This window comes from Amycolatopsis jejuensis (assembly GCF_000717335.1).
GTDB classification, from domain to species: domain Bacteria; phylum Actinomycetota; class Actinomycetes; order Mycobacteriales; family Pseudonocardiaceae; genus Amycolatopsis; species Amycolatopsis jejuensis.
This window is the reverse complement of record NZ_JNYZ01000022.1, coordinates 1-114,421: the sequence shown is the minus strand read 5'-3', so window position 1 is coordinate 114,421 and position 114,421 is coordinate 1. Positions and strand designations below refer to the sequence as shown.

Below are 114,421 nucleotides of genomic sequence, written 5' to 3'. Positions count from 1 at the left end.
GACACCGGAAAGCCCGCGCGATGCCGGGTCGGTAAGCGTAATGGTCGCGATCCTGGTACCCACGCTGCTGCTGGTCGTGGCGTTGGTAGTCGATGGCTCCGCCCAGCTGCGCGCTATCGCTCGCGCCGACGCGCTTGCCGCCGAAGCCGCCCGTGCTGCCAACACAGCTGTCGACACTCGCAATCTGGCCGTCAGGATCGACACCGCAGCTGCTGCCCGGACCGCTGCCGACTACCTGACTCGCGCTGGTCATTCTGGCCAGGTCACTCTGGTTGGTAGCCGCGCGGTTCGCGTGACCGTCACGGTCACCGAACCCACGACGATTGGACTGCTGGGAGGAAGCGTACAGGCTACTGGGACCGCGCTGGCCGAACTCGGCGTTGGCGTCCGCGACGGCGGCCTGCCGTGACTTCCCGCGCGGTGCAGCACATCCGAGCCATACTCGCCGCGCTGTTCCTGCTCGCCTTTGTCGTCGGCATCCCGAGCGGACTCCTCACGCTCGGCGCTGACCCTGCCCGTCTGATTCCCGACCGCTTGCCGGACCCGTCGCCCATCAACCAGTGGCCCGATCGGATCTGGGCGTCCGTCCGGTGGGCATGGATCACCGGGGACCTCGTCATCTGGCTCGTCGTGGCCGTTGCGTGGGCGGGCTGGCTGGCGCTGACCATGTCCATCGTTGCCGAAGTGATCCGCCAGACCGGGTACGGAGTACGCGCTGCTCGTGGGCTGGTAGGCCGAGTTCCGCGCGGGCGGTGGATCGCGGGACTCGTCGCCGCTGTTCTCGTGGCGACGTCCGCAGGTACTGCTACAGCCTCGATCATTCCGTCGGCACCGGTCGTTGCCACGGCACCGCCGTGGCCGCAGGTGCGCCCCGCCGTGGCACGGGACGATCAAACCGTGCCGTACACCGTCGTGCACGGTGACACCCTGTGGGGCATGGCTGAACGTCACCTTGGTTCGGGGGTTCGGTACCACGAGATCGTCCGCCTTAACAGAGCACTGCTATCGGACGCGCCTGATCTGCTCGAACCGGGCTGGACGCTGCAGCTCCCGCAAGACGCTGCAGGTGTCCCTCGTGTCGCGGCCGCAGACGGCCGCGCCATAGCCGTCGAACCGGGAGATACGTTGTCGCGCATCGCTGAACGCGAGCTGGGCGACCCGGACGCTTGGCCAGAGCTCTTCGACCTCAATGTGGGCCGGACACAGCCCGACGGACGCGCGCTCCGCGACCCGGATCAACTCATGCCCGGCTGGAACCTGGTTCTGCCAGTCCTGCGCCCACCGCAGGAGCCAGTACCGTCTGCCGCGCCTCCTGCACCCGGTGCGCATCGGCCAGAGCGCCCATCCACGCCGATCCCGCAGCCGGGGCCTCGAAGCAACACACCTACCGAGCCTGCCGCAAACCCGTCGGTCGGTATCTCGCTCCCGACCGGAGCCTTTGTCGGCCTAGGGCTGGCCGCCCTCATCACCGTCGTGGCGATCACCGTGCGGCTGCGGCATCGCCGTTGGTACCGACCGGGCAGTCCGCCGCCCGCCGACCCCACAAGCGCTCCCGTCGTGCGCGCGCTACGCATCGCCCACGACACCGCAACTCGCACGCCGGACGGTACCGTGCCGCCCGCACCACCGGACCGAACGCGGGATTTGAACGCCATCGACGGCGCGCAGGCCACGGTCAGGGCGGTGCCGCCACTCATTCCTCTCGGCACCAGCTCAGGGCAGACCGTCGCACTCGAACGCGCGGGTGAGGGCGGTCTGGGACTCGTCGGCCCCGGTGCCCATGCTGCCGTACGCGCACTAGTCGCGACACTGCTTGCGCAGATCGCGAACGGGGATCTCGATGCCACGCTGGTGATCCCCGCTGCAGACGCCCGTCTCTTGTTTGGGAACGACCTCAATGACCTTGTGCCACCGCAATTGCGCGTTGCCGACGACCTGGCCGCGGCGCTGGATCTCCTGGAAGCCGAAACTCTGAGTCGCTCACGTGCCGGCGTTTCGCATGGCCTTCTCGTCGCTATCGCTACGCCCGCGCGCGAGTCCGATCAACGCATGCGCGCCGTGCTCGACAATTGCAGGCAGTTCGGCCTGGCCGGGGTGCTACTCGGCCCATGGCGACCCGGTAGCACCGCACGTGTGCGCACTGACGGCGTCGTGGAAGCGACCAACCCTGACCGCGCCGATACCCTCGCCCATGCCCGACTCTTCACTCTTCCAGAAGCCGACGCCCGCGACCTGCTCATGCTCCTGCGGACAGCATCCAGCGCCACCGAGCGGTCCCTCGGCCGCAATGACGAGGAGAAGCAGACCGATCAACTGATCGCAGAATACGATTTCGACCAGGCCGGGATGGCTCCTGCCTCCGGCACCACATCGACATCGCCAGCGTTCGATGTCCCCAGCAACCAGCTGGCTGCCGATCCTCCGGATGCAACGGAGGTAGCCGGTCGTGAACCGCGTCTCCCCTGCGCAGGCGCCGCCACACATGGATCGCCCGTGCCGGCCGCAGAGGACCGCACGGCGGATTCTCCCTGCACCAAGCCATTGCATCTTCAGGTACTTGGTCGGCTGCACCTGACCGGCGCGGCGTCGGAACCCACTAACTTGATTGAAGTCCTCGCGCCCCGACAACGTGAGATCCTCGTCTACCTGGCCCTGCACCGCGAGGGGTGTCGTCGCGAATCGTTGTGTGCCGCGTTGTGGCCCGACGCTCCTGGCGACCGTCCGTACAACAGCTTCCACGCAACGCTTTCTCAACTGCGTGGTGCGCTACGCAGAGCCCATGGGGGAGAACCCCTCGACCTCATTACTCGCCACGACGGACACTACCGGCTCAACCACTCCTTGGTGACGGTTGATTTCTGGCAGCTGCAGGAAACGCTCGCCTCGACCCGCGGCGGCGGCACGTCGGCCGTCATCGCGGCAGTCCGCCGGGTCACCGAGCTTTATCGCGGCGACCTTGCCGACAACATCTCGGCGGAATGGATCGAATCTCCACGCGAAGCGCTCCGGCGTGAGGTATTGGACGCTTTCAGCACCCTGATCCGCAAGGTCCGCAACGACGATCCCGAGCAGGCGCTGGCCTTCCTCGAGCAGGCACGATGTCTCGACCCATACAACGAGGCAATCTACCGCGACCTCATGCGTGTACAAGCGCGTCTAGGACAGCACGACAGCATCCCGCGTACCCTGAATCTTCTTGCGACCTCTTTGTCCGATCTCGACGAGCATCCCGCCCCTGACACCATCAGGCTTGCCGATGCTCTTTGTCTGCAGCTCAAGCACATCGGAAACCAACGGGCCTGCTGAGAAAAAGACAGGTCGCTCCCGTACCAGCCGACAATGGCTTGGATGTACGCGGCGCCAGCCCGTAAAGGACGGTGTCATCGGGACGGAACAACTGGCCGTTGAGGAAACTACGGATGCTCGGCGTCCACTTTGAACATCGCTCCTGGCCAAGCCTTGCGGCGTCGACCTTTTGGACCGTGGGCGTGCGCTGACTGCGCTGCTTCGGGCGAGCTGCCGATAGCGAGAGCCTCCTGCTGTAGGGTCTCACCGCGCATGACAAGTCGATCTTGCGTAACCTGGGCGTTCTTGGCTGTCTCACGGCCTTGTCACCCATGATCAGTCTCAAATCCGTGGCATTTCCTCGCGAGGGCGAGATCAGGCGGCTTGCCCGAGTCGGGCGAGTACACCCCGCTGAGCCCCGAGCCCGAGACTACCGGCGGGCGAGAGTCAGCTCGCCGAATTGCTGAGCTCTGCCAGCTTGGAACGCTTCCACCGGCAAACGTCTGAGACCTGAGGACGTTAACCGGTCTTGACCGGAGCACGGGGACGTCTGCCACTACGTCGACTTCCAGCAGTTCCTGGAGTCCCGTTGAGTCATCTCAATCTCTCCCGCGGCACTCTCTCCTCGCGCAAGGTCACTCGCGTCTCCCGCACGCACACGACGCCGCTCGACTTGGTCTGCGGCTGGGCGAGCTGGACGCCTCGCCGACCGCCGGACAAACGGCTCGTAGCCGTCGGCCGGGATCAGCCCTTGTCAGTCTGCCCGGTGCCGGTGCCCTCCCTGCTCTGAGACGGGCAGAGTCCGGGAGGCTCCCGAGCCATCGGACGACACGCCCCGAAGCTGAAGCGTTAGTGCGTGGATCGTGTGCGATACTGAAGTTACGTCCTGGCCGAGCCACGGTTCTGGACACCTGCTTCAGGAGGGCCACCCATGGTTCCGGACTCACCCGCCGATGCTCTCGGCTCACATGCGCTCAGCCTGCGTGACTTGCTCGTTGAGATCGTACGGGCGCGGCACGGTCTCGCGGCCGAGGCGCACGTGGTCTCCGAGTCGCGGTACGCGATGGGGTTCGGCAGCCAGTGGCGGGACCTGCTGGACGACACCTGTGAAGCGCTGAAGGGCCGAGGTTTCCGGTCCGTCAAGCTGGCCCCTGGCGGACACGAGGTCCCGGTCGTCAACGACAGCCTGTTGTACGTCTGGCGCATGGCGAACAGTCCGAAGGCAGTGAGCGAGTTCGCGTCGAGCCCGACCCGGAAGAATGGCTTCATGACCGCTCCCCTCGACCCGACGCTGTGGGAGCCCAGCTTGTCCGGCGAGCTTGAGCCCGTCAATGACGCCTCGGAGGAGAGCGAGCTCGGCTCCGCGCTCAGGGCGGTCGGTGACATCATGCCGTTGGTGCTGGTCATGGTCGAGTCGACGCCGCGGCAGCTGCAGTCGATCGAGTGGGCGGTAGCCGTGCTCGACGGCGACGGAAAGGTCCAGCTGCGTGGGCAGGAGCGCATCTGGGAGCCGGAGCTCGCTGCTGATGGCGCAGCATCCGACGTCGAGTCGTTCGATAGCGGTGTGCCGGTCGCGCCGGTCGTGGAGCTCCAGAAGCAGGACCGGACGCTGACCGATGGGTGAGGACGGCCAAGGCCTGTTCGAGGTCCAGGCCGGCCGGAACGGTCGGTTCGAGCCGGCACGGCTGACCCAGGCCCGGGTTCGTCTCGGTGTGAGCAAGGCTGACCTGGCTGTAGAGGTCGGTGTCTCTGCGGCAGCGATCGGCCAGTACGAGGCCGGCGTGAACTCGCCGAGGCCCGAGGTGCTCGACCGGCTGGCGACCTCCTTGAAAGTCCGCCCGGGGTTCTTCGGCGTTGGCCGCCCACTCGCGCGCATCGACACCGTGAACGCACACTTCCGCAGCCTGAGGTCAGCCCGCGTCAGCGACCGCCAGAAGGCGCTGGCCACTGCGGCCCTGGTGTGGGAGCTGACCTTCGCGCTCGAGCGCTACGTCAAGCTGCCCGAGGCGGATCTCCCAGTCCTCGCCGCCGGCGCGACGCCGTCCGAGGCTGCCGCGGCGCTCCGCGTGCACTGGGGGTTGCCGGACGGCCCGGTGAAGCACCTTGTCGCCACGGCAGAGTCCCGCGGCATCGTCGTCGCCGTACGGCCGCTGCGCGAGATCGACGCTGTCGATGCCTTCTCGGCTGTGATCGTCGACAGGCCGGTCATCATCACCACGCCCCGCCGCAGCGAGAATGTCTTCAGGCACAGGTTTTCGACCGCGCATGAGATCGGCCACCTCCTGCTGCATCGCGACCCCAGCGGCCACAGCGCTGCGGTCGAGAAGGAGGCCGACGAGTTCGCAGCCGCATTCCTGACGCCGGCAGCTGCCATGGACGCGGCGCTGCCGCAGCGGCTGGACTTGGCGGCTCTGGACCGGCTCGGGCGGAAATGGGGCGTCTCGCCGAAGTCGCTCGTCCGCCGGATGGTCGAGCGCGGGCGCACCACCGAGTCGTCGGCTCGGCGGGCTTACCAGCGCCTGGCCACGACCGACGACCCGCGGGCCGACCCGACGAGCGCCTACCCGGGGGAGACGCCGTCGCTCCTGAAGAAGGCTGCGGAGCTGGCGAGTGACCACGGCGTGGGCGTTCCTGCTCTCGCTGAGGTGCTGAAGCTCAGCGCCGCGCAGGTTCGTGACCTGCTCGGCGATGCCGACCAGCGCCCAGTCCTGCGCCTGGTCGGCGGAGGGGCCTGACTGCCGTGACGTCGGTGGAGCAGCAGGTGCGGAGCGTCGACGGAGTGATCTGCCAGAACATCGCCAGTCTCCGTGACGATCGCGGTTTTCTGTCGCAGAACCTTCTCTCTCAGCTTCGGAACATGATCGAGGGCCTCATCGTCTGGGCACACCTCGGCGATCCCTCCGCTGAGTTCCACTACGACCAGGTGGGGCCTGCGCTGGTCGAGGTCAAGGCGAAGGCGAAGTTCCGCTTGCTGAGCAGGTTCCACAACCTGCTCCAGGCCAGTGTCTCGCACTACACGCTGGACGGCGACCCATCCGAGCGGCTGATGCTCAAGTACTACGAGTACCTGCTTCGCACCCGCGACCTCGCGCAGGAGCAGTTCGGCATCGAGATTCTCGGCAACCTCGAGCTGTTCCCCGCAGACCTCGACCCGTCGCTCCGTGAGTACCACGAGAAGATCGCGGAGCGCATCGACGCGGCCCGCGTGACGCAGACCGAGCGCCGTCGCCAGCGCTACTACGTCCATAGCTCGCGGCCCTTCTTCTCCGGCGGGCGGATCTACTACGAGGTCACCTTCTCGGTGGCCCACAACTGGACGAGCAAGTTCGACCGCACGATCGCGTTCACCGCCATCGATATAGCCGACAGGTACGCGGCGTACCTCGACCTGTCGAGCGAATCGATCACCGTGCTGGGGCAGACCATGCCGATCTTGATCATCCGCTCGTGGGAAGTCTCGATACGCCCCTGCGAGTTCAACAACTATGCACGGTTCTTCGGCCTGTCGACACGGGTTCAGTCGAGCCACACCGAGTACCGCAACCTCATGCAGTACCTCACGAATACCCGATCCAGCCTGCTCGATCTCGTCGACATGACCGACGCGAGCTACAACCAGATCCGCAGCCGGGCTCTCGGCGACTCGCGGCAGACCGCGCAGATCTTCCCTGCGCTCGACCAAGCCCGGGCGCTCATCCGCCTGAACCGGCCGGGGGCCCGCGTACTGCGGTACCTGATGCACCAGATGCGCAATCAGTGGATCAAGGCCCAGTACGACCCCACGCCGAACCGCTGGCTGTCGGAGCTCCGGCTCACGTCGCGGAGCAAACCCTTCGACACGATGCCGTTCTGCACCGCTCCCAGCCGTCACGTCCCCCGATTCGCCGATCTCGCAGAGAGCCTTGATGCAACCGGCCGCGAGCACGAGCTCCTGGCGCGCCGTGTAAGGAACAACGTCGAGCAGCACGGCGCGATCTACACGCCAGCGGCCGAGTGCGAAGACCTCGGCGACGTCGACGCGTTGATCAAGAAGCACAACCAGCTGCTCCCGCCGACCGACCGGCACGCGCCGCGGAAGCTCGCCCACGCCAACGGACACGTCTTCATCGTCGGGTACGAAGACGACACTGTCGCGATCATCGAGAAGCTGCAGGCGATCGCGGGCGAGGGCATCGAAGGGCACGCCGACGGCGTCCAGGAGTGGCTGGACGCGAACCCGGGCGAGGTCGACGACGAGCTGAAGGCCACGGCACTCAAGGCACCGTTCACGCGCTCGAAGGTCGCGCTCGTCTACGGGCCGGCCGGGACCGGGAAATCCACCATGGTGGATCACATCGCTGGGTATTTCTCGGCCGAGCGGAAGCTCTTCCTCGCGCACACCCACCCGGCTATCGATAACCTGAAGCGTCGGGTGCATGCACTGAACTCCGTCTTCAGCACGATCATCAGTCACATCAACAGGAGTGCGTCATTCGGCTCGAACTACGACGTCGTCGTGATCGACGAGTGTAGCTTCGTGGACAACGCGAGCCTACTGAAAGTACTCAACAGTACCAAGTTCGAGCTGCTGGTGCTCGTCGGTGACGTCTACCAGATCGAGTCGATCCAGTTTGGCAACTGGTTCAGCCTCGCCCGGTCCTACGTCCCCAAGGAGTCGGTCTTCGAGCTGACCAAGCCCTGGCGGACGGAAGACGGAGCGCTACTCACCTTATGGGACCGGGTGCGGAACCTGGACGACCGGATCGAGGAGTCGCTCTCCAAGAACGGCTACTCGAAAACGCTGGGCGATGCGCTCTTCCTGCGCGAGAGCGACGACGAGATCGTGCTGTGCCTGAACTACGACGGGCTCTACGGCATCAACAACGTCAACCGGTTCCTGCAGGCGAGCAACCCGAGTCCCGCCGCTACCTGGGGCGAGGCGACGTACAAGGTCGGCGACCCGGTGCTGTTCAACGAGACCGAGCGCTTCCGGCCGGTCATCTTCAACAACCTGAAAGGCAGGATCACCGGCATCGACCGCGTGCCCGGTCGCATCACGTTCGACATCGACCTCGAGCGTGAGGTCACCGAGGGCGATCTGTTCGGTATCGACTTGCGGTGGGTCGAGGGCTCGGTAGTCCAGTTCGACGTCTTTGAGCGCTTGAACTCGGACGCCGATGACGACGACGTCAACATGCTGGTGCCCTTCCAGATCGCCTACGCCGTGTCGATTCACAAGGCACAGGGATTGGAATACGACTCGGTCAAGGTGGTCATCACGGACGCCAACGAGGAGCGGATCTCCCACAGCATCTTCTACACAGCGATCACGCGGGCCAGGCGTCGGCTTGGTGTCTTCTGGACGCCGGAGACGCAGCAGCGGATCCTGAGCCGGCTGGCGGTGCGCGAGAGGATGAAGGACGAGAGCCTGCTGAAGGCGCGCCGGGGTGTCATTCCTATTGAGTCCCGGCCGAGGCGGCAGAAGGAGCGCCTCCGGCCGTAGTGGGTGCGCCGGAACCTGCTGGTGATCCCCGCCCTCGCCGCATCGCCTGCCGAAGTGCGTGCCGGCAGAACGAGAGGATCGTGGCGTCGCAGGCAAGACCGACGGCACAAACGCGGGGTTCCCGCCGAAACATCCGCAGCTTTCCACGGGTACGGAACCATGATCGCGGCACATGGCACGGATCTCACCGCAAACGTCCCAGACGACATCCGTACGACGTCACGGGTAGGACTACGACATGAGTCGTGAGACCCTGCACCTGCCTTTCCGTCTTCTTCTCTGCCTACTTCTCGACCTTCCTCACTTATTGCTGTCTAGAGAGGAAGGGGAGAGGTGAGGGGTTGTTGCAGCTCGGCGCAGACAACTCTCTTCCTCTGTGTCATCCGACTTCGTAGCCGGCAGGCAGATGAACAGTCGGTTTGGGTGGTGGTCGGCTGCCGAAACATGTTGACTCCGTGGCTGATTCCATCCGGACGCTCTCCATTCTTCATTGCTTGAATTCCCCTGGATAGAAACTCAAATGCTTTCATATTGATTATTTTCCTTGCCAGGATTGGTCAATCTTCTTGGCTCATCTGTACTGCCGCGAATCGCAGGGTAGAAGACTTGGCAAGATTACTGTGATGTGCATCACAACGCAAACCTATTGATTGTGGTTTGCAAACCTGTATAGTTGTATTTGCAAGGCAGGGAACGCGGATAACCGACCCGCCGAGCATTCCGGCCAGCGGCCCCCGGATTACGGGACGACGCAAGGGTTTCTCCCGTGCTGGTTGGTTGTCAATTACAGAGCGGATGTCTCACGTATCGGCGTGACTGGGCAGGGAAGGCGGAGACTGCTTGCGCGGTCCCTATCCACGGGATCGAATGCCGCGCTTGCGCGCCCGTTGCCAGTGTCAGCGAGTCGGTACGTTCTCAATCCAGCCAATGAGTGTGCAGAGCGCTCACCCCGTGAGGGGGACTGTGTGAGTCATCCGCATCCGTGCGCCTGGGTGGATACCGGCGCATGTCATAGCCACGCACCCGCGAAGATACCCGCGCGTTTTACGTCCTGAGTGGACGTGCGGATAACCCTGGTGAGTCTGCCGGACCCTGTGCCGTGCCACTTGCCAGCGGGACGCTAGCGACTGCTCCCCGGGCATGGGAGGGCTAGCAGGGAACGCAAGCGGGGGCGCCCGGTACCGGCTCCGTGAGAGGGAGCCACCTAACAGACAGGGTTGCGCACGCGTGACAAGCGCGCGCTCGGCAGATACGCGGCACAGCGTCCGCCGCTGCCTGCGCGCGGCCGGTAGCGCGTGCGCTTCCCTGTCCGCTAGGGAAAGGGGATACAAGGATGAAACTCATCTTCATGATCGCCCCGTGGGGAGAGGCGGGGTTCCGCCGTCCGCTTGGGCTTTTCGTGGGTGTTCCGGATGTGCTGGCGCGGTGGCTGGTCCGGCGTCCTGGCTGCCGCTTCGTGCGGGCTTACCTGGTCCCGGACGAGCGGGGTCGCGAGGGAGTGCATAGCAGTGAATGACTCCCGCGAAGCTCGCCATGCCTTCATCGATGGCTATATCGACAGCATGGTGGGAGTGAACACGTTCGACGCGGACAGCGACCCGGACGCGAGCGATTTCCGCCCGGCCGCATCGCCCGCGGAGTTGCGCGGCCTGCTCACGTGGGACGCGCTCAAGGAGCTCGTGCGGGACGCGACGGGCTTCGTTGCGGCACAGCATGCTGACCTGACCCGCGCGGCCGAACAGCGCGAGTGGGCCGACCTCGGCCACGACTTCGCGCTGTCCCGCGCGGGACACGGCACCGGGTTCTGGGATCGCGGACTCGGTGACGTCGGCGACCGGCTGCACCGGGCGGCAAAGGTCTATAGCGGCGACGGTCTGTACCTGACCGGAGGCCGGGTGCACGCCTGCTAGCTCAATCCAGAAGGAGGGACAGTGAAGATCGCGATTGACGTTCACAGCGCGCAGTATGCGCCGTGGAACGAGGGAGACGAGGAACGCGAACGCATCGGCGAGGACACGGAATCGCGCACGTTCGACTCCGCGCGCGAGTGCGCGGACTGGCTGGACCGTGAAGGCTTCGGCGATCCATCCGAATCGGGCCCGGTCGGGCGGTTCACCTGGCTGTCCGAGCTGGACCCGTACGAGAACCCCGAGGGTGTGCTGACCGAGCGCAGCGCACACGTGGAGCGCGATTCACCGGGGTTCAGTCCCCGGTTGTGGGCCGCGATCGTGGCGGTGGTGTCACGTCGGTGGACGCGCTACGCGGGCCCGTACTACGTGGAGCAGCTGCACGCGTGAGGCGGTGCCCCTTGCACCGAGTGGGTTTGGTCGCGACCGTCCGGAAGGACGCGGCCACGCCAACTAGGGCGAGCAAGGGAGAACATCATGTCCAAGGAAACATTGACGTGGCTGAACACGAACACGCTGGTCGGGTTCACCGAGAAGCGCGGCAAGGCGTGGCACTACCGCGCGTCCGACCAGACTGCGGAGCCCAACCACTACCCGGGCGCGATTCCCGTCGAGGACGTCAACCGGCGCCTGTTCTACTGGGACGCGGTCAAGGGCACCTCGCTGGTGTCGTTCACCCACGGCGACGACATCGCGGTGGTCGAGGACACCAAGCGGTTCCCGGTCGGTCGCGCCGACACGGGCGCGATCTTCGGCTACTTCGCCGACGGTTACGCGATTCACCAGTACCGCGACTGGCTGGTGTCCAACGTCGCCACGATCCTCGACGACGACCTGCACATCGGGTCCGCCGGTCTGCTCAAGGGCGGCGCGCAGGCGTGGGTGAGTGTCGAGGTGCCGGAGAACATCACCACGCCCGAGGGGGTGGAGTTCCGGCCGAACCTGCTGGCGTGCACGTCGCTGGACGGATCGCTAGCCACGACATACAAGCGCACCGTGACCGTGGTCGTGTGTGACAACACGCTCGCGGCCGGGCTGCACGAGCACGGGCAGCAAGTCAAGATCAAACACAGCAAGTACAGCAACCTGCGGATGACCGAGGTCCGTGACGCGCTGGCGATCGTGCACACCGTCGCCGACGACTTCGCCGCAGAGGTCAAGGCGCTGTGCGAAACCGAGGTCAGCGACAAGGCCTGGCGCGCGTTCCTGGACGCGCACGCCCCGATCGAGGGCAAGAGCAAGCGCGCCACCACGATGGCGGAGGCCGAGCGCGCCGAGCTGTCGCGGCTGTGGAACTTCGACCACCGCGCGGCCCCGTGGAAGAACACCGCCTATGGCGTGGTGCAGGCGGTGAACACCTACACCCACCACGCACAGCCGGTGCGTGGCGCGTCGCGGCCTGAACGGAACATGGTCCGCGCGGTGACCGGTGGCGTGGACAAGCTGGACGCGCAAACCGTGGCCACGTTGGACACGGTGCTCGCGTCGCTGGCCTGACCGCCCGTGCGATCACGGTGCCGGGCGAGAACCTTGCTCGCCCGGACGCCGTGGCCGACACGGAATGTCGGCCTATCCCACCACTGTCCGGGAGAGGTCATGACACAGGCAATCGAGAAGCCCGCTACAGCGGCAACCATCGACACCACCCGCGGCGCGGACGTCGTCGGTATGCTCGCCGACCTCGCGCGCACCGCCACAACCGACACCACGACCCCGGTGCTCGGGCTGATCCGGCTGCACACCGAGGGCAGGTACCTGCACGGCTGGTCAAGCGACCGCTACCGCGCGGCACACGCACGCGTCCGCGTGGACGGCGACCTGCCGCGCGTGGTGTTCATCCACGCAACGGATGTCAAGGCGCTGGCCTCGACACTCCGGCGCGCGCAACTCCTGCGCCTCACCGTCGACCACGACACCATGACATTCACCGACTTCGCCGTGACGCACTCCGTCCGCCTGGTCGACGAATACACCTATCCCGAGATCCACAACGCGTGCAGGGATGAGCTGCCCGCGGGCACCGCGCCGGGCGCGATCGACGGGTCGTATCTCGCGGACTTCTGCGCGATCGCCAAGCGGCGCGGCGGCCGGGGCAGCTCGGCGTACCTCGAACTGCGGCAGAACGACGACACCCGGCCCATGCACGTGCGCATCGGCGAGGACTACCGCGCCTGGGTCATGCCGGTACGCAACCAGGTCGACGACGACGCGTGGCTACCGCAGTCGTGGTGAGCCACCCCAACACCAAAGGGAGGACCCCGATGGACCCCAACACGACCCTTGCCGAAATACGCGAACTCCTCGCCGAGATCGCGGACGTGACCGCCGAAGCCGAAGACCTGGACACCGGAATGAAGGCGGCCGACCTGTTCGAACTGGCCGACGACCACCGCGTCGCGGTGGCCGACAAATTCGCCGAACTGGACACCTGGATCAGCAACGGCGGCGGACTACCCGACGCATGGAAGAAGGCATAGACATGGACCACACCATTGACCAACACGTATCCGTGTACCTGTCCGCAGGTGGCCATGGGTGGGAGATCGACCCGCTCTGCATCAATGACCGCCCGTTGGCGGGCTATGTCAGTGCGTTCAACGACGGATGCGAGTGCGGCGACCCCGTCGGCTGCGAAGCAGCACGGGCCGACGCAGACCTCCTGGACCCGCCGACCGCCGCGGCGCTGGCACTGCTCCTGGTCGATGCGGTGCTGACCTTCCCTGGCGCCACTGACGCGGACAACTTCTGCGCCGACCTGGACGCCGTCCTGCACGATCACGGGAGGCGGTGATGAACGGGGAAGTCCGCGTCGACGGAATCGACCAGATGGCGTCTGCCATCGCCCACGAGCTGGGTGATGGCTGGGCGAGTGCGCCGGGGTACCACGTAAACAATCACGATGCGTTCGTCGTCGGCCCAGCCGGTGAACGGCTGCACCTCCGGCTCGACGGGCGGCACACCAGCCACAAAGGGCGGCTTGTCGTGCGCGGCGCGTTCGACACCGGGTTGATGTGGTTCCAGCCGGACCCGGGCGCACGATACGTGATCACGGTGGCGCCGACCAGCTCCGCGCGCCGTACCGCGCACGAGATCACCCGGCGACTGCTGCCAGACTACCGGCCCGCGCTCCGGGAAGCGTGCCGACGCCACGCCGCTGCAAAGGAATTGCGGGAACGTCGAGACAAGCTGATGACGCAACTCGCCCGGCTGCTCGGTGGCGAGGTTGCCGAGTATGGCGGCATACCCTTCGTCACCTTCAGCGGCGCATCCGGCATCGCTCGGATCCATGACGACGAGACGATCGAGCTGAGCGTACGTCTCCCGGACGCGCAAGCTCTGCTGGCTGCACGTCAGTTCGGCACGCTGGCAGGGCCGACTCATGGCTGAGTCCGATGTCGTGATGGTGTGCACGGTCTGCCGCTTCGTCCTGGATGTCGAGTGGAGCGAGGACGGCGTGCGCTACCTGCACACCCGCGCCGACGCCGCGCAAGACCTCGACCACGATCCGGTACCCATAGACGCACCACACGGATTCCGCGGCGGCCGGTGCGATTTCTGCTTCGACGGCATCCCCGCGTTCATCCTTCCAGCCCGGGATTTCCTCTACCCCGACGACCGCAGCCAAGCCAGCAGCGGCGACTGGGCCGCGTGCCAGGACTGCGCCGCGCTGATCGCGCGCAACAAGTGGCTGAAGGTGATCGAGCGCGTGGCAGCAACCCATATCCGTCACACCGGCCATTCGTTGCCACCCGCCGCCCGCACACAGCTCCAGATTCGCTATCGCGCTCTCCGGCGGAACATCACCGGCCCGCTCTGCGCCATCCCACCCCTTAGGGAAACAGGCAACAACGATCCGGCCTAACCGGCAGATGCCGATGACCCCTTGACCGGAATGAAAGGACCCACCATGTGCACAGTTCCCGCCGCGGACGGCGAGGTATACGTCACCCTCGCCCACGGCATGCAGGCGTTCCCGGCCATCGTCGACGACAAACGTTGGAATGGCTTTGCTGTGCCCCGATTCCGGCGCCCGGTCGCGGAGGCCGTCGCGCGCTGGCTCACCGGGATGCACACGCGCCATCCCAGTACCTGGCCCGATACCGCACGCTTCGACAGCGAGACACTGACCGTTCAAGCAGCCACCGGAGCCGAGACGGAACGGACCAACCCGGACGACAACGGCCGTTACCCCATCGGCTACCGAACATGGCATTGGGAGCTCACCGCGCCGCTGGCCGACTCCACGGTGCTCGACGGCACCGCGCGGCTCACCACGGAACCCGACGAAATTCTCGTCACGATCAACATTTGCGGCACCGACCCCGCCTTTCCCGCCCTCGCCTCGGCCACCCATGGATGGAGCAGGGCAGGGTGCCCGAGGTTCCGCCGCCCTGTCGCAGAAGCGGTCGTCGCCTGGCTGAACGCCACTGCTGCAGACTGTCGTGACGGCTCCGTTGATGCTTACTGGGACGGTGACACAGTCGTCCTGGTCGATTACCAGTACATCGCCGAAGACGGTTACCTGCCGGATCGGATATCGCCCGATGACGATGGCCGGTACTCGATCGGTGCCACGTTCGAATGGGAGCGTGCCGACTGACCGAGGCCGGCTACGATAAGGGGGACAGGCCTATCCTGAGGTCAAGCGTTCTCGTCCCGGTCGAGGATCTTGCTGACCGCGGTCGAGCTGAGCCGAGCCGACGCGCCAATCACCCGGGTTGTCAGCGTCGGATCGGCTACCTTTGCCGCGCGGACCAAAGCCCGCCGTTCCTTCTTCAGATCGTTCGCCTTCCGGAGTGCTCGGTCGTGCTCCAGCTCGGCAATTTCCTTGACATGCCTGGACTTCCGGACATCATCCTCGGCGTCTGCCAGCTTTGCCGCGATGGCTTCCAGCGCGTCCAAGGGGGCCAGATACGTCCTGGCGTTCTTCGCCGACTCTGGCATCTGGCCGGCCTTTCTCTTTAGGGGGGAACAAGGCTGCAAACTGCATTGTACTGGTTGACTGCCTTGACGAGGCGACGTGTTCGACCACGGGCCGGTGTGCCGAACCAGCGTCGGGGCGGGCCTTCGGTGTTCACCCTCCATGTCCAGCACGACCGGCTGCTGGTCACTTCAGGCACACGCAAGAGCGACCGCGACCGGCGCGGAGGTTCGAGGAAACCAGCGCCCTGCGCGTCCCTGTCGCATCACCTTGGTTCGCCGCGGCGGTGGAACTGGGGATTGGCAAGCCTCGGGAGACACAAGGACGACGAATCTTACGTGTTTCGCCAGACGAGAAAACTAGTTCTTGTTGACCCGCTTGAACAGGCCGACGAGCCATTTTCGCAATGCGCGGAACTGGGCGCTGCCGGGCATTTCGGGCTTCGCGCTTTGCGTCGATTGTTGCCGGACAACCTCTACTGTTCCGCCTAGTTTTTCCCAGACCGCGATCCCTTGTTCGTCGGATGTTGGCCGCCAGTTTTGGTATTCCTCCACCAGTATGCCGCTGTCGAGCCTAGTCCAGGAGCTGCCAGCTGCATCCCTGAAGCCGACGTCGACTTCCATTGTTTCAGATAGGGCACGACATCTCAGCGCGATTGTCTCATCGCGGAAGTGCCAATCGCCAAACCCGTCCGGAGTGCGATAGTCCTCGCCGTAGTTGATCCGAAGGCCTAGGGCGATCAGGTCATTCGCCGCCTTTGTGGCTTGGTCGAGTTCCTCGGGTTCTGTCGTCGGAGCCAGGCTGCGCAGTCGCAAAACTTCGTCATTTCCATTTTCGCTGGTCAATTTGACGAGAACATCGCGAACCGGTTGTGATCCAGCATTGTTATATAAAGCCTTGGTGGCCAACCCTGAGCCCGATAGCCAAATTCCGAAGAGAGCGGCATGCTGGCGTCGCTGTGTCCACCTTAGTTCTTCAAGTTGATCGTCTTGCAATTTGTTGGTTTTTTTCATTGCGAGCCATGCGAGAAATGCCGTGACGGCAGTAGCGGACGCGAGGGCGACCCCTGCGATGGCGGACCAGCCGGACATCCAGTCGGTGGTCTTGGGATCGTCGGCGACAATCAACAGCGTGCAGTAAAGGCTCATGCGGGTGAATCGTCGACAGGCGCATTGCCGTTTCGGAACGACCTCGTGTGTGCGCGTACACCCCTGGATCGTCGCTGGCTGTTACCTGAGGGGCAGGGGAAAGTGCCACCCAGTCAGACGGGCCGCGCGAGCAGACAGGGGTTCGCACCGGCCCACATCTGACCGGCCGTCGAACATTTGCCACATCGCTAGGAGCCGCCCGCCACCGGCCCATGGAAGTAGCGGGCGGACCTTCGGCCCGTTGGAACCTTCGTTTGGTGCGGGCTCGGCGTCACTAGCCGGGGATGCCTCGCCGAGCCCGTGAATACGAGCGTAGAGCGGGGGCAGCGCTTCACGGTCGAAACGGCAACGTTGCTACGAATGGGTGACTGTCACGGCCTCAGCGCAAGTTGTTGCCACTCTTCTCGGGTTGAACCGGTACCCAGTCGACGTTGGTCGGGCGTCGATGCGTGCGGTGGAACTCTTCGACCGCCTCCAGCACCGTCGAGAGCGTCACCTCCATGCCGGGCTCGGCGGCGTCTTGTTGTCCGAGGTAGGTGAAGTACGTGACCTCGTCCTCGTTGAGTCCGCTTGCCGGCTTGAGCCAGCTCCCGTCGGCGCCGGACCAGTGCAGCATTCCCCGGTCGCCGCGGACACCGACGGTGAGGCTTCCGGCGCAGTCGTCGGGCGTGTTCTGCGCGTAGAGCACCCAGCAGACGCCGAACTTGTCCGGGTCGTGTTCGGCGTTGGTGATGCGGTCGAGCAGCGGTCCGACTGACAGGAGTGCCGCGACGTCGTGGCCGTCCGCGTCAGGCAAGGCGGTCTCGGTCATTTTCTCCCTCGTAGGTGTGGCTGAAGGGTCGGCCTTGGCGGTCTGTGCCGTGAACTGTAAGCGAGGTGCCGCGTGGCAGGTACTTGGGCAGTGCCTCGGCGCAGCCTGGCCGGGTCGGGCTGATCTCGGTGCATGGCACGTTGTTGATCACCAGTTCGCTCTGCGTTTTTCCCTGCATGATCAGGTCGGTGGCTGCCTTGATCTCGACGTGTCGGGAGAGGAAGGTCGCCGCTGCCGGGTGGATTCCCGCGCGCAGCAGGCGGTCGCGTGCGGCAGGTGTGTAGGTGCTGTCGGTGCCCGAGGTGAATTGGTTGAAGTTTCCGTCGGCGTAGCCGATGGTGCGTTGTCCAGTGCCTTTCTCGACGCGCTTCGGCATCAGGTCTGCGCACCATGCTGCCTCCTGCGGGTAGTTCGAGCCGTCCGGAGCCGTGACGGTCTTCGGCGCGGCCGCCGGCTCGTGCGCTGGGGCCTTGGATGTCGGCGCGGGTTGGGGGTGGCCTGCGTGGCGTGCTGCCACGGACCGGATGGTCTGCTGGACCGCGGCGAGTGTCGCGTCGGCTTCGCTGATGGCGTGCAGTGTCTGGCTGATCAGCGGCAGTACGTCGCCGTCGTTGCCTAGGACCTGCTGGACGATGCCTCCGATGCGCTCCACCTCTCCGGCGAGCTGGCGGAGGTGGAGCGTCGGGACGTTCGCGGCGAGCGCGTCGAGGCGGGCTGCGTCGTCGGCGAGACTCATCCCTGCTGGTGGTACTGCGCCCTCTGCGTAATGGTCGCTTTGACCTGTTCCAGGGCCTGGCCGATGGCGTCGATCTGCTGGATTGCCGCATTGATGACGCCCTGGATTTCCTGCGCCCCACCGGTTGCTCCCATGATCGACTCGACTTGCTGCTGGAGGTTCTGCAAGTCGCTGATCAAGCCTTGCGCCTGGCCGCTGGGAACCTGTTCAGCCAGTGCGCCCAGTTGCTGCGCTTGCTCCTGGATCGACAAGGGGTTCTCCTCTTCGTTGGGTGCTGCGTCTCAGCTGGTGGAGCTCCGGTCGCCAGGCACGGTCGGGGCGAGCCCGGCGACCGGAAGAATCACTGCCCGTCGTCCTCGATGACCTCCCCGGTGTCGGGATCCGTGATGACCTCGGTCCCGTCGTCCTGCTTCCACACGCCCATCGCATCCACCTCCTCGACCTGCGCGAGCGACGACACCGTCACAGGTGTTGCAGCCCAGCCAGAACGCGCCGCATCAGGTCTTCGGACGGCTGCGTCGGGATCACCACCGCGGGCAGCTGCTCTGTCTCGCCGCAGACCATGCAGTCGATGCACCACATCAGGACCGGGAACCGTTGCTGCGCCGACACGAGGACGCACGCCTTTCCGCACTCGGCCAATGCGAAATGCCGCCCCTGCGCGTGCAAACGGGTCGCGTTCCCCGGGTGCACCCGGTGCAGCTCCCGATTGAACAGACCACGACCAACGAGGAAGTCCACGACGTGCTCCCAACTCGGTGTGCCGGACCGTCATAGCCGGGCCCATGTCACGGCGGTCGTGAGGATGTCGGTGATCTCGCCCTGCTCGTAGTCGACCGCTTCCGGCTGGGCGGTGCCGGTCCATGGGTAGTCGGAATCCCACTCGTAGCGGAAAATCATGGAGGGCAGGCCACGCTGCGTGTTGAGGATCATCCGGTCGACATAGTCGCCGATCCGGCGTTCGACGCCGACTGTGGACCCGGCTGTCAAAAGCCGGGACAACGCGAAACCGGACTGCGCTGCTTGCTGTGCGAGTTCGCGCATGCGGACCTGCGTCGGCGACGGGTGCATGGCGTCCATGGCAATCATCGGGCGCTCCAAAACTGGTGCGACCACGCTGCGGCGCCGGAATTGTGGTTCATGGCGAACACGTCCTTGGGATGGGTGGCACCGGAACCGCCCACCGCGGTTCGGGAAGAACGGTCCCGGTGCCTGCTTGTAGAGGGGCGGCGGACGGCCACGGAGCCTCGGCGCGCGGTACTGGCCAGCTCCCGCGGAACGACGCGCCCGCCCGCTACCTGCCTTGCATCGACCTGCACGGGCGGCCTCCTGCTGTCCGAAGTGATGCGGGGAAGCCTCGAACACCCGAGCACGATCGCGAATCCCGGCGAGCGATATCCGGCCGCAAAATATCTGTCGGACAGATATTCGCTGGTCAGCACCGATGGCTACAGGCAGTATGCTGTCTCTTACTACCAGCAAGCGGAGATGCCCGTGACCTCATCCCGGACCCGACGACGATGCCGAACCTGCTCCGCCCCGCTCGCCGCCGACAACCGCGGAGACCAGTGCAGTCCCTGCGTGAAAGCGGAGCAGGCTTCAAGCGGCGAAGTGCCTCGCTCCGGGGGCGATTTCTGGGCTCGGCAGGAGGTCCAGGACGCGATCACGGACCGGCACTTCGGCCGGTTGCTGCGCGCCTATCGCCGCGCGCACGGGATTCGGCAGGCCACGGTCGCGGATTGGTTCGGTCTCGCGCAGGGCCGCATCAGCAGCATGGAGCGCGCTGCCGGTCCGGTCACCGATCTGGCCAAGCTGGACCGTTGGTGCCAGATCCTCCGTATCCCGCAGGAGCATCTGTGGTTCACGCTGTCCGCGCAACACTCCGACGGATATGACACAGTCGGCTCGGCTCCTACGCTGCGGGCAGTCCGTGAGATCACTGGAGATGATGTGCAGCGAAGGCAATTCCTCAAGTCCACAGCCGTGGGCGTCGCGACGGTCGGCGCCAGCCTGCTGGGCAGCACACCGACTGCCGCGACTACGGAGGGGCTTGCGAACGTCGAGGACATCCGCAGCATGACCAAGGCGTATCGGGCGGCGGACAACCGTTTCGGCGGCGGACACAGCCGCACCGCACTCAACGCCTACTTCGAGTCCACCGTGAAGCCGATGTTGGACGACACCAGCATCATCGGGAGCTTGCGCCGTGAGCTGTTCACCGCCGCGGCCGAGATGCGACAACTCGCCGGTTGGATGGCCTACGACGTCGGACACGCCAGTGACGGACGCACGCACCTACGTGAAGCGCTGCGCCTGTGCCAGCATGCCGGAGACGAGGCTCTCGCCGGGGAAATGCTCGCCGCGATGAGCCACCACGCCGCCTTCCTCGGCAGCGGTGACGCGGCGGTCGACCTCGCTCTCGCCGCCCACCAATCCGCCGCGCGAGCGGGAATCCCCGCGCTGCAAGCGGAATCCGCCGTCATGGAAGCACACGGCCTCGCGATGCAGAACGACCGCGGCGGCTGCATGGACGCCCTGCGCCGTGCCGAAACCGCGTTCGAACGGATCAACCCTGCCAACAGCCCAGCCTGGTTGAGCTACTTTGACGCCCCATACATGGCAGCCAAATTCGCACACGCCTTCCGTGACCTCGGCATGGCCCCCGACGCCGAACGATTCGCCCGCCGCTCCCTCGACATGAGCGACGGGTACGACCGCGGCAAGCTGTTCAACACGGCGCTGCTCGCCTCCGCACTCGCCGATCAGCGCCGGGTCGACGAGGCATGCGCAAGTGCCAAGGCGGCCGTACGGATGGCCGGGAGCGTGCGCTCAGTCCGCGCCACTGCCTACCTGGGCGACGTGGCCCGACGACTCGCCCCGTACCGCACCGCTGAGGTCCGCGCCCTGTACCGCGAGATGGACCAGGTCGGACTCGCCACACCCAGGATCTGACTACGCCGGTGGAAACGCGAGCACGTGCAGCAGGCCGACCTGCGACGATGCACCCAAGATCTCGCCCTTCGCGATGCGTTCGCGCACCGAGCCAAGTGGGATCCAGGCGATCCGTTCCGCCTCGTTGACGTCCACGTCGTCGCCGATGTATTCCGCGCCGCGGGAGAGGAACAGCAGGTTCTCCGCGTCCGCCATACCCACATTCGGCTGCAAGGAGACCAACGGCTCACTCGTACGCGGCCGCCAACCCGTCTCCTCCTCCACCTCACGCGCCGCCGTGACCACTGGGTCTTCGTCCGGGTCGACGTAACCGCCGGGCAGCTCCCACACCCACCGATCGAAGATCCACCGGTGCCGCCACATCATCAGGACGTTCTCCAGCGCGTCATCGAGCACCACCATCATCGCGGCCTTCGGCGACCGCATGACGTACTGCTCGAACTTGACGCCGTCCGGCAACTCCACCGACGCGATACTGAGCCGAAGCCGGCGCGTGTCGTCGATCAAGCGCTCGCCGTGGATGGTCCACCGCGTCTGCTCCGAAGGCGGGTTGGAATCCATGCACTCAACGTACCGGACTGGGAACCGGCCGCAGCCCCTCAGGCCGAAGCCGTGGCACCATCTACACGGCCACCGAACCAGCCCTCTATGAGACACCGGGGCGTGTGGCGTGGTACGCCGAAGCTCGCGGTGCCGGTTCGCGACTAGTTGGCGGGAGAGTAGGACGGCGTCCACTGCGCGCCGTCCCACCACTGCAACTGACCGGGCTGGTTCGGCGACGGATACCAGCCGGGAGATGGTGTTACGGGAGTCGGCGGCGGGACAGGCACCGGTTCCTGAGCTGGCACCGGCGTTACCACCTCGACCGGCAGGGCTTCACCGGTGACGCCGTGCAGGGATTTCTTGTGTCCACACGCGCGGCAGTTGCCGGTGAACGCCTGGACGGCAGCGACGGAACCCATCGTCATGACGTTCGCCGTCAGCTTCCCGAGCTTCCTCCCGGCCTCCGCCGCAGCCGAGTTGTTGCAGCGCTTGCAGTCCCGGCAGCCAGTCTGAACGCGCATCGAACAATCCTCCGTCTTCAGTCACATCGGACTCGTGTCGATCAAGAAATCTGTTACAGCGGGTAGTTAGCCGTGATGCACGCCACGAACGGCACGCTTGTTGCCTTCAACTACGCGGACCTCGCTCTCGGCATGCTGAGCCGAAGGGGCCCAGGCATCCAAGCTGCAGCGTCTCGGTGGATAGGCAGTTGACCGTCGCCGACCGAGGCACCAAGGCGGGTTCGATCCCCGCTTGTCACGGCAGGAGCCGCACACCACCGGCGTACTCGCCTAGGTTGACCGGCTCGACCCGGACGAAGGTGCCGGATTCGTAGGCGTTGATCATCTGTCCGTCGCCGAGGTAAATGCCGACGTGGTGGATTCTCCCCGGGCTGTAGAAGACCAGGTCGGCGGGCCGTAGCGCAGCCAGTCCGGCCGACTTGGCAATCCGGGTGCCCAACGCAAACTGGGCTTGGCTTTGGTGGGGCAGCGAAATGCCAACCTGGGCGTAGGCGAACAGAGTGAGACCGCTGCAGTCGAAACCCACTTTGGCGTAGTCACCGTGCTGGTCGGCGACGCCACCGTCGCGGATGCCGCGGCTCGGTCCAGCCGCTGTGCCGCCACCCCAGGCGTAGGTCACTCCGAGCTGAGACCATGCCGCATCGATTACTTGCTTCGCCCGTCCGCTTGCTGCAGTTGGCGCAGCTCCGGGGGCGCAGGTTGCTCCGAGGACGGCGCCGACGATCTGGCGGGCGGCCTGTTCGTATTTTGCGTAGCGGTCGGGAAATCCTGACCGCTGAACGTGTTGGGCTGCTGCTGCAACGCTCATGTTCTGCCAGTCCGGTACCGTCATGAGGCGTCGGTAGAACATCTCGCTGCTGAAGGCCGGGTTCATGATCTGAGCAACGCTGCCCCAGCCTTGCGAGGGTCGTTGCTGGAACAGGCCTATGCTGTCGCGGTCGCCGTGGTCGAGGTTCTGCAGTTGCGACTCAGTGATCGCCGCGTCGACCGCGACGACCATGCCCTGCGGGGGCACGTTCATGCGCTTGCCCACAGCGACAATCGTCGCCGCGTTGACCATCTGCTCTGGGCCGTAGCCGGCTGCGGATGTTGCTGTCGCTCCGGCTGGGGCGCAATTCTCACCGGAGCTCTCGAATACGGCTTGGACGACAGCGATGGTGCCGCCGCCGATGAGGAGGATGAGCACGCCGACGAGGACGGCGGCGGTCGTGGCGATCCTACCCATCGCGGCATCACCGCCCCGCTGGAGCGGGCGGAGGCATCGGCGACGGCGGCGCTACCTCGACACGTCCGGCCGCGGCTGGCGCGGGCCGTGGCTCGCTCAGGGGTGGCGACGCAGGTAACTCTGGCCACAGCACGGGCAACTCGGTCAGTCGCACCCGTCCGGTGGTGCGGGTGTCTTCGACCCGCCGCCAGCGGGGCGCGGCCATGTCGAGCGGATCGTCGGTCGTCTCGCCGCTGGTAGTAGCCACCGGTACGCGATCAGGCCGGTTGAGCGCGCGCAGTGCGTCGGCGAAGGCGCGACGTGCGTTGGCCTCGCGGGCGGCGGTCGGCAGCCACACCAGCACGGGTGTGGTGATTCCGGTGTTCTCGGCGAGGCGTTCGTAGCGGGCCAGTTTCCGCGCCAGCCGTGTCAGTGTTTCGGTGCCGAAGTCGAACTCGATGAACCACTCGATGTCCCGGTCGGCTTCGCGCCAGCGGCCGTAGCCGTCTGGGGTGACGATGTCGCCCCAGTGCCGCCCGCATCGGGCTGCCGACCACCAGGTCGTCAGCGCGCCAGTGGTGCCGGGCTGGAGTGCCCGGTGGATCAGGGCGGTGAACAGGCCGTTGCAACCGACGGTGTGCGCCAGCTGCAGGGAGAACGCTCGTCCGATCTCGCGTTCCCGGTTGTAGCCCAGTTCCCTGGGGTCGATGCCGTCTTCGCGGGCGAGTGCGACGGCTCCGGCGGTGTCGAGGACGTAGTGCATGGGGTGTGAGCCGCGGTCTCGGTGCGGTTGGAACCGGTGTACGACGCCCCATTGATACAGATTGCGCAGGCGAAGGTTGGCAGCTCGGCGGCTGGGGAAGGCGATGTCGATGATCTGGGTGCTGGTGAGGACGTGGTGCTCGAACAGCATCCGGCAGAGCCATCGGTCACGGGCGGTGAGGTGTCCGGCCAGCCACGCGTGGTGTTCGGCGGTGTTGAGCACGCGTGGTGCGGGACGTTGCGGCCGGTGTGAGCGCAGTTCTCGCTGCGGGGTGGGGTTGCTGATCATGATGTCGGGTACCTCCAGAACACGGCTGCGGGTCAGGCTGCGCGACGGGGATCGGCCAGCGCGGGACGGTCGTCCTCGGCTGGTTCCTGCGCGCGCGGGGGCTGGGTGTTGACCAGGGCGAGGCGGCGGATCTTCTTGGCGCGTCCGGGAATTGCCGGTGGAAGCTTCTCGGTGACTGCGGTGAATGGGGGTGCTTCCTCGCTGTCGAGTACCAGTCGTGCGGCGATGTGGAATCGGCCAAGATTGGCGAGGTCGTGTTCGGAGAGCCGGGGTGCGGTGTGCCGGGCGAGGTCGTGGGCATCTTCGGGTGAGGCGGAGAAGATGATTTTCGAGCGGGCGTTGGTGGAGATGCCTTCCTCCAGTTCGCGGGGTAGCTGCCGTAGGTACTGGTGGGCCAGGGTCATCGACATCCGGTAGCCGCGCGCCTCGGCGAGCATGTCCTCCATGGGGTAGGCGAGGTTCAGGAAGTTGTGGCATTCGTCGATGTAGAGGGAGGCATCCTGTCGTTCGCGTTGCGGTATCCGCGCGCGTCTGGTTGCGGCTTGCCAGGTTCGGGCCACCACGATTGACCCGATCAGCCGTGCGGTGTCGAGGCCGAGTGCGTCCTTGCCCAGCCGCACTAGGCAGATTCCGCCGTCGAGTACGGCGTCCATGTCCACTGTGGATTCTCCACCGGCGAGGGAGGCTCGCACGAAGGGGCGTAGCAGGAGGCCGCGGAGCTTGTTCATCAGCGGCGCGACGACCTGCGCGCGGCTGGCGTCGGACAGGTCGTCGTACCAGCGCCAGAACCCGATGAGGACGTCGTCGGAGAGCTGTTCGACGGCGCGCTGCCGGAACGCCGGCACGGTCAGCAGCTTCGGCAGGTCGGTCAGTGTTGGTGTGCCGGGTAGCTGGCGCAGGGTCAGGAGTCCGGATCGCAGGATGTCCTCGGTTCGTGGGCCCCAGCTGGAGGCGTACACGTGGGAGAAGATCGACACCAGGTTGTCGACGGTCCGCGCGGTGTCGTCGCCCTCGAGCGGGTTGAGTACCGGCGGGCGGGAGCGGCTGTCGGCGTCGAAGAGAATGACCTTCTCTCCCAGCCGGGTGGGGAGGCGCATCAGGGTGTCGGCGACCAGGTCGCCTTTGGGGTCGATGACGACCAGGCCGCGGCCGGCTTCGGCATCGTCGAGGATCATCCGTGCCATCAGCTCGGATTTGCCGGAACCCGTCGCTCCGAGGATGTGGATGTGGTGGCGTGCATCGGCTATGCGTAGCCCCACTGGGCGCGGGTGTCCGGAGTCGGTGATCCCGATCGGCTTCACTCCGGCGCCTTCGGTGGCGATGCCGGGTGGTGGCGGGACGGCTTTGGCGCCGGCGCGCTGCAGCCCGGGGATAGCCTCGTCGGTCGGGATGTGGGCAAGCGCGGCCAGTTCGCCGATCGAGAGCAGATCGCCTGAGGTGAGGCGGCGTTCGGCGACGGCGCGGACTGGGTGTGCGAGCCGGACGCGGCGGTAGTAGTTGTGCTCGCTGTAGGCCGCGAACGCACTGGCGATGGCATGGCCACGTCCGCGAAGATGCTCGCGCACCCGATCCAGCTCCACGGCGGCTGCGTGCTCGTCGACCAGTGTGGCCACGGCGTACCGGATCCGGGTTTCGTATTGGGAGCCGCGCTGTTTGGCCACGATGACCCGGTCCTGCGCGGAGTTTTCGAGCGCGGTCTGGTGGTCGGTGACCGGCTTCTTCGTGGTCGTGCTGGGCTTGCGTGCACCGGTGTGTGGGGTCATCAGGTCCAGGAGCCGACCGGCCAGCCGGGTCGAGCTACCGGCGCGGACGCGGCGCGCGGCCCGTCGAGCTTTCCGGACGCGTGCGCCGGTGACGGGTCGCGCGAGGATCTGGACCACCGCGCGTTCGTGCATGGCCAGCCCGACCGGCGCGCCCAGCAACGCCCGCGCCGGATCGGTCGGGAACTCGGACCGGATCGGCAAGGCCTCGCTGCGGGCGAGACGCAGTTCACCACCCGCAGCTTCGACGTTTTTCCCTGGCGGGCTGGACAGGGGGATCGGTGGTTTGGCTGGGGCTGTGCGGGTGTGCGCGCCGGGCCACGCGGCCTCGACGGCGCGTTCGGCCATCCCGGGCGGCACGACGCCGGGGAGCCACAACCGCAGGGCGACTCCGGTGTGGGAGAACACGTACTCCCACACGACGTGCGGCTGGCCATGTACCCGTCGCTTCCATCCGGGGCGGAGCAGCCCGACCAGGTTGGAATACAACGCTCCTGCACCATCCGGATCCACCGTGGGCGGGGCCAGCACGGTGATCACTCGGGCATCGACGGCCATCCGGCCATGGCATCGCCGTGTCCACCAGCGGCGTCCAGCTATGACGGCGGTCATTGCGAGCACGAGTGCCGGACCGATGACCGGTCCCCATGACACCGCGATGTCACGCAACCCAGCGAGAACCGTGTGCACGACGGCGCCGGGGTTGCGCAGGTAATCCTGCAGCGGCGAGGCGAGCACTCCGATTCGGGCACCGAGATACACAGCGGGCAGCATCAGAAACCCTTCTCGTGCACGGCAAATTCGAACTGAGACGGGGCGCTATGCGGCTATGTCGACGTGACCGTCAGCGTCCGTGGCGAGAGCCATCTCACCCAGGTCCACGAACGAGCTGGCGTCGGTGGCGGATTCCTGCTCGACAGCGGACAACTCGGCCGGATCAGTTGCTGGAAGTTCCAGACGTTCATGTTGACCGTCCGTTGTGTCCGGACGCTGCTGCTCAGGCCAGGTGGGGTGGCGTCGACGTCTTTGGATATCCGACACGCCGTCGGGATTTCCGACGGAACGCCGGGGTTCGTGAGCTATCGTCAGGTTCGGCCGACTGAGGGGTCGGTCGCGGAGGTGCTCATGGCGCTGGCGGTGGTTCGGTCCCTCGATGCACCGCGCAAGCTGGGCACGACGCAGGAGCTGGAGGACTTCGAGCAGGAACTGGTCGACCAGTATCTGCTGGCCGCGCTGGGTGCAGGGCTCGGCGATAGCGTGGTGGGCAACGACCGGGCTGTGCTGTTCGAGTTCATGCGGTTCCTCGGGCGTCCGATCTGGACGGCCCAGCCGCACGACGCGGATCGTTTCCTTACTCACCAACGTAAAGACCTGGGTCGGGCCCGCACCACGGTGCAACAGAAAGCTTGGGCGATCGGTCACTTCTTCGATTTCCTGATCACCCGCTACCAGGGCGATGTCCACAAGCTGACCGGGTGCGTGGTCAGGCAGCCGATCGATGAGTACAACCGGCCGGCCAAGGCCGACTACGGCCAGCCACGTATCCCGCCCTCGGACGAGGAAGTCGAGCACCTGTTCAGTTCGTGGCGGGATTCGCTGGAACACAAACGGAAATTCCTGATCGCGGCGCGGGACTATCTGGCGGCGTCGTTGTGGCGTCGGGCGGGCTTGCGGATCCGCGAGACCTACATGCTCGACATCCGGGACTGGCGCCGCGATCTGGGCGAGTTCGGCAAGCTGCACGTCCGGTTCGGCAAGGGCAGCCGCGGCCGCGGCGCGAAGACCCGGCTGGTCCCGGCGATCAACCAGGTCGCTGAGCTGCTGGACTGGTGGCTGATCGACGTCCGGCACCAGTTCGGCGACGATTGGCAGGACCCGGACGCGCCGCTGCTGCCGAGCGAACGCGACGACCCGCACACCGGCTGCTACCGCCGAGCCTGCGACCAGGCTCTGCGCGACGGTCTGGGCGCAGCCACCGCGCGATGGCTGCCGGATTGGGGCGGCCGCCTGACACCGCACACGTTGCGGCACTACTGCGCCTCGTCGTTGTATGCGCGCGGCATGGACCTCAAGGCAATACAAGACATTTTGGGCCACGAATGGCTGTCCACGACGACCCGCTACATCCACGTCCAGGACGACCATGTCGAACATGCCTGGACGGTGGCCAACCAGCGAGTCGCGGCCCGGCTCGGGCAGTAGGAGGAGCACGAGAATGCGGTGGAATCTGCGGATGAAAGCAGCCGAGCAGGGCATCTGGAAGTCCACCGAGATGCGCCGACGGCTGGCCGAGGCTGGGCTGGAGGTCAGCGCGGGAAAGATGTCCGCGCTGTGGACGACCACACCGACCACGATCCGCCTCGACGACCTGGACGTGATCTGCGCGGTGCTGCAGTGCAACCCGGATGACTTGCTGGTCTGCGAGCCGGAGCAGGTCGCAGCCCGCAAGCCGCCGCGGGCCGAGACAGGCACCGGCGCGCCAGTCACACCGCGGCTGGGCCGGCATCGATCAGTGCCGCCAGCATGACCGGCCGCCCGCGCCGCTGCCAGGTGTGCGGGGTGCGCCCACCGGCGATGCGCGAGGTCCCCTTCTGCTTCGACTGCTGGCCTGGCGGGCCGGTCACGCCACCGCCCTGCCGGAAATGCGGGTCCACAAAGGACTACTACACGTCCGGGTTGTGCGCCCGCTGCCACACCCACGCGCCCGGCGAACGCTCGCCGGTATGGCGACTTCCCGGCCCGCTCGCGCCTGCGGTCGTCGTGGTGGATTCCTGCCCGGACTGCCACGCCTGGGGCGTGACCGGTACCTACGGCTGGCTGTGCTCGGCCTGCCGCTCCTGGCGCGAAACCCACCACCACGTCGACGCATGCCGCACCTGCGGACAGCAGGTCGCCCTGGACGACCAGGGATCGTGCCGATTGTGCCGCAAGACCCGCAGCCTGCTCGCCCACGACCTCGGGAAACGGACCAGCGTGGTTGGGCTCGCCGACGCCAACCGGCATGGCCAGCAGCTGTTCTTCGCTGGCATGTGGCACCGCGAAGGACACGGAACCCGCCCCTACATCAAGAAGACCGTCCCACCCGACCTCTCGCTGCTGCAACCGGTCCGCTACCAGCAACTGGTGCTGTGGCAGTTGCCGCGCGACCTGGAATCCGGGCTGCGCCTCGGATTCCCGCCGCCACCCGACCCAGCGCGGGAGGCAGCATGGCGCCAGTTCATCCGGGAATTCTCCCACCAACACGGCTGGGGCATCAACGTCACCGAACGCACCCAGCGCGCGATCCGCATGCTGCTGGGAATGCAAGACACCCCGGGCGCGGCGATCCGTGCCAGCGACGTGCTGCCCATGTCGCGCATCCGCCACCCGGTTCGCCCGGTGCTCGACGTGCTCGCCGCTGCCGGCATGCTCGCCGACGACCGAATCCCCGCTGTCGTGCGCTGGTTCACCGTCCAGACCAGCACCCTGCCCGACGAGATGCGCCGCGAGCTGACGGTGTGGTTCGACATCGCCCGCAAAGGCAGCACCATTCCGCCCCGGTTCCGGCCGCGCTCCGAACGCACCGTCCGGACGCAACTGTCCTTCGCCCTGCCCACCCTTCGTAGCTGGGCCCATGAGCACACCTCGCTGCGCGAGATCGGCCGCAACGACGTCCTCGCCGCCCTGCCACCCAGTGGCGCGCCGCGATCGTGCACCCTGCAAGGACTGCGGTCGATCTTCCGGGTGCTCAAGGCTCGGCAGCTCACCTTCGTCAACCCGACAGCCCGCATCAGCGTCCCCAACCCGCACCCGCAGGCGCCTGGACCGATCGACTTGTCCGCGCTGCGTGCCGCCCTGGACTCCGAGGACCCGACTCGTGTCGCGCTCGCAGCACTGCTGGCCTTCCACGCCGTCCGCATCCGGCAACTCTGCGCCCTGCGCCTGGCCGACCTGCGCGACGGGCGGCTGCACGTCGAGGACCGCGTCATCCCGCTCGCGGTCCCGGTGCGGCTGCGGTTGACCGCCTACCTGACCTGCCGGCAACGGGCCTGGCCCAACACCGCCAACCCGCACCTGTTCATCCACTACCGCAACGCCAACACCACCAGCGCGGTCACCCCGTACTGGATCGGCAAGCGCCTCGGCATGAGCGCCCAATCCATCCGCCAGGACCGCATCCTCGACGAAGCCCACGCCAGCAACGGCGACGTCCGTCTGATCTGCGACCTGTTCGGCCTCTCCGTCGCCGGTGCCTACCGCTACACCGCAACCGTCGATCGCCCCGGCATCGCCGATTACGAAACAGCACCATAAGGATGCCGGGCTGAAACACATGCGGCTGTCAGCGCGACTACACCCGGCACCGATGCGCCACGAGGGCGGGGAGAAGCGATGAAGCTCAAGCAGTAGAGCCGGGTACTCCGAGGCAAGGCGTTGGCATCCCTCACCAGTGCGGTCGAAGCCTTCAATTCTCCCCATGACAACGGTCGGACAACCCGTGTGCTGCTGCACTTGCAACACGCGTTCGAGATGCTGCTCAAAGCCGCTCTCGTCCAAACAGGCGAGAAGAACATCTTCGATCGGGAGACCGGCCGGTCGATCGGTTTCAAGGGCTGTCTTGGACTCGCCGCCACCAATCTCACCGTCAAGCTCGGCGACGTGGAAGCTGGTACTCTGCGAGCCATCAACGCAATGCGCGACGACGAGCAGCATTGGTTCAACGTAGTTCCAGAGCAGTTGCTCTACCTGCACGCCCGCGCCGGAATTACGCTGTTCGACGAACTCTTGCAGCGAGTTTTTACCGAGCGACTGGCCGCACACCTGCCAACACGCGTTCTGCCCCTGTCGGTGGATCCACCTCGTGACCTCGCGATCGTCCTTGACGAGGAATACAGCCAAATCGCCGCGCTGCTCAAGCCAGGTCGCCGCGCCGGATACGATGCCCGGGCCCGCATCCGCACCCTCCTCGCCATGGAAGCGCATGTCACGCCGGATACCCAGGTGTCCAACAGCGATGTCGAACGCGTCGTGAACGGCATCCGACGAGGAGACCCGCGTGCTGCCGTCTTCCCTCGGCTGGAAGACATAGGCACCGCCGTCGACGGAAACGGCATCACCATTACAGTGCATTTCACCCAGAAGCAGGGCGCACCAGTTCGCTATGTCGCAGACGAGTCTGCGCCCGCCGCAGCGATACGCCAAATTGACCTGCAACGGAAGTTCCACCGATCGGCGACGGAGCTCGCAGAGGCGCTGAGGCTGACACGCGTTCGAAGCCGCGCCCTGCGGGAGCACCTGGGAATCGACAGCGACGACACCTGTCGCTACGACTTCGTGTTTGGATCGCAACGACATCCCCGATACTCCGACAACGCCTACACAAAGATGCGTGAAGCCACCCGGTCCCTCGACATGGAGGCGGTCTGGCAAGCGCACAAGTCCCAGAGGCCCTCGACAAGCCGGGCCGCTTGCGCAGTCCCAGGTTGCCAAGTCACCTGATTCGTCACGAGCGATCACAGACGAAGTTCGCGAACTCCGGATGGCGAGTACCCTCATCACAGCTCCACCCACCCGGAGTTCGTTCCGGAATCCTGAAGAGTTGCCAGGAACTTCGGGTCTGTAGTGATGAGCGCATTTTCCTGCGGAGAAGCCAGAGATTGAAACGCGACGCGCTGCGTGCCAGTGCTCAAGAGTCCTTGGCCCTTGTCCGCGGAAATCAGGAACTGCTTCTCGCCCTCGGACAGGTTGAAGGTCGCCACGATCTCGTCGATTGCTTGCGGCGCTTGCCGTAGGAGGATCTGGGTCGCGGCGTTGGCGATGATCGCCTTGCCCAGGTCGGTGCCGAGGACGTCGCCGACGTCTTGGGTTGCGATCGTCAAGCCTGCCCAGTGTTTCCGGGCCGCTTTGGCCATCCGGTGCAGAAACCGGGCTCCGGCCGGGTCCTGCATGAGCAGCCAGGCTTCGTCGACCGTGATCAGGCGTGGGCGTCGGATGGCCGGGTTGGATACCCGCCGCCATACCGTGTCCAATGTCAGCAGAGTGCCGATCGGGCGGAGTTCGTCGGGCAGATCGCGGAGACTGAATACGGTCAGGTGCCCCTCGGGCCGGGTCGTGGTCGGCCCAGCAAGCATCGTCGAGAACGCGCCTTCGACGAACGGGTGCAGCCGGGCGCTGAGGTCCGTCGCGACCGAGTCTCCCTCGGCGGCCAGGACGGCGGAGAGATCGGCGAGCAGCGGAGCCTGCCGACCCCAGCTGCGTGGGTCACTGGTGATCCCCGCTCGGTGGTAGGTGGCGAGGATGGCCCGGTCGAGTACGGCTCGCTGCTGTGCGGACAGTCCAGTACCGAGCAGGACACCCACGACGGTGTGCAGAAACAGTGCCCGTCGGGTCAGCGCGTCTTTGGGTGCGGTGCGGCGCCCGTCCGGGCGGACCGAGATCGGCAGGTCGAATGGGTTGATGCGGACGTCGGCGTCGCCGAGGTGGAGGTACGTGCCGCCGATCGCTTCGCAGAGCCGTCGGTATTCGTCCTCCGGGTCGATGATGGAGACTTCGACGCCGCGGTAGAGGCTGCGCAGGGTCTCCAGCTTGACCAGGTACGACTTGCCTGCACCGGATCGTCCGAGAACGGCGCTGTTGTAATTGTCCGCATTGAAGCGGTCCCAATGCACCAACCCCTGGCTGCCGACATTGAACCCGTACAGCACACCGGCCGGGGCGGCGACGCTGGTCGGGTCGGCAGGCGGGAGATCCGGTGAGGTGAACGGAAATGCGGCGGCGAGAGCGCTGGTGTCGAAGGTACGGCGCATCCCGATGAGGTCCAGAGCCAACGGCAGGGTGGATACCCAGCCCTGCAACGATCGGTAGGTGGTCGGCTGGGCGTTCATCAGCAGCGACGCCGCGAGCGCGCGCACCGCGGCGACCTGTTCGACGAGGTCGGGTTCGCTGCTGGCGTGCACGGTGAGGTAGAGCCCAAGCCGGTAGAGCTTGCCTTCGCCGCGGGCGACGCGGGCAGACAGGTCGTAGGCGTCCTCGGTGGCGGCCTCGACCATCGGGTCCAGCAGGCGCCCCTTCTCCGAGGTGCGGCGCCGTCCTGACTCCAATTTGGACAGCTGACGCTTGAGCCGATTGGCGGCTGTCACCGGGTCGATGGGTTCGATGTGCAGCGAGACATCGACACGGCCGGGATAGGACAGCAGCGGCTGCAACCATCCCGCATGCACTTCACGGGGGTAGCCAGTGATAGCGAACGAGGCGACCCATTCGCCACCGATCTCCAGGTGCCGGGGCGCGACCGACAGGGAGTCCGGGGTGAAGGCACTGGCCCGGCCCGGCAGGGATTCACGGCGGGTGCGACGGAATTTCGTGATCACAGGTCACCGCTCTCCCACTCGTCGAGCGCAGTCGGTTCTGGCAACGCGCGGTGATCGGGCTCCGGTCGGCGCGGTTCGTCGAGGAGGTCCGGGCCGGCGGTGGTGATGACCTCGTCGGCGCCGGCCAATCCTGCTGATGGAGGGATCAGGCTGTCCGGATTGCACGCGGTGGCCAGGACAGCGGTGGCCTGACCCGCGTCCAGCGGCGTGACAGTGATCCCGGCCGGGGCCAGCAGTTCGGTTGCTTCTCCCAACCGCCGCACGAGCCTGGTCTCGGCGGAGCGTCGTGCGGTGTCGGTGATCTCCGCAGTCCGGCCACGCTGAGCGCGCAGCGCGGCGAGTGGGGAGGCGCCGCCGAGCCCGTCGGGCGGGCCCGCTGCGCGAACTGGTTCGCGCAGCACCAGCAGAACTTGGCGACGCAGCAGATCGGTGGAGCGGCGCAACTGGTCGAGGTAGCTTGCATGCTCCCGCGCAGCGGCTTCCAGTAACGGGTGCGGCAAGCCGGGGGCAGCTTCGCGCAGATCGCTGATCTGCCGGCTCAGGTCCAGCCGTTCCGCTCGGACAAGCACCTGCACCGGCGCGGAGATCGAGTGCAGATACCGGCCGAACGAGGCGACCAGCGCTTCCTGCTCGCCGGGCGTGCGCAGTGCGAAGTTCACGGTGCTGGCTACCGCGACCATCGCGACCCCGTCCGCGCCGAGATCCACGACACCGGCCTCGGTGACCCCTTCCGCGGGCAGCCGCAGCGCTGCCGGAGACACGTCAGCAGGGCTCGCACCGCCGGCGGCGTTGGTCAGCCATCGCGGCGCCGCCCGCACTCCTTCGGGCGCGGCGACCCGGTGGCGGGGTTGCAGCCGCTGGCGGACGGCCGCAAGCAGGAGCCGGTCCAAGCTCACGCCGTCACGCTGACCCAACGCCAGTACCGCCGCCGCGACCCCGACCGGAACCGCGACGATCAGGAAAACCGGCAGTGGCACCACCCCGCGCGCGGCCAGCCACACGCCGTAGAGCACGATCCCAGTCCCCGCGAGGATCGCCAACTGCCGGACGGTGAGATTGGCCAGGACACGATCCTCGCGATCGACATCCGAGGGAATGCGGACAGGCTGGGTCATGACTTGTCACCTCCACGCGGCGGGGCTTTCGGTGGTGGGGCGGGCGGCCGGAACGCGATTGGCGGCACTGCCGGGGTGCGCTTCCGGGCGTCTCCGAGTCGAGGCTCCGGATGGGCGGCCCGGAATTCCGGCGCTCGCGGTGGCGTCGTCGCCGGCCGGACCGGCCGGGATACGTCGGCGGGTCCCGATGCAGGCGGCTGGAACTTCAAATGCGGTGGGACCGCAGCCACGGCAACCGGACGCGCGGGCGCAGTGCCGGTACGGCGCGGTGCGTTGGGAGCTTGGAAGCGAGGCTTCGCGGCGGTCCGCTTGCCGCGCCGCCCTGCGGGCGGTCGTACGGGCGTCGCGGGCGTGGGCGCGGCACTGAATTCCGACAGGGCTTGTCCAAGGGCCGCGGGTCCGACAGCAGGGTCGTGGGTGGTGTCCTGCGGCGCGGGCTGAAGAAACTCGGGCCGCTGCGACGGTGGGCGGGGCTGGCGGGCCGCGCGGGCGCGGTCAGCGTCGTAGGCCGCCTGGAGCCGCTGGTTGATGGTCTGCGGAGTCGATGCGATGCGCGGTTGCGGAGGCCGGGGCGGACCGGGGGCAGCAGCGCTACCGCGGCCTCCGCCGCCACGAGTGACGGTCTTGCCGAGCTGGCCGGATTTGCCCGCGACGGCACCGAACGTTTTTGCCGCAACGAGGGTCTTGATGAGGCTTCCTAGGAAGGAACGGCCGTTGCCGAGCTTGGCGGCCGAGAGAAACCAGGACGGGATCTTGAACAGGATGAAGAACAGCGCGATCGCGGCGAGGATCATCCCGACCGCGGACAGCTGCGACCCGAACAGGTGCACCGCGCCGTTCAAGATGGTCCGCACGGCCGTGATCAGCACGAGAGACTGAGCGACCTGGATCGCCAGCGTCGCGCCGAACGCCTTCCACCACCACCGGGCGATACCGTCGGTGTGCGGCAGGCAATGACACATCAGGAACAGCGGCCCGGTGATGATCAGGAGCAAGGTGACCACCACCCGTACCGCGTACACGAGAACCAGGCCCAGTCCGGCGACCGCGAGGGCAAGCGCCAGCAGGATCATGAAGATCCCACCCGACTGCGCTCCCTCGATCGCGTCCTTGAGTGTCGGTCCGAGCGACGGCGGGTTCACTCCACCGCCGAGGACCGCCAGCGACAGCGCGTTGGCCAGCCGGATCAGCTTCTCGGCGAAGAACAACGAGAGCGCCGAGGCGAGGAAGCCGACGGGAATCCGCGGGCCGATCTCCTTCAACGAGTACCGGTTCTGCACCGACTCGTGCGCCATCACCACGATCCCGGCGACCAGGATCAGCATCCCGTAGCAGGCAAGGACGATCTCCCACGAGCTGTTCCACAACTCGCCGATACCCGGCAGCTCTTCGATGGTCGGAGTACTCAACACGGTGCTGCCGAGCAGTTCCAGAACCGGGGCCAGCGCCGCGTTGACCAGATCCTTGAACACCGCGTTGATCGCCTTCGCGATACAGCCGGTGATGTTCGTGATTCCGCAGTCCGGCTCGCTGTTGGCCGGGTTGGTTCCGCCGGGTTGCTGCCCGGTGGTCGGCGGGCCGGTGGGCTGCGGGATGCAGTCCTCACCGGTGCACTGTGCGCTGGGAGGCGGGGCCTGGCCACCGGGCGTGCACCCGAGCTGCCCGGGAAAGCAACTCGGCGGTGGCGGCACCTCGGTGACCGGAGGCGGCGGTGTCGTCGGCACGGGCGGGCGTGGCGAGCCGGTGGGCAAATGACACGACGGGTCCGGCGAATCCGGCGGGCAGACGCTGCCGGTCGGATTGCCAGGCAGCGGCAGCACCGGTGGCTGCTGCGCCTGAGCTGCCTGCTGGGCATCGCCCTGCCCGGGCGAGGCCCACGCACCGACCACGAGCACACCGCTGAGCACCACTGTCAGCCCCAGCACGACCAGCCACCACAACCTCCGCCGTGGCATGGCCACCACGTCAGGCACCGACAATCCCGCGCAGGATCTCGACCACGAGCGGCGCCAGCGCGGCGAGACCAAAACCCCAGCCCGCCGACTTGAACGACTGCTTCGCTTTCTCGACCTCGCCCGGATCGCCGGAAGCCATCAGGTACCGGACACCGCCGATAGTGAGGAACACCGTCGCCAGACCGGCCAGGATCCCGGTGAGCCAGTCCCGGATGTGGTCGAATACTTCGCTGACGCTCTTGGCGAATGCGAGAACCTGCGTCGATGCCTGAGCCGAATCGCTGCCGAGCACGCTGAACAGGACCGCGCCGACAACAGCCGCGGCGAGAGACCGGGACACACGAGGCCGCAGAAAGATCCGATGACATCGGCGCGAGCGACTGGTGCTAGTTGCCGCCCGGGAGCGGCCAGCGACCGCAGTACGGGGCAGCTTCTGGACTGGTGTGCTCGAGCGTGACGGCGTGACCGTGCGCTCGGTCAAAGGGCGGGGTGTCACGCGCATCGGCGCACCTCCGAAGTCGGCTCGTGCTCGGCAGTACGCGGAGAGCTGGGTGGGATCTCCCCGCGCCCCAAGAGGCCGGATTCCGGGTCGTTTTTGGACACCAAGCGGGAAGGTTTCTTCGAGGTGGCAGGGCGGCCGTTGCGACGACGACCGCTCACTGCGCGTGAGGAGGAGCTCTCGGCTTCAGTGCTTGCGTGTGCCTCCTCACCGACGAGCGAGGACAGGACTGTGTCCGCGACCGGGTCCTCGGAACCCCGGTCCAGAATGCAGTCGGTGAGCCACGAAACCAGTCGGTGTTCGGCCCGCTGGCGGGCCTTGTGGGTTGCCCAGAACTCGCGCCGGTGCGCGGTGCCCCAGGCGGTGATCGAGACGTCGCCCAACCGGGTCGCCGAGATCAGATCCGCCTCGGTCGGTGTCAGGACTCCCTCCCCGACTGCGCGTGCGAGCACCAAGTCGGGGTGCCCGTACGGCGGTCGGGGAGCCGCGGAGTGGAAGCCCGTGTCGACGGGCTGCGGAGCGTCGAGAGACTCTTCCAACGCAGCCTGACCAGCGCGACGCGCAGCGAAGTGCAGCCGGACGACGATGCCGGGATCGGCCAAATCCACGGTCGCCAACGCCTGCACGAATCCGGCGAGTACGGCCGCGTGGGCATCCGCGCGATCACCTCGATATCGCGCGGCCAGCCACCGGGCACTGGCCGCCAGCGAGGGTAGAGCCATCCCCACGCAAGCGACCGTCCAGGCGCCGCCTTTCGCCCGTGAACGCAGCACCAGATGCGCCCACACGTCATCGCGGGTCCGCGGCGGGCATTGCTTGCTCATCAGCCGGTCCCGCAACTCGTCCAACGGCACCGGCCGACGCGGCAGCCCGGCGAACCGTGCTCCGTGCACGGCCATCGGATTCGGTCCGGTCACCAACCAGCCGAACACATCGCGCGCCGTGTCCAAAGGCAGCCACTCGTGCCTGTCGCGATCGGGTCGAATTGCACGAGGTGTGCTCTCATCGGCAGTCATTTCCTGCTCCTGTCTGAGCTGTTGCGCTGGGCCCAGTCAGGGAGCCGGATTCAGGACAAGAAAAGAACAAGGAGACCTGCTTGTTCGGGCTGATTCGCGAACTAAAGAAGGCGAGATCGGCGGATGTTTAGGCAGGTCGCTATTGGTCGGCTTTAGTAGGCAGTGAACTGCGCTTTTAAGCTTGGTTTAGTAGGTCTGCGCGAGGCCTGGTCGGGTCAAATTCACGTCGAACTCGGCGCGGAATTTCGACAGAGAGCTGATGGTTCGCGATGCTTGGGGTGTTCCCGGGTGCTCGCAAGAATCGGTGTTCTTCGGTGTCCAAAATCGACCTCGAAACCGGCCTCTTGAAGTGACTTGGCACAGCACGCCCGCGAGGAAGGCCACCGATGACCTCGACACCTCACCGCGAACCCCGGCGCCGCCACGGCCGGACGCCCCATCGCCGGACATCTGCCCCGGGCTGCACCGGTCGGAGCTGGCGCGGCGCGTCCGCCGGAACCGTCGCTGCCGGAGGTTTGTCAACGACGCGTCCGACCGCTCTGTGGCCCTTCGCCGACGCCGAGGCGCTGCCCGGCACCGCACTGCTTATCGGCTGGCTCGGGCGCACGATCCTGACCCTCGTCACCACCTACACCCGCCCCGGCGATCGCGTCCTTCTCCTCACCCCACCGGCATCCCTGCCGTCCCCGGACCGAGTGCGCGACGGAGATCCTTACCGCGGACTGAGCGAAGCGGTCTGGACCGTGGCCAGGCTCGGCCGCGGCGCAGATGCAGCGACTGCAGCACGCGCACCGGACTACCCGAACGGCGGCACCGACCGCTCCGGGCCCACCCGCACTGGGTCGGGGTCGCGACCCCGACCCAGTCGGCTCAGCCTCCACCCGGTGCCCGACCCGAACACCGACTCCACGCATCGGGACAGGCTCACCAGTGACCGACCCGGCGGCGGGTTCGATCTGATCATCACGGCACTCGATCCACATGCCACCGACTGGCTCGCGCACACCGACTGGGACGCTCTGCTCACCACTCGCGGCCTCGTCGCCGTGGTGACACACAGTGACACGTGCGGTGGCCGGCTGCTCGACCCGCTGCCCGTGCTGGTGGGCACGTTCAATGCCTCCGGGCTGCGATGCCTCGACCACATTGCCGTCCTGACCGCGCCGACATCCGACCCGGCAGCGCACCCTGCAGGGATTGACGGAGACAGCTCCGCGACGCGTCCGCATGCCCTCCCGGCGCGGACCGGCGCGGCCGGTTCACTTCCCCTTCGCCGGGACCACCGGGACCTCATCCTGTTCACGCGGCGACCTCTTCCCACACCGGAGGGTGGCGTGACGGGCGGAACGGAGACCTCGGATGTCTAAGCGTGGCGAGTCAGAGCCTCCTCGGTCGGCCTGGCAGGGGCCGGAGGGGCCAGTTCTGGCCTCGGTATGGCCGACCGGAACAGTCCGGGCGGCTGGTCAGCTCGATGAGGGCGGCTATCACGAAGCGACCGGCACGGACGCGGCGCTGATGCCCCCAGCGATCGCTCGTCACGTCATCGAGACGTTCACCTTGCCGGGCAATGTTGTGCTCGATCCGGACTGCGGGGCAGGGACCGTCGTAGTCGAGGCACTGCGTTGCGGGCGACATGCGATCGGGCTGACCGGGCAGCGCCGATGGTGGCGTGTGGCTCGGACGAATGTGACTGCCACGAAGGCGCGCGGCGCGCCCGTCGATGGCATGGTCCTCGTCCGACGCGAGGGCACCGCTGCAGCTGCCGTGACAGCGGGCATGACTGGACGCGTCGACCTCCTGCTGACCACCTTGCGCCTGTCCGGACCGAACGGTGACGTCGCCGGTGCGCTCAACCGGCTGGCAGTACTGCTGTCGCAATACCGACAGCTGGTGCGCCCGGGCGGTTATGTGGTCATCACCAGCGCCCCGTACCGGCACGCTGTCCGGCACGAACTGCTCGACGTTGCCAGCCAGATCGCCGCTGTCGGCACCGCCGTAGGGTTGGCTCCGATCGCGCGGTGTCTCGCCCTGACCGCGACCGTGCGGCGAGGCCGGGTGTACACCCGCGCCACACTTGCCGACCGCCGCACCGCCCGACGCGCCGAACGCGGTCTGGGCCATCCGATCGCGTTGTCGGCGCACCACTGCGTGCTCGTATTTCGGGCCGACCCCGAGGAATGCGAGCCGACGCTGAAACACGCCGTCCCAACGCTGCCCACGCGGGCGCGACGCCGGATGCCCGAGGCCGCTTGAACGCAGACCGGGAGACGCCGACGTCGCCAAGGGACAGCTCATCACTCCGCCTGCCGGGAGATCACCGCATGACTCAGCACACGACCAGTTCTCTTCACTACCGCGATGATGCGGTCACCTTGTACACCGGCGACGCCACCGCCACGCTGGCTGGTTTGCCGTCTCGCTCGGCGGACTGTGTGGTGACCAGCCCGCCGTACTGGGGTCTCCGCGACTACGGCACAGCAACGTGGATCGGCGGAGACCCCGACTGCGCTCATCTCGCCGAAGCCGGCAGCAACACGCCCTGGAATGAAGCTCCTTACCCAATACCGCACGGGTCCGCCGCACATCGTGGGGGAGTGTGCCGGCGCTGCGGCGCGCGGAGCGAGGATGACCAGCACGGTCTCGAGCCGACCCCGCAGAACTACATCGCCCGGCTTCGCGGCGTCTTCGCGCAACTGCACCGCGTCCTCTCCGATACAGGCACGGTATGGCTGAACCTGGGCGACTCCTACTCCACCGAGCCGCCGGGACGGGTCGCGGACCCGATGCGGGCCAGCACCTTGTCCGGATGCACCGCAGCGGCACCGTTACGCGAATCCGTGCGGCGCGCGGGGGCGGCACGCATGCAGAGCCTTCCGCGGAAGAACCTCGTGGGCATGCCGTGGCGGGTCGCGTTCGCGTTGCAGGCCGACGGATGGATTCTGCGCAACGCGATCGTGTGGCACAAACCCAACGCCATGCCCGAATCCGTCCGGGATCGGCTGTCGAACCGATACGAGATGATCTTCCTGTTGGTCAAGCAACAGAAGTACTTCTTCGACCTCGACCCGATCCGCGAACCGCTCGCACCCCCCGGGATCAGCCGCCTTGGCCGTTCTCGCACCAGCCGCCGCAGCGGTAGCGGCAAATACGATGAGCAGACCCCCTTTGCCAGGAAACGACCCGGTGCTGCGATGCGTCCCACCGGTACACAGCACGCCGCCGCACACCGCCGTGGGAAGAACCCCGGCGATGTGTGGGCGATCGCGACCCGTCCGCTCCGCGAGGCGCACTTCGCTGCATTCCCGGTTGACATCCCGTTGCGCTGCATCGCTGCTGGATGCCCGGACGGCGGTGTCGTGCTCGACCCGTTCAGCGGAGCGGCAACCACCGGCATGGCAGCCCGGCAACTCGGCCGGTCCTACGTGGGGATCGACCTCAACCCCGAGTTCCACGATATCGGTCTTCGCCGCCTCGGCCTCACCACGGACGAGAAGGGACAGGCTGCGTGAACTCGCCAATCCTGATTGGTCGCCGACACGATGAGGTCGCTCTCTACACCGCGGACGCGGAAGCCGGGATGGCCCAGCTGCCGGACAACTCGGTGGACTGCCTGGTGACCAGTCCGCCGTACTGGCGCTTGCGCGACTATGGGCCACTCGGGCAACGGCGGCAGATCGGGCGGGAACCCACAGCCGACGCATACATCGAGAACATCCGTGCGGTATTCGAGGCAGCGCGACGCGTGCTGGTTCCGCAGGCGACGGTGTGGATCAACCTCGGCGACAGCTACTCGACCAACTCCGACGGCTACCGATGCGCCACTCCCGGCCAGCCGGGACAGCCGCGTTACCGGCCGGTCGCTGATGTGCCGCACAAGAACCTGCTCGGCATGCCCTGGCGCGTTGCCTTCGCGCTCCAGGCCGACGGCTGGATCTTGCGGTCAGCGGTCGTTTGGCACAAACCGCACGCCACGCCGACGCCGATCCGGGATCGGCTCGCGACCCGCCACGAGATGGTTTTCCTGTTCGTCACGCAACCGGACTACTACTTCACCCTCGACCCAATCCGACAGTCCTGCCCCGGCGACCGCGCCCGGTCCGACTGCGGACCGTGTCCCCCTATTCCGATGCTTGGGCAGCGCCGGTGCGCCCCGGGAAATGTGTGGGCTATTCCGCCGGACCGAACTCGGTCCGGGCACCCCGCACCTTCTCCGCTCGAGATCCCGCGCCTGTGTATCGCCGTCGGATGCCCACCGGGCGGACATGTCCTGGACCCGTTCAGCGGCAGCGGCACCACTGGAGTTGCCGCCCGCGAGCTTGGCCGCCGTTTCACCGGTATCGACACCAACCCGGCCTACCACGCCGTCGCCATCCGGCGTATCGATGGACACGGCCAGGTGGCTGGTGGTCTGCCGTGACCGACGACGGCAGTCTGTCGATGCGTCCTGGTGCTGGTCGGGGCCCACTCGTTCGGGGCCTCCATTTTGCGCGGATCAACGCTAAGATTTCGGGCCCACATCGAAGAAATTCGGCGGCAACGTGGGAAACCATCGACGAGGGAGGCAAGCGATGACCGGCACGCGGCACGGAAAGCTCCGGCCCCATGTCGGTGATCGGAAGGGCGACGATAGTGCAACTGCCGATGTGCGTCCATTTCACCGACACAATGTCACTGTTGGCGGCGATAGTGTTTGGCGTCATGAGCAGCAGTTCCGTGGTGGGCAACGTCGATTCACCGGCATTGTTGCGTACGTGCATGGTGTTGAAGGCGCACGGGTTCGCGGGGAGCTTGCCAACGCCCTAGCCGACCTCCTGCGTTGGGCCCAGCAACAGGTCACCGCAAATCGAACTGCGGACGCAAACCATGAACGGGCGGCGTGACATGTTGATCGGTAACGACCGAAGCCGCCGGACTAGCAGGGCGGAGGCCGACTGATCACATGCATATTGATGACAATCTTGCGGTGAACCCGCCTGCTCCCGGCATCGAGCATCGGGGTACCCAACGTGTCGCGGTGTCGGGGCCATCAGGGCTTTCGGACTATGCCGTGTCGCCTTTGGGATCCTCGACCGCTGCGTTGATGCGTGACGAAGTGCGTGTCGCAGTGCTCGGCCGAACCTCCACCGAGGACCAACAAGATCCGCGACAATCCTTGATTCGCCAGGTCGGCAACTGTCGGACCGCGCTGCCAGAATCGTGGGTGATCGTGGCCAACTTCTACGACGTCGAGTCAGGTCGTTTGGAGTTGGATCAACGCGGGCGCGGTGAGAACTACGAGCGCTTCGACATCCCGATCGCCCGCGATGGCGGTGTCTCGGATCTGCTTGCCGAAGCAGCTCAACCGGGCCGCCGATTCGACGTAGTGATCTGCGAAAGCATTTCTCGCGTCGCGCGCCGTGCCTACGAGAACATGTCTATCGAGCGGGAGCTCGAGCGCGCCGACATCCCTCTGTTCGCCTCCAACGAGCCGATCACTCTGTCCGGTAGCCGAGCTCAACGTGTGCTGCAACGGCGGATCAACCAATCCATCGCTGAGTACGAAGTTCTCAACATGCTTGAGCAATCGTGGGGCGGCCTGTGTACGCATGTCCGCGAGGGCTACAACATCGGTAAACCTCCATACGGCTACAAGGCGAAGATCATTCCGCACCCGAACCCGTCGAAGGCGGCAAAGGGGCACACGAAGACTCGGCTTGAGCGCGACGGCGCCCAGTCGGGAACCGTTACACAGATAGCGAACTGGCGCTACCACGAGGGGCTTGGCTACGGAGATATCGCCGACCGCCTGAACGCCGATCTCGCGAGCTACCCTCCTCCCGAACCGCCTGGTGGCAAACGTGCACGCAAGGCGTGGGGTAAAACCAGTGTTTACGACATCCTGAGGAACCCGAAGTACACCGGGTATCAGGTGTTCAACAGGCGTGCACGGCGGTCCAAGGGAGGCAAGGTCAACGATCCGATCAAGTGGGTATGGTCTCCCAAGCCGACCCACGAGCCGCTCATTCCAAAATGGATGTATGACGAGCTCAATGCCCGCCGCCAGGCTCGCCGCGGCTCACGTACCGACAATGAACTCAACGTTCATCCTCAGAGCGCCCGCACTTACCTCCTACGTGGCATGGTCTTCTGCGGGTGTGGGCGGAGAATGTTCGGTGTTGTTCGACGCGACACGGCGTACTACACGTGTTGGCCGAAGTCCAACAACAGGGGCAGGCCCGACAAATATGAAGGACATCCCAAGGCTGTCTACCTCCGCGAGTCATCCATCGTCGATGCGGTATCCCAGTTCGTTGCCGAGAGGGTCTTCGGACCGCAGCGTCGTGAAATGCTTGCCGCGGATCTGGACGGGCTGGATGACCATGTGGCGTTGCAACGTCAGGCAGACCGTGAACGACTGAATCGTGTCGTCACCGACCTTGCCCGGCGGCAGGCTTCAGTTCTTCGCCAGGCGCAAGAAGGCGATCCGGAGGACCCATTCACGCAGGGACTGCGCACCACGTACAACGAACTGGAGACCCAGAAGAAGGCAGCGATCACTGCAATAGCAGATTTGGATGCTGCCGACGAAGTCGAGCCCGGCAAACCAGGAGAGGACAGCATCGCCCTGCTCGATGCCCTGCCGTTCCTCGCGCTAAACCTCGCTGATGGGCCGGAAGATCAGCTCAGGCCTCTACTCGAGATCCTCCAGCTCGGCGTCCGCCTCATCGGCGACACCGACAATGTCCGCATCGAGATCAAGCTTCCGGCCGACGATCTGCCGGAGATCGCGCACCACGCAGAACGGACTATGCGAACCATGTCTCCTACCAGTACTTTGCCTGCTCAGCGTGTTAGCGGCGCTGGTGCGGATGCTGTACGAGCCTCGTCGGGGGCACTGTTTTGCCTGTTCAGCGTCCCGGCGCCGGGCGCAGTGAAGATCAAGTGCCCCACTTACGCCCCACTTTGCCGGGACGGTCACAAGAGGTCTTCCATCACGTCGGCGATGGTCGGTGCCACCGCGCCCCGGCCGACGTACCGGTCGAGAGTAACGGACGGCCGGGCGTGCCCGAGGAAGTCGGTGATCTGGCGTGGCGAGTAGCCCGCTTCGTCGAGCACCGTGCCCGCCGTCTTCCGGTAGACGTGCGACTTCACCCACGAGAAGCCTTCCGCGCCTCGGCACTCGCGAAGTGACCGGCGGGTGTTTGACGGATCTCGCTGGCCACCGAGGGAGTCGGGGAATACTGGACGCCATCAGCGAGGCAGACGCCACGTTCGCCGCGGTACGGCAGACCATCCGGTCCGTGGCCGCACGCCACACCGAACCCGCGACAACACCCACTGCCCCGGCACCCCAGCCGATGGCCGCCCCGGAGACCGTCACAGCCCCAGACAGCTCGATCACTCCTGAGGAAGCGGCATGGTGCGCGGAGCGCGTCGAGCAGGACAACGCACCATCGGCAACGCCGACAGAAACGTCAACCAATTCACCTCGGGCACCGACATCACACACGCCCGCCACGCGCGACCGCCTGGGCGCGCGTGGGAATCCACCCGGCAGCCTCCCTCTCCTGGCACGTCGAGATCAAGGCCGCCGCCGACCTGATCATGCCGGGAAAACGCACAGCGACCTGGTGATCAACAACGTGCCCTGCACCGAGATCGGCCCGGCCAGGCTGTGCGGAGGCACTGCCCGCGTACCTGCCGCGCGGTACCTCGCTTACTGTTCACGGCACAGATCACCAAGGCGGACCCTTCAGCCACACCTACGAGGGGAGGAAATGACCAAGACCGCCTTGCCTGACGCGGACGGCCACGACGTCGCGGCACTTCCGTCGGCCCGGCCGCAGCTCGAACGCATCACCACCACCGAACACGACCCGGACTAGTTCGGCGTCTGCTGGGTCCTTTTCGCACGCGACGACTCCGCTGGCAGCCTGACCGTCGGTGTCCGCGGGGACCGGGGAATGCTGCACTGGTCCGGTGCCGACCGGAACTGGCTCAAGCCGGCCAACGGACTCGACAAGGACGAGATCACTTACTTCACCTACCTCGGACACCAAGACGCCGCCGAGCCCGGCATGGAGGCTCCACTCTCGACGGTCCTGGAGACAGCCGAAGAGTTCCACCGCACACATCGTCGCCCGACAAACGTCGACTGGCGCCCGTTCAGCCGAATCCGAGCGGCGGCTGCTGGCGGCGGGACGTGGCGATCACCAGTTAGTGGCAACGTCGCCGTTTCAATCATGAAGCGCGGCCACCCGCTCCACGCTGGTACTCGCGGGCTCGCCGCACCAAACGAAACTTCCGACGGCCGACGGCCCGCCTGTTCCTCCATGCCGGTGGCAGGTCGCTCTATCGCGGTGTGGCGGCGTTCGACGACCGGTCGGATGCAGGCCGGTACCCACCCGGTCGGGTCACACGGCCCACCTGGCCGGGTGGGCACTTTCCCCTCGACCCTCAGGTAATGACCAGCGACAGGTCAGGGATCTACGCACACCCGAGGTCGTTTCGACAACGGCAATGCGCCTTCATCGCCGTCGGCCGCCGCCTTGGTGGCGTTGGCGGCCGCCTTGGTGGCGTTGGCGGCACCTCGGGCAACAACGGCTGCGCCAGCAGGCACAACGGCTCTTGGAGCCGTTTCTCTGCAACGGACGTCGTTGATCAACGATATCGCCTGCCTGACGATGCCCAAACGAAATGCGGCCTCAGGGCTGTTGTGCAAAAAGTGCACAGCTATTGCCTGTTGGTTGACGCATTCAGCATGGATCGCGTGGTCCTCAACCTCAGTTGATAGTGTTCAGGTGTTGGCGACGACACCCGTGATCGTCGAAATCCGAGAGAAAGACGTGGGGCCGAATATGGTTCGTAAGATGCTGGTCGGCGGGCTGGCCGCGGCGGGAATCGCTGCGGCCAGCATCGCTGCCGCAGGTACCGCGGCCGCTGCCAATGACTGGTCCGTCGTAGGATTTTACAAGTCCTACAACGTGTGTCTGGAAGCCGGCAAGCAGAAAATTCCGCAGGGCTGGGACTACTCGTGCGTGCGGAACCCGGAAGGGACGAACCCCAACGGCCAGTGGGAGTTGTGGAAAGGGCACAAGAACTGAGTTCTCGGAGCCTGGTCAAGGCTAACTGGGTAGGCCGCAGGGGAATGGGGTTGCCAGCGGCACCTCACCACACGGCCTGCCCAGTTCGTCGCGGTGTTGTCGGCCGTGGTGGCAGCCGGGCTGCCCTGGGCGCTGATCTACGGTGCTGCCGGTCGCGCTGCCCGACTTGCTTTGTCCTGATCTGAGCCGGCCGTCCTTGCCACCGACTTTCGAGTTCGCCGCCTAGCGGAGCCGATTCGAAGCCACTTTTCTGTCTGCGGTTTTCGATTGTCTCACGGAAATGTGACGGTGATCGTTCGTGGGCTCGTCGGCCTGTTCAAGTGGGTCGGCAAGAACTAGTTTTTCGCCGGGCGGAACACGTCAGATTCGACGTCCTGCTGTCTCCCGAGGCTTGCCAACCTCCAGTTCCACCGCCGTCGCGAATCGAGGTGGCGCGGCAGGAACGCGTAGAGCGCCGGATCTCTCGAACTCCGTGCCGGTTGCGGTCGCTCTCGTGGGTGCTTGACGGTGACTCCGGAGAGCCCGGTCGTGCTCCTTGTCGGCGAGTTCCTTGGCAAGCCTGGTCCTCGGCCTTCGCCGGCTCCACAGTGATGGCTTCCAGCGCGGCCAAGTATGTCCTGGCGTCCGACTCTGGCATCTGGCCGGCCCTTCTCTCGTGGGAACAATGATCGCCAGGTAGACGCAGGTGAGCGCGGCTTGCTCGTTGGAGAAGTGTCCGCGGGCTTTCACGGCGCGGGCGCTGGCGCTCTCGACGTGTTGGTTGAGCAGATCACCCGCCGGATCTCGGGGTCGAAGGCGAGGAACGGCACGGACTCGGCCCACGTGTGGTCCCACAACCTGACGATGGCGGGGTATCGAGGACCCCACGTCTCGGCGAACCGCTCCCGGGCAGCAAGTGAACCACGCCGGTTTGGGTGATCGTTTGTGGCCATCCCGCGGCGATCGATTCGGGTAGGCAGGTCAGGCCGTCGCAGACGACCATGAGCACGTCGGCGACCCCGATTCTTCAACTCGATGAGTACGTGCAGCCAGTATTTGGCGCCCTCGCCGCCGTTGTCGGCCCACCGGCCGAGGATGTCGCGGCGACCTTCGCAGGTCACCGCCAATGCGACGTAGATCGGACCGGTTCGCGACCTTGCCGCCTGCGGATCTTGACGTGGATCGCGTCCACGAAGATCACCGGATACACCGGGTCCAGGGGCCGGTGAGGCGTTTCTCCCCGTTTGGCCACGATCTTCGGCTGGAAGCTGGCGTCGCGGTCACGGGGCACCTCGATCTGCACCGGGCTCACCTCGGTCAGCACGGTCTTCGCCCGGGTGCCGCCTGCGCGAGTTCCCGCGCCCGGCCGGGTCGTGTTTGCCCGTAGCCAAGGTGGTCGGTGATCTCACCCTCGAGCGCGGACTCCAGTCGCTTGGTCAGCTGCTGCAACACTCCACCCACCCCGGTCAGCTTCAGCCCACCAACTGTTCGACTAGCTGGCCGTCCAGGCCCGTCTCGGGCGTCGACTCCGCAGCGTTCTCCACGCCGGACATCATCTCGGTCATCAGGTGCACTTCCATGATCGGGAGTTGCACCGCTCGTCTTACAGTCCCGACGGATCCTGAAGAGCGACGCTCGATTCTCACCGGGAGTTCGAGGTGTACACCTTCGCGAGTTCTTCCCAGATCTGGTCCGAGTCGGCGTCCGTTCCCGATCGGTTGGTCACCACGGCCAAGGTCGCGCCGGTGCCGAGGTCGGTGTAGACCGTCGACGTGAAACCGGTGAATCCGCCGGGGTGGCCTTTCCATGTCCGGCCGGCGAACTCGTTGGTCATGGTGGCGAGTCCGTACGGCATTCCGGTCCGGAGTGATTGTTCGGTCGGCTTTTTCATTTCCGCTACGGTGGAGGCTTGGAGCAGCGCGCCGCGTACGAACAACGCGTCCAGTACCTGTGCGGCGCCGAGGGCGGTTCCGCCGAAGGCGCCGTCGCCGAATGGGTATCCCATGCTGTCGACCGGGATGCCGATGGCGCCGTATGCGGTGTTGTAGTCCTGTAAACCGCGGTCGTGGTCGAGTGGCTGGTATCCGTGGGCCATGTTTTCCAGGGTGTGCTCGGCGTAGCGGTCCTGCGTGATCTGGGTTCCGTCCTCCGGCTCGGCGGCGCCGGCGGCCGCGAGGAATTCGGTGATTCCACGCTGGACGGCATCGAGACCGCCGAGACGTTCGACCAGCACTCGGTAAAGCACGAGGTAATTGGTGTTCTCGTACGCGAATTTCGTGCCCGGGTGGTCCGGTTCGTGGATTCCGGCGTTCAGCTTCTCGAAAGTGAACGGCGTGTTCGGATCATAATGCACCGGCGCGGTGCCGATCGGAGCTCCTTCGGTGCCGGGCGCGAACAGGGAGATCGTTTCCGGAGCGGCATAGACATTGTGGTAGCCCGCGGTGTGGGACAACAACATTCGAATCGTCACGACATTCGCCCCGGCGATTTCGTTGCCCACGTACTTCGCAATCGGCTCGTCGAGGTTCAGCTTGCCCAGTTCGACCTGGCGGAGGGTGTACGCGCCCAGTACGAGTTTGCCGAAGCTGCCGTAGTTGAACATGGTCGAGTCGTCCACGCGTTTCGGCGGATGCAGATTCATGATCGCCATGCCGCGGTTGGCGGACCAGACGATCCGGCCCTCCTTGAGCAGGACGGCTTGGACCCCTTGACCGGGAGCGCTGACCCGGTCGAGGGCGGCGTCCAGTGCCTGCTGCAGATCGGCCCGGTGCGGGTCGGGGTCGGCCTGGACCGCGGCACCGCCGGTCATCGTGACGAGGCCCGCCACTGTCCCGATGATCGCGATCCGAGCCCGGTACCACGCTGTCGGCTGCATCGTCGCAACTCCTTCCCTCGGGCGGCGGCAAGATCACCAGAACACACGCGCGGCCGAGTCGGCACTGACTCGGGCAACAACTCGTCACCACGACATTTGTGGAAAACAACAAGATCAATCACGTGACGGTCAGCACACTGTGGGGATGCGGCGCTGCCCGTGAACCGCCAGCCGACGCCCGTCTCAGGAGGACCCGTGGCCGGACTCATCGCCGACCTGCTGCGCCGCAAGCCCGTGACCCAGATGGTGGCCGAGTCCGGCAGCGGTGAGCTCGCCCGCTCCTTCGGTTTGTTCCCGCTGGTGATGCTGGGAATCGGCGCAACCATCGGCACCGGCGTGTACTTCCTGCTCACCGAGACCGTCCCGCAGGCCGGGCCCGCGGTGGTCTGGTCCTTTCTGATCGCCGGTGCGGTCGCCGGGATCAGCGCGCTCTGCTACGCGGAATTCGCCGGCGCGGTGCCGATTGCCGGCTCGTCCTACTCCTACATCTACGCCACCCTCGGCGAACTGGCCGCGATGATCGTCGGAGCCTGCCTGCTGCTCGAATACGGCGTGTCCGCGGCGGCGGTCGCGGTCGGCTGGTCGCAGTACCTGAACCAATTGCTGGACAACGTCTTCGGCTTCCGGATTCCCGAGCAGCTGGCCAATGCCCCCGAGGCAGGCGGCATCATCAACCTGCCCGCCGTGCTGCTCATCGCACTGTGTGCGCTCCTGCTCATCCGCGGCGCCACCGAATCGGTACGGGCCAACGCCATCATGACGACTTTGAAGCTCGGCGTACTCGGCCTGTTCATCCTCATCGGCGCCACCGGGTGGAATTCCGACAACCTCGCCCAGTTCGCCCCGTTCGGATTCTCCGGCGTCATCTCGGTCGTCGGCGCCATCTTCTTCACCTTCGTGGGCCTCGACGCCGTCTCCACTGCCGGTGAGGAAGTCCGGAACCCCCGGCGGAACCTGCCGCTGGCGGTCCTGATCACGCTGCTCGCGGTCACGGCCACCTACATCGCGGTCGCCATTGTCGCCGTCGCGGCTCAGCCGGTCGAGCGGTTCGAAGGACAGAAGGCCGGACTTGCCGCAATCCTGCAGGATCTCACGCACGCAAGCTGGCCGGGCACGCTCATCGCGGCAGGCGCGGTGCTCTCGATCTTCAGCGCCACCCTCGTCACGCTCTACGGGCAAACCCGCGTCCTGTACGCCATGGGCCGCGACGGCCTCGTCCCGCCGATCTTCCACCGCGTCGATCCCCGCACCCGCACCCCGATCCACAACACCCTCATCGTGACCGCCTCGGTGGCGCTGCTCGCCGGGCTGCTCCCGATCACCTTCCTGGCGGAACTGACCAGCATCGGCACCCTGGTCGCCTTCAGCATCGTCGCCATCGGGCTCATCGTCCTGCGCCGCACCGCACCCGAACTGCCGCGGAGCTTCCGCGTGCCGGGCTACCCGGTCACGCCGGTGCTGTCAGTGGTCGGCTGCGGATGGATCATCCTGACCCTCAAGTCGATCACCATCTGGGCATTCCTCGTGTGGGCCGCCCTCGCGGTGGTCGTGTACTTCGCCTACAGCCGCAAGCATTCCCGGCTGGCCGATTCCCGGGTGGGGTGAACGCCGGGGTCAGTTTGCCAAGCTGTGGAACTGTCCCCGGTGGAATACCAGCGGACAGCCGCCCTGCTGTTCTGCTGCGACGACCCGGCCGATGAACGCCGTATGGTCGCCGAGGTCGTGGGTGGTTTCGATGGTGCAGTCGAACCAGCCGACCGTGCCGGTCAGCAGGGGCGCGCCCGTGGGTCCGGGGTGGCAGGTGATCCCGGAGAACTTGTCGTCGCGTTTTCCGGCGAAGGTCGTGCAGATGTCTTTTGCGGCCGCGGTGTCCGGGAGGATGTTGACGGCGAACACTCCGGCCGCCGAGATCATCGGGTGGGTTGACGCTGTCTGCGCCAGGCACACCATCACCAGCGGCGGCTCGAGGCTCACGCTCGTCACGGCGTTGGCGGTGCAGCCGTGGAACCGGCCGTTGACGGTAGTCGTGACCACCGTGACGCCGGTGGCCAGCTCACCGGCGACCTTTCGGAGCATCGCACCGTCGATGGGCGACTTTTGCACTACCATGTTGTAGGACAATAAGCTCACCGCGAAGCGCCGTCAACGGGTCTCGGCCGTCACCGAGAAAGATGAGAACCAAGATGATGAGAGGTTTGACGAAGAGAGTCGACATTTGTATGGTGTGGCGAAAGTTCCCAGCGCCACCAGAGTCCCGGGAGGTCGCCAGTGCCGGCGAGCGAGGTTCGATCCGTGATCGAGGTCTGTGGTGTCTCGAAGGCGTTCCCGGCCGGGGACGGGGCGCGGGAAGTCATCTCCGGCCTTGACCTGACCATCTCGGCCGGTGAATTCGTGTCGATCGTCGGGCCGTCCGGCTGCGGGAAGTCGACGCTGGTGTCGATGATGGCGGGCCTGACCGAGGCGAGTGGCGGGACGATCCTCGTCCGGGGTGAGCAGGTACGCGGGCTCGTCCCGGAAATCGGCTTCGCGTTCCAGCGGGACGCGCTGCTGCCGTGGCGTACGGCCGAGCAGAACGTCGCGCTTCCGTTGCGGTGCCGGGGCATCCGGAAGGCCGACGCGCTCGGCCGGGCGCGGACCTGGCTGGAGCGGGTCGGGCTCGGGCAGCACTTCGGGAAGTATCCGCACCAGCTGTCCGGCGGGATGCGCAAGCGGGTCGCGATCGCGGTGATGCTGGCCTACGAACCGGACATCCTGCTCCTCGACGAACCCTTCAGCGCGCTGGACGTGCAGACCCGCAGCCTGATGGAGAACGACCTCCTCGCGCTGTGCGCGGACGGCGGCCAGTCGGTCGTGCTGATCACCCACGACCTGGAGGAGGCGATCGTGATGTCCGACCGGGTGGTGGTGATGTCGGCGGGTCCGGCACGGGTCATCGGCGATCACCGGATCGAGCTGACCGGCCCGCGTGACGTCTTCGAGTCCAAGAGCGACCCGAACTTCGCCGGTCTCTACTCGAAGATCTGGAACGACCTGCGGGCCGAGGTACAGGCCGCGGGGCAGCGGGAGCTCGCGGGCCGATGAGTCCGAAGTGGACGGTTCCGCCGCGGGGGCGCACTCCGCGGCGGTCAGGAAGGAAGGTTCTCGTGGCACGCTTTCGGCAACGGGTGGTCGTGGCGCTCGCCGCGGGTGCCGCTCTGGTTTCGGCGGGGTGCGCCCCGCCCGCGAACGGCGGTCGGACGGACGCCACGGCAGGCACCGTCACCCTCGGCATCGCGAGTCTCCCATCGTTCACCTGGGCGCCGCACCATGCGGCGGCCGCGGGCGGGATGCTCACCGAGGAACTGGGCAAGGTCAAGGCGAACTACCGGGTCACCGAGTTTTCCGGGGGCGGGCCGCTGTTTGCCGCGCTCAGCTCGGGTGACGTCCAGCTCGCGTTCGTCCCGGCGGCGACGGTGGCCCAGCTCAATGCCAAGGACCGCGGGCTGAAATGCGTGATGATGCTGTCCGGCGGAGGCAGCGTGATCCTCATGGGGGCGGCGAAATACCGCGAAAGCCGGGGCAAGAACCTCGCCGCCTACGACGGGGCGACCTGGGGGTACAGCTCGGAAGGCTCGTCCGGACGGCAGATCGCCGAGATGGCGGCGAAGCACGCCGGCCTGGATTGGGCGCGGCAGCACGGCATTGCGCTCGGCTCGCCCGCCGCTGCCGAGCCGGCGCTCGCCGCAGGTCGGGCGGACCTGGTTTCGGTGGACTCGCGGACCGCGCAGGAGATCGTGGACAAGGGCACCGGGTACGTCGTGCTGAACACCAATGATGCCGCCGACCGGCTTTTCCCCTATTCCCACACGGGAAACTGCATTGCCGCGACCGACGGCTACCTGCGTGACCATCGCGCCGAGGTGGAAGCCGTGGTGCGGGCCGAGCTCCGCGGTCTCCGGCAGGTGCAGGAGAAGTCGGGCGATCCCGCGGCGATGGCGAAGGTGTTCACCGGCCTGCGCTGGGACCCGAAGGAATGGCAGCTGGTCGCGACGGCATTCGCGAACGTCAGCGGGGTTCCGACGGCGGAAACGGTCGCGGACACCAAGGGGATGGCCGAGGAGCTGTACCGCTTGAAGCTGACCGACCAGCAGATGCAGGCGTCGTTCACCGCCGACGTGATCGACGGTGCGTATCGCGCGCTGGGGGTGCAGCCGCGATGATCCGGCGCACCGGCGTTATGCAGGTGCTCCTGCTGGTGGTCGTGATCGGGCTCTGGCAGGCACTTGCGGCCACGAGCGCCCGCGCGTTCATCAGCAGCCCGGCTGACGTCGCCGAACTGTTGCGCAGCTGGCTGTTCGGTCCCGACTACGTATGGCTCGACGCCTACGCGACCGTGCGAGTGGCCTTCATCGGGCTCATCCTCGGCTGCCTCGTGGCAAGCGCGACGGCGCTTCTCCTGGCCCAGGTGGACGTGCTCAGCCGGTTTCTGTCCCCGTTTGTCGCGGCCGCGAACGTGCTGCCGAAGGTCGCGCTGATCCCGTTGTTCATCCTGTGGTTCGGCGTCGGGGACCTGTCCAAGGTCACCTTCGTCGCGATCGGGGTGTTCTTCATCGTCTTCTACAGCGTCTTCACGAGCGTGTTGCAGGTGGCCAAGAACCAGGAGGACCACCTGCGGGTGCTGGGTGCTTCGTGGTGGTGGCGGCTGCGGGAGCTGATCCTGCCCACGGTGTGGGGTGCGTTGATCTCGAGCGCGCGGCTGTCGGTCGCGTTCGCCCTGCTCGGTGGGGTACTGACGGAGATGATGGGGTCGAACAACGGGCTCGGGTACCTGCTCGCGCACGGTCAGGCGACCGTCTCGCCCGCGCAGGTGATGGCCGCGATCGTGCTCGTGGCGATCGTCGGGGTGGGTGCCGACGCCCTGCTGTCCTGGTGCGACCGGCGGCTGGCGAGGTGGCGCGACGGATGAAAGCCAGGATGATCGCGCTGCAGGCCGGAGTCGTGGCCGCGGTGGTGGTTCTGTGGCAGGTCGGTGCGGACCGGGGATGGCTGGACGAGTTCTTCTTCGGCTCGCCGTCCGGGGTGCTCGACGTGCTCGGGCAGTGGGCGAGGCAGGGGACGTTGCTGTCGGACACCGCGGTGACGGTCGGCGTGCTCGTCGTCGGCTGGGTGGCCGGGGTCGTCCTCGGCAGTGTGCTGGGGATCGGGCTGTTCGCGGCGCCGCGGGTGTACGCGGTCGTGTCGCCGTTTCTCGCGTTCCTCAATTCGGTGCCGCGCATGGTTTTCTACCCGTTTTTCGGGATCCTGCTGGGATTCGGGTTCGCGTCGAAGGTCGGTCTCGTCGTCTTCGTGATCCTGTTCTTCGCCGTTCTCAATGTCCTGACTGGACTGTCGCAAGTGGACGGTGACCTCGTTGCGCACGTGCGCGTGGTCGGCGGCAACCGCTGGGTCGTGCTGCGTTCGGTGTACCTGCCGAGTATTGCGGGCTGGCTGCTTGCGTCGTCGCGGATCACCTTCGGGTTCGCCCTGCAGGCAACCCTGATCAGCGAGTTCTTCGGACCGGCGAGCGGGCTCGGCTACCGGATGGTGGCCGGCCAGGGCGCCTTCGAGATCGACCAGGTGTGGGCGGCGATCGGCACGACGGTCGTGCTGGCGCTGCTGATCGACGGGGCACTGCAGCTCGTCCGGCGGCGCCTGATCGCTTGGCAGTCGGCATGAGTCCCTTCATTCTCGGCTGCGGCAGTTTCGGCGGGGTGGGCAGCGACCGGTCGACCTGGGGAAGTTCCACAGTGGACCCCGATGCATTGCTGGGCGCGGCGCTGGATGCCGGAGTGACATGGCTGGACACCGCGAACTCCTACGGCGACGGGGCGAGCGAACGAGCCATCGGCGCGTGGCTCGCCCGCGGCGGCCCGCGCCGCCGGGAATCAGTGGTGGTCTGCACGAAAGCAGGCCAGCCGACCGGACGGCACGACGCTGCCCGCGGACGGCAGGACCTGTTGTCCCGCAACGAGATCCTGCGGTCGGTGGACGGAAGCCTCGGGCGGCTGTCGGTCGAGACCATCGACGTGTACCTCGCGCACCACCTGGACGCGACGACCTCGGTACCGGAACTGTGCGAGACCATGGACCTCCTGATCCGGCAGGGGAAGATCCGGGACTGGGGCCTGTGCAACGTTCCGTCGTGGCTGGTCGTCGAATGCGTGCACGTGTGCCGGGTACACGGCTGGCGTGCCCCGGCGGTGGTGCAGAACGGGTTCAGCCTGCTGCAGCAGGAAGATCGCCGCGGCTTCGGCGTGGTGACCGGACGTTACGGGCTGGCCTACACCCCGCACAGCCCACTGGCGGGTGGCTGGCTCGCGGGCGCGTACCACCGGCAGGAACCGGGGCAGTATCCGGCCGGGTCGCGGATGCATCAGCGGCCTGGGCCTTACGCGCAGTGGGAGAGCTCGGCGACGCGGGCGGCGGTCGGTGAACTGGTCGCGATGGCGCGGGAGCTGGGCACTACTCCGGCGGCGTTGGCGGTCGCGTGGATCTTGCATCAGCCGTTCGTCACGGCGCCGCTCATCGGGCCTGCGTCGATCGCGGAGCTGGAGTCGACGGTTGCGGCGGCTGAGGTGCGGCCGGATCCGGCGGATCTGTCGCGACTGACGGAAGCGTTTGGTGGGTTGCCGCATACGTCGTCGTTTACCGGTGAACCACGTCGGTGAACTGTTTGGAGAGGAGAGCCGGTGGGGCGATTCGAGAACTGGCATCAGCGCTGGTGCGTCCTCGACCACGAGGGTGCGCTTGCGGAATTGCCGGACGAGCTCGCCGCCCGAGGGTCTAAACGTTGCCTGCTGGTGTTGTCCCGCACGCTCGACCGCACGGGGACGCTCGCCGACACCGTCGCAAGCTTGATCGGTTCGCGGCTGGTCGGCCGGTACACCCAGGTCGAAGCGCATGTGCCGCGGCAATCGGCCTTGCGGCTGGCCCGGGTGATGGAAGAGCTGTCCATCGACACCGTCGTCACCCTCGGCGGAGGCAGTGTCACCGACTCCGCGAAGGCGGCGTGTCTGGCCCGCGACCACGGCTGTACAACGGTGGACGACTTCGACGCGCTCCGCCGTGACCCGGCCTTCGGGCTGATGACCGCCGAACGGCGCTCGACGGTGCTCGTTTGCCTGCCCACGACGCTCGCCGGGGCGGAGTTCAGCAACACCGCCGGGATCACCGACGAAACGTTGGGGCACAAGCACCTCTACAGCTATGACCACCTCGCTCCGGACCTCGTTGTCCTGGACCCCCAGCTCGCTGCGGAAACGCCGCCACGGCTGTGGCACGCGTCCGGGATCAAAATCCTGTCGGACGCGATCGAACAGGTTTCCGGACGCGACCGGCACGACGTGGTGTCCACCCTGGGGCTGGCCGCGATCGGGAGAATTGCCCGGAATCTGCCGCGCGAACACAGCCCGGAGGCGGCGCTGGAGTGTTTCCGCGGCGTGTGGCTGAGCATGTTCGGCGTGTTCTCCGCCCAGGTCTTCCCCGGGATCGGAGCTTCGCTGCGGCATCAGCTCGGCGCGGCGACCGGCGCACCACACGGCGACCTGGCGGCGGTGCTGCTGCCGCATGTGCTGCGGTACAACGAAACGGCGATCGCGGACGTACTGCCTGTCATCAACACAGCACTTGACGGCCTGCTCGACCGGCTCGACGTCGCACGTCGTCTCCGTGATCTCGACGTACCCCGGGAAGCGCTGGGTCCGGTCGCCGAGGCGGCCGCCGGGAGCTTCGCCGGACGCAACAACCCACGCGCCGCGAGTGCCGCGCAATTGCGCGAATTGCTCGAGGACGCCTATTGAGGAGGAACTGATGCTCGACGAGTTCGCCAAGCTGTACCAGCAGTGGGCGGAAGCCTTGCGGGCCAAGGATGTCGCATGGTTCGAGTCCATTGAGGACGATCGGTTCAGCTACCTCGGCCCGGACGGATCGCGGAAAGACAAGACCGCCCATCTGCGCATTGCCGAGCACGGCGCACGGGGCGAATTGGCGACCACGGTGGAATCGGCCGAGGTGTTCGGCGACATCGTGATCGTGACCGGTGAGCATTGGGTACGCAGCGAAGTGCCGGACGACGCCGGGCTGAGCACCCGGCTGACCGAGCAGATGCGAGCCGGGGTCCGCGTGCGCTTTTCGAGCGTCTGGACTTCGCAGCGGCGGCTCTTGCACCATCACACGACCCCGTTGCGCGGCGAACCGCGGGCCGACGAGGGCTTGGCGGAGGAAATCGACGACGTCTACCGGCAGTGGCGGACGGCGATGTCCCAGCGCGACTCGGCATGGGTGGAGCGCACGGAGCACGCAAACTTTCACTACACCGGCTCCGACGGCACCCGTAAGGGCAAACGCGACCACATCCGTCAGGTGACGAGCGCGCGGGACGCGGAGTTCCGCACGAAGATCCGCACGGTGGACGAATACGGGGACACTGTGGTCGTCACCGGAGACCACTGGGCCCGTGCCGAGGTCGACGCCGATCAGGCGGACCTGGCGCCGGAGATCGTCCGCGCGATGGCGGCGGGGATCGATTACGCGTTCACGAGCGTGTGGATTCGCGAAGCGGGGGAGCTGCGGCTGGCGGCGCACCACACGAGTGAGCGCCGCGCCGCACCATGAGCAGGCCATCACCCGGCAACGTGCTGAGGCCGGACCCGGAGAACGGTCAGCGAGCCGAGGAATGCCAGCACACCACCGACGATGAAGAGTGCGTGGTAGCCGCCGGCGGTGACTGCGAGCGCCGCGATGAACGGGGCGATCACCTGTGGCGCGGTGAGCGCGATGTGGAAGACCCCGAGGTCGCGGCCGGCGTCTCCGGTCTTGGGCAGGACGACGGTGGCCAAGGCGAGGTCGACCCCGAGGAAGGTGCCGAGGGCGAAGCCGCTCAGCCCGGCCTGCACCAGGAACATCGGCCAGGTCGGCGAAATCAGCGGCAGGATCACCGAGGACGACAGCAGCAGCGCGGAGACCAGGACGAATCCGCGGTGCCTGCCGACCCGGTCGACCAGCGGCCCGGACACCAGCGTGCCGACGGTGAGGAGCGCAATGGTGAGCGTCTGCGCGGTGGCCACACTGCCGGCGGGAGTCGCGCCGGACGGCAGGGTGATGTAGTCCTGCAGGATGTACAGGCTGAAGCCGAAAACGATGTTGTAGCCGAGGTAGATGACGGCGCGGGATACGAACACCCAGCGGTAGTCCCGATCGCGCAGGGTGCCGAACATCGCCAGGAACTGCCTGCCGATCGCCGGACGGGGCAGCGCGGGGTCGTCGATCTCCGCGGCGGACCGATCCCGCACGAGCACCGCGGACACGGCGGACGCGATCAGGACGAGCCCGGCGAGCAGGGCGTAGGCGACCACTGCCGAGTGCACGAACGCCGCGCCGACCTGGACACCGATCACGCCGCCCACCGGTACCCCGAGTCCCTGCACGGTGCTGGCCAGCCCGTGCCGCTTCGGCGGAATGCGTTCCGGGATCGTCGCGAGGATGATGTTCAGGCCGACGTTGACCGTGGCCTGCACCAGGAACCAGCCGATGACCAGGCCGGTCACCGTGGACACCGCGCCGGTGAGCACGAGCGCGGCCGCGGTCGCGATCCCGCCGCCGAGGATCCACGGCGAGCGGCGGCCCCACCGGGTGCGCGTGCGGTCCGACAGCACCCCGACCAGCGGCGGGATGGCGAACGACGCGATCGCGCTGATTCCGGTCACGAGGGCCAGCGCGGGTACTGCCCGGTCACCGGCCGCGGACGCGACTTGCGAGGGCAGCAGCACCGCGAGTGCGGCTTGGTTGGCGGCGTAACCCACGACGTTCACGAGGAACATCGCGGTCAGCAGCGGGCCGATCCGGCCGCGCAGTGCGGTGGTGGCCGTGGAAGTGGAAGTCGCAGTCATGCGGTCCGGTGTCCTCACGTCGAGGGCGGTCCGCACGCGGGCCCGCCGATGGACCTGGTCACCCAGCGCTCGTCCGCTGGTGCCGGAACTTTAAGTCCGGCACGGGCCGCCCGGACCCCGGATTTCGTTTCACGGCAACCGGAGTACCGGAACCTGCCAACAGCAGCCCGGACCCGGTTTCGGCGAAAGGAGCACGGCAATGCGCATGCGGTACGAACATCTCGCCCCGGAGTTTCCGGTGAACTGGCGGTACACGCGATTCCAGCTGCCGCGGCTCGGGCCGTACTGGCATTTCCACCACGAATACGAGCTCGCGTACATCGTCGCAGGGACCGGTACGCGCCTCGCCGGGACCTCTGCCGAGGCATTCGGGCCGGGCGATCTTTCCCTGTTCGGCCCGGACCTGCCGCACGCCTATGTGTCGGCGCTGGACAGCGAGCCGGTCGACGCGATCGTGATCCACTTCGCCCGCGACTTCCTCGGTGGCGGATTCTTCGAGGCGCCGGTGTTCGGGAACGTCAAGCGAATGCTCGACGACGCGGTGCGCGGCCTGCATTTCCCCGGGCTCGCGCCGCCGCTTGCCGACCTGGCCGGGCTGGCGCCGCCGGAGCGGACCGCCGAGCTGCTGCGGGTCCTCGTCGGCCTGAGCCGCGCGCCGCGCACCGTCCTCTCGACCGGGCGGGAGCCGTCGGTGGTCAACCACGGTGCGGCACAGCGGATCCAAGCCATGATGGACGCCATCCACACCAGTTACGCTTCGCCGCTGACGCTGTCCGACGTCGCGCAGGCGGCGCACATGAATGCCAGCGCGGCGAGCAGGCTGTTCACCCGGAGCACGGGTTTCACGATCACGGACTACGTGAACACGGTCCGGGTCAACCGGGCGTGCCAGCTGCTTCGGGACACCGATCGCCTGGTCTCGGCCATTGCCGCGGATGCGGGCTTCGGCACGTTGTCCAACTTCAACCGCCGCTTCCGGGAGCTCAAGAAGATGTCGCCGCGGGAGTACCGGGCGTCCTTCCTGGCCAGTCTGTAGGACAGGGCTGTTGGGTGATCCTGCCCGACAGTGCAATGATCGGACGATGAGCAGGTCAGGGGAAAACGGGTCGGTCGTCGATCGGATCGCCGACGAGTTCCGCGCGCGGATCCGGCGCGGTGAGCTGGTCGGCGGGCAGCGGCTCGTCGAGGCGGACTGGACGCAGGAGCTCGGGGTCAGCCGGGGTCCGGTGCGGGAGGCGCTCGGCAGGCTGGCGAGCGAGGGGCTCGTGGTGATCGAGGCGAAACGCGGGGCGCAGGTGCGGCGGATGCTGCCGAAGGACGTCGAGTCGCTCTACGAGGCGCGGGCGGCCATCGAGGGGGCGGCGGCCGCCGCGGCGGCGCGGCGGATCGACGAGGGCGACCACCGGGTGACGCTGGAGAAACTCGTCGCCGAGAACGAGAAATTCGCCGGTGGCGGCGAGTTCTCGTACTACCTCGGCACGAGCATGCACTTCCACGAGGTGATCCTTGACATCGCGGACAACGAGATCCTGTCGCGGGTCGGCCGCCAGCTCCACGTCATGGCCTACCACCTGCACACGACGCGTGTGGCGCGGGCGACGGCCCCGCTCAAGCACCTGACCGTGGCGGGCTCCGCGCAGTGCCACCGCGACATCGCCGACGCGATCCTGCGCGGCGACGCGGCGAAGGCCGAACGGCTGATGCGCAACCACCAGCGGGACACGCGCCGGGGCATTCTCGCGGTCGGCCAGGAGGAAGCCGAGCCGGTCCGGGGTAGCTGAGCCAGGATCCGGTCATTGACTGGGCTCACCGTCGGGCCGTATTGTCCTACAACATGATAAGGCAATCGAAGATCACTGCTGGCCACGGCGCCGGAGGTGTCCGATGACGCTCAGCCCGTCGAGTACCGCCCTCGTGCTGGTCGACCTGCAGAACGGCGTCGTCGGGATGCCGCTCGCCCCGCGGACGGGGGCCGAGGTGGTGGCCGCGGCAACGCAGCTGGCGGGCCGGTTCCGGGAGCGGCAGGCGCCGGTCGTCACGGTCACCGTTGCGTACCCGGGCGGGCAGGCTCCGCCGGTCGACGTTCCGCCCCCGGCAGTTCCGGAGACGATGCCCGCGGGCTGGGACCAGCTCGCCGACGGCCTCGCCGAGCCCGGCAGCGACCTCCCGGTGGTCAAACAGGGCTGGGGTGCGTTCGCGGGTACCGGCCTCGCCGAAACGTTGCGGGAGCGCGGCGTCGACACCGTGGTGATCGCCGGGATCGCGACCAACTTCGGCGTCGAGCAGACCGCGCGCGAGGCAATCTCGAACGGGTTCGCGGTGCTGGTCGCCGCCGACGCCACTTCGAGCGTTTCCGAGGAGTACCACGAGTTTTCGCTCACCCGGGTGCTGCCCATGATCAGCCGGGTCCGCACGGTCGACGAGATCGGCAAGCTGCTCTCGTGACCGGGTTGACCATGACCGAGAAGATCCTGGCCCGGCACGCCGGCCGGGACTCGGTCCGCCCCGGGGACATCGTGGTGACCTCGGTGGACACCGTCGTACCGCTCGACATGAACTTCTACGATTCGATGTGGGCCGAGCCGACGAAGGTGTTCGACCCGGACCGGGTCGTGGTCATCTTCGACCACGTCGTACCCGCGCCGAGCAGGCAGGTCGGGGAGGCGCTGGAGCGCGGCCGGGCGTTCGCGGCGAAGCACGGGATCACCCGCGTGCACGACGTGGGGCCGGAACAGGGCATTTGCCACCAGCTGATCGCAGACGTGCCGTACGCGATGCCGGGCGAGCTGCTGGTGTGCGTGGACAGCCACACGTGCAGTGGCGGCGCGCTCAACTGCGCGGCCCGTGGGATCGGTGCGCCGGAACTGATCTACACCATGGCCAAAGGCGTCACCTGGTTCCAGGTCGGGGAAACGGTCCGGTACGAACTCACCGGCACGCTTTCCCCTTACGTGGCAGCAAAAGACGTCTTCCTGCACCTCGCCGACCACTACGGCGCGCACGTCGGGCAGAACATCGAATTCGGCGGTCCGGCACTGTCCACGCTGACCCTGGACCAGCGCCGCACCCTCACCACGATGTGTGCGGAAGTCAGCGCGGAGTTCGCGATCGCCGAGCCGGACGACGTGCTGCGGGCGCACCTGGAAGCCCGTGGCCGCACCATGGACGGCGCGGTGTACCCCGATGCCGATGCCGAGTACCACGCCGTCCGGACGCTCGATCTGTCCGAAGTGGAGCCTCGCGTCGGGCTGCCCGGGTCGGTGGTGCACCACACCGCCGGGGTGCGCAGCGTCCGCGGTACCCGGATCAACCGCGCCTTCATCGGGTCGTGCGCCAATGGCACGATCGCCGACCTGCGGGAGGCGGCCGCGGTGCTGTCGGGCCGGAAAGTGGCGTCCGGCGTGACGTTGTTCGTCACCCCGGGTTCGCAGGCGATCTACCGGCAGGCTGTCCACGAAGGACTGGTCGCCACGCTGACCGACGCCGGTGCCGTGGTCACGGTTTCCTCGTGCGGGATGTGCGCCGGGTTCCAGAATTCCCTTGGCCCGGAAGACGTGTGCATTGCTTCGAGCACGCGCAATTTCGCCGGGCGCATGGGCCATCCGGACGCGCAGATCTACCTGGCGTCCTCCGGCACGGTCGCCGCGTCCGCGGTGGCCGGGGCGATCGCCGACATCCGCGAGTTTCAGGAGTGACCATGGCAGTTCCGGGGCGGGTGTGGTGTTTCGGCGACGACGTCAACACCGATCTCATCCAGCCGATGCACACCGTGTTCAAACCGGTGGCCGAGCAGCACCGGTACGTTTTCGAGGCGAACCGCCCTGGCTGGGTCGATCTCGTGGAGCCGGGCGACATCCTCGTGGCCGGACGGAATTTCGGCACCGGGTCCAGCCGTCCGGCCGCGAAGCTGCTGGTCGACCTCCGGCTCGGCGGGCTCGTCGCCGATTCGATCAACTGGCTGTTCTTCCGCAACTGCGTGAATTTCGCGTTGCCCGCGTTGAGCTGCCCTGGGGTCAGCGAGCTCTTCACCGAAGGTCAGCACGCGCGGCTTGACCTGGTCGCCGGTACGGTCGAGAACACCGACACCGGGCAGACGCGGCAAGGGACGCCGTGGACGCCGGAGCTGCTGGACATCGTGGCCGCGGGCGGGTTGCTGAAGCAGCTCGAGCGGGATGGCCTGCTGGTCACCGGGACGTCCGATGAGTGACGCGCTACGGTCGCTCCTCGAAGCGGGTCCGGTGCTCCTGCCTGCTTGCTACGACGGCATTTCCGCCGCCGTGCTGGAACAGGCGGGCTTCCCGGCGCTCGCGGTGTCCGGGGCGGGGCTGGCGATGAGCCGGCTCGGAGTCCCCGACCTCGGGCTGCTGACGCTCACCGAACTCGTCGACGCCGTCCGGCCGATCGTGCGGCGGGCCGGGGTGCCGGTGCTGGTCGACGCGGACACCGGCTTCGGCGGGACGCTCAACGTGGTGCGCACGGTCGAGGAACTTGCCGCCGCCGGGGTCGCGGGCATCCAGCTGGAGGACCAGGTTTCCGCCAAGCGGTGCGGACATCTCACCGGAAAGGCGGTGGTGAGCGCGGGCGAGTTCACCGAGCGGATCGCCGCCGCGGTGCTAGCCCGTGGGGAATCCGGGCCGCTGCTCGTCGCCCGTACCGATGCGCTTGCCGTGCACGGAATCGACGACGCCCTCGAACGAGGTCGGCGGGCCTTGGCCGCAGGCGCTGACCTGGTGTTCGTCGAGGCCCCGACCTCGATGGAAGAAGTGGAGCGAATCGGCGCGGCGTTCCCCGGCCGCGCGTTCTACAACCTGGCGACGGGCGGTCGCAGCCCGGCGCTCCCGCTGGAGCGGCTCGGCGAACTCGGGTACCGGATGGCGGTCTGCCCGACAGTCGCCCTTTACCCCGCGGTGCACGCGTTGCGTACGGCCGCCGCCACTTTGCACCGCACGGGCAGCGACGCCCACCTGCAAGAACTCGGACTGTCCCCGGCCGGATTGTTCGACGTGGTCGGGCTGTCCGGCTGGCTCGACCTCGACGCGCGGGTCGCCCGCGCTGCTCACTGACGACGACAGGAGATCCGATGACGTACCTCCCGGCTGTCCCACGCACCACCACGGGTCCACTCTTCGCCGATACCGGCCTCAAACTCGGGGTGTTCGGCCTCAACGTCACGTCGGCCGGAGCCGTCACCGCTTCGCCGGAACGGCACGAGATCGACTGGGACCAGAACGTCCGCCTCGTCCGGATGGCCGAGGACGCGGGGTTCGAGGCCGCGATCCCGTTCTCCCGCTGGCGCGGGTTCGAAGGCCGCACCAACCCGTGGGGCAACAGCTTCGACCCGTACACCTGGGCGGCCGCGCTGGCCGCGCTCACTAGCCGCATCACACTGTTCGCGACCTCGCACTGCCTGACCGTTTCGCCGGTGATGGCGGCGAAACAGATCGCCACGATCGACGCCGTTTCCGGCGGCCGGATCGGGCTCAACGTCGTGGCCGGCTGGTTTGCCAAGGAATTGCGCATGTTCGGGGTCGAGACACTCGATCACGATGCGCGGTACGGCTATTCCGAAGAATGGCTGGACATCGTGCTGCGGCTTTGGGAAGGCGGTGAGGACTTCGACTTCACCGGGAAGTGGCTGACTGTCGAAAGTGGATACAGCAGGCCCGCGCCGATCCGGCAACCGCATCCGCCGATCATGAACGCGGCGTTTTCCTCGCGGGGACACCAGCTTGCCGCGCGATACGCCGACCTTTCTTTTGTGTCCGCTTTGGACGCAGCGTCCGCCCGGAAGAAGGTCGGCGAGATCCGGGAGGTGGCCGAGGGATTCGGGCGCGAGCAATCGGTCTGGATCGCGGCGTCGGTGGTGTGTGCCGAAACGGATCAGGAAGCGCAGGAAATGGTGCGGCGCTGGTCGGAGGTCGACGCCGACGAGGTCGCGGTGCGCAATGCGATCGAATGGACCATGGGCGGCGCGCACATGCCGGAGGAACAGCATCGGCAGCTGGCGAAGGCGGTCGCGTCCACCATGGCCGGGTACCCGCTGGTCGGCACGCCGGAGCGGATTGCCGCGCAACTGGCCGACCTGCAGGCGTCCGGGGTCGACGGGGTAGCGCTGACCTGGATGAACTACGAAACGGGGATACCCAGGTTCATCGACGAGGTCCTGCCGATCCTGGAACGCGAAGGCGTCCGGCAGCCGGTCGGGAGCACGCGATGAGCGCCCGGTTCGAGGGCAAGACCGCAGTGGTCACCGGCGCGTCCGGGGATCTCGGGCGGCTGCTGTGTACGGCGTTGCTGGACGAAGGCGCGTCGGTGATCGGGCTCGACATCGACGCCACCCGCGGCGAGCAGATGGTCGAAGCCGGGCGGGCCTTCACTTTCCGGCAGCTCGACGTCACCGACGCGGCTGGGGTCGAGGCATTCGGGCGCGCGTGCGAACCGGTGGACGTTTTGATCAACGCGGCGGGCGTGATTTCCTATGCGCCGATGGGCGAAACCACGGTCGAGGAATGGGACCGGGTACTGGGAATCAATGTGCGGGGCGCATTCCTGGTCACGAAGGCCCTCGAACCGGTCCTGCGCGAGGGCGGGGCGGTGGTCAACATTTCGTCGTCCGCGGCTGTCCGGGCCGGGGCGGGCTGGTCGGCCTACAGCACGTCGAAGGCCGGTCTGGTCGCGTTTTCCAAGGTGGCGGCTGCGGAACTGGCGCCGGGGGTGCGGGTGAACGTGGTGTGCCCGGGCGCGCTCGACACGCAGATGCCGCACCGGCTGCTCGACGGGCATCCGGCCAAGGACGAGGTCATGACGCAGATGGCGCAGGCGTCGATGCTGGGACGGCTGGGCGAGGCAGCGGAAGTCGTGCCGCTGTGCCTGTTTCTCGCGTCCGCCGAGGCCAGCCTGATCACCGGCGCGTCGATCGCCATCGATGGCGGCATGACGGCCTGGTGAGCCATGCGCGCCGTCGTGAAATCGGGGCCAGGGCCGGGAATCTCGCTCACCGAGATCGCGGAGCCGGGGCCGCCGGGGCCCGGTGAGGTGCTGCTCGAAGTCGCCGCGTGCGGGATCTGCGGGACCGACGTGCACACCTACCGCGGCGACGAAACGCCGGGAATGCGGTACCCGGTCGTGCTCGGGCACGAGTTCGCCGGGACCGTGATCGAGACCGGGCCGGGGGTACGCGAGACCCGGCCCGGTGACCGGGTTGTCGTGGAGAGCCTCGGCCGGTGCGGTTCCTGCCCGGAGTGCCGCATGGGGGCGTTCAACCGCTGTACCGGCTCGCGCCGGCTCGGGCACGACGTCCACGGTGGACTCGCGGCTCGGGTGCTCGCGCCCGCGTCGAGTACGTACCGGCTGCCGGACGAGATTTCTTTCGTGGCAGCAGCTTTGCTGAAACCGCTCGGGGTGGCAGTCCGCGTTTTCGAACGTTGCGGCTGGCTGCCCGGCGACCGCGTTGCGGTGGTGGGCCCGGGCGCCATCGGGTTGCTGACCGGGCTCGTCGCACGGGCGAGTGGTGCGTCGTCCGTCGTCGTGGTGGGCCGGGCGGCCGACGAGCACCGGCTGGCTCTGGCGGCCGAGCTCGGTCTTGCGACCGCCCGGGGCGAGGGCGCGCATCTGGTCGTCGACACCACCGGGTCGGCGGAAGGTCTGGACCAAGCCGTGGCACTGGCCCGCCCGGGCGGAACCGTCGCGGTCGTCGGGACGGCGGCCCGCGCCGGGGTCAGCCCGCGTGATCTGGTGCTGAAGGAGCTCGCTGTCGTCGGGGTGCTGACCCGGCAGCCCTCCACCTGGCAGCGGGCCATCGACCTGGTGGCCTCGGGTGCGGTGGATGTCGCGCCGCTCGTGTCGATGGTGCTGCCGCTCGCGGACACCGAGCGGGGAATCCGCGCGCTCCTCGACGGGTCCGCCCTCAAGGTCGTGATCGAGCCCGGGGGCTAGTTGTGATGCTCGACCATCTTGCGCAGCAGAGTGGCCAGGCTGCGGCGTTCCGCGGCCGACAGCTCGCTGGTCCAGGTGCGCTCGCGGGCGTGGTGGCTTTCGAAGGTGTCCAGCACCGTTTCCAGCCCCTGCCGGGTCAGGTCGACGGTGACGACGCGGCGGTCGGCCGATTCCCGGCGCCGCTGGACGAGCCCGGCGTCCTCGAGCGTGTTGAGCACGCTGGACACGCTCGATCGGGTCACCGCGGCGAGTTGCGCGAGCTGCCGTGGCTCGCTTTCCCCGACGACCCAGAGCGCGAACATCACGCGGAACCCGGCGTAGCTGACGCCACGGGAGCGGTAGACGTTCTGCTCGAGGTCGGCCACGAGCTTGTTCGCCGCGCGGACGAGGTTGAACGTCACGGTGAGCACGTCGAGATCGACGTCGACGCCGGAGCGGCGGGCGCGCTCCACCATGAGCTCCTCGTAGTCCTTGGCATGGATCTGGTCCACGGTCACCTCTCCGATCGATCCTGACGATCAGACTTCACTCTATGTGATCTCGTCCGTGGCTGGGAGACCGGGCTTCCGTAGTTAGTAAGACTTGAGATGATGAGAGCCTTGACTAATTGCGGTCGATGAGAGAGCGTGGAAGGACGCCGGACGAGGTTTCCGGCTTTCTCCGGAAGAAAGGGCGGCAGGCGTGCGGACCCTTGCTGATGTGACGCGGCGGGGCGCGAGGCGCTTCGGCGACCGGGTCGCCGTGCGGATGGGCGATCAGGCCCTGACCTACGCCGAACTCGACCAGGAGGCCGACGCGCTCGCGGCGGCGTTCGCGGGTCTGGGCGTGCGGCCGGGTGACCGGGTCGCGATCCTGGCCGAGAACTGTGTCGAATTCGTGGTGGTGGCGTTCGCCGCGATGAAGGCGGGCGCGTGGTTCGTCCCGCTCAACTTCCGTTACGGGCCGGACGAACTCTCTTACGTCCTGCGGGACATCGCGCCGCGGGTGGTGGTCGCCGGTCCGGGGTATGCGGCTGCGGTAGCTGGGGAGGCACCCCGGCTGGTCGTGCTCGACGAGGCGGAGAGCGGGCTCGGCGTGCCCTATGCGGACTTGGTGAAGTCGGGACCGGGACCCGTCGATCTCGCCGAGCCGGACGCGGTGGCCACTGTTCTGTACACCAGCGGAACCACGGGCGCGCCGAAAGGGGTACTGGCGACCCACGACGCCACGGTGCGGTTGCTGCCGGTGTATGCCGTCGAAGGAGATCTGCGCGGCGGCGACGTCATGCTGATCTCGATGCCGTTGTTCCACGGCGGTGGTCTGGTGATCCAGCTGTTCCCGGCGCTCGCATTCGGTGCCACCGTGGTGCTTTCAGGGCGCGGTTTCACGGCGGACAACGTGCTGTCGTTGGTCGAGCGTGAGCGGGTGACGATTACTTTGTGGTCGCCGACGATGCTCGCGATGCTGGTGCGCGACGACAATTTGAGCCGTTATGACACATCGTCGCTGGCGAAAATCTGGTACGGCTCGTCGTCGATTGCCGGGACGGTACTGGCACGTGCGCGGGAAGCGTTTCCGCGCGCCGGGTTCTTCCAGTGGTACGGCACCACGGAGGCGACCACCATCGCGGTCCTGCGCCCGGAGGAGCATCTCGAACGCAGCGACCAGACCGGACGCGAGGTGTTCCTCGTCGATGCGCGGATCGTCGATGCCGACGGCGCCGAGGTGCCCGTGGGGGAGATCGGCGAGGTAGTGGTGAGCAGCACGGGCACGGGAATGGTCGGCTACCACGCAAAACCGGAGGCAACCGCGTCCGCGATCCGCGACGGCTGGCTGCACACGGGCGATCTTGCGCAGCGGGGAACGGGTGGCTACTTCACGATCGTGGACCGGATGAGCGACCTCATCATCTCCGGCGGGGAGAACATCTACCCGCGTGAGGTCGAGGAGGTCCTGCACGGTCATCCGGCCGTCGCCGAGGCAAGCGTTTTCGGGGTACCCGACGAGGTTTACGGCGAAGCGGTCGCCGCGGCGGTCGTCTTCCGGCCTGGGGTCGAGGCGGATTGTGCGGAGTTGCGGGCTTATGTAGGGGAGCGGATCGCGCGGTACAAGCGTCCGTCCACTGTGGTCGCTGTGGAGGAGTTGCCGCGTAACGCTTCCGGGAAGGTGCTCAAGCGGGCGTTGCGGGAGGAATTCGGTGCGAGGAGGGGGTTGTCGTGACGTTGCCTGCCTTTGAAACGCTGCTGGTGTCGGATGAGGACCAGGTCCGGTGGATTACCCTGAACCGGCCCGAGGTGCGGAACGCGATCTCGCCCCTGATGTTGTCCGAGCTGGAAACCGTGCTGACCGCATCCGCCGAAGATAACGCGGTGCGGGTGCTGGTGCTCACCGGTGCCGGACGGGCGTTTTGCGCCGGAGCGGATCTCGCCGTCGAATCGGACGCTCTGCCGGACGTCGACCTCGCCCGTAGCGACGCGGTGTTCGACCTGCTCGAACGTCAGCCGCAGCCGGTCGTCGCCGCGGTGCAGGGGGCCGCAGCGGCGGGCGGGCTGGAACTGTTGCTGTGCTGCGACATCGTGCTCGCCGCCACCGGCGTGCGCATCGGCGACGTGCACGCGAACGCCGGGCTGCTCCCGGGGGCCGGGGGCAGCTACCGGCTGCCGCGGCGGATCGGCGTGAACCCGGCGCGATGGCTCATGATGACCGGGGAAATGGCCCCGGCGGATGATTTCCGGCGCTGGGGACTGGTCCACGACGTCGTACCGGCGGCGGAACTGATTCCGGCGGCCGGGCGATTGGCACAGCAGCTGGCGGAAAAGAGCCCGCTTGGGTTGCGACGGATGAAGGAGCTGCTCCGGGACGGACTGGAGCAGGACCGGGCGACCGGGCTCGCGCATGCACTCTCGGTGGCGCAGGCGCACCAGAAATCGGCTGCCTATGCCGAAGGTGTACGGGCGTTCGCGGCCCGTCGGGCGCCGAGGTTCACCGGGCGATGACCACTCTCGAAGGCGAAGTTGCCCTGGTCACCGGAGCGTCGTCCGGGCTGGGGGCCCACATTGCGCAGGTGTTGGCGGACGCTGGCGCCACCGTGCTCGCCGCAGCGCGACGCGTAGAGCGGATTCCCAGCGGGTCTGGCCGGATCGTCCCGCTGGAGCTGGACATCACCGATCGTGCGGCGGTCCGGGAAGTGATTGCCCGAGCCGCCGAAGTACACGGCTGGCCGGGAATTCTGGTGAACAACGCGGGCGGCGGCGTGGTGAAGCCCGCGCTGGACCATACGGACGAGGACTGGGATCACGCGCTGGCGGTCAATCTCACCGGTGCCTGGACAGTGTCCACTGTGGTCGCCGCGGGGCTGCGCGACCGGGACCGTCCGGGCACGATCGTGAACATCGCGTCGGCCGCCGGGTTGCGCCCGGTACCCGATACCGCGGCTTACGGGGCAAGCAAAGCCGCCCTGGTGCACCTCACCCGGCAGCTCGCGCGGGAATGGGCGCCGCTGCGGATCCGGGTCAACGCGATCAGCCCCGGGCATTTCCCGACGGAGCTCACCGCGGACCTGCTGGCCGAGGACAGCGTGCGCGAGCGCGTGGCCCGCCGGGTCCCGCTGGGTCGCCTCGGCGAACTCGACGACCTGACCGGGCTGGTCCTGCTGCTCGCGTCGGCCGCGTCGGCCTATCTGACCGGCGCCGTGATCCCGCTCGACGGCGGGCTCACCTTGCTTTCCTGACAGTTCGAGGAGGGGAATTGGACGACAACGACCACCGGAAACTCCGCCTGGCGATTTACCGGGCAATGGCGGAACTGATCCCGCCGATGGAGGACCGGATAGAGGAAACGGACTGGATTCCGAAGGACGTCCTCGTGCCCGCATTACGCGAGGTCGCCGCTTTCGGATTGCTGATCCCGGAGAGGTTCGGCGGGTCCGGGCTCACCGTCTCGCAGTACTTGCCGATTCTTGCGGACCTGTCGCGGATCCACGGTGGACTCCGCGGTTTCGTGCACGCGCACAATTCGTCCGCGCACGTTTTCGAAATGCTGGCGAGCGAGGAGCAGAAGGAAGCGCTGCTGCCTTTGGCGGCCACCGGGCACGCGTCCTTCGGCATGGGAATCACCGAGCCGGATCACGGTACCGGGGCTGATCTCGGTACCACCTGTCTGCGGGATGGCGACGAGTACCGGATCAACGGGCAGAAATGGCTCACCACGAATTCGGACTGGGTCAGCCATTTCATCCTGTTCGCGAAAACCGATCCGGATGCGGGCGCCGCCGGGGTGAGCGCGGTGCTGGTCGAGCGGGACCGGCCGGGGCTGAGCATCGGCCCACTGCCGCCGACCCTCGGTACCCGGGGACTGCAGCACGGCCACCTGAAGTTCGCCGACGTGCGGGTCCCGGTCGCCAACCGGCTCGGCGAGGAAGGCCAGGGCCTCGGACTGATCGAGCACGGGATGGAGGTGAGCCGGGTCTTCGTCGCGGCCTCGTCGCTCGGGACCGCGGAGGAGGCGCTCGCGCTGAGTGTCGCGCGGGCGAACGAGCGGGTCACCTTCGGCCGTCCGATCGGCACCCGGCAGTCGATCCAGCGGTACCTGGCCGAGATGGCGACGGATGTCTATGCGCTGCGCGCAATGCTGGACGACGCAGCGGCCAAAGTGGACGCCGGGCTGCGGATTCCCATCGAGGCGTCGGCGTGCAAGCTGTTCGGTTCCGAAGCGGCCTGCCGCGTGACCGACCGCGCATTGCTGGTCTTCGGCGGCATCGGCTTCACCCGGATGTTCCCGGTCGAGCGGATGCTGCGGGACGCGCGGGCGAACGTCGTGGAGGAAGGGCCGCCCACGATCCAGCAGTTCGTGATCGCCCGCAGCCTGCTGAGCGGAGCGACCTTGCAGGGCCCGTCGATCTTCGAACCGATTCAGGGATGAGGCTTGTCTGTGAACGAGAATCTGCTGTCGATGGAAGGCCGGGTCGCGGTGGTGACCGGCGCCGGGCAGGGAGTCGGCCGTGCGGTCGCCCTGCATTTCGCCACCCACGGGGCCCACGCCGTGGTGGTCAACGACTATTACGGCGACCGGGCGGCGAGCGTCGCGGAGGAGGTGCGGGCGCATGGCGTCGAGGCGCTCCCGCTGGCGTTCGACGTCACTGACCACGACCAGGTGGCCGGCGCTTTCGCCCGCGTGCAGGAGGAATACGGGCAGCTGCACGTGCTGGTCAACAATGCGGGGAATGCCGGACCGGGCGGACAAGCCGGGTTCTCCGATTTCTGGTCGGAGGGACCGAAAGACTGGGATCGCTGGCTCGGCACGAACCTGTACGGCGTGCTGAATTGCGTGCGCCACGGCGTGCCGTTGATGCGAGAGCACGGCAGCGGCCGGGTGATCACCGTGATTTCGGACGCGGGCAGGCAGGGTGAACCGGGGCTCGAAGTGTATTCGGCGGCGAAAGCCGGGGCGGCCGGTTTCATGCGCGCGGTGGCCCGCAGCAGCGGCCGGTACGGCATCACCGCCAACGCGGTGTCGATCGGCGCTACACGGACTCCGTTCGTCGCCGACCTGCTGGACAACGCGGCGGCTGCCAAGGAACAGCTGAAGCGGTACATGATCCGCCGTTTCGGCGAGCCGGAGGACATCGCGAACATGATCCTTTTCCTGGGCTCCGGGGCGAGTTCGTGGGTGACCGGGCAGACGATCCCGGTCAACGGCGGGTACTCGGTGGCACTGTGAGCGCGCCGGAAGCTTGCCGATGCGGACGGTGCGGTGCGGCATTTCCGGTGACAGATGGTCGTGACCGGTGCCCGTATTGCGGCGGTACCGGCCTGACCGAGGCGACGTTGGCCGCGCGCGGCACGGTGGTGTCCAGCACTGTTGTCCGCGTCGCTCCACCTGGCGTGGAAGTGCCGTACACGGTGGCGTACGCCGATTTCGAGCCCGGCGCACGGCTTTTCGCGCGAGTCCGGGGAGACGCACCGATCGGTGCCGCCGTCCGGCTGGCTGCCGCGCCGGAACCGGAGTACTACACGTTCGAGCTGGAGGGACAGGGATGACCAGGGTCGCGGTGGTGGGGACGGGGCTGGTCCCGTTCGGCAAACATGAGGACCGCACGCTGGAGGAGCTGGGTAGTGCTGCGGTCGAACAAGCACTCGCCGAGTCCGGGTTGACGCCCGGCGCGGTGTTCTCGGCGAACGTGCTCGGCGGCGGCGGTGCCGGGCAACGGATTCTCGCGCGCGCCGGGATGCCGGGGGTACCGGTCGTCAACGTCGAGAACGCCTGCGCGAGCGGGACCACCGCGGTACACCTTGCGCGCCTGGCGATCGCGGCCGGACAGTGCGACGTGGTCCTCGTAGTCGGCGCGGAGAAGATGACCGGCAAGTTCCAGGGCGGGATCACCTTGGACCGTACGGACCGTCCGACGCAGCTCGGGCTGACCATGCCGGCGATCTACGCCCTCAACGCGCAGCGTTACGCCCACGACCACGGGGTCGATCTCGACGATTTCGCCGAGGTCAGCATCAAGAACCGGGCTGCCGGGGCCCGTAATCCGCACGCCATGTTCCGGAAGCCGGTCACCCGCGCGGACGTACTGGGCTCCCGTCCAGTAGCCGACCCGCTGACGCTACTCCAGTGCTGCGCGAACGCCGACGGTGCGGCTGCGCTGGTGCTCGCTGCCTCGCATGTGGTGTCCCCTGGCCACAATCCGGTGTGGCTGCTGGGTTCGGGACTCGCGTCGGGCAGCCCGATGGGCCCGGGTACGGAGTTCGGCACTTCGCTCCCTTCCCGGCTCGCCGCTGACCAGGCGTACGCCACAGCCGGAATCACCGCGGACGACGTCGACGTCGCCGAAGTCCACGACGCATTCACAATCGGCGAGATCACCTCGATCGAGGGCCTCGGCCTGGCAAGCCGCGGGAAGGGCCTGCGCGCCGTGTTGGACGGCGAACTGAGCCTCGGCGGCCGGATACCAGTGAACGCGAGCGGCGGACTGCTGAGCAAGGGCCACCCGGTCGCGGCTACCGGCGTCGGTCAGATTGTCGAGCTGACGGCACAACTCCGTGGCGAGGCAGGAGAACGCCAGGTTCCCGGCGCGCGGGTAGGCCTGGCGCACACGGTGGGCGGCGGGGTGGCGACGTTGGACGCGATCGCGAGCGGAGTGGTGATCGCGGCTGCTGATTGACCGTTGCCCGGCGCGGCTGGGTGGCCACAGTCTGCAGGTTCTTGCCGGGCAGCTGCCTGGTGTGGATGGACCGTTGTTTGATGCGGTGTTCGCTCCGGTTGCCCGCCGCTTGAGTCGTTGCTCGGGGCTGGGCATCGTGGATTATGGATCGCCGGTCGCCGCCGAGGGACGCTACTAGCCGACCGCGGCGGGGTGCCAAGCAGACCGCCGCCATCGTGCCCGGCGGCCCCCCGGCGCGGGTGGGTGAGCACAGTCCTCAGGTTCTTGCCCAGCAGCAGCCCGGAACGGCTGAGCGGGCACGGCCGGGAGCGGTCACCCCGATGTACACGCAGACAATGGCCGGATCGGGACCCGGCCGAGGTCAGGACCTTCCGCTGAGTGGCTCCTGTGCCGTCAGGTCCGACAGCGTCTTCGAGAGGTGCTCGAAGTTGTGCTGCAGATGTGCCTGCATCTGCTCGGCCGCGCGTGCACCGTCGCGGGCGGTGAGGAACTTGATGATTGCCCGGTGTTCCCGGATCGCCCTCTTGCGGTAGGCGGGGGGTGGCTCGGTCACGGTGATCTGGTGGTACACGTCGGCCGAGTTGCGCAGTTGTTCGATCAGTTCGGCGAGCTTGGGGCGGTCCGCGGCGTTGTAGATGATGCGGTGGAACTCGCGGTTGGCGTCGGCTCGTTGGGTCTCGTCGCCGGTCGGGCGGGAAGGTTCGTACGCGGTGACCATGCGGTCGACCTGGTCCTTGAGCGCGTCGATTCCGGTCTTGCCGATCCGGGTGGCTGCGTGTTCCGTGGCCATCGGCTCTAGGACGGAGCGGATCTCGTAGTTTTCGCGCAGGTCTGCCTGGCTTGGCAGAATCACCTTGACACCGCGGTGGGCGTCCTGCTGGAGCAGTCCCTCCCTGGCCAGCATGGTGAACGCCTCGCGCACCGGGGTGGTGCTCACTCCGAAACGCTCGCTGATCTCGATCTGCCGCAGCCTGGTGCCGACCGGCAGGTCACCGGACAGGATCAGGCGCCGCAGCTCGGCGCCGAGCGCTGCCGCCCGGGTGGCCGGGATGGCCGCCGGTGAAAGGGAAGTGGCTCGCCCGTCAGCCATCGGTGGCTCGATCGATCGCTGGGATCCCCTGCACAGTCATACTGCCGATAATACACATTACGAAACCGACCGAAGGAACGTCCTTTCCCGAGGAAATCCCGCCCAATCGTTCGACGATCAGGTCGTCGTTGGGAATCAGCCGGTCATGCATTGTGCATGAACTTCGCCCGCACGAGCACCGGTGGGCGACCCGACGACGCCGATCCAGGCCGTCGCCGGACCGGCCCGGTCATCCGGCATGCGCGGTCTTCCCGCCGTCGATCACCATCTGGCTGGCCGTCATGTACGGGAAGTCGTCCGAAGCCAACGCCAGTGCGAAAACCGCGATCTCATCCGCCGTGGCCATTCGCTGCAAACCCGGGACGTGCGATTTCGCCCAGTTCGCCGCGAAAGCGTTCCATACCGCGTCCGGCATATTCATCATGCCCGCCGAGCGGCGGACCAGGTCGGTGTTCGTGGTGCCTGGGATGAGGGTGTTGATGCGGATGTGGTCGGCGGCGTAGTCGTGGGCTGCGGATTGCACCATGCCGACCAGGCCGCGTTTGGCTGCTGTATAAGCAGACCGGCCCTCGTTGGTCGAGATTGCGTTGGACGACGCCGTGACGACCACCGTTCCGCCGCCTCGGCGGCGCAGGTGCGGGATTTCGTATTTGAGGGCGAGGAAATTGCCTCGGAGATCGGTGTTGACGACGTCGTCCCATTCGCCCGACGTGTATTCGTGCAGTGGTTTCTCGATCGTGATTCCCGCGTTGTTGAAGCACGTGTCCAGCCCGCCGTACTTTGCTGCGATCGTATCGACGAAGTGTGCGACTTCGGCTTCCACGCGGACGTCGGCACGAACATAAGTCGCCTCGCCGCCTGCGGTGCGGATTTCCTGTTCTACCTGTCTGCCCAGGTTTTCCCGGCGGCCGCAGAAGCCGACCTTGCCGCCCTCGGCGGCGAACCTGATTGCGGCGGCGCGGCCGATTCCCGAGGTGGCGCCGGTGATCACGACGACCTTGTTCTCGAAGCGACGGCGTTCTGCCGGGCGGATCACCGGCGACGCCTGCGCCCCCTGTACGAAGGCGACCCCGCCGGCCGCTCCGGCCACGGCGGCTCCCGCGGCGATGGCTCCGGTGGTGAGGATCCGGCGCCTGCTGTGGCGGCGAGGCGTCTCGGCGGCGCGCGGCGTCTCGGCAGCGGGTTCGGTGGTGTTGTCGTCGGCCATCGGGCCCTCCTCCTGGTTTCGGCTCCAGGCCCAGGCTCCGGGCTGCGCGCGCCGGGCGAATCTGTCAATCCGACCGGTCTCCGCTCTCAGCTACTCTCAGCATCGCCCTTGTAGCGTCACCGGCGTGATCTACGGGCGGGAAGCCGAACGCCGCCGGATCGGGAGTCTGCTGGCGGACGTGCGGGCCGGACGCGGCGGAGCGTTGATGCTGCGCGGCGACCTCGGCATGGGGAAAACGGCCCTGCTGCGGGACGCGATGTCGGCCGCCACCGGGCTCACGGTGCTGTCGTGCGCGGGCGTACCGGCCGAGACCGAGCTGAGTTTCAGCGGCCTGCACCAGCTCCTCACGCCACTACAGCTCGACACGTTGCCCGAGGAACAGGCCACCGTGCTTCGCCGGGCACTGGGCCGGGAGAGCGGTACGGCGCCCGATCTGGTGGTCCGCAGCGCTGTTCTCGAACTTCTCCGGCGAGCGGCGGAACCGCTGCTGCTCGTCGTCGACGATGTCCAGCTGCTGGATACCGCCTCCGCGCAGGTGCTGGCGTTCGTGGCCCGGCGCGTGTCCGGGCTACCGGTGGGAGTCCTGCTCGCGGCCGATCCCGCCGTCGACCTGGCCCTCCCCGAGCTGTCCATCGGCGGGCTCCCTGCTGATGCTGTTCGGGAGTTCCTTGCCGCGCAAGGCGTTCTGTTCGACGCGGCGACCAGCGCGCTGCTCACCGAGGCTACGGACGGCAACCCGCTCGCCATCGCGCAATTCATGAAACACCGAAGTCCATGCGACCTGGTCGACACCCTGATCCCGGTCGGCTGGCATCGTGCATTGGCGACCACCGGACCGGACGACGACCTGGCCAAGCAGCTCGAAGACGGCGCAGGCCACCGTGGAATACCCGAGACGATCCCCCTCCTCCGCCATGCGGCCCGGCTGAGCAGCAGTCCGAGCGAACAACAGCGCCGAGGCGCCCTTGCCGCCCAGCGCGCCTGGAAATCCGGATACGTGACCCTCGCGCGCGCCCTGCTGGAGGAACTGCCGCCGCCGGACGAGGACGCCGTGCCGATTGCCGCCGGGCTGCGCGGGCTCGTCGAGCTGGGTACCGGAGACCAGAGCAGCATCCACCACCGGCTGCTCCGGGACGCCGATCGGACGGCTCCGGAGCAGGCTGCCGAATTGCTGTTCATGGCGGTCGGCGCGGCTTTTCAGGCGAACGAGATCGACGGGGCCATTGCCGCCGCGCAGCGGGTCGCCGAGCTGGACCTCGATCCGGCCTACCGCCGGTGCGGCCGGTTGCTCGCCAAGGCGGTGTCCGGGGACGGAGACGGCCCCGAGCCGTGGCACGTGTTCGACTCCGCGCCCGACGCCGTCCGCCGGTCCGGCGCCTACCGATGGATCATCCCCATGGCGATCAGCTGGATCGGCCCGCATCCGGTACTGGCGCGGGAATTCGGGATGACCGCGTACGCCGACCTGATCGCCAACGGCATGCAGGCGATCGGCATGCTGGTGCTGCCCTGGCTGGTGGACCTGGAATTCCGGCTCGGCCGGTGGCCGGAGGCGCGCAGCCATGCGGAAGACGGACTTCGCGTCGCCACCGATCTCGGCCTACAGCCAAAGGTAGCGGATTTCCAGGCCCAGCTTGCACTTCTCGCCGCAGTGCAGGGCGATGACCAAGCCAGGGAGCACGCGGCGCACGCGCTCGAAACCGCCGAGCCGGTACGTAACCGATGGGCCGCAGCGCAAGCGATCCGGGCCCTCGGCCTGCGTGACCTGGCCCGCGGCGATTACGAAAGCGCGGCCGAACGCCTGTCCGGAACTGGAATGCTCCACCGCCATCAGCACGTCGCGTCGCAGGCGGCCGCGGATACCGTCGAAGCGCAGCTCCGCACCGGTGACCGTGAACAGGCGAGCCAGACGGCCGAAACGCTCGCCCGCGCAAGCTACCGGTGCCAGGCATTGCTGGCCGAGGACGATCACGCGGACAAGCTCTTCCAGCTCGCGCTGCACACCCCCGGCATGGAATCGCTCCCGTTCGAGCGCGCCCGGACCGCTTTGCTGCACGGCCAATGGCTGCGCCGCCAACGCCGTCCCGCACAGGCCAGTACCCCACTGCGCCTCGCCGGCGAACTGTTCGACAGCCTGAAGGCGACTCCGTGGGCCGACCGGGCCCGCGCCGAGCTGCGAGCCTGCGGAGGACGTGCCGCCGCCCGGCGCGAGGCGGCCCCGGCACTCACCGCGCAGGAACTGGAAGTCGCGCGACTGGCCGCGACCGGCCTGAGCAACCGCGAGATCGGCGCGCGCCTGCTGCTCAGCCCCCGGACCGTCGGGTACCACCTGCACAAGATCTTCCCCAAGCTCGGCATCGTCGCCCGGGCCCAGCTCCGGGAGGTCACCCTCGCCTGATCAGGTGTCGTTCAGATACGCGAGCACGGCGAGCACCCGGCGATTGCTGTTGTCGTCCTGGGAGATGCCGAGTTTGCCGAACAGGCTGGTGGTGTACTTGCTGATGGCGCCGTCGCTGAGGAAGAGCTGTTTGGCGATCGCCTGGTTGGACAGGCCTTCCGCCATCAGGGCCAGCACGGATCGTTCGCGTTCGGTGAGCGGGCCGAGCCGCGCGGACCCACCGGTCAGCAGCTTGCCGACGACCGCGGGGTCCATGGCGGTCCCGCCGGAGGCCACGCGGTCCAGCGCCGTCATGAACTGGTTTGCGTCGAACACGCTTTCCTTGAGGAAATAGCCGATGCCACCCGCGCCGTCGGCGAGGAGTTCGCGGGCATAGAGCTGCTCGACGTGCTGGGACAGGATCAGCACCGGCAACCCGGGCACCTCGCGGCGGGCGGTGAGCGCCGCGCGCAGTCCTTCGTCGGACTGGGTCGGTGGCATCCGGACGTCGACGATCGCGACGTCGGGCTGCCAGGTCAGCAGCGCGTCGAGCGTCTCCGGGCCGGTGGTGGCGGTTGCGACGACTTCGTGCCCGAAAGCCTCGACGAGGCGGACCATCCCGTCGCGCAGGAGGTAGAGGTCTTCGGCTATGACGATGCGCATGGCACCCCTATGGTGACGCGGGTCGGGCCGCCGGGCGGGCTGGTGAGGTCGAGGGTGCCGTCGAAGGCGGTGAGGCGGCGGCGCAGGCCGGTGAGCCCGCCACCTTCGATGGCTCCGCCGTGTCCGTTGTCCTCGACCTCGGCGACAACATGGGTGTCATCCTGCGTGATCGTAATCTGCGCCGTGGTCGCCTCGGCGTGTTTGACGGCGTTGGTCAGCAGTTCGGCGATGCCGAAGTAGACAGCCGATTCGATGGGCTGCTCCAGCCGCCCCGGGACGTCGGCGTGCACGGTCACCTCCAGCGGGCTGTCCAGCGCGAGCGCGCGCACCGCGTCGACGAGCCCGCGCTCGGTCAGCACCGGCGGGCAGATCCCCTTGACGAGCTCGCGGAGTTCGGCCAACGACGTCGTGGCACCGGCCCGCGCGTCTCTCAGCAGGGCCTTGGCCTGCTCCGGGTCGGTCTCCATCAGTTTCTCCGCGGTCGCCAGGGCAAGCCCGAGCGCGACCAGCCGAGCCTGCGCCCCGTCGTGCAGGTCCCGCTCGATCCGGCTGATCTCGGCGGCCTGTGCGATCGTGGCGTCCGCGCGCTGGGCCGTGAGCTCCTCGACGCGAGACGCGAGGGACGGCCGCAGAAACCGGACGGCCACCGGCTCGGCGACCCGCCAGGCGAATGGCGCACTGCCAACCCCGACGACCAGCCCGAGCACTCCGACCAGCCACGCGGACCAGCTGAACCCGAGTACCGCCACCACGACCCCGGCCGGTGGGACAGCCGCGGCAATGCCCGCGGTGAACGGTGCGATCAGGACGAACCGGACGTCGCGCCAGCGGGCCGGGTCGCGCCACCGGACCCGCCACTGCTGGTCGAGGAGAGCGTCCCGGCGGGTGCGCTCGTAGGTGAACCCGTTCCACCAGAACCCGGTGGACATCCGCACCACCGGCGGCGCTTCCCGGTACCCGGCAGGGATGACGGTGCCCGTCCATCGCGCGACGAGTGCGCGGAACATCCGGCAAACCGGGCGGGCGAGCCCGACCGTCGCGACACACCCGAGCACGACGGGCGCGACCCACGACCACGGGTTCGCCGCGCCCCACCAGATCCCGAGCGCCACGGCCGCCGCCCAGCACCCGGGTACCAGCATGCTGACCGCCGTCACGGCGCATGCCCGCAGAAACCCGGTCATCAGTTGCCTTTCCCTCACGGAAGTCCACTGTGCACCGCGTCGGGCCTGCTGTCTTCTCCGCCGGGCCGGAAGTGGGTCCAGACCCACCCACGTGTGGGGGCAGACCCATACCGGCGCGTCCGGGCCTTTTCTACTGTCGAAATCCTGGTACTGGAAAGGAAGAGCAATGGAAAGCTTGAACAAGGTGAAGATGCTCGCCCTCGTTTACGGCGGGTTCAGTGCGGTGGTGCTCGGTGCGGTTGTCGCCGAGTCGATCGCCGGGTACGAGGTGAGCGGGTTCATGTGGGGCCGCGCGGGCGGGATGTTCGCGAGCGCCGTGGTCGCGTATTGGCTCACCGGTCTCGCCGCCCGGGGCTCGCGAGGCGCGTTCATCCGGCTGCGCATCATCTCCGTCGTGGTCCCGATCGCGGTCGTCGCCATCGACTGCAGTGTGCCCGGTGCGTTGCCGCTGTGGTTCGTGGTGCTGCAGGTCGCGGGTGCGGTCGCCCTCGTTCCGGCGGCGTTCATCGTCAACCGGATGCGGGCGGCCTTCGCGCCAGCTGGCGGTCGAGCCCGTCGAGAATCAGCCGCAGGCCGTACTCGAACATGACGTCCAGGTCCTGCTCGAAGTCCTGGGTCACCACGTACTCCATGGTCGGGTACTGCCCGGTGGCCACGACTTCCCGGAACTCCGCGACCTGGGTGTCCATCCATTCGTTGTTGGTCATGCCGGTGTCCTGCCGTTCCCGCGTTTCCGACTGCAGCGAGAGGGCAAGGCCGCGGAGGTGGCTGAACAGGTTGAGGTGGAGGTACATCATGTCGTCCATGCCGAGCCCCAGGCGGCGCAGCGTCGTGAGGACCCATTCGGAGTAGCGCATCAGGTTCGGGGTGGCCCGGGGCCGCGTCAACGACAGTGCCTCGGCCACCCAGGGATGGCGGCGGCAGACTGTCCACAGTAGACGGGACGAGAGTTCCAGGCTCGCCCGCCACTGCGGCGGAGGTTGTCTCGGCAGGGGTTCCTCTCCGGCCACCTGATCCGCCATCAGGACCAGCAGATCGTCCTTACCGGACACTTGCCGGTACAGCGACATGGTGGCCACCCCGATCTCGGTGGCCACCCGGCGCATCGACACCGCGGACATGCCCTCCGCGTCGGCGATCGCGATCGCTGCGCGTACGACGTCGGCGCGCTGCAGGTTCTGGTCGCCGGAAGGTGCGCGATCCTTCGCCCGCACCACGGTTCCCGCGCCCGGCTTCGTATCCACCAGTCCCTCGTCGCGCAGGGCGGCGATCACCTTGGTGGCAGTGGCCATCGCGACGCCCCATTCCTGCGTGATCCGCCGGGTCGACGGGACACGCTCGCCCGGGCGCAGCCGCCCGCTCGTGATCCGCTCCCGGATCTCCGCCACGATCCGCTGGTACGGCGCGTTCATCAGACCTCCCGGTGCACTAGTGCGGCCGTCCGCCGAGCTGCTTTGCCTACACAAGTGCACTAGAGCAAATGTACACTGTATCGAAGTGCTCGTACGGTGTACACATGCGTAGTGTCCTGATTTCCGGCGCGGGTGTCGCCGGGCTTTCCCTTGCGGTGTGGCTGCGCCGCTACGGCTTCCAGCCCACGCTGGTCGAACGCGCCACTGCGCTGCGGACCGGCGGGCAGGCGATCGACATCCGCGGCGCGGCCCGCGAGGTGGTGACGCGGATGGGCATCCTGGACGCCGTACGGGCGCACCACACCGGTACCCGCGGAATCGCCTGGCTCGACGAGAACGGCAACCGCGTGGCAGCCATGTCCGGCGACGATTTCGGGGACTCGGGCGGGATCGTCGCCGAACTCGAAATCCTGCGCGGCGACCTGGTGCGGATCCTGCACGACGCGGCGGACGTGGAGATCCGCTACGGCACCCAGATCACCGGGATCACCGAACGTGAGGTCACCTTCGACAACGCGCCACCGCAATCGTTCGACCTGGTGGTCGGCGCCGACGGGCTCGGCTCCGGCGTCCGCGCGCTGACGTTCGGGCGAGGCTCGGAACTCGTGCGAGACTTGGGCTACTACACCTCGTACTTCCCGGCCCGCACCGAGCTCGACCTGGACGGCTGGGAAGTGATGTACAACCTGCCCGCGGGCAACGGCGTCGCTGGCCGCGTCGCGGTGCTGTACCCGCTGGGGAACACCGGGGAGATCCGGGCGCTGTTCGGGTTCGTCTCGCCGGAGCTGGCCAGGGAACCACACGACGTGCCGGGCCAGAAGGCGCTGCTGGCCGACGTGTTCGCCGGGTCGGGATGGGAAATCCCGTCGCTGATCGACCAGCTGCAGCACACCGACGACCTGTACTTCGCGCGGGTCGGCGAGGTCCGCGTCGACCGCTGGTACCGCGGCCGCACGGTCCTACTCGGCGACTCGGCCTTCGGCGGCTCCCTCGGGATGGGTACGAGCATGGCCCTCGTCGGCGCTTACGTGCTGGCAGGCGAACTGGCGGCAGCCGGTGGTGACCATCGCGTCGCGTTTGCCCGGTACGACAGCGAAATGCGCGAATACGTGCGGCAGAACAGAAAGCGCCCACCCGGCGGGGCGAACGGCTTCGCCCCGCGCACCCGGCGGGGGATTCGGCTGCGCAACCAGTTCATGCGCCTGCTTCCGCACCTGCCCGGCGGCGGCAAGATGATGGGCGGGATCCAGAAGTCGGCCAACTCGATCACGTTGAAGTCGTACGAGGGAATGCCTTCACCACGGCGATGAGGATGGGGTATTCCCGCACCGCGTTGCGGTTCGGTGCGGGTCGTCGGTGAGGCAGGACGGGACGACGTCGAACTCCGCAGGTCGTGACGAGAGTTCCGCCCAAGTCTTTTCGGCCAGTGGCGGATAATTGCCGAGTGCCCGCATCGTCCGGTTCGCGGGGGACCCGGGGCCGGTGTACTGCGCACCTGTGGCTGGTGATCACCCGCGACGACACGGACGCGAAGCACTGAAGATTTTCCCTATTCCACCTGGAATTCTTCCCAATGGACGGCCGTCCGGCGGTTGATCCACAATGGCAAGGAGTGCTCCCCGAGCAACGGAAACGAACGAAGGAGAGGTTGTGGAGCTGGACCTCGCCATGCGCAAACGCCGGATGTTCCGTGAGTTCGACGGGCGGCCGGTTTCGCGGGAAGACGTGGACAAATTGCTGTGGGCGGCGGGCCGCGCACAACAGGGGCGGCCGGGCGTCCGGCATTTGATCGTCGTCGACGATCCGGCGCTCATCAAGACCGCGGTGCAGGTGCTGCCGGGTTTTGTGATCACCGTCGACCCGGCGCTGATCATCGTGCATTGCTCGGACCTCGGGGCGGTCGAGGTCGACAACGTTGCGGGCGACGGCATCTCGCGGATCGACACCGGTGCCGCGCTGGCGCACCTCGGCCTGATGGCCCGCCAGCTCGACCTCGGCACCTGCACGATCACGAGCTGGTCCGAGGCCGCGGTGCGGGAGCTCTTCGACATCCCGGAGCACGTCCGGCCGGATGCCACCGTCGTGATCGGGTACCCGATCGAAAAGCCGAGGGTCCCGAACGCGCGCGGTGCGCACTTCCGCCCGGCCATTCACCACAACAGTTTCCACACGCCGTACGAGGTGCAGAGCTGATGGACGCGAAAATCGAAGAGCGCCTTTTCGAAGTCGTCGCCGCGATGTTCGCAGCCGCGCCGACATTGCAGCTGGAGCCGCGAATCCACGCGGCCTGGCGGGTTTCCATGTGGGGCGGCAAGCTGCTCGCCATCCTGGAGGAATTCGGGCAGCCGGACGATTTCGTGTCGGATTCCCGGAAATCGGTGAACGAGAACAGCATTTCGATGATCTCGGATCCGGCGAAATTCACCGTCTGGGCCGACGAGATCTCGGCGAAGTTCGTGGCCGAAGCGAAGCGCCGCAACATCGCCGCGGCCGATGCGTCGTCCAGTGACCACGTCGGCTGAAACGCAGTCCTGCGTCGTCGTCACGGGCGCCTCGACCGGGTTGGGCGCGGCCAGCGCCAGGGAGCTGGCCCGCCGGGGATTCCACGTCCTCGCCGGAGTGCGGCGTGACCAGGACGCCGACGCGATCCGGGCTCCTGGCGTCGAGCCGGTCATCCTCGACGTCACCAAGCCCGAGCACATCGCCGACCTGGCCGCGCGGATCGCCGAGTGGCCGGGCGCGTTGCGGGCGCTGGTGAACAATGCGGCGATCTCCGTCACCGCCCCGTTCGAGACCCTGCCGCTGGACGAATGGCGCCGGACGTTCGAGGTGAACCTGTTCGGCCAGATCGCCGTCACCCAGGCCCTGCTGCCTGCCCTCCTGCGGCACTCCGGCCGCGTGGTCAACATCAGTTCGATCGGGGGAAAGGTCGCACTGGCCACGTGCGGTCCGTACTCGGGTACCAAGTTCGCGCTCGAGGCGGTCAGCGACGCACTGCGGCGGGAAGTGGCGCCGCTGGGCATGCACGTCGTGGTCGTCGAGCCCGGCGCGGTCCGCACGGCGATCGGCGGCCGGGCGATCGCCGAGACCGACCGGCTCGCGGCCGCGATGTCCCCGGAACAGCAGGAGCGCTACGGGCCGCTGCTCCAGGCGACCAACGCGAACACGGCGGCAAACATGGCGAACGGCCGATCCGCGGACCAGGCTGCGCAGGTGATCGCGAAAGCGGTGACCGCGGGAAAACCGCGTACCCGCTACACGATCGGCTGGGATGCGGCGTTGTTCACCCGGCTGGCGCGGCTGCTCCCGGATCGCCTGCTCGACCGCATCACCGCCGCCCGGATCAGTGGTTCGTGACGGGTCCTCGCCAGGCAAGGACCCGTCACGAACGGTCAGGTCGGCTGCACGGTCGGTTCCGCCATCGCGACCTCGCGGGTCTCGCGTAGTGCGATCGAGCACGCGAGGCTCAGCACGGCCATCGCGGCGAGGTAGAGGCCGATGGCGCCGTTGCCGAACGACTCGATCAGCCACGCGGCGGCCAGCGGCGGCACCGCCCCGCCGAGGACGCCCGCCAGGTTGTACGCCAGCCCGGCGCCGGTGTAGCGGTAGCGCGCCTGGAAGAGCTCCGGCAGGTGCGCGCCGGCCGGGCCGTACGCGACGCCGACCAGGCCCAGCGTCACGCACATCCCGATCGCGAACGCCAGCGGCGTCCCGATGCTGAGCACCGGGAACAACACCAGCGCCCAGGCGATCGCGGCGGCGTTGGCCACCGTGGTGACCCGGCGACGGCCGACGCGGTCGCACAGCAGGCCGGACATGATCGTGGTGGCGGCAAAGCACAATCCGCCGAGGATGCCGATCATCAGGACGGCCGGTTTGCCGAGCTGGAGGGTGTTGGTGCCGTACGCGGTCAGGAACGTCACGCCGATGTAGAAGAACGAGAACAGCATCGTGACCGACCCGGCGGCCAGCAGCACCTCGCGCGGCTGACGGCGGGCGACCTCGAAGAGCGGCACGCGGGCTTTCGTCGCGGCGAGGTCGGTGAACGCTGGGGTCTCCTCGATCTTCATCCGCACGTACAGCCCGAGCAGCACGAGCAGCGCGCTGGCCAGGAACGGGATCCGCCAGCCGAAGGACGCGAACTGCTCCTTGCTGAGGGTGAGGCTCGTGATCAGGAAAGTGCCGCTGGCCAGCACGAACGCCAGCGACGGACCCAGCTGCGGGAAGATCGCGTACTTGCCGCGGCGCGTCGGAGGGGCGTGTTCGGCGGCCAGCAGCACGGCACCGGCCCACTCCCCGCCCACCGCGAGGCCCTGGCACAACCGGAACACGACCAGCAGGATCGGGGCGGCGGCACCGATGGACGCCGCGGTCGGCAGCAACCCGATCGCGACGGTCGCGAGCCCCATCAGCAGCAACGTGACGACCAGGGTCGTCTTCCGGCCCATCCGGTCACCGAAATGCCCGAACAAGATCGAACCGAACGGCCGCGCGACGAACGCGACCCCGAACGTGGCCAGTGCCGCGAGCGTTCCCGCCGCCGGTCCCATGGCCGGGAAGAAGCTGCTGCTGAAGACCAGCGCGGCAGCCGTGCCGAAGATGAAGAAGTCGTAGAACTCCACGGTGGTACCGACCAGGCTGGCCACGGCGATGCGGCCCATGCTCTGCTGGCTGGTGGACGACGAGACCACGCTGTCTCCTCATGATCGTCGGATGAACGACCCCCGCCTGAGCAGCGGCGACGTTCCGGACGGCCACAGAGTCGGGTGTTCGGGACAAACCCACCACCCCCGAATTGGTGTGCTAGGCCGACGTGCGGATCCGGCTTGGGCGGAAGATGACGGTCTCCCGGTCTTCGGCCGCTTGAGCTGCGAAGGTCTCGAGCGTCTGCCCGTACGGGGCGAGCAACCGGCTGAAGAACATGAGCCCCGGATCAGCGGCGAACGCCACCTCGGCGCGGATCTCGATCGTGTGGAACTGGTCCTCCGGGGACAGGGAGAAGACCGTGGCTTGGGGACGTTTGCGCAGGTTGCGGTACTTGACCCGGGCTTTTGCCAAGGAGGTGCGAAGGATGCCGTCGTCGCCGAGGTCGACCCACACCGCGGTGGTCTGGACTGTGCCGTCATCGTTGACGGTGCTCAGGGCAACACTGCGGCCGATCAGCAGGTCATGGTGCGAGGTCGGGATCATCGACGTCCTTCCGGGCGAATTCGGGTGATCCCCAGGCTGGCGGGGCGGCGGTGGGGTTACCAGGCGGAAGGTGTGCTGGTGTTGACAGCACCGGTGCCACCGAGGTGGGTACCGCGCAGCTCTGCGACCGGAAGGCGGTGCGGCATTCGGAGTGGAGGTAGGCCGCGTGGGTGTGTCGACCGTTCCGGAGATGCCGGTGACGGTGCGGCGGTGCCGCCGGTTTCCGGCACCCAGCGCCCGGAAGCGGTCGTGTTCCGTGGGTGTCGACAACCCGCCGGACCGGTGGTTCTGTACGCATCCGATGCTGCATGAGTCGGCACCTTGCACGTGTCCCTCGGGGATCTGGCCTTTCTCAGCGACGGGCCATCCCCGCATCCGTGGGGAGCACGGTCACCCTCGCCTCGCCTTCCGGTTGTTGTCCGGATCATCCCCGCGTCCGCGGGGGGCACGCGCTCGCCGGGATCGCGTCGGACGGGCGAGACGGATCATCCCCGCGTCCGCGGGGAGCACACTTGCTGAGCTGCAGCGATGGAGCGCGTTTGGCTCATTTCACTTCAGTTTGCTCTCGCGCGTCGTGCTGTGTGATCCGACGTTTCGGAGCCTGTTTCGCGAGGTCGTGGGCGCCCGTCCGGATGCTGCGCGAACCTCGGCCGGGGCGCGCGCGAACGACCTCCCGGTCGCGCGTACGAGGCGCCGTCGCGGCCTCGTGCGGGGTACCGGATTTGGTTGGGTGGGGTTTGGTGAATCGTTCGTCAGGTTTACTCGGGACTTGAGTCTCGGAATTGTGGTCCCGTCGGTGAACTCCTTACCAGGCGACATTTGAGGCACGCGCCGACGGTATCCCGGGGTTCTTCAAACACGAGGTGACCTCAATCCGACTGGCGGGTGTTCCGTCAGGACAGTTGGAAAACCCGTCCTGACGGTGGCGTTGAGGCCGGTGCGACAGGCTGAGTGGATCTCGACGCTGTCGGGTTCACCTTCTGTGCTGTGTGTGTGGGGCGTCCATGGAGAATCAGACAGGGCGATCGTGGCCGGCCTGGATACCGCGGTCTTACGGTCACCGCGCTGACCGCAGTGGTAGTCCGCGGCGCTCGGATGGAAGGAACGGCTGGTGGTGCTTTCACAGTGGGCTGCGGCGCACTTGTGGCTGTGCCGGTCCGGTGGCCAGTTCGGGGTTGACACCTCCGGCTCGCTGTGGAAATGCCCGTCATCGTGATCCCGGCCGGGAGGTGATCCGGCTGCTGGCCGGGCAGGTGCCGGTCAGCCGGTGGTTCCTGTTCTGATCGGGATGAAGGTGGTGTCGCGTCCTTCTGCGGCCTGGTCAGCCGAGTGGACTGAGGAAGGCGCGATACGGGTTGGTATCCAACTGCACTTTACCGGGAAAGCATTGGGTGGCGCAGTTTCTGCGCAACGCTGCGGCAGATCAGAAGAGCGCGCGAAACTCGGGCGATAGGTGCCTGACTCGCCAGACCCACCCGGCGGGAAGCTCTCCTGGCATCACTAACGCCCATTACGCCGCGCCCAGCCCCAGTAACGCGCGCGCCGAAATGTCCAACGCGGTCAACAACCGGTCGATTTCCGGGGACCCCGGGGCCAACTGCAGGATCCGCGACGTGAAGCCGTCGCTCAATGCGGTCAGACCCGCGGCCAATGCGTCGGCGTCGTGGTCCTCCGGGAGTAATCCGGCGGACTGCGCGGTGCGGAGCAGGGCAGCCGTGGTGTCTTGGATCGATGCGTAGCCCTCCGCCAGGAATTTGGCCCAGTCGGGGCGGTTGGCGGCGGCTGCGGTGAACGCCGTGAGGACGATTGCCTCTTCGCGGCGTTCCTCGTCCAGGGGGAGGGACTGGCGGAGGTATTCGCCGATGTCTGCGTTCTCCGGCAGTGCTGCGTAGCGGCGTTCCAGCCGGTCCTCGGTCAGTTCCAGCGCAAGCAGGATCATGTCCTCCTTGCTGGGGAAATACTTCTGCACCGCACCGGCCGAGACTCCCGACTCAGCGGCTACCGAGCGGACGCTCACTGCCGCCAGGCCTTCGCGCGCGGCCAGTCTCAGGAGGGCGCTCGCGATGGTGCGGCGGCGTTCGTCGCGGTTCACCACCTTCGGCACGGTGCCTCCCGCTTGCGTGATCAAGATACGACTGTATTCTATCACCGGAGGGAGCGGAATGGCCGGACCAGCAGCGACCACCCGGAGAGCCGGGGTCGCCAACCTTGCCGCGGCGCTGACCAAGGGTCCCGTCGAGGTCCTCGACTTCGTGCTGCCGTTGTGGGCGGGCAGCGCGCTCGGCCTGTCGCCCGCGGCGATCGGTGCGCTCACTGCCACCGAAACGCTGGTGTCGTTCCTCAGCCGGCCGGTTGCGGGCGTGCTTGCCGACCGGGTTGATCGTGGACGGCTCGCCGCGGCCGGAGCCTTCTTGTACGCGCTGTCTTTCGTCGGGTACGCGCTCGCGACCGGGCTTCCGATGGCGCTCGGCGCTGCGGTCGCCGGTGGCATTGGCGGGGCGCTGTTCTGGGTTGCTTTGCGGGCCAAGGTGGCGGAAGGGCTCCGCGAGGACAGCGGAGTCTTCGCCAAACTGTTCGCCGCCGAAGGAACCGGTACCTGGATCGCGTTCGCGGCGGCGGTCACGCTCATTTCGCGCATTGATTACCGCGGGGTGTTCTGGCTTTGCGCGGCCGCGTGCGCTGCGGCCGGGGTGGTGCTTATCGGCAAAGCCGAACCGCCTGCCACCACCACGACGCCACGGCTCGGCAGTCTCGGGCGCCGGATGTGGCCGTTGCTTGGCGTCGTCGCGCTCACTGCGGTTGCGGAGGCGGGCGTCGCGCTGCTGCTTTTGCTGCACCTGCAACGGAATTACCATCTCGGCCTCGGCGCGATTGCCGCGGTGTTCCTGCCCGGGTTCATCGTGTACAGCACGGTTCCCGAATTCCTGCACAACGTGGTCACGCGGCTCGGGCGCGCGCGGGTGATGACCATCGCATTGGCCAGCAGTGCCGTTTTCGCGGCGATTCTTTCACTGGCGCCGAATCCGTGGACCATCGCGATTGCCTGGGTACTCGCGGCCGCGGCATTTGCGGCGGCGATTCCGGTCGAACAGTCGGTGGTCGCCGAAGCAGCCGGGGTCGACCTCGGCCGGGGAATGGCGATTTACGAGAGCGCGAACCTGCTCGGCGCGACGATCGGCACGTTCGGCGCGGGGATTCTGTACGGCCTCGACAGCGGCTGGATGATTGCGTGCCTGTCTGCTGCCGGGTTGCTGGTGGTTGCGGCGGTGGTGATCCGGCCTGCACTCGCCCGGGTCGGGGCGATCGATCGGCCGGAAACAACGGAACCCCCAGCCGAACCCGAGCCCGAACCTGAACCCGAGCCCGAAGAAAAGCAAAAGCCCAAGATCCCACCCCTCAACGCCTGGGCCGGACACGCGGTGATCTACCTCGTCGTCCAGGTCGCGCTGGCGTTCGCCGGATACAGCTGGCCGGTGGAAGCGATCTTCAGCGGACCGCACGATTCGTCGTGGTTCTGGAATTCGAGCGGACATTGGCTGCTGAACGTCGGCCGGATCTGGACGGCGATCTTTCTTCTCGACACCGTCTGGTCACTCGGCAAAGTCCTGCTCAGCCGTCGTCGCTGAGCACCGCGCGGGCCAGCGAATCGTTCACCGCGTAGAAACCGAACTCCGACGTCCGCACCGCCGTCACGAACGGCCCGGCCGCAAACCGGCGCGGATGCGTTTCACCGGATTTCGTCACCAGTCGATGATCGCGCACCGCCAACCGTCCCGTTCCCGCATCCGCAATGCATTCTCCGCGATGGAACAACGCATTCACTAGTGGATCGGTGGTGGTCTCCACGGTCGGCTCCGCGAGCCGGGCCTCGATCAACGCGGTCGCCCCTACGGTCCCGGGTACCGCCGGGCTCGCGGCCACAAAGCAACCGTCCCGAGTGGACACTGAAAGCTGCGGACCCAGAAATCGCACGATTCCCGCTTCCGACAACGCGATCAGCTCGGCCAGGCGTCGCTGCGGCGGCCCGCTCGACAGGTAGCTCGCGAATGGAAGGAACCACTGTTCGACGTCGGCAATCCACGAGACGGGATCGATCTGCCCGGACAGTTCGAGGGTCGTCATGACCGCCGAACTGAGTCCCTCCAACGCACCGAGTACCGCTGTGTGCCGGGAATCGGACCGCTGCCGGAGGTCGGCCTGCAAATACCCCCGCATCCACTCCGCCAGCGCAGACAGAGAACCGAATTCCAATCCGGCCATCGGTTCCGCGGAAAAATTGAACCGATCGGCCGGATCCGGCACGGCCGAGGCGATCAACGACGCCGGATCGTCCGCCGAGGCGAATCGGGCGGAAAACTCGGCCCACCCCATGGTCGTCCGCTCGGGATGGCCGAGGAACAGCTCGTGGTAGTACCCGCCCAGAATCTCCTTGACCACCAACGGCCACAGCTGACCGCGAAAGTCGCTCCCCGCGGCGGATCGAGAGAAAAAACGGGGCAACGGCGGCGGTCCGGCAATCAGCGACGACGTCGGTTTCGCGTGATAAGGAACGCCACGCCGCGAGCCTGCGTAGAGAACGGGTTCCTCGCCGGAAGGTTCGTACACCAGCGAACCCGCGGAGGTTCGGCGGAATTTGCCGCCACGACCTTGCGTCAACAAGGTCACCTGGTCGATGAACGTCAGGCCCATCCCGCGCAGTAGCACGGATTCCCCCGGTTGCAGCGACGAAACCTCCGACGCATGTCCCGGCGGCCGGTAGGTCAAGCCGTGCGAATCCGCGTAAGAAGCCAGCGAAAGCGAAGCCGGGGAAGGCCGGGCACCGACGTGTCCCTGCGTGAGAATCACCGCATCAACGACCAGCGGAGAAGAGGAACCTTCCAGCCAAACCGCTTGTGCAGAGCCATGATCCCGGACATCCACCGCCCGGCAACGGTGGACGTGCACCCGCGCCCCGGCCGCCGCCTCCGTGAAAACCTGCTCGTAGTACACCCCGGCGAGCGGGCGCGAGGCGAACCGGCGCTCGGTGATCCGGCTGGCCTCCCCGGCGAACTCGCCGAGCGCCGACAGAGAAGCGCCGCGGACCCATTCCCACAACGACGGCAGCTCGCCGAACATGTCCACCCCGCCGACCGGCGAGTTCATCCACAGCAGGTCCGGCTGTGCGCGCCGCCAGATCCGCCCCGGACCGGGCGGGTACGGATCAACGACGTGCACCTCCAGCCCGGAGGAAAGTGCGCAAAGCCGTTGCAGTACCCCGGTTCCCCGCGGCCCGGCGCCGACGATGCAGATCCTCATCGCGCCGCCGCGACCGCCGCGCGTGCCTGCACCGTGACCATCGCCCCTCGCCCCGGCTCCGACGTGATGTGCCGCCGGACAAACCGTTCGTCCGCTGCGGAAGTAGCCGAGAACGAGAACCGACGCAGCATCTGCTTGATCACCGTCCGCATCTCGACCAGCGCAAACGTCGCGCCGAGACACCGCCGGATCCCGCCCCCGAACGGCAGCCAGTTAGCGGCCTTGTCCTCGAGGAACCGCTCCGGCCGCAGCACTCCGGCGTCACCGAACAGCGAAGGCGACTCGTGCACGACGTCGAGGCACGGCGTCAGGATGCTGCCCGCCGCAATGCGGTGACCCGCGAACTCGACGTCCGTCATCGCCATCCGGCTCAGGTCCGGTACGACCGTGCGCAGCCGCAGGCTCTCCTTGACCAGCGCGTCGAGGTACTCGTCGTCATCGGTATCCGCGGCCGAGGCGGCCTTCGCGAGTACCGAAGGAGTACGGACGAGCTGCTCGAAGGTCCAGGCCAACCCCGCCGCCGTGGTCTCGTACCCGGCGACCAGCAGCGTGATCAGCTGCTCCTCGATTTCCCGGTCGGACAACGGTTTACCGTCCTCGCCGCGGGCGCCGACGAGCAGCGCGAGCGCGTCGACCCGCTGGTCCAGCGCGGGATCGTCGCGGTGTGCGGCAATGATTTCCTGCAGCAGCCGGTGCGAGTCCGCGAGATGGCGTTCCCGGCGCCGCGCGTACGGCAGAAGCCGCGCGAGCACCGGGCTGCCCAGTGCGAGCTCGACCGCGGACTCGGTGCGGCTGAGCTGCAGCATCGCCGCCCGGACCTCGGCCAGCCGGTCCGGGCCGATCCCCATCACGACCCGCAGGATCACGTCGAGCGCGATCTCCTTGGTGTACCGGTGCAGGGCGAACGGCCGCCCGACCGGCCAGGTGGCCATGTTCGTGTCGGTGATCTCGGCCATGTACTCGACCTGCGCCCGCACCGCCCGGCCGTGAAACGCGGGCATGAGCAGCGCTCGCGCGTTGGTGTGCTGCGGGCCGTCGGCGGTGAGCAGCGAGAAGGTGCTGGACGACCCGCCGAGCGCGGCATTGGCTGCCCCCGCGCGGAAGGTCGCCGGGTCGGCGCGCATCAGGTCCTTGATGTCACCGGCCCGGCACAGGAACACGACCTGGCCCATCGGGTGCACGGTCGCGCCGATGACGTCGCCGTACGCGGCCTGCCAGCGGCGCACGGTGCGCCGCGGCGAGGCCCAGTACAGCGCAGTCTGCACGGCGGCCGACAGCCGCGGCCCCGGCAGCACTGCGCTCATGCCGTTTCCCGCTGCTCGGCGCCCTGCTCCAGGTAATCCGCGACGGCCTTGGACACCAGCAGCGGCTCGGCAGTGCGGCGTCCGCCGTAGGAGACGTAGTTGGCGATGATCCCGCGACCGCCCATCGGCGCGTTGCCGTTTTCCGTCTGCAGCAACGTGGTGTTGAGGCAGACCTCGTGCCGCTTGGCCAGCAGTTCGACGGTCTCCGGGAGATCGCCGTACACCATCGCGCCCATTGCACGTTCCTCGAAGAACGGCGACCCGAGCAGGGTGTGCAGCTCGGTGGTATCCGAGTAGCGCAGCACATTGAAGATCGGCGCGAACAGCTCCTCGCAGTTCGCCTTGACCCCCGCAGCGGCGCGGCTCAGCACGGTCGGTTCCAGCCGGCGCAGGCCGAGGTCGGCATGCCCGCCGTGGACGATGTGCGTGGCGTTGTTGTGCAGGTACTCCAGCGCATAACCGAATGCCTGCTCGTAGTACATCGGGCCGTAGTCGGCGTCCGGATCGTCGTTCGGGCCGAACTTCAGCTCGTCGATCCGCTTCGCCAGCAGGGCGTGGAACTGCTCGCTCAGTGATTCGTGCACGAAGATGACGTCCGGGCCGAAGCAGTCCTGCCCGGAGTTCAGCAGCCGGATGTCGACAGCGTCGCGGGCGGCCAGGTCGACGTCCGCCCCCGGGCCGACGACCAGCGGGTTGATGCCCTGTCCGAAGTAGACGAACAGCTGCGGGTCGGTGAGCCGGGTCCGGATCTTCTCCGCGTTGGCGTAGGTGCCGGTGAACACGACGAGGTCCGATTCGGCGACCGGGCCGGACACGAACTCGCGCTGCGTGCTTGCGGACAGCTCGATCGGCAGCCCGTGCACGGCCGACAGCCGTTCGTGCAGCCGACCGAGCGCGCTGCGGATGTGGCTGGACGGCCGGAACACCACGCTTTCGCTGAACAGGCTGGGGATCAGCAGGTACAGCACGTACGCGTAGAGCGGGATGTTGGACGGCATGAACACCGCCGTCTGCCGCACCTGCGACGGCCGGTACGTGGAGATCTCCTCGACCGCGCCGCGCAGGGTTTCGATGGCCGTGTCCAGCTCCCCGGCCGCGGTCTGGTGGTTCGAGACCTCGGTGAGGATCGACAGGATCTCCGCGCGGTGCTCGTTCAGGTACCGCTCGGTCGCCAGCAGTGCCGGGACGCGCTCGGCGAACGGCACCACGGACTCGTCCGGCCGCTTGCGGGACAGGGTGTCGCCACTCGGCGAGAACTCCGCTTCAACCAGCTCACGCAAGGCTTTCATGTCGATCTTTCCGGTCCGGCCCAGCGGGAAAGCGGGGACGACGAGGACCTGGTTGGGTTGTTCGTGGGTGGCCAGATGCGGCCGTAACGCGCGACGCCACGCGCGGGCGTCCTTGCACGATTCGTCGGAGACGACGAACACCAGGTGGCTGCCCCGGCGGTCATCCGGCACGTCGATCACCTTCACCGGCGCGCCCGCGGCCTCGGCCTTCGCGGCGAGCGCTTCGGGGTACAGCGTATAGCCGTGCCGGTGGACGGCGCCCTTCCGGCCGAGCACAGCGATGTCACCGCGAGGCGTCCGGTAGCCGATGTCCGCAGTGCGGTGCTCCGGCCCTTCGGCAGGCCGGACCTCGCCGTGCTCGTCGAGAGTGGCGACCATCAGGTCCGGCGTACGGACGATCAGCTCGCCGATCTCCCCGTCCGGCACCGGACGGCCGTCCTCGTCGACGATGTCGATCTCGATGCCGTCCAGCGGCCGCCCGCACAACTTGGGGAACTCCGTGGAGGACAACGCGATGTTGCCTGCTTCGCTGCTGCCATAGCCGTCCAGCAGCGGCTTGCCGGTGAAGCGGGTGAACCTCGACGGCAGGCTCGAACCGAGCGGAGCGCCGCCGACGCACCACATCCGAACTGACTCCAGCGCGTCGCGCCGCACGGAACGGTTTTCCAGCAGCCGCAACAAACTGTGGTACGTCGAGGGTGCGCCGTCCACGACCGTGACGTTCATCTCGGTGATCGCTTCGACCGCGGCGTCGAGCCGGGTGTGCGGTACGACGACCAGGCAACACTCGGCCGACCACCACAGCATCAGCAGGGAAAGCCCGTACTGGTGGGAAAACGGCAGCAGCGGGAGCAGGACGTCACCGCCGGTGTAGTTCATCCGGCGCTGGGTGCGTTCGATGTTGCCGCGCAGCCCGGGACCGGACCGCACGACCGCGGTCGGCTCGCCGGTGGTGCCGGAGGAGAACACGATGAGCGCGTCCTCGCGGGCCCACCAGCGCTCCAGGTCCGGCACGAACGTGTCCGTACCCTCGGCTCCGGCCAGCTCGCCCAGCTCGACGCGGCGCACCGGAGTGTCGCCTGCCTGGACCGCCGGGTCGCAGATCAGCCAGCGTGCCGACGCCCGGTGCAGCACGCGGGCGCGCTCGTCGGTCGCCTGCTGGTCGTCGAGCAGGATGAGGGAAACGTCGAGGTGCATCAGGGTGAGCAGGGTCAGGACGTAGTCGACCGAGTTCGCGGCGACCAGCGCGACCCGGTCGCCGGGACGCAGGCCGAGGCCGTGCAGGTGGTCGGCGATGCCCGCGCAGGTGCGGCGGACGTCGCGGCCGGACAGCGCTCCGCGCGGGGAGACGATCCGGATGGCTTCGTTGTTCACAGCAGCTCCTCAGGCGGTGTGCAGCGCGGTCCGGCTGTCATGGCGGTCGAGCAGGTGCGAGACGAACGCCGGGTCGGCGCCGATCGCGCCAAGGTGGCGGCGGAGGATGTCGATGCTCATCGCGCGGAAGTCGACCGCGATGCCGTCGAACTCGTTGTCCAGGCGCAGCGCAAGCGGTACGGCCTCCTCCAGCACTCCGTAGATCTGCTCGGCGTAGCCCTCCTGGACGCCGGTGCGCAGCGCGTGCAGGCCGAAGCCGATGTGCCGGGATTCGTCGCGGCACATCGCCACGAACGCGGTCTTGATGCCGTCGAAGAGGTTGATGTCACGCAGGGCGTGCACCAGTACCCGCTGGCCGACCAGCGCGAGCACACCCTCGGTGATCAGGTGGAAGAGCGAGACGGCCTGCAGCCACTGGCCGTAGTCCATCGGCCGTTCGTGTACCTCGCGCACGATCCGGCCCTCCAGCAGCGCGAGCTCGGTGTGCGCGGGCGTGGACAGATTCCAGGCCTGGGCGAGCATGGTGCGTGGATTTTCTTCAAGGCCAAGGACTTCCGCACCCATCCGGAACACCGCGCGGGTGTGCCGGGTCTCGTCGGCGATCTGCGTGCCGAGGAAGACGGAGTACTGCTCGTCCGGTGATCCGGTGAGGATCGGGCCGAGCATGTCGAGGCCGGTGTACTCGCCGATGATGAAGGTGGCGATGGCGTTGGACAGCATCGCGCGCATCCCGGCGGGCACGCGCTCGTCGTGCAGCATCGCGTGGTCACGGCCGAGCGAGAGATCCTCCGCCGACCACTGCTGGCGTTCCCAGCGCCGGTACAGCTGGATCGGCTCGGGCTTGCGGGCGGCGACGAGATCGGCGTGCCGCAGCACGTCTTCGGCGGGCAGGTGCGGCAGCTCACTCAGCTGCGCATCGTCCATGAGTAACGTGGTCCACCGGGTCACAAAGTCCTCCAGTCAACGAAAGCCATCGAATTCCCGTGCCCGCTTGCGCGTATTCCGCAGCGGGGGTGGACGGGAGAAGGCATGACAAGTGCGCAGAATCCGCACCAGAGAACAGAGAGTGGCCGCGACGTGGCCTGATGCCGCCGAAGGTACACGAGCACCGGGGGATCTTCAACGACTTTGGCAAGACTTAAGTCGGGACTTTCGAGAGGATGAAAGTTCAACCGGTAAAAGCTTCGTGAAACTTATTCAATAACGAAGCGATGTCCCGTTCTGCGGTCCCTGCCGGTTGACAGTTTTGTCCGACCTGGTCTACATTCCGGGGCGAACAGGTTCCCGTGGGCTGGGGGGCAGAGGTTACCTGGCGATCTACGCAGAGGCGTACCTGTCCTGGGGATTGTGTGAGCGACGTAGGTACTGAAGTTCCGAAAAAGCATTCTGGGGTTACTGGGGTTACTGGGGATTTGCGGGGGTAGTCCGGCTATTCCGCCGCCGGCTGGGGGCAGCGCGGCGGCGGAGCGGTGCGGGCTGACATCTGGGGGTGTCGAAAGCTGTGTCGAGAAAGTCGTGTTCGTTGCGCCCTCCTTCCGATGGCGACTACCACGTCATGGAGGAATGGCTCAGACCATTGTCACTGGCGAGCGCGCTCACCGGGGACATGAACGAAACCATCACCGCGGCCGAGCTCAAAGCGGCGCACGACAGCGGTGCGGTGCGGTATCTGGTGGTCGTCGCGGAAAGCGGCGAACCGGTGGGCATGGTGAACCATCGCAAGGCAGGCAGCGCCGGTTCGTATGCCATCGGGGGCGCCATCGGCGATCCCGGGCAATGGCAGCGGGGAATCGGCGCGGACGCGCTCGGAATGCTGGTGGACCACCTGTTCCACCAGCTCAACGCGCATCGCGTCGAGTTCACCACGGCGTCGTACAACAAACACACGATGAGCATGCTCACCAAGGGCGGCTTCGTGCTCGAAGGCGTGCTCCGGGACTACTACTTCCTGGACGGGCAGTATCACGACCGCACGGTGTGGTCGATCCTGCGCGACGAATTCGTGGTCGGCGCCAAGGCATTCGCCAAGAGCAGCCCGGTCGAGGACGTCATTCCGGCGGAGGACAAGCAGCAGGCGCAGGAGGCGTTCGCCAAGTACCTGGCGAGCGATCCGCCCACGTCGCTGCGTGATTTCGCCGACCGGGCCGCACGGGAGCGGCCCTACTGAGGCCGGAAAGGGGGCGGCCGTGAAGCCGCTGGCGGAGCTGTACACCCTGGCGGATCCGGTGTTCTTCGAGGATCCGGTGCATTGGCGGGAAGGGCGCGAGGAATTCGCGCCGGACGTCCCGGCAGGCTGGATTCGCGGCGGTACCGACGGCTGGGTCATGCTCACGCCGCCCGGTGCCGCATTACCGGAACAGGGCTGGAAAATTCACGTTTCGGCCACTCCGGAATCGTCGCGGGCCATTGTGGACACGGTGGCGGAATACTGTTTCGCGCACTCGATCGCGTTCAAGTTCCTCGTCAATCCGAGCCTCGTGCGCGCGTTCAGTCTCAAATACGCGCCACGGGCGTCGAGTGGCAAGGTGCTCGCGCTGTACCCGCGCGACGAGAGCGACTTGCAGACCTGCCTGACGGACCTCGACGCGGCGCTCGCCGGCGCCGAGGGTCCGTACATCCTGAGCGACCTCCGCTACCGCGAGGGGCCGCTTTACGTACGCTACGGCGGTTTCACGCCGATGTACTGCACGAAGCCGGACGGTGAACGGGTGCTGGCCACCCGCAGTCCGGACGGCCGGCTGGTGCCCGACGAACGCCGTCCGGTGTTCACGATGCCGGACTGGGTGCAGCTGCCCGTGTTCCTCGCCGAGAGCTTCGCGGCCCGCGGGCAGGCGGGCGACGGGTTCGACTACCGGGTCACCGAGGCACTGCACTTTTCCAACGGCGGCGGGGTTTACGTCGCGACCCGGGGGTCCGACGGGCGCGAAGTGGTGCTCAAGGAAGCCCGTCCGTACGCCGGGTTGAGTGGCGGCGGAACCGACGCCGTCGGCCGGATGGAGCAGGAGATCAAGGCACTGCGGCGGCTCGACGGGGTGCCCGGCGTGCCGCGGGTGCACGACGTCTTCAGCGTCGCCGGTCACCGGTTCCTCGCGATGGACCGGGTACCCGGGGTCACGTTGCAGCAGTGGCTGGCGTTGAACTTTCCCCTGGTCGGCACGTCGGCGACGGCGGCGGACCGGCGGAGGTACGTCGAGCGCGCGCTGGCGGTGCTGGAGCGGATCGGCGCGCTGGTGGAGCAGGTGCACGAACGCGGGATCGTGTTCGCCGACCTGCATCCGGCCAACATTCTGGTCGACGAGGACGGCACGGTCGGCCTCGTCGATTTCGAAGCCGCTTTCGACGAAACCGAGTCACGGCAACAGAAAATGGGGTACGCCGGGTTCACCGCCGGGGCCAAACTGGGCCGGGCTATTGACCGGCATGCGCTGGCCGTGCTGCGGCTCTGGATGTTCCTTCCGCTCACGTCGCTGGCCGCGCTCGCGCCCGGCAAGCTCGGTGAGCTCGCGGAAACCGCCGAACGGCTTTTCGAGCTGCCCGGGGGGTTCGCCGCGTCGATCGAGGCCGAGACAGCCGGGACCGGACCGGCGCGACCGTCGCCGGTCACCGCGGGTGCGGCGCTGAACTGGCCGGACGCGCTCGGCTCGATGGCCGACGCGATCCGCCGTAGTGCGACCCCGGAGCGCAGCGACCGGCTTTTCCCCGGCGACATCGAGGTTTTCCGGAGCGGCGGCGACACGTTCGCCTATGGCGCGGCGGGGGTGTTGTGGGCGTTGACCGTCGCCGGATTCGAGGTCGAGCCCGCGCACGAACGCTGGCTGCTGGATCGCGCGGCGAAACCGGTGGCGCGACCGGGGTTCTGCGATGGCGCACACGGCGTCGCGCACGTCCTGGACCTGCTCGGGCACCGGGCGGCGGCGGGCGAACTGGTCGAACGCGCGGCCGGGATGGTGGACGAGCTCACGGATGTCACGTTGTTCAGCGGGCTTGCCGGGGTCGGGCTGAATCTCTTGCACCTGGCGGAAAAACGCGCGGAATACGACGACCTGACTACGGCGTTGCGGCTGGCGGAACGCGTTGAGGCAGCGATCGGTGACGGCGAACCGCATGGCATCGACAAGCCGCCGGGCGCGCTCGGGCGAGCGCGTGACGCGGGTACGCATGCCGGGTTGCTGCGCGGCTGGTCGGGTCCGGCGTTGTTCCTGTTGCGACTGTATGAATCCACCGGCGACAAATACTGGCTCGACGGCGCTGTCCGTGCTGTGCACCGGGATCTCGACCTCTGCGTGCCCGCCGGAGAAACCCTTCAGGTGGACGGGGGATTCCGTACGTTGCCATACCTCGAGGTGGGCAGCGTCGGCATCGCGCTGGTCGCCGACGAGCTCGCCGGGCACGTTGCCGACGAACGGATTCTCGAGTCCCTTGCCCCGTTGAGCCGGGCCGGGCAAAGCGTATTCGTGGCCGACGCCAATCTTTTTCACGGCCGGGCCGGATTGCTTGCCGTATTGGCTCGACTTTCGCGGGGAGCGTCGGGTATCATTGAGGCAGAGCAAGTGAAAACCCATCTGGGGAATCTCGGCTGGCATTCCCTTGCTTTTCATGGACATGTCTCTTTTCCCGGTGACGGATGTAGCCGCTTGTCCATGGATTTCGCCACGGGGAACGCGGGTGTACTGGCGGCACTGGCCTCGGTACACGATCCGCGAATCCCGTTCCTTCCGTTCCTGTCCCCGGTGTCGGGCGTGCCGGCCGGTGGCCGAGCTGCGGCGGCCGGTGCCTGCTTCGCGGCCGGGGAACCGGACGGCAATCCAGTGAAAATGTGAAAGGGGAATCATCATGAACATCTTCGACCTGCAGGGCCTCGAGACCAGCGCCGCGGAGACCACCCTCCCGGGCAGCACCGTTTCGAACGCCTGCTGAAGTTCTTTTCCACGATGAAATTCCGGTACCGCATCGGGGGAGGTGAATGAGGATGACCATCTTGGACCTGCAGGCCCTGGAGACCAGCGCCGCCGAGGCCACGCTTCCGGGCAGCACCGTTTCGAACCAGTGCTGAATTCCCGGTCATAGGCCGTGAGCCGCTTGATACCTCCCCCTCGCGCGGGCGCTTACGGCACGGCCGGAGCAAGCGAGAAGGCGGCGGGTCGTGGTTCGTCTGCTACGGGCGGACCACGGCCCGCCGCCGCTTCGCGAAAGCTCTCCGAAAACCCACTGCACAAACGGGGACTGCCATGCTCGACACGCGCACGCAGCCCGGGCGCGCCGGGGCGAGGGCGTACGGCGTGCTGCAGATCGCTTTTGCGGTCAACCTGATCGGCAGCAGCGTCGGCGCGGTCGCGTACCCGCTGTTCGCGCTCGCGGCCACCGGGGACATCGCGTTCACCGGCACCGTGGTCACGGTGTCGGTGGTCGCTTCGATTTTCACCGGGCTCTTCATGGGCCCACTGCTCGACCGATGGGGACTACGCCGTTCGTGGCTGGTTTCGATGGCGGTCGGCTCGGTCGTCACCGGGCTCACTTTCGTGCTGGACCAGGCGGATGCCCTGTCGTGGTGGCTGCTGCTGGTCCTCGCCTTCATCCGGTCCGCGGCCGACGAACCCGGCCGCGTCGCCACGTTCGGCCTGCTCCCGGCATTGGCTGCCGGATCGGGGAAAACACTCGAACGCGCGAATGCCACGTTGCGTGGCCTGAACTCGATGGCGAACCTGTTCGGACCGGTGGTCGCGGGTGCGGTGGTCGGCCTGCTCGGCAGTCCGGTCACGCTGCTCATCGACGCCGTCGCGGGCGGGATCGCCGCCCTGATCGTACTGTTCTTCCTGGCCACGCCGCACAATCCGGTGCACGACCTGCAGGAGCACGGCCGGTCGTACTACCGGCAGTTCCGGGTCGCGCTGCGGTTCTTCTGGGGCGATCGGGTGCTGCGGGCGCTGATCGCGGCCACCACGGTGTTCGCCGCGCTGGACACGGGACTGGCCACGATCGGCCTCACCGCGTACGCGAGCGAGCAGATCGGTTCGCCTGCCTGGTACGGCGGCCTGGTGAGCTCGTTCGGCGCCGGATCGCTGGTCGGCACCATCTGTTACGGCATCTTCGGCCACCGGATTCCGCGCCGTGCCGCGTATCTCACCGCGTATCTCGGGCTCGCGGTGCTGATTCTGTTGCTGGCCTTCGACATCGGCGTGGCCGTCGCGCTCGTGCTGATGTTCGTCGCCGGCGTGGTGATCAGCCCGGTCGACCTGCTGTACATGCTGGTGCTGCAGGAACGCGTGCCGCAGCGGATGTTCGGCCGGGTCACCAGTATTGCCACCACGGTCGTCGCCGCGCCGAGCCCGGTTGCGGTGTCGTTGCTGACCAGGTTGCTGGCGACCACGGGGGCCCGTCACACTTTCGTGGTTCTCGGATTCTGCTATCTTGGAATAGCTCTTGCACTGTTCTTCGTCCGGCCGTTGCACGGGATGCGATCGGGCGGGGAAGCTGACGGGCGGTGACAACGAGCGGAACCGGGGGTCGGGGGTACGGCGTTCGGGCCGCGTATTTCTGAGGGAGGGGTTTCTTGTCCGCGAACGTCAAGTCACTCATCATCGGCGTGGTGATGCTGGTCGGCGGCCTGATTCTGTGGCAGACCGGCAAAGGCGTCGAAATTCCGGTGTTCTCGCTGGACAAGGTGGGGGTCGTGCTGGCCATCCTCGGCGCGATCGAACTGGTCGTCACCGGCGCGGTGATGATCTTCCCGTCGAAGAACAAGAAGCTGGACCGGTAGCCGGCCCCGATGACGCTGGGTTTCGAGCTCGCCGGGGACAATGCCACCTGGACCCTCGAAGAGGGCCGGGTGGTCATTGAATATTCACGTAACTGGGGCAATCCGAAATTGCTGCGCCGGATCGGCAGACGGGTGATTCCCGACGAGGCGATTGCCGGTGCGCAGGCTGGGCACACCGGGGGTGTCCCGGTGCTGCAGCTGCTGCTGCGTCCGGGCGCCGATCCGTACCTGGCGGCCGCGGCCGGGCAGCTGCCGGAAGACCATGCGTTGTACGACCTGGAGCTGGCGCGTGGCCAGGAGGATCTCGCCGGGTACCACGCCGACGGCCTGCGGCTGCGGGCCGGGCAGAACCCGGCGGAGCCGTGCGAGAAGTTCTTGCTGGACGCGGAAACTCCGCCGTTGCGGTTGAAGTGTTACGACGGCGACGCGCATCTGGAGCCGGGAGTGCTGCGGTTCCGGTGGAACGACGAAGCGGCCGGAAGCAAACGGGCGCAGGGGGAAAGTGTGTACCCGCTCGGTGAGCTCACCGGCGCGGAATGGGTCAAGCCCAGCCTGATGTCGGGCCATCTCGCGGTGCTTACCGGAGAACGTGCGGGAGACGTCGAAGAAGATCCGCGGGTGATTCTTTTCGGAATGGGTTACGGCAGCATCGCGGATTCGCTACCCTTTGCGGCAACGCTTCTGGCGGAAATCCAGCGTTGCTCGGGGGAGCACACGGCACTCGGTGCCCTGCCGCCGGCACAGGCCGGCCCTGGACTGCCCGACGAAATCGTCGCCGCCATTCGCGCGCTCACCGAGCTGCGCGAGGCCGGACTCCTTTCGGATGAGGAGTTCGAGCGCAGAAAGCAGGAGCAACTCGACCGGCTGTGACCGTGCCCGGCCACGGCAGCCGTGGAGGAGGGGTACGTGGCCGACGCGATCTATTTCCCGGGACTGGTACCGACCACGTTTCCCGCGATTGCCGACTTCCTGACCGAGAACGAGTTCGCGAAACGCCGGCTGGCGGTCGCCGACGAGGTACTCGGCTATTCGCTGATCGACGCCTACGAAAAGGCCGAGGTCTACGACTGGGAAGTCTTCGAAGCCGGGTTCATGGCGCTGAGTCTCGCGCTCGCGGACTGGGCGGGTGAACACCTCGACCTCGACCCGGTTGTCTACGGTGGACAGAGCTTCGGCGCGATCGTCGGCGCGGTGTACGCCGGGGTGCTGGACTACGCGGAAGCCTTGCTGCTGGTACGGGAAAGCACGCGCGTCGAGCTCGACTACTTCGGCGGGCTCGCCGAACCGGTCGGCTGTTTCTTCTTCTATCGCTTGGATTCCGCGGCTGTCGACGGGTTGATCGCGCAGTGCTTGGCTGAGGGCCACCGGGTCGAGGGATCGATCTATTTGGACAACTCCGTGCACGGCGTGTCCGGCACGATGACCGGCCTGGAAAGGTTCCGTGAACTCGTCACGGAGGCGGGCGGGTTCGCGTTCTATCTCATGAACCGGGCCGAGCATTGCACGATGGTGGCGGAACTGCGGCAGCGGCTGGAAACCGAGGTGTACAGCCAATTCTCGTGGCGGCGCTCGGAATTGCCGATGCTTTCCGACGTCACCGGTGAGCTGCTCACCGACCCCGCCGCCGTGCGGAAAGACCTGCTGGACGGCTGGACGAGTCCGGTCCGTTGGTCCACTGTGGTCGAAGGCATCCGCGCCAGCCGTGCGGAACGGGCGTACATCATCGGGCCGCGCAACATGTTCGCGCGGCTCACCGGCAACAGTGTGCCGACCGCGGTCGTCACGCCGAAAGCCGTCATGCAGTATCCGGAAAAGGGTTTCAAGGTACCGACGGGGGCGATCCGATGACCACCTATCCCGGCTGCTGGCATGCCGTGGTCGATTTCCTGAAAACAGCTGGCACCAGCACGGTGTTCGGCCTTCCGGCCGACGATCTGGTGCTGCTGGCCGCAATCCAGGAAAGCGACCTGCGGCTGGTGCTGTGCCGAGACCAGCGCAATGCCGCTTTCATGGCCACCGGCTATGCATTGGAATCCGGCCGTCCTGGGGTGTGCGTGATCGGGAAAGGCCCGGCCGCCACGAATGTTCTTACGGGCGTGTTGGAGGCGTCGTGTTCCCGCGCGCCACTCGTGGTGCTGGCGGCGGGGACGTCGGCCGAGCGGCGCGGGTCGGCGGCTTTCCAGGAACTGGACCAGCTCGCGTTCGTGCGTCCGCTGGTGAAGTGGGCGCATCGGGTCGACCATCCCGGACGCGTTGTTGCGGCCATTCAGCAGGCATGGGCCATCGCGTCCGGCGGCGTACCCGGTCCGGTGTACCTGGAGTTGCCGGATCACTTGCTCACCACGGAAATCGAGCGGACCCGGCCGTGGCAGGCGTTGCCGGAAAAGCCGGTGCATCGGATGCCGGAAGAAAGTCCGGCGCTGGCCGCGATCCAGGCGGCCCGCAAGCCGGTCCTGCTCGTGGGTGGTGGCGCGCGGCAACGCAACGGCGACCGCGTGATCGAACGGCTTGCCGATCGTCTCGGCGCCGCGGTGTTCAGCACTGCTACCGGCCGCGGCGCGGTCGACGAATCGCACCACCGTTTTTTGGGGCTGTCCGGGCTGTATCTGCCGGAAGCGGCTGCCGAGCTGTGGAAGGACGCGGACCTGGTCATCGCGCTCAGCAGCAGGCTCGAAGAAACTGCGACGTTCGGCTGGGAAGCGCCGCCGGTGGTCCAGGTCAACCTCGCGGCTGAAGAGTTCTCGCTCGAGTTCGACGGGCACCGCGTGATCGGCGACGTCGGCCAGGTCGCGGAGGATTGGCTGAACGCGGTTTCCGAAGCACCGGATCCCGAGTGGCAGCGCCGGATTGCCGAAACCCGGGACGCGATCTTCACCGACGCCAAGACAACGGCGGAGAACTCGACGATCGCGCGGCTCCTGCAGACGATGGACACGGTTCTCCCGGAGGACCGGATCCTGGTGCAGGAGAACGGGTTGCAGGACATGTGGTCCTACATTTTCCCGCATTTGCCGTGCCGCGCGGAAGCCGGGTCGATCGTCCCTTCGGAACAGACGAGCCTGGGCTTCGGGGCCGCCGCGTCCGGCGGGGTGGCGCTGGCCGCGCCGGGACGCCAGGTGGTCGCGTTCGTCGGCGACGGCGCCTTCACCCTCTTCGATGCCGACCTGGAGACTTTCGCGAAGGAACGGCTCGGCGTGCTGTTCGTGGTACTGTGCAATGGCGGTTACGGCTGGCTTCAGTCGCAATTGGACCAGCGCAGGCTGGACGGTGAGCGGTTCTCGTTTGCCGGTGGTGGCCTTCCGTCCACCCGATTCGATTCCCCGGTGCAGCAACGGGTTCTCGACGATCCCGCGCGTACCGAAGACGTCCTGCGCCAAGCTCTCGCCGCATGTTCGGACGGCCGGGTCTCGGTGCTGTACGTACCCGTCGACCTCGCCGACTCCCCGCCCGGACTATCCGAAGTGGACGGTGACTTCCCCGCCGTGCACCCGTGACGCTGAATGGAGGAATGATGGTGCTCGAAGAGATGCGGCGCCTGCGTCGCCGGGTAGTGGTCACCGGCTGGGGCGCGATCACCCCGCTGGGCCTCACCGTGGAGGACACCTGGTCCGCGATGCTCGCCGGCCGCAGCGGAATCCGCCGGATCGAGGCGTTCGACGTCGCCGATCTCAACACGCAGATCGGCGGCGAGGTACGGGGATTCGACCCGGATCTGTACGTGCCGCACAAGGTCAGCCGCCGGATGGACACGTACGCGCTGTACGCCATGGGGGCGGCCACACAGGCCATGGAATGCGCGAAGCTGACGCTTGACGACGAACTTGCGCCGCGCGCCGGAGTGCTCGTCGGTAGCGGGTATGGTCCGGTCAACTACAACCACCGGGTCGCAGATACGTTGCGGGACAAGGGTCCTCGCTCGGTCAGCCCGTTCGCGCAAATCGCCGGTGCGATCGACAATGCCGCAGGCGAGATCAGCATGCAGTTCGGTGCGCGGGGTCCGAGCCGGGCACAGAGCACGGCTTGCGCAACGGGTACCGATTCGCTGGGCGAGGCCGCGCGCTGGATCCAGTTCGGCTTCGCGGACGTCGTGATCGCCGGTGGCGCGGACAACTGCCTCACTCGCGGCGATTTCGCCGGGAGCGGCAATGCGCGGGCGCTGTCGACGCAGAATGACTCGCCTGAGCTGGCCTCGCGGCCGTTCGACGAGGGCCGCGACGGGTTCGTGATGAGCGCCGGTGCCGGGGTGATGGTCCTGGAGGAAGCCTCACACGCGGCGGCCCGCGGGGTCCCGATCCTCGCCGAGGTGATCGGCTACGGGTCCACTTCGGACGCTTACCACTGGACAGCTCCGCATCCCGAGGGCGCGGGCGCGAAGTCCGCCATGCGAGCGGCGCTGGCGGACGCAGGGGTCGATGCGTCCACTGTGGACTACATCAACGCACACGGCACCAGCACCCCGATCGGCGACGAGCGCGAGGTCCACTCGATCCGGGAAGTGCTGGGAGACCATGCGCTGGAGATTCCGGTGAGCTCCACGAAATCGATGACCGGGCACATGATCGGCGCGGGCGGCGCGGTCGAGGCGATCGTGTCGTGCCTCGCGATGCGCGACGGCGTCGCCCCTCCCACCATCAACTGCGACCAGCCGCTCGACCCCGAGATGAACTTCGTCGCCGGAAGCGCGCAGGAGCACGACATCTCGGTGGCGATGAGCAACTCGTTCGGCTTCGGCGGGCACAACGCGGTGCTGGTGCTGCGAAAGTGGCCGTCGTGACCGGCTTGCTAGACGGGAAGCGAATCCTGGTCACCGGGGTCATCACCGAGGCGTCGATCGGCTTCCACACCGCGCGGATCGCGCAACAGCAAGGTGCGGACGTGGTGCTCACCGGGTTCGGCCGGTTGTCCCTGGTGAACCGGATCGCCCAGCGGCTGCCGTCACCGGCGCCGGTGGTGGAGCTGGACGTCACCGATCCGGCCCACCTCGCGACGCTCGCCGACCGGGTCCGCGACCACGTCGACGGCCTGGACGGCGTGGTGCACTCGATCGCGGCCGCGCCGGCCAGCTGCTGGGGTGACTTCATGGGCGCGCCGTGGCCGGACGTGTCGTCGAGCCTGCAGGTATCGGCGTACTCGCTCAACGCCCTCGCCGCCGCGGTCCTGCCGCTGCTGGACCCGGGCGCGTCGATCGTCGGCCTGGACTTCGATGCGCGCGTCGCGTGGCCGGACTACGACTGGATGGGCGTCGCGAAGGCCGCGCTGGAGTCGGTGAACCGCTATCTGGCCAGGGAGTTGGGGCCGCGCGGCATCCGTACGAATCTGGTCGCGTCCGGCCCGCTGCGGACCATCGCCGCCAAGTCGATCCCGGGCTTCGCGGAGATGGAGGCGGACTGGGACAAGCGGGCTCCGCTGGGCTGGAACGCCGCTGACCCGACCGCCGCGGCTCAGTCGGTCTGTGCCCTGCTGTCGGACTGGCTACCGGCGACCACGGGCTCGATGGTGTGGGCCGACGGCGGGGTACACGCGATCGGGCAGTAGCGCTCACGTCACCAGCCGCAGGGGATGCTCGAGGAGGTCGGTCAGCGTCGCGAGGAACTGGGCGGCGAGGGCGCCGTCGATGATGCGATGGTCGGCCGTCACGGTGTAGCGCAAACGTTTGCGGGCGGCGCCGACGGCGAGGATGGCGCCCTGGGGTGGGTTGATGATCGCGGTGAAGTGCTCGACGCCGTAGCTGCCGAGGTTGCTGATCGTGAAGGTGCCGTCGCTGAGGTCCGCGGTGGTGAGGGTGCGATCGGCGGCGCGGCGCCCGAGGTCGCGCGTGATGGCGGAGATCGCCGTGACCGCGAGGCGATCGGCATCGTGCACAACCGGGACGACCAGCCCCGCCGGTGCGGCGACCGCGATGCCGAGGTGGATGCGCTGGTGGAGGAGGGTCTGCCCGCGCCCATCCGGGGAGTACGACGCGTTCATCCCAGGGTGGGCCCGGAGAGCGAGCGCGACCGCGCGGACAAGGAGATCGTTGACGGTGACCCTCGTGCCGCTCTCGTTGATCCCGGCGCGGAGTTTCCGGAGGTCTTTGACGTCGGCGGACGCGGTCGCGGTGAAGGTGGGAGTGGCGGCGCTTTCGGCGAGGCGGGTGGCGATGGCTTGCCGGATGGTGTCGAAGGGGACCGGGTGCGGGTCACGCGCGTCCGCTCCGGTGGGCACCGTTTCAGCTGGCCCGCTCGGCTCGGTTGCCCTGGTTGCCGCGTTCTGCCCCGTCGCGCCGGTCGGCCCGCCTGCCCCGCTCGGCTCCGGTGGCTGGTGCGCGTCGAGGTCGGCACGGATGATGCGGCCACCGGGGCCGGTACCGGGGACGGTCGCCAGGTCGATGCCCCGCTCACGGGCGAGTTTGCGGACCAGCGGGCTGGCGGCGAGACGGTGCTCTGCCGCGGGTGGCACCGCCGGACGCTGCGGCTCGGGTGGCGCCGCGGGCCTCGCCGGGCTGGGTTGCACTGGGCTGGGTGGCACCGACGTGAGTTGCGGACGGGGTTGCGCTGCCGCGGGCGGTTCGGCGGCCGCCACCGTCGAGGTTTCCCCGGCCGAGGCACCGTTGTCGAGCCTCGCAATCGGTGTTCCGATCGCCGCGGTCCCGCCTTCCGGCACCAGGATCTCGGCCAGGACACCCGCTTCGTACGCCTCCTGTTCCATCATCGCCTTGTCGGTCTCGATCTCGACGAGGACGTCGCCGGGTGCGACCGGGTCGCCGGGGCGTTTGCGCCACGCATTGATGGAGCCTTCGGCCATGGTGTCGGAGAGGCGGGGCATGAGGATGTCGATCACGGTGGGTCCTCTCAGCGGCGCCGGGTGACGGCGTCGAGGGTTTCGCGGATGGCGGTGATCGCGTCGTCGGCCGAGGGCAGGGCCGCGGTCTCCAGCGACTTGGCGTACGGCAGCGGGACCTCGGCCATCGCGACGCGGCGGACGGGGGCGTCGAGCCAGTCGAAGGCGCCGTCGGAGATGGTTGCGGCGATCTCGGCACCGATGCCGTACGTGAGCCAGTCGTCTTCCAGGACCACCGCGCAGTTCGTCTTCTTCACCGACGCGACGACGGTGTCGCGGTCGAGTGGGCGGAGGCTGCGCAGGTCGACGACCTCGACGTCGATGCCTTCCGTGGCAAGGCGTTCGGCCACCTGGAGCGCGACCACGGCCATCCGCGAGTACGCGACCACGGTGATGTGCGAGCCTTCGCGCGTGACGGCGGCCCGGCCGATTTCGGCGGGCTCGTCGTGATCAGGTACCTCGCCGGTGGTGTTGTACAGCGCGAGGTTTTCGAGGACGAGCACCGGGTCGTCGTCGCGGATGGCGGCGAGCATCAGCGCTTTCGCGTCGGCCGGGCTGGACGGGGCGACGACCTTCATCCCGGGCACGAAGGCGTAGTACAGCTCGATGTTCTGCGAGTGCGTGGCGCCGAGCTGCTGCCCGCCCCCGCCGGGGGTGCGGATCACCAGCGGCACGCGGGATTGCCCGCCGAACATGCCGTAGATCTTCGCGGCGTGGTTGACGATCTGGTCGAGCGCGAGCAGGGAGAAGTTGATCGTCATGATCTCCACGACCGGCCGTAGCCCGAGCATCGCCGCGCCGATCGCCGCGCCGGTGAAGCCCTCTTCGGCGATCGGCGTGTCCCGGACCCGCTTGGCGCCGAACTCGGCGAGCAGCCCGGCGGTGATCTTGTACGACCCCTCGAAAAGGCCGATTTCCTCGCCGATCAGGAAGACGTCGTCGTCGCGCAGCATCTCGTCGTGCAGCGCGTCGTGCAGGGCCTGGCGGTAGCTGATCACACTCATGCCGGGGCACCTGCGGGGAACAGCGGGTCCGCGGGCAAGCGGCGGGAATCGTTCGGGACCGGCGTCGCGTAGGTGTAGTCGAACAGGGTCGACACGTCCGGGTGCGGGCTCGCCTCGGCGAACGCGACCGCTGCGGCGACCTGCGTGGTGGCCTCGGCGTCGATCTGCGCAATGAGCTCGTCGGTGAGCAGGCCCTGCTGGTGCAACCGCACCGCGTACGCCGCGACGGGGTCGGCCGCCTTCAACGCTTCGGCTTCCTCGCGGCTGCGGTAACGGGCCGGGTCGACGACCGAATGCCCCTTGAGCCGTCCCGACACGGTCTCCAGCAGGTACGGCTTCCCCGCCCGCGCCGCGGCGAGCGCCGTGCGGGCGGCGGCGTGCACCGCGGCCGGGTCGTTGCCGTCGACCCGGGCCGAGGCCATCCGGTACGCGGCGGCCCGCCGGTGCAGTTCGGGCTCCGCCGACGACTGCTCCACGGTGGTGCCCATGCCGAGCCCGTTGTTGACGACCACGTACACGATCGGCAGCTTCCACAGCGCGGCGAGGTTCAACGACTCGTGGAAGGCGCCGATGTTCGTGGTGCCGTCGCCCATCAGGCACAGCACCGCCTCGGAGCCGCCGCGGTAGTCGATCGCGAGCGCTGCCCCGGTGGCCAGCGGAACCTGTCCGCCGACGATCCCGTAACCACCCATGAACCGCGACGCGAGGTCGAACATGTGCATCGACCCGCCCCATCCGCGGGACACCCCGTCGGCCCGCCCGTACAGCTCGGCCATCACCCGCTCCGGCGCGACGCCGCGCGCGATCGCGTAACCGTGCTCGCGGTAGTTCGCGAAGACGTAGTCGTCCTTGCCGAGCGCCGCCATGAGCCCGGCGACGGTCGCCTCCTCGCCGAGGTTCAGGTGGCAGTACCCGCCGATCTTCGCCTCGGTGTAGGCGCGGGCCGCGCGTTCCTCGAAGCGGCGGATCAGCACCATCTGCCGGTAGAAGCCCAGCAGCCGGGCGTCGGCCGTCCGGCGTGGGGCAGCGGTTTTCGGGGGCATCGAGGGTCTCCTTCTCGCCCGCGCGCGCGTGGTGGCGGGGCTTCGTTCTTGCCGGGTGCGGCAGAACGCCTATAATGATACGAAGTACGGTTCATTATAGGCCGGTTCGGGCCGGATGTCGATCGAAGGGGCGGGGTCGGTGACAGGTCCACGCAAACGAGGACGCCCCACCGAGACAGAGCGCGCACAACGCCGTGACGACATCCTCGACGCGGCCGTACGCCTCTTCGCCACAGGCGGCTTCGGCCAGGTGACGCTGGACCACATCGTGGCCGAGGCACACGTCACGAAACGCACGATCTACGGCTATTTCGGCGACCGGACCGAGATCTTCCTCGCTGCGGTCGACCGCCTCCGCCGCCGAACGCTCGAACAGCCCCCCGCGGACACCGGCCTGCTGGCACTGGCGACCGGAATCGTGTCTGCGCTGCATTCCGACGAGGGCATCGCCCTGCACCGGCTGATGATCACCGAGGCACACAGCTTCCCGGAGCTGGCCCGGGAGTTCTACCGTGATGGGCCTCAGGCGTACATCGCGGCGCTGAACGAGCGTTTGCCGGAACACGATGTGGACCTGGCGACGGCCCTGTTCACACTCCTGCTGGGCGAACCGCATCGGCAACGGCTCCTTGGCCTGAGGGCTGCCCCAGGGCGAGCGGCTGCGGCGCGGCATGCGCGGATGGCGTTGTGGCAGTTGGGGATTGAGGACGGTTCTTAATGGGTTGAGGGCTGGGTTTTGGTCAGGCTCGCGCTTTGCCTGCGCCTGCGTGTCGGCTCGCCCGCTGTCACCTGTGTTCACGTGTTGCTCGCCCAAGTTTCGCTTGTGTCTGCGTGTCGCCTGCCCGCTGTCGCCTGCGCTCATGTGTCTCCCGCCCGTGCCTCGCCTGGCCGCACATCGCCTGCGCCCGATGGCCTTTGGCCGACGCCCTGTGTCTCGCCCCGCCCCGCACCGCACTCGGTGCCCCTGCCCGCCCTCCTGGCTTGACCCGCGACGTCGCACCCCACCCGTCGCCGACCGGCCGCGGGTGGAGTCGTCCGTTGCTTCTCTTCTCCCGGCCCTTCCTGTTCTTTCCTTTCCCACCGGTCCTGCCCGCGGTGATCTTTGCTTTGGCGCGTTTGTTTCAGCTGCACAGGTGTTGTGGTGTCACGTTGTCGGGTGGGGGTGTTACGGGGTGATACGGGCAGCGGTTGTCGCTGTTGTGATGTGATCGATCGTTGCGCATTGTGGAGGGAGTTG

At 67.5% G+C, this 114,421-nt stretch carries 107 protein-coding genes and 4 pseudogenes (1 of these 111 cut by a window edge); 73 read left to right on the top strand and 38 right to left on the bottom strand.

Annotated elements, in window-relative coordinates; genetic code table 11:
• The 16 genes from OO71_RS29300 to OO71_RS29235 form a co-directional block, all read left to right on the top strand.
• A protein-coding gene (locus tag OO71_RS29300) for a TadE family protein (protein WP_033293153.1) crosses the window boundary here: on the top strand, window positions 1–2 show a 2-nt sliver of it. It extends 439 nt beyond the left edge of the window; only 2 of the gene's 441 nt are visible here; its start codon lies beyond the left edge, outside the window; its stop codon straddles the left edge of the window (only 2 of its three bases are visible, at window positions 1–2).
• A gap of 38 nt (window positions 3–40) precedes the next feature.
• Window positions 41–409: a hypothetical protein gene (locus OO71_RS29295; RefSeq protein ID WP_245633813.1), complete on the top strand. Its 369-nt coding sequence runs from the start codon at window positions 41–43 to the stop codon at window positions 407–409.
• Window positions 406–3,306: a BTAD domain-containing putative transcriptional regulator gene (locus OO71_RS29290; RefSeq protein ID WP_033293151.1), complete on the top strand. Its 2,901-nt coding sequence runs from the start codon at window positions 406–408 to the stop codon at window positions 3,304–3,306. Before OO71_RS29295 ends, OO71_RS29290 begins: the two co-directional genes overlap by 4 nt.
• Window positions 3,307–4,273: 967 nt before the next feature.
• Window positions 4,274–4,909: a hypothetical protein gene (locus OO71_RS29285; protein ID WP_245633812.1), complete on the top strand. Its 636-nt coding sequence runs from the start codon at window positions 4,274–4,276 to the stop codon at window positions 4,907–4,909.
• A complete protein-coding gene (locus OO71_RS29280; protein ID WP_033293149.1) occupies window positions 4,902–6,020 on the top strand; it encodes an XRE family transcriptional regulator in 1,119 nt (372 codons plus the stop codon). Before OO71_RS29285 ends, OO71_RS29280 begins: the two co-directional genes overlap by 8 nt.
• 14 nt (window positions 6,021–6,034) lie before the next feature.
• Window positions 6,035–8,767 (top strand): ATP-dependent DNA helicase, encoded by a 2,733-nt coding sequence (locus OO71_RS29275; RefSeq protein ID WP_084145378.1) that lies wholly within the window; start codon window positions 6,035–6,037, stop codon window positions 8,765–8,767.
• Window positions 8,768–10,100: 1,333 nt separating this feature from the next.
• Window positions 10,101–10,283 carry a hypothetical protein gene (locus OO71_RS50390; RefSeq protein WP_156096595.1) on the top strand — a complete coding sequence of 61 codons (183 nt, stop codon included), beginning with the start codon at window positions 10,101–10,103 and terminating at the stop codon, window positions 10,281–10,283.
• Window positions 10,284–10,338: 55 nt separating this feature from the next.
• The gene (locus OO71_RS29270) at window positions 10,339–10,677 is read left to right on the top strand and encodes a hypothetical protein (RefSeq protein WP_156096594.1); all 339 of its coding nucleotides are present in this window, start codon (window positions 10,339–10,341) and stop codon (window positions 10,675–10,677) included.
• Between the two features lie 21 nt (window positions 10,678–10,698).
• Window positions 10,699–11,064 carry a hypothetical protein gene (locus tag OO71_RS29265; protein WP_033293146.1) on the top strand — a complete coding sequence of 122 codons (366 nt, stop codon included), beginning with the start codon at window positions 10,699–10,701 and terminating at the stop codon, window positions 11,062–11,064.
• An 87-nt stretch (window positions 11,065–11,151) separates the two neighbouring features.
• A complete protein-coding gene (locus OO71_RS29260; RefSeq protein WP_033293145.1) occupies window positions 11,152–12,171 on the top strand; it encodes a DUF932 domain-containing protein in 1,020 nt (339 codons plus the stop codon).
• 99 nt (window positions 12,172–12,270) lie between these two features.
• Window positions 12,271–12,906, top strand: coding sequence for a hypothetical protein (locus tag OO71_RS29255; RefSeq protein WP_033293144.1), 636 nt, complete (start codon window positions 12,271–12,273; stop codon window positions 12,904–12,906).
• A gap of 29 nt (window positions 12,907–12,935) precedes the next feature.
• Entirely contained in the window at window positions 12,936–13,151 is a 216-nt protein-coding gene (locus OO71_RS29250; protein WP_033293143.1) for a hypothetical protein, read from the top strand.
• Window positions 13,152–13,153: 2 nt separating this feature from the next.
• Complete coding sequence (locus OO71_RS47750; protein WP_051792436.1) at window positions 13,154–13,465, top strand: hypothetical protein; 312 nt, start codon at window positions 13,154–13,156, stop codon at window positions 13,463–13,465.
• Window positions 13,465–14,061: a hypothetical protein gene (locus tag OO71_RS29245; protein WP_033293142.1), complete on the top strand. Its 597-nt coding sequence runs from the start codon at window positions 13,465–13,467 to the stop codon at window positions 14,059–14,061. Before OO71_RS47750 ends, OO71_RS29245 begins: the two co-directional genes overlap by 1 nt.
• Window positions 14,054–14,536 carry a hypothetical protein gene (locus OO71_RS29240; RefSeq protein WP_156096593.1) on the top strand — a complete coding sequence of 161 codons (483 nt, stop codon included), beginning with the start codon at window positions 14,054–14,056 and terminating at the stop codon, window positions 14,534–14,536. The genes OO71_RS29245 and OO71_RS29240 overlap by 8 nt, the downstream gene beginning before the upstream one ends.
• 99 nt (window positions 14,537–14,635) lie before the next feature.
• Window positions 14,636–15,274, top strand: coding sequence for a hypothetical protein (locus tag OO71_RS29235; protein WP_156096592.1), 639 nt, complete (start codon window positions 14,636–14,638; stop codon window positions 15,272–15,274).
• 41 nt (window positions 15,275–15,315) lie between these two features.
• Here the strand turns inward: OO71_RS29235 and OO71_RS29230 are convergent, their stop codons facing one another.
• The 7 genes from OO71_RS29230 to OO71_RS29205 all read right to left on the bottom strand — a co-directional run bounded on the left by OO71_RS29230 (window position 15,316) and on the right by OO71_RS29205 (window position 19,379).
• On the bottom strand, window positions 15,316–15,576 hold the full coding sequence (locus OO71_RS29230; RefSeq protein WP_033293139.1) for a hypothetical protein: 261 nt from the start codon (window positions 15,574–15,576) through the stop codon (window positions 15,316–15,318).
• Between the two features lie 378 nt (window positions 15,577–15,954).
• Window positions 15,955–16,743, bottom strand: coding sequence for a hypothetical protein (locus tag OO71_RS50385; protein ID WP_156096591.1), 789 nt, complete (start codon window positions 16,741–16,743; stop codon window positions 15,955–15,957).
• A gap of 379 nt (window positions 16,744–17,122) precedes the next feature.
• The gene (locus OO71_RS29225; RefSeq protein WP_033293138.1) at window positions 17,123–17,554 is read right to left on the bottom strand and encodes an Imm1 family immunity protein; all 432 of its coding nucleotides are present in this window, start codon (window positions 17,552–17,554) and stop codon (window positions 17,123–17,125) included.
• A complete protein-coding gene (locus tag OO71_RS29220; RefSeq protein ID WP_033293137.1) occupies window positions 17,532–18,290 on the bottom strand; it encodes a DddA-like double-stranded DNA deaminase toxin in 759 nt (252 codons plus the stop codon). Before OO71_RS29220 ends, OO71_RS29225 begins: the two co-directional genes overlap by 23 nt.
• Window positions 18,287–18,541, bottom strand: coding sequence for a hypothetical protein (locus OO71_RS29215; RefSeq protein ID WP_033293136.1), 255 nt, complete (start codon window positions 18,539–18,541; stop codon window positions 18,287–18,289). Before OO71_RS29215 ends, OO71_RS29220 begins: the two co-directional genes overlap by 4 nt.
• Before the next feature lie 211 nt (window positions 18,542–18,752).
• A complete protein-coding gene (locus tag OO71_RS29210; protein WP_033293135.1) occupies window positions 18,753–19,031 on the bottom strand; it encodes a hypothetical protein in 279 nt (92 codons plus the stop codon).
• A gap of 30 nt (window positions 19,032–19,061) precedes the next feature.
• Complete coding sequence (locus OO71_RS29205) at window positions 19,062–19,379, bottom strand: hypothetical protein (protein WP_156096590.1); 318 nt, start codon at window positions 19,377–19,379, stop codon at window positions 19,062–19,064.
• Between the two features lie 255 nt (window positions 19,380–19,634).
• On the opposite strand from OO71_RS29205, the gene OO71_RS29200 reads away from it, so the two are divergent.
• Window positions 19,635–21,242, top strand: a complete 1,608-nt coding sequence (locus tag OO71_RS29200) for a helix-turn-helix domain-containing protein (RefSeq protein ID WP_245633818.1) — start codon at window positions 19,635–19,637, stop codon at window positions 21,240–21,242.
• Here OO71_RS29200 and OO71_RS29195 read toward each other — a convergent pair whose 3' ends face one another.
• The 5 genes from OO71_RS29195 to OO71_RS29180 form a co-directional block, all read right to left on the bottom strand.
• A complete protein-coding gene (locus OO71_RS29195; RefSeq protein WP_033293133.1) occupies window positions 21,243–21,803 on the bottom strand; it encodes an NUDIX domain-containing protein in 561 nt (186 codons plus the stop codon).
• 143 nt (window positions 21,804–21,946) lie between these two features.
• On the bottom strand, window positions 21,947–22,306 hold the full coding sequence (locus OO71_RS49300; protein WP_245633811.1) for a DUF2510 domain-containing protein: 360 nt from the start codon (window positions 22,304–22,306) through the stop codon (window positions 21,947–21,949).
• Window positions 22,307–22,541: 235 nt separating this feature from the next.
• A complete protein-coding gene (locus OO71_RS29190) occupies window positions 22,542–23,531 on the bottom strand; it encodes a C40 family peptidase (RefSeq protein ID WP_033293132.1) in 990 nt (329 codons plus the stop codon).
• Between the two features lie 7 nt (window positions 23,532–23,538).
• On the bottom strand, window positions 23,539–24,561 hold the full coding sequence (locus tag OO71_RS29185) for a replication-relaxation family protein (RefSeq protein ID WP_033293131.1): 1,023 nt from the start codon (window positions 24,559–24,561) through the stop codon (window positions 23,539–23,541).
• Window positions 24,562–24,593: 32 nt separating this feature from the next.
• A complete protein-coding gene (locus tag OO71_RS29180) occupies window positions 24,594–27,095 on the bottom strand; it encodes a type IV secretory system conjugative DNA transfer family protein (RefSeq protein WP_051792435.1) in 2,502 nt (833 codons plus the stop codon).
• Between the two features lie 63 nt (window positions 27,096–27,158).
• Here OO71_RS29180 and OO71_RS29175 point away from each other — a divergent pair, with 63 nt between their 5' ends.
• From OO71_RS29175 to OO71_RS29160, 4 genes are all read left to right on the top strand, one after another.
• Entirely contained in the window at window positions 27,159–28,523 is a 1,365-nt protein-coding gene (locus tag OO71_RS29175) for a tyrosine-type recombinase/integrase (protein WP_245633810.1), read from the top strand.
• 13 nt (window positions 28,524–28,536) lie between these two features.
• Window positions 28,537–28,848 carry a helix-turn-helix domain-containing protein gene (locus OO71_RS29170; protein WP_033293130.1) on the top strand — a complete coding sequence of 104 codons (312 nt, stop codon included), beginning with the start codon at window positions 28,537–28,539 and terminating at the stop codon, window positions 28,846–28,848.
• A gap of 269 nt (window positions 28,849–29,117) precedes the next feature.
• The gene (locus OO71_RS29165; protein ID WP_245633809.1) at window positions 29,118–30,614 is read left to right on the top strand and encodes a site-specific integrase; all 1,497 of its coding nucleotides are present in this window, start codon (window positions 29,118–29,120) and stop codon (window positions 30,612–30,614) included.
• A 120-nt stretch (window positions 30,615–30,734) separates the two neighbouring features.
• Window positions 30,735–31,799 (top strand): DUF3644 domain-containing protein, encoded by a 1,065-nt coding sequence (locus OO71_RS29160; RefSeq protein WP_033293128.1) that lies wholly within the window; start codon window positions 30,735–30,737, stop codon window positions 31,797–31,799.
• 56 nt (window positions 31,800–31,855) lie between these two features.
• Here OO71_RS29160 and OO71_RS29155 read toward each other — a convergent pair whose 3' ends face one another.
• The 5 genes from OO71_RS29155 to OO71_RS29135 all read right to left on the bottom strand — a co-directional run bounded on the left by OO71_RS29155 (window position 31,856) and on the right by OO71_RS29135 (window position 38,138).
• A complete protein-coding gene (locus OO71_RS29155; protein ID WP_033293127.1) occupies window positions 31,856–33,670 on the bottom strand; it encodes a VirB4 family type IV secretion system protein in 1,815 nt (604 codons plus the stop codon).
• Window positions 33,667–34,785, bottom strand: coding sequence for a PrgI family protein (locus tag OO71_RS29150; RefSeq protein ID WP_033293126.1), 1,119 nt, complete (start codon window positions 34,783–34,785; stop codon window positions 33,667–33,669). The genes OO71_RS29155 and OO71_RS29150 overlap by 4 nt, the downstream gene beginning before the upstream one ends.
• Window positions 34,782–36,758: a TrbL/VirB6 family protein gene (locus OO71_RS29145; RefSeq protein WP_211260628.1), complete on the bottom strand. Its 1,977-nt coding sequence runs from the start codon at window positions 36,756–36,758 to the stop codon at window positions 34,782–34,784. Before OO71_RS29145 ends, OO71_RS29150 begins: the two co-directional genes overlap by 4 nt.
• Window positions 36,751–37,080: a pilin gene (locus OO71_RS29140; RefSeq protein WP_051792433.1), complete on the bottom strand. Its 330-nt coding sequence runs from the start codon at window positions 37,078–37,080 to the stop codon at window positions 36,751–36,753. Before OO71_RS29140 ends, OO71_RS29145 begins: the two co-directional genes overlap by 8 nt.
• Window positions 37,081–37,232: 152 nt before the next feature.
• A complete protein-coding gene (locus OO71_RS29135; protein WP_245633808.1) occupies window positions 37,233–38,138 on the bottom strand; it encodes a hypothetical protein in 906 nt (301 codons plus the stop codon).
• A 1,001-nt stretch (window positions 38,139–39,139) separates the two neighbouring features.
• On the opposite strand from OO71_RS29135, the gene OO71_RS50380 reads away from it, so the two are divergent.
• The 6 genes from OO71_RS50380 to OO71_RS49295 all read left to right on the top strand — a co-directional run bounded on the left by OO71_RS50380 (window position 39,140) and on the right by OO71_RS49295 (window position 45,333).
• On the top strand, window positions 39,140–39,622 hold the full coding sequence (locus OO71_RS50380) for a hypothetical protein (protein ID WP_156096589.1): 483 nt from the start codon (window positions 39,140–39,142) through the stop codon (window positions 39,620–39,622).
• Window positions 39,615–40,508: a DNA methyltransferase gene (locus tag OO71_RS29125; protein ID WP_084145370.1), complete on the top strand. Its 894-nt coding sequence runs from the start codon at window positions 39,615–39,617 to the stop codon at window positions 40,506–40,508. The genes OO71_RS50380 and OO71_RS29125 overlap by 8 nt, the downstream gene beginning before the upstream one ends.
• A gap of 68 nt (window positions 40,509–40,576) precedes the next feature.
• On the top strand, window positions 40,577–41,764 hold the full coding sequence (locus OO71_RS46635; protein ID WP_034263444.1) for a DNA-methyltransferase: 1,188 nt from the start codon (window positions 40,577–40,579) through the stop codon (window positions 41,762–41,764).
• Window positions 41,761–42,672: a DNA-methyltransferase gene (locus OO71_RS29115; RefSeq protein WP_051792430.1), complete on the top strand. Its 912-nt coding sequence runs from the start codon at window positions 41,761–41,763 to the stop codon at window positions 42,670–42,672. The genes OO71_RS46635 and OO71_RS29115 overlap by 4 nt, the downstream gene beginning before the upstream one ends.
• 151 nt (window positions 42,673–42,823) lie before the next feature.
• Window positions 42,824–43,135, top strand: coding sequence for a hypothetical protein (locus tag OO71_RS50375; protein WP_156096588.1), 312 nt, complete (start codon window positions 42,824–42,826; stop codon window positions 43,133–43,135).
• Between the two features lie 59 nt (window positions 43,136–43,194).
• Window positions 43,195–45,333 carry a recombinase family protein gene (locus OO71_RS49295; protein ID WP_156096587.1) on the top strand — a complete coding sequence of 713 codons (2,139 nt, stop codon included), beginning with the start codon at window positions 43,195–43,197 and terminating at the stop codon, window positions 45,331–45,333.
• Here OO71_RS49295 and OO71_RS52435 read toward each other — a convergent pair.
• Window positions 45,324–45,416, bottom strand: a pseudogene (locus OO71_RS52435) (hypothetical protein); the annotation flags it as partial. The gene OO71_RS49295 and the pseudogene OO71_RS52435 sit on opposite strands and share 10 nt — an antisense overlap.
• Before the next feature lie 474 nt (window positions 45,417–45,890).
• On the opposite strand from OO71_RS52435, the pseudogene OO71_RS53565 reads away from it, so the two are divergent.
• The 4 genes and pseudogenes from OO71_RS53565 to OO71_RS29095 all read left to right on the top strand — a co-directional run.
• A pseudogene (locus OO71_RS53565) lies at window positions 45,891–46,016 on the top strand (hypothetical protein); the annotation flags it as partial.
• 143 nt (window positions 46,017–46,159) lie between these two features.
• A pseudogene (locus OO71_RS53400) lies at window positions 46,160–46,699 on the top strand (Imm1 family immunity protein); the annotation flags it as partial.
• A complete protein-coding gene (locus OO71_RS50370; RefSeq protein WP_156096586.1) occupies window positions 46,699–47,025 on the top strand; it encodes a hypothetical protein in 327 nt (108 codons plus the stop codon). The pseudogene OO71_RS53400 and the gene OO71_RS50370, both read left to right, overlap by 1 nt.
• A 13-nt stretch (window positions 47,026–47,038) precedes the next feature.
• On the top strand, window positions 47,039–47,338 hold the full coding sequence (locus OO71_RS29095; RefSeq protein WP_162186119.1) for a hypothetical protein: 300 nt from the start codon (window positions 47,039–47,041) through the stop codon (window positions 47,336–47,338).
• A gap of 624 nt (window positions 47,339–47,962) precedes the next feature.
• Here OO71_RS29095 and OO71_RS53395 read toward each other — a convergent pair.
• Window positions 47,963–48,796 (bottom strand): annotated as a pseudogene (locus tag OO71_RS53395) (transposase); the annotation flags it as partial.
• 163 nt (window positions 48,797–48,959) lie between these two features.
• Entirely contained in the window at window positions 48,960–50,192 is a 1,233-nt protein-coding gene (locus OO71_RS29085) for a serine hydrolase domain-containing protein (protein WP_033293121.1), read from the bottom strand.
• Window positions 50,193–50,387: 195 nt separating this feature from the next.
• On the opposite strand from OO71_RS29085, the gene OO71_RS29080 reads away from it, so the two are divergent.
• Window positions 50,388–51,797, top strand: coding sequence for an APC family permease (locus tag OO71_RS29080; protein WP_033293120.1), 1,410 nt, complete (start codon window positions 50,388–50,390; stop codon window positions 51,795–51,797).
• Between the two features lie 9 nt (window positions 51,798–51,806).
• Here OO71_RS29080 and OO71_RS29075 read toward each other — a convergent pair whose 3' ends face one another.
• Complete coding sequence (locus tag OO71_RS29075; RefSeq protein ID WP_033293119.1) at window positions 51,807–52,301, bottom strand: flavin reductase family protein; 495 nt, start codon at window positions 52,299–52,301, stop codon at window positions 51,807–51,809.
• Between the two features lie 183 nt (window positions 52,302–52,484).
• Between OO71_RS29075 and OO71_RS29070 the strand changes: the two genes are divergently transcribed.
• From OO71_RS29070 to OO71_RS29040, 7 genes are all read left to right on the top strand, one after another.
• The gene (locus OO71_RS29070) at window positions 52,485–53,273 is read left to right on the top strand and encodes an ABC transporter ATP-binding protein (protein ID WP_245633806.1); all 789 of its coding nucleotides are present in this window, start codon (window positions 52,485–52,487) and stop codon (window positions 53,271–53,273) included.
• A gap of 62 nt (window positions 53,274–53,335) precedes the next feature.
• On the top strand, window positions 53,336–54,391 hold the full coding sequence (locus OO71_RS50365; protein ID WP_162186118.1) for an ABC transporter substrate-binding protein: 1,056 nt from the start codon (window positions 53,336–53,338) through the stop codon (window positions 54,389–54,391).
• Entirely contained in the window at window positions 54,388–55,137 is a 750-nt protein-coding gene (locus OO71_RS29060) for an ABC transporter permease (RefSeq protein WP_033293116.1), read from the top strand. Before OO71_RS50365 ends, OO71_RS29060 begins: the two co-directional genes overlap by 4 nt.
• Window positions 55,134–55,886 (top strand): ABC transporter permease, encoded by a 753-nt coding sequence (locus tag OO71_RS29055; protein WP_084145367.1) that lies wholly within the window; start codon window positions 55,134–55,136, stop codon window positions 55,884–55,886. The genes OO71_RS29060 and OO71_RS29055 overlap by 4 nt, the downstream gene beginning before the upstream one ends.
• A complete protein-coding gene (locus OO71_RS29050; RefSeq protein ID WP_084145366.1) occupies window positions 55,883–56,878 on the top strand; it encodes an aldo/keto reductase in 996 nt (331 codons plus the stop codon). The genes OO71_RS29055 and OO71_RS29050 overlap by 4 nt, the downstream gene beginning before the upstream one ends.
• A gap of 21 nt (window positions 56,879–56,899) precedes the next feature.
• On the top strand, window positions 56,900–58,009 hold the full coding sequence (locus OO71_RS29045) for an iron-containing alcohol dehydrogenase (protein ID WP_033293113.1): 1,110 nt from the start codon (window positions 56,900–56,902) through the stop codon (window positions 58,007–58,009).
• Between the two features lie 10 nt (window positions 58,010–58,019).
• Window positions 58,020–58,823 carry a nuclear transport factor 2 family protein gene (locus OO71_RS29040; RefSeq protein ID WP_033293112.1) on the top strand — a complete coding sequence of 268 codons (804 nt, stop codon included), beginning with the start codon at window positions 58,020–58,022 and terminating at the stop codon, window positions 58,821–58,823.
• A gap of 8 nt (window positions 58,824–58,831) precedes the next feature.
• Here OO71_RS29040 and OO71_RS29035 read toward each other — a convergent pair whose 3' ends face one another.
• The gene (locus OO71_RS29035; protein ID WP_051792429.1) at window positions 58,832–60,097 is read right to left on the bottom strand and encodes an MFS transporter; all 1,266 of its coding nucleotides are present in this window, start codon (window positions 60,095–60,097) and stop codon (window positions 58,832–58,834) included.
• A gap of 205 nt (window positions 60,098–60,302) precedes the next feature.
• On the opposite strand from OO71_RS29035, the gene OO71_RS29030 reads away from it, so the two are divergent.
• The 9 genes from OO71_RS29030 (at window position 60,303) to OO71_RS28990 (ending at window position 68,032) form a co-directional block, all read left to right on the top strand.
• On the top strand, window positions 60,303–61,133 hold the full coding sequence (locus tag OO71_RS29030) for an AraC family transcriptional regulator (protein ID WP_162186117.1): 831 nt from the start codon (window positions 60,303–60,305) through the stop codon (window positions 61,131–61,133).
• 46 nt (window positions 61,134–61,179) lie between these two features.
• Window positions 61,180–61,878 (top strand): GntR family transcriptional regulator, encoded by a 699-nt coding sequence (locus OO71_RS47745; RefSeq protein WP_051792428.1) that lies wholly within the window; start codon window positions 61,180–61,182, stop codon window positions 61,876–61,878.
• A 103-nt stretch (window positions 61,879–61,981) separates the two neighbouring features.
• A complete protein-coding gene (locus OO71_RS29020; protein WP_033293110.1) occupies window positions 61,982–62,542 on the top strand; it encodes an isochorismatase family protein in 561 nt (186 codons plus the stop codon).
• The gene (locus OO71_RS29015; protein WP_245633805.1) at window positions 62,539–63,792 is read left to right on the top strand and encodes a 3-isopropylmalate dehydratase large subunit; all 1,254 of its coding nucleotides are present in this window, start codon (window positions 62,539–62,541) and stop codon (window positions 63,790–63,792) included. The genes OO71_RS29020 and OO71_RS29015 overlap by 4 nt, the downstream gene beginning before the upstream one ends.
• Window positions 63,793–63,794: 2 nt before the next feature.
• Window positions 63,795–64,304: a 3-isopropylmalate dehydratase small subunit gene (locus OO71_RS29010; RefSeq protein WP_033293109.1), complete on the top strand. Its 510-nt coding sequence runs from the start codon at window positions 63,795–63,797 to the stop codon at window positions 64,302–64,304.
• Window positions 64,297–65,160: an isocitrate lyase/PEP mutase family protein gene (locus OO71_RS29005; protein ID WP_051792427.1), complete on the top strand. Its 864-nt coding sequence runs from the start codon at window positions 64,297–64,299 to the stop codon at window positions 65,158–65,160. Before OO71_RS29010 ends, OO71_RS29005 begins: the two co-directional genes overlap by 8 nt.
• Before the next feature lie 17 nt (window positions 65,161–65,177).
• Window positions 65,178–66,314, top strand: coding sequence for an LLM class flavin-dependent oxidoreductase (locus OO71_RS29000; RefSeq protein ID WP_033293107.1), 1,137 nt, complete (start codon window positions 65,178–65,180; stop codon window positions 66,312–66,314).
• Window positions 66,311–67,045, top strand: a complete 735-nt coding sequence (locus OO71_RS28995; protein ID WP_033293106.1) for an SDR family NAD(P)-dependent oxidoreductase — start codon at window positions 66,311–66,313, stop codon at window positions 67,043–67,045. Before OO71_RS29000 ends, OO71_RS28995 begins: the two co-directional genes overlap by 4 nt.
• Before the next feature lie 3 nt (window positions 67,046–67,048).
• Window positions 67,049–68,032 carry a zinc-dependent alcohol dehydrogenase gene (locus tag OO71_RS28990; protein WP_051792426.1) on the top strand — a complete coding sequence of 328 codons (984 nt, stop codon included), beginning with the start codon at window positions 67,049–67,051 and terminating at the stop codon, window positions 68,030–68,032.
• On the opposite strand, the gene OO71_RS28985 is transcribed toward OO71_RS28990, so the two are convergent.
• Window positions 68,029–68,529 carry a MarR family winged helix-turn-helix transcriptional regulator gene (locus tag OO71_RS28985; protein WP_033293105.1) on the bottom strand — a complete coding sequence of 167 codons (501 nt, stop codon included), beginning with the start codon at window positions 68,527–68,529 and terminating at the stop codon, window positions 68,029–68,031. The genes OO71_RS28990 and OO71_RS28985 overlap by 4 nt on opposite strands.
• Before the next feature lie 202 nt (window positions 68,530–68,731).
• Between OO71_RS28985 and OO71_RS28980 the strand changes: the two genes are divergently transcribed.
• From OO71_RS28980 to OO71_RS28955, 7 genes are read left to right on the top strand one after another with little or no spacing between them, the layout of a single operon-like run.
• A complete protein-coding gene (locus tag OO71_RS28980) occupies window positions 68,732–70,231 on the top strand; it encodes a class I adenylate-forming enzyme family protein (protein ID WP_051792425.1) in 1,500 nt (499 codons plus the stop codon).
• Window positions 70,228–71,007 carry an enoyl-CoA hydratase/isomerase family protein gene (locus OO71_RS28975; RefSeq protein WP_051792424.1) on the top strand — a complete coding sequence of 260 codons (780 nt, stop codon included), beginning with the start codon at window positions 70,228–70,230 and terminating at the stop codon, window positions 71,005–71,007. Before OO71_RS28980 ends, OO71_RS28975 begins: the two co-directional genes overlap by 4 nt.
• The gene (locus tag OO71_RS28970; RefSeq protein WP_033293103.1) at window positions 71,004–71,741 is read left to right on the top strand and encodes an SDR family NAD(P)-dependent oxidoreductase; all 738 of its coding nucleotides are present in this window, start codon (window positions 71,004–71,006) and stop codon (window positions 71,739–71,741) included. Before OO71_RS28975 ends, OO71_RS28970 begins: the two co-directional genes overlap by 4 nt.
• A gap of 17 nt (window positions 71,742–71,758) precedes the next feature.
• Entirely contained in the window at window positions 71,759–72,931 is a 1,173-nt protein-coding gene (locus OO71_RS28965) for an acyl-CoA dehydrogenase family protein (RefSeq protein WP_051792423.1), read from the top strand.
• A gap of 9 nt (window positions 72,932–72,940) precedes the next feature.
• Window positions 72,941–73,729, top strand: coding sequence for an SDR family NAD(P)-dependent oxidoreductase (locus OO71_RS28960; protein WP_211260632.1), 789 nt, complete (start codon window positions 72,941–72,943; stop codon window positions 73,727–73,729).
• Between the two features lie 47 nt (window positions 73,730–73,776).
• Entirely contained in the window at window positions 73,777–74,049 is a 273-nt protein-coding gene (locus OO71_RS49275; protein ID WP_162186116.1) for an OB-fold domain-containing protein, read from the top strand.
• Window positions 74,046–75,176, top strand: coding sequence for a thiolase family protein (locus OO71_RS28955; protein WP_033293102.1), 1,131 nt, complete (start codon window positions 74,046–74,048; stop codon window positions 75,174–75,176). The genes OO71_RS49275 and OO71_RS28955 overlap by 4 nt, the downstream gene beginning before the upstream one ends.
• 361 nt (window positions 75,177–75,537) lie before the next feature.
• Here OO71_RS28955 and OO71_RS28950 read toward each other — a convergent pair whose 3' ends face one another.
• Together OO71_RS28950 and OO71_RS28945 are read right to left on the bottom strand one after the other, a co-directional pair.
• Window positions 75,538–76,266 carry a GntR family transcriptional regulator gene (locus OO71_RS28950; RefSeq protein WP_033293101.1) on the bottom strand — a complete coding sequence of 243 codons (729 nt, stop codon included), beginning with the start codon at window positions 76,264–76,266 and terminating at the stop codon, window positions 75,538–75,540.
• A 229-nt stretch (window positions 76,267–76,495) separates the two neighbouring features.
• Window positions 76,496–77,473, bottom strand: coding sequence for an SDR family NAD(P)-dependent oxidoreductase (locus OO71_RS28945; protein ID WP_084145376.1), 978 nt, complete (start codon window positions 77,471–77,473; stop codon window positions 76,496–76,498).
• Between the two features lie 124 nt (window positions 77,474–77,597).
• Here OO71_RS28945 and OO71_RS28940 point away from each other — a divergent pair, with 124 nt between their 5' ends.
• Window positions 77,598–79,871: a helix-turn-helix transcriptional regulator gene (locus tag OO71_RS28940; protein WP_033293100.1), complete on the top strand. Its 2,274-nt coding sequence runs from the start codon at window positions 77,598–77,600 to the stop codon at window positions 79,869–79,871.
• On the opposite strand, the gene OO71_RS28935 is transcribed toward OO71_RS28940, so the two are convergent.
• Together OO71_RS28935 and OO71_RS28930 are read right to left on the bottom strand one after the other, a co-directional pair.
• Window positions 79,872–80,513, bottom strand: a complete 642-nt coding sequence (locus OO71_RS28935) for a response regulator transcription factor (protein WP_033293099.1) — start codon at window positions 80,511–80,513, stop codon at window positions 79,872–79,874.
• Window positions 80,498–81,697: a sensor histidine kinase gene (locus OO71_RS28930; RefSeq protein WP_033293098.1), complete on the bottom strand. Its 1,200-nt coding sequence runs from the start codon at window positions 81,695–81,697 to the stop codon at window positions 80,498–80,500. The genes OO71_RS28935 and OO71_RS28930 overlap by 16 nt, the downstream gene beginning before the upstream one ends.
• Window positions 81,698–81,863: 166 nt before the next feature.
• Between OO71_RS28930 and OO71_RS50360 the strand changes: the two genes are divergently transcribed.
• Window positions 81,864–82,286: a hypothetical protein gene (locus OO71_RS50360; protein WP_156096581.1), complete on the top strand. Its 423-nt coding sequence runs from the start codon at window positions 81,864–81,866 to the stop codon at window positions 82,284–82,286.
• Here the strand turns inward: OO71_RS50360 and OO71_RS28920 are convergent.
• Entirely contained in the window at window positions 82,207–83,109 is a 903-nt protein-coding gene (locus OO71_RS28920) for a TetR/AcrR family transcriptional regulator C-terminal domain-containing protein (RefSeq protein WP_033293096.1), read from the bottom strand. The genes OO71_RS50360 and OO71_RS28920 overlap by 80 nt on opposite strands.
• 104 nt (window positions 83,110–83,213) lie before the next feature.
• On the opposite strand from OO71_RS28920, the gene OO71_RS28915 reads away from it, so the two are divergent.
• The 4 genes from OO71_RS28915 (at window position 83,214) to OO71_RS28900 (ending at window position 86,466) form a co-directional block, all read left to right on the top strand.
• Complete coding sequence (locus OO71_RS28915; RefSeq protein WP_033293095.1) at window positions 83,214–84,419, top strand: FAD-dependent monooxygenase; 1,206 nt, start codon at window positions 83,214–83,216, stop codon at window positions 84,417–84,419.
• A gap of 340 nt (window positions 84,420–84,759) precedes the next feature.
• Entirely contained in the window at window positions 84,760–85,302 is a 543-nt protein-coding gene (locus OO71_RS28910) for a nitroreductase family protein (protein ID WP_051792422.1), read from the top strand.
• Window positions 85,302–85,631: a DUF6092 family protein gene (locus OO71_RS28905; RefSeq protein WP_033293094.1), complete on the top strand. Its 330-nt coding sequence runs from the start codon at window positions 85,302–85,304 to the stop codon at window positions 85,629–85,631. The genes OO71_RS28910 and OO71_RS28905 overlap by 1 nt, the downstream gene beginning before the upstream one ends.
• Window positions 85,615–86,466: an SDR family oxidoreductase gene (locus OO71_RS28900; RefSeq protein ID WP_033293093.1), complete on the top strand. Its 852-nt coding sequence runs from the start codon at window positions 85,615–85,617 to the stop codon at window positions 86,464–86,466. Before OO71_RS28905 ends, OO71_RS28900 begins: the two co-directional genes overlap by 17 nt.
• Window positions 86,467–86,501: 35 nt before the next feature.
• Here OO71_RS28900 and OO71_RS28895 read toward each other — a convergent pair whose 3' ends face one another.
• The 3 genes from OO71_RS28895 to OO71_RS50975 form a co-directional block, all read right to left on the bottom strand.
• On the bottom strand, window positions 86,502–87,800 hold the full coding sequence (locus tag OO71_RS28895) for an MFS transporter (protein ID WP_033293092.1): 1,299 nt from the start codon (window positions 87,798–87,800) through the stop codon (window positions 86,502–86,504).
• Between the two features lie 112 nt (window positions 87,801–87,912).
• Complete coding sequence (locus OO71_RS28890) at window positions 87,913–88,299, bottom strand: pyridoxamine 5'-phosphate oxidase family protein (RefSeq protein WP_033293091.1); 387 nt, start codon at window positions 88,297–88,299, stop codon at window positions 87,913–87,915.
• A 1,510-nt stretch (window positions 88,300–89,809) separates the two neighbouring features.
• Window positions 89,810–90,427, bottom strand: a complete 618-nt coding sequence (locus OO71_RS50975) for a TetR/AcrR family transcriptional regulator (RefSeq protein ID WP_162186115.1) — start codon at window positions 90,425–90,427, stop codon at window positions 89,810–89,812.
• Window positions 90,428–90,461: 34 nt separating this feature from the next.
• Between OO71_RS50975 and OO71_RS28880 the strand changes: the two genes are divergently transcribed.
• Window positions 90,462–91,925, top strand: a complete 1,464-nt coding sequence (locus OO71_RS28880; protein WP_033293089.1) for an MFS transporter — start codon at window positions 90,462–90,464, stop codon at window positions 91,923–91,925.
• Here the strand turns inward: OO71_RS28880 and OO71_RS28875 are convergent.
• The 4 genes from OO71_RS28875 to OO71_RS28855 are packed head-to-tail and all read right to left on the bottom strand — an operon-like array spanning window position 91,909 to window position 98,485.
• Window positions 91,909–93,594 carry an FAD/NAD(P)-binding protein gene (locus OO71_RS28875; RefSeq protein WP_033293088.1) on the bottom strand — a complete coding sequence of 562 codons (1,686 nt, stop codon included), beginning with the start codon at window positions 93,592–93,594 and terminating at the stop codon, window positions 91,909–91,911. The genes OO71_RS28880 and OO71_RS28875 overlap by 17 nt on opposite strands.
• Window positions 93,591–94,898: a cytochrome P450 gene (locus tag OO71_RS28870; protein ID WP_051792420.1), complete on the bottom strand. Its 1,308-nt coding sequence runs from the start codon at window positions 94,896–94,898 to the stop codon at window positions 93,591–93,593. The genes OO71_RS28875 and OO71_RS28870 overlap by 4 nt, the downstream gene beginning before the upstream one ends.
• Window positions 94,895–97,561 (bottom strand): aldehyde dehydrogenase family protein, encoded by a 2,667-nt coding sequence (locus OO71_RS49270; protein WP_051792419.1) that lies wholly within the window; start codon window positions 97,559–97,561, stop codon window positions 94,895–94,897. Before OO71_RS49270 ends, OO71_RS28870 begins: the two co-directional genes overlap by 4 nt.
• Before the next feature lie 9 nt (window positions 97,562–97,570).
• Complete coding sequence (locus OO71_RS28855) at window positions 97,571–98,485, bottom strand: ribonucleotide-diphosphate reductase subunit beta (protein ID WP_051792418.1); 915 nt, start codon at window positions 98,483–98,485, stop codon at window positions 97,571–97,573.
• A 565-nt stretch (window positions 98,486–99,050) separates the two neighbouring features.
• Here OO71_RS28855 and OO71_RS28850 point away from each other — a divergent pair.
• The 10 genes from OO71_RS28850 to fabI all read left to right on the top strand — a co-directional run bounded on the left by OO71_RS28850 (window position 99,051) and on the right by fabI (window position 109,853).
• Window positions 99,051–99,728: a GNAT family N-acetyltransferase gene (locus OO71_RS28850; protein WP_342669957.1), complete on the top strand. Its 678-nt coding sequence runs from the start codon at window positions 99,051–99,053 to the stop codon at window positions 99,726–99,728.
• Window positions 99,729–99,747: 19 nt separating this feature from the next.
• A complete protein-coding gene (gene lanKC, locus OO71_RS28845) occupies window positions 99,748–102,381 on the top strand; it encodes a class III lanthionine synthetase LanKC (protein WP_051792416.1) in 2,634 nt (877 codons plus the stop codon).
• A 143-nt stretch (window positions 102,382–102,524) separates the two neighbouring features.
• Window positions 102,525–102,614, top strand: coding sequence for a SapB/AmfS family lanthipeptide (locus OO71_RS50350; RefSeq protein ID WP_156096580.1), 90 nt, complete (start codon window positions 102,525–102,527; stop codon window positions 102,612–102,614).
• A 175-nt stretch (window positions 102,615–102,789) separates the two neighbouring features.
• On the top strand, window positions 102,790–104,046 hold the full coding sequence (locus tag OO71_RS28840; RefSeq protein WP_033293087.1) for an MFS transporter: 1,257 nt from the start codon (window positions 102,790–102,792) through the stop codon (window positions 104,044–104,046).
• Window positions 104,047–104,111: 65 nt separating this feature from the next.
• Window positions 104,112–104,318: a DUF5708 family protein gene (locus OO71_RS28835; protein WP_033293086.1), complete on the top strand. Its 207-nt coding sequence runs from the start codon at window positions 104,112–104,114 to the stop codon at window positions 104,316–104,318.
• Between the two features lie 9 nt (window positions 104,319–104,327).
• Complete coding sequence (locus OO71_RS28830) at window positions 104,328–105,188, top strand: DUF4429 domain-containing protein (protein ID WP_033293085.1); 861 nt, start codon at window positions 104,328–104,330, stop codon at window positions 105,186–105,188.
• A gap of 36 nt (window positions 105,189–105,224) precedes the next feature.
• Window positions 105,225–106,166 (top strand): ACP S-malonyltransferase, encoded by a 942-nt coding sequence (locus tag OO71_RS28825; RefSeq protein ID WP_156096579.1) that lies wholly within the window; start codon window positions 105,225–105,227, stop codon window positions 106,164–106,166.
• Window positions 106,163–107,812: a thiamine pyrophosphate-binding protein gene (locus OO71_RS28820; RefSeq protein ID WP_033293084.1), complete on the top strand. Its 1,650-nt coding sequence runs from the start codon at window positions 106,163–106,165 to the stop codon at window positions 107,810–107,812. Before OO71_RS28825 ends, OO71_RS28820 begins: the two co-directional genes overlap by 4 nt.
• Before the next feature lie 17 nt (window positions 107,813–107,829).
• Complete coding sequence (gene fabF, locus OO71_RS28815; RefSeq protein ID WP_245633804.1) at window positions 107,830–109,092, top strand: beta-ketoacyl-ACP synthase II; 1,263 nt, start codon at window positions 107,830–107,832, stop codon at window positions 109,090–109,092.
• On the top strand, window positions 109,089–109,853 hold the full coding sequence (gene fabI / locus OO71_RS28810; RefSeq protein WP_033293170.1) for an enoyl-ACP reductase FabI: 765 nt from the start codon (window positions 109,089–109,091) through the stop codon (window positions 109,851–109,853). Before fabF ends, fabI begins: the two co-directional genes overlap by 4 nt.
• A gap of 3 nt (window positions 109,854–109,856) precedes the next feature.
• Here fabI and OO71_RS28805 read toward each other — a convergent pair whose 3' ends face one another.
• The 3 genes from OO71_RS28805 to pdhA are packed head-to-tail and all read right to left on the bottom strand — an operon-like array spanning window position 109,857 to window position 113,184.
• Window positions 109,857–111,137 carry a dihydrolipoamide acetyltransferase family protein gene (locus OO71_RS28805; RefSeq protein ID WP_051792415.1) on the bottom strand — a complete coding sequence of 427 codons (1,281 nt, stop codon included), beginning with the start codon at window positions 111,135–111,137 and terminating at the stop codon, window positions 109,857–109,859.
• Between the two features lie 11 nt (window positions 111,138–111,148).
• Window positions 111,149–112,141, bottom strand: coding sequence for an alpha-ketoacid dehydrogenase subunit beta (locus OO71_RS28800; RefSeq protein ID WP_033293083.1), 993 nt, complete (start codon window positions 112,139–112,141; stop codon window positions 111,149–111,151).
• Window positions 112,138–113,184 (bottom strand): pyruvate dehydrogenase (acetyl-transferring) E1 component subunit alpha, encoded by a 1,047-nt coding sequence (pdhA, locus tag OO71_RS28795; protein ID WP_051792414.1) that lies wholly within the window; start codon window positions 113,182–113,184, stop codon window positions 112,138–112,140. The genes OO71_RS28800 and pdhA overlap by 4 nt, the downstream gene beginning before the upstream one ends.
• Before the next feature lie 139 nt (window positions 113,185–113,323).
• Between pdhA and OO71_RS28790 the strand changes: the two genes are divergently transcribed.
• The gene (locus tag OO71_RS28790) at window positions 113,324–113,902 is read left to right on the top strand and encodes a TetR/AcrR family transcriptional regulator (protein WP_245633803.1); all 579 of its coding nucleotides are present in this window, start codon (window positions 113,324–113,326) and stop codon (window positions 113,900–113,902) included.
• Window positions 113,903–114,421 lie beyond the last annotated feature (519 nt).

What these genes read in the sequence shown, in the direction of transcription:
- OO71_RS29295 (WP_245633813.1), top strand. Translation starts at nt 41, where the DNA reads ATGGTCGCGATCCTGGTACCCACGCTGCTGCTGGTCGTGGCGTTGGTA.
- OO71_RS29280 (WP_033293149.1), top strand. Translation starts at nt 4,902, where the DNA reads ATGGGTGAGGACGGCCAAGGCCTGTTCGAGGTCCAGGCCGGCCGGAAC.
- OO71_RS50390 (WP_156096595.1), top strand. Translation starts at nt 10,101, where the DNA reads ATGAAACTCATCTTCATGATCGCCCCGTGGGGAGAGGCGGGGTTCCGC.
- OO71_RS29260 (WP_033293145.1), top strand. Translation starts at nt 11,152, where the DNA reads ATGTCCAAGGAAACATTGACGTGGCTGAACACGAACACGCTGGTCGGG.
- OO71_RS29255 (WP_033293144.1), top strand. Translation starts at nt 12,271, where the DNA reads ATGACACAGGCAATCGAGAAGCCCGCTACAGCGGCAACCATCGACACC.
- OO71_RS29250 (WP_033293143.1), top strand. Translation starts at nt 12,936, where the DNA reads ATGGACCCCAACACGACCCTTGCCGAAATACGCGAACTCCTCGCCGAG.
- OO71_RS47750 (WP_051792436.1), top strand. Translation starts at nt 13,154, where the DNA reads ATGGACCACACCATTGACCAACACGTATCCGTGTACCTGTCCGCAGGT.
- OO71_RS29245 (WP_033293142.1), top strand. Translation starts at nt 13,465, where the DNA reads ATGAACGGGGAAGTCCGCGTCGACGGAATCGACCAGATGGCGTCTGCC.
- OO71_RS29240 (WP_156096593.1), top strand. Translation starts at nt 14,054, where the DNA reads ATGGCTGAGTCCGATGTCGTGATGGTGTGCACGGTCTGCCGCTTCGTC.
- OO71_RS29235 (WP_156096592.1), top strand. Translation starts at nt 14,636, where the DNA reads ATGCAGGCGTTCCCGGCCATCGTCGACGACAAACGTTGGAATGGCTTT.
- OO71_RS50385 (WP_156096591.1), bottom strand. Translation starts at nt 16,743, where the DNA reads ATGAGCCTTTACTGCACGCTGTTGATTGTCGCCGACGATCCCAAGACC.
- OO71_RS29225 (WP_033293138.1), bottom strand. Translation starts at nt 17,554, where the DNA reads ATGACCGAGACCGCCTTGCCTGACGCGGACGGCCACGACGTCGCGGCA.
- OO71_RS29220 (WP_033293137.1), bottom strand. Translation starts at nt 18,290, where the DNA reads ATGAGTCTCGCCGACGACGCAGCCCGCCTCGACGCGCTCGCCGCGAAC.
- OO71_RS29205 (WP_156096590.1), bottom strand. Translation starts at nt 19,379, where the DNA reads ATGATTGCCATGGACGCCATGCACCCGTCGCCGACGCAGGTCCGCATG.
- OO71_RS29200 (WP_245633818.1), top strand. Translation starts at nt 19,635, where the DNA reads ATGCGGGGAAGCCTCGAACACCCGAGCACGATCGCGAATCCCGGCGAG.
- OO71_RS29195 (WP_033293133.1), bottom strand. Translation starts at nt 21,803, where the DNA reads ATGGATTCCAACCCGCCTTCGGAGCAGACGCGGTGGACCATCCACGGC.
- OO71_RS49300 (WP_245633811.1), bottom strand. Translation starts at nt 22,306, where the DNA reads ATGCGCGTTCAGACTGGCTGCCGGGACTGCAAGCGCTGCAACAACTCG.
- OO71_RS29190 (WP_033293132.1), bottom strand. Translation starts at nt 23,531, where the DNA reads ATGGGTAGGATCGCCACGACCGCCGCCGTCCTCGTCGGCGTGCTCATC.
- OO71_RS29185 (WP_033293131.1), bottom strand. Translation starts at nt 24,561, where the DNA reads ATGATCAGCAACCCCACCCCGCAGCGAGAACTGCGCTCACACCGGCCG.
- OO71_RS29180 (WP_051792435.1), bottom strand. Translation starts at nt 27,095, where the DNA reads ATGCTGCCCGCTGTGTATCTCGGTGCCCGAATCGGAGTGCTCGCCTCG.
- OO71_RS29170 (WP_033293130.1), top strand. Translation starts at nt 28,537, where the DNA reads ATGCGGTGGAATCTGCGGATGAAAGCAGCCGAGCAGGGCATCTGGAAG.
- OO71_RS29150 (WP_033293126.1), bottom strand. Translation starts at nt 34,785, where the DNA reads ATGACCCAGCCTGTCCGCATTCCCTCGGATGTCGATCGCGAGGATCGT.
- OO71_RS29135 (WP_245633808.1), bottom strand. Translation starts at nt 38,138, where the DNA reads ATGGCCGTGCACGGAGCACGGTTCGCCGGGCTGCCGCGTCGGCCGGTG.
- OO71_RS29125 (WP_084145370.1), top strand. Translation starts at nt 39,615, where the DNA reads ATGTCTAAGCGTGGCGAGTCAGAGCCTCCTCGGTCGGCCTGGCAGGGG.
- OO71_RS46635 (WP_034263444.1), top strand. Translation starts at nt 40,577, where the DNA reads ATGACTCAGCACACGACCAGTTCTCTTCACTACCGCGATGATGCGGTC.
- OO71_RS50375 (WP_156096588.1), top strand. Translation starts at nt 42,824, where the DNA reads ATGACCGGCACGCGGCACGGAAAGCTCCGGCCCCATGTCGGTGATCGG.
- OO71_RS49295 (WP_156096587.1), top strand. Translation starts at nt 43,195, where the DNA reads ATGCATATTGATGACAATCTTGCGGTGAACCCGCCTGCTCCCGGCATC.
- OO71_RS50370 (WP_156096586.1), top strand. Translation starts at nt 46,699, where the DNA reads ATGACCAGCGACAGGTCAGGGATCTACGCACACCCGAGGTCGTTTCGA.
- OO71_RS29085 (WP_033293121.1), bottom strand. Translation starts at nt 50,192, where the DNA reads ATGCAGCCGACAGCGTGGTACCGGGCTCGGATCGCGATCATCGGGACA.
- OO71_RS29075 (WP_033293119.1), bottom strand. Translation starts at nt 52,301, where the DNA reads ATGGTAGTGCAAAAGTCGCCCATCGACGGTGCGATGCTCCGAAAGGTC.
- OO71_RS29060 (WP_033293116.1), top strand. Translation starts at nt 54,388, where the DNA reads ATGATCCGGCGCACCGGCGTTATGCAGGTGCTCCTGCTGGTGGTCGTG.
- OO71_RS29055 (WP_084145367.1), top strand. Translation starts at nt 55,134, where the DNA reads ATGAAAGCCAGGATGATCGCGCTGCAGGCCGGAGTCGTGGCCGCGGTG.
- OO71_RS29050 (WP_084145366.1), top strand. Translation starts at nt 55,883, where the DNA reads ATGAGTCCCTTCATTCTCGGCTGCGGCAGTTTCGGCGGGGTGGGCAGC.
- OO71_RS29040 (WP_033293112.1), top strand. Translation starts at nt 58,020, where the DNA reads ATGCTCGACGAGTTCGCCAAGCTGTACCAGCAGTGGGCGGAAGCCTTG.
- OO71_RS29035 (WP_051792429.1), bottom strand. Translation starts at nt 60,097, where the DNA reads ATGACTGCGACTTCCACTTCCACGGCCACCACCGCACTGCGCGGCCGG.
- OO71_RS29030 (WP_162186117.1), top strand. Translation starts at nt 60,303, where the DNA reads ATGCGGTACGAACATCTCGCCCCGGAGTTTCCGGTGAACTGGCGGTAC.
- OO71_RS47745 (WP_051792428.1), top strand. Translation starts at nt 61,180, where the DNA reads ATGAGCAGGTCAGGGGAAAACGGGTCGGTCGTCGATCGGATCGCCGAC.
- OO71_RS29020 (WP_033293110.1), top strand. Translation starts at nt 61,982, where the DNA reads ATGACGCTCAGCCCGTCGAGTACCGCCCTCGTGCTGGTCGACCTGCAG.
- OO71_RS29010 (WP_033293109.1), top strand. Translation starts at nt 63,795, where the DNA reads ATGGCAGTTCCGGGGCGGGTGTGGTGTTTCGGCGACGACGTCAACACC.
- OO71_RS29005 (WP_051792427.1), top strand. Translation starts at nt 64,297, where the DNA reads ATGAGTGACGCGCTACGGTCGCTCCTCGAAGCGGGTCCGGTGCTCCTG.
- OO71_RS29000 (WP_033293107.1), top strand. Translation starts at nt 65,178, where the DNA reads ATGACGTACCTCCCGGCTGTCCCACGCACCACCACGGGTCCACTCTTC.
- OO71_RS28995 (WP_033293106.1), top strand. Translation starts at nt 66,311, where the DNA reads ATGAGCGCCCGGTTCGAGGGCAAGACCGCAGTGGTCACCGGCGCGTCC.
- OO71_RS28990 (WP_051792426.1), top strand. Translation starts at nt 67,049, where the DNA reads ATGCGCGCCGTCGTGAAATCGGGGCCAGGGCCGGGAATCTCGCTCACC.
- OO71_RS28970 (WP_033293103.1), top strand. Translation starts at nt 71,004, where the DNA reads ATGACCACTCTCGAAGGCGAAGTTGCCCTGGTCACCGGAGCGTCGTCC.
- OO71_RS28955 (WP_033293102.1), top strand. Translation starts at nt 74,046, where the DNA reads ATGACCAGGGTCGCGGTGGTGGGGACGGGGCTGGTCCCGTTCGGCAAA.
- OO71_RS28950 (WP_033293101.1), bottom strand. Translation starts at nt 76,266, where the DNA reads ATGGCTGACGGGCGAGCCACTTCCCTTTCACCGGCGGCCATCCCGGCC.
- OO71_RS28945 (WP_084145376.1), bottom strand. Translation starts at nt 77,473, where the DNA reads ATGGCCGACGACAACACCACCGAACCCGCTGCCGAGACGCCGCGCGCC.
- OO71_RS28935 (WP_033293099.1), bottom strand. Translation starts at nt 80,513, where the DNA reads ATGCGCATCGTCATAGCCGAAGACCTCTACCTCCTGCGCGACGGGATG.
- OO71_RS28930 (WP_033293098.1), bottom strand. Translation starts at nt 81,697, where the DNA reads ATGACCGGGTTTCTGCGGGCATGCGCCGTGACGGCGGTCAGCATGCTG.
- OO71_RS50360 (WP_156096581.1), top strand. Translation starts at nt 81,864, where the DNA reads ATGGAAAGCTTGAACAAGGTGAAGATGCTCGCCCTCGTTTACGGCGGG.
- OO71_RS28920 (WP_033293096.1), bottom strand. Translation starts at nt 83,109, where the DNA reads ATGAACGCGCCGTACCAGCGGATCGTGGCGGAGATCCGGGAGCGGATC.
- OO71_RS28915 (WP_033293095.1), top strand. Translation starts at nt 83,214, where the DNA reads ATGCGTAGTGTCCTGATTTCCGGCGCGGGTGTCGCCGGGCTTTCCCTT.
- OO71_RS28905 (WP_033293094.1), top strand. Translation starts at nt 85,302, where the DNA reads ATGGACGCGAAAATCGAAGAGCGCCTTTTCGAAGTCGTCGCCGCGATG.
- OO71_RS28890 (WP_033293091.1), bottom strand. Translation starts at nt 88,299, where the DNA reads ATGATCCCGACCTCGCACCATGACCTGCTGATCGGCCGCAGTGTTGCC.
- OO71_RS28880 (WP_033293089.1), top strand. Translation starts at nt 90,462, where the DNA reads ATGGCCGGACCAGCAGCGACCACCCGGAGAGCCGGGGTCGCCAACCTT.
- OO71_RS28875 (WP_033293088.1), bottom strand. Translation starts at nt 93,594, where the DNA reads ATGAGGATCTGCATCGTCGGCGCCGGGCCGCGGGGAACCGGGGTACTG.
- OO71_RS28870 (WP_051792420.1), bottom strand. Translation starts at nt 94,898, where the DNA reads ATGAGCGCAGTGCTGCCGGGGCCGCGGCTGTCGGCCGCCGTGCAGACT.
- OO71_RS28855 (WP_051792418.1), bottom strand. Translation starts at nt 98,485, where the DNA reads ATGGACGATGCGCAGCTGAGTGAGCTGCCGCACCTGCCCGCCGAAGAC.
- OO71_RS50350 (WP_156096580.1), top strand. Translation starts at nt 102,525, where the DNA reads ATGAGGATGACCATCTTGGACCTGCAGGCCCTGGAGACCAGCGCCGCC.
- OO71_RS28840 (WP_033293087.1), top strand. Translation starts at nt 102,790, where the DNA reads ATGCTCGACACGCGCACGCAGCCCGGGCGCGCCGGGGCGAGGGCGTAC.
- OO71_RS28830 (WP_033293085.1), top strand. Translation starts at nt 104,328, where the DNA reads ATGACGCTGGGTTTCGAGCTCGCCGGGGACAATGCCACCTGGACCCTC.
- OO71_RS28820 (WP_033293084.1), top strand. Translation starts at nt 106,163, where the DNA reads ATGACCACCTATCCCGGCTGCTGGCATGCCGTGGTCGATTTCCTGAAA.
- fabF (WP_245633804.1), top strand. Translation starts at nt 107,830, where the DNA reads ATGGTGCTCGAAGAGATGCGGCGCCTGCGTCGCCGGGTAGTGGTCACC.
- OO71_RS28800 (WP_033293083.1), bottom strand. Translation starts at nt 112,141, where the DNA reads ATGAGTGTGATCAGCTACCGCCAGGCCCTGCACGACGCGCTGCACGAC.
- pdhA (WP_051792414.1), bottom strand. Translation starts at nt 113,184, where the DNA reads ATGCCCCCGAAAACCGCTGCCCCACGCCGGACGGCCGACGCCCGGCTG.